The following is a 115,343-nucleotide window of genomic DNA, read 5'->3' as shown; positions in this document are numbered from 1 at the left end:
ACCAAACCGGGATTTTCCAGATCCATGGACAATCTTTCCTGATTTTGCTCTACCCACTCTGGCATCACTTCTACCCGCAACACATCATTTTCTTCATCATATTGAAAATGCCCATGCTCCAGGTCCCATTCAGAATTAAAGATTACAGTCCATGAACCCGTTTCTTTGGGAATAGTGAAGATGGAATATTTCCCAGCAGAAAGCGTCTTCCCTTCCACTGTCATATCTTCAGCTAACTCCACATAACTGGCTTCATTGGCACCGGTTCGCCAGACTACGTTGTAAGGAACAAGGTCGCCCCAGAGTGCCCGGCCCTTAACAGCTGGGGATCCATATTGAACTTTAAAAGCTTTCCCCGCTACAGTACCGTCTTTCACTTCCAATGGTGAAGGCCGCTGTTCCTCAGCTTCAGCTGATTCGTTAGAGATCGAATCATTTGCAATTTCTTCCTGATCCACGGGTTTTGGTCCACAGGACACAATAGTCATCGCAAATAGCACGGCAAATAGAAATGAGTGGTAAGTTTTCATTTGTGTATAGTTATTAATCAAAGGTAATATCCTCTACCAATCTTACCCGCACTTGGCAAGTTCGATTCGGAAAAATCCAGTTTTGTTGTCAATCAGCAAAGCATGTGTAGCGCAAACCATTCTGATCGTATGTACGAGTGATTTTGATTTGAAATAATGTAATTATTATGAAATTGGCAAAATTACTGCCAAACCTTGATTTGAATTAAGCCATAAATTCCGGGGTACTTCATCATTTATAGAAACACAGGTATACGCATTTACAAATTCTTTGGTTCAAAGATTGCTTAAATACAGCCAAAGGTACATCAATTTTTGGTCGATGAGTTTTACCTTGCTTTCTTGTAGGATCAAACACAATTCATGAGAATAATTACCTGGCTGATCTTTGCCATCTCCATCCTTTTGTTTTCCAGCGTTTACATTTCACCGGAATATTTCTCCTACGTGGGATTGCTACCTTTTTTCATTCCGGTAATACTCCTGTTGAATGTCTTTTTATTGGTAATCTTGATTTTATCCTGGAGAAAACTGGCTTTTCTTCCGGTGATCACCTTGCTGATCGGCTATAAGTTTCTGGTTATTTCTTTTCAGTTAAACCCAAAAAATGACCAGGCGAAAGGGCTTAAAATACTCACATTCAACGCCCATATGTTTCGCTACGAAAGCAGCAATACAGAATCCAATGTACTCGCTTGGCTACAAGAGAATACCGCAGATGTCAAGGCTATTCAGGAATTTTACCAAGACAACACCACAGCTTCCAAAGACGCTGTCAAGATCCTAGGACAAGATTCAGATTACAAGGTATCTTACCATGTAAATGAGGGTAATCCGGAAAAACGATCAAATGGACTGGCCATTTTCTCTAAATATCCAATAATCAACGATGGAAAAATCTTTGATGCACAGGGTACCAACGGGGCGATTTTTGCCGATCTCAATGTAAATGGAGACACCATTCGTATTTACAATGCGCACTTGGAATCCATGCGAATCGACTCAGATGGCCTGGAAAATTTAGATGGGGTAAAACAAAATTACCGCCAGACTCTGGGAAAGCTACACCGCGGATCCCTTGCCAGAAGTAAGCAGCTCAAACTGCTTTTGGAACATATGAATAACAGCCCTCACCCCCTGATATTAATGGGTGATCTGAATGAGATCCCCTACTCATACACATATTTCAAACTGAACGAAAATTATGTCAATGCCTTTGAAATGGCAGGTCGGGGATTTGGTTTCACCTATAATCGAATATTATTCTTCCTAAGAATTGACCATATTTTCTCCAGTGAAAACCTACAAGCTATTCAATACAAAACCCACAGAGAGGTAGATTACTCGGATCACTATCCCATCACGGCTACCTTTACCTGGGAGGGCTTGGAAGAATAGAAAGGCATATTCCCTTTGAGGGGTTTGCCAAAAAAAAGAAATGAATTCAATTAATTTGCCTTTCTCCTTAACTTGCAACACCTAATACCGAACTAAAAATCCATGAAGCAATACCACGATTTGATGCAGAAAATCCTCGATGAAGGGGTAAAAAAGGAAGATAGAACCGGCACGGGCACCTTAAGCATTTTTGGACATCAAATGCGGTTTGATCTGTCTGAGGGTTTCCCGGTAGTGACTACTAAAAAGCTGCATTTAAGATCCATCATCATAGAGTTACTTTGGTTTCTCAAAGGGGACTCAAACATTGGATACCTGAAAGAAAACAAAGTTTCGATATGGGACGAATGGGCAGATGAGAACGGTGACTTAGGCCCCGTCTATGGGTATCAATGGCGGCATTGGCCTGATGGAAAAGGTGGAGAAATCGACCAAATTAAAAACCTCATTCATCAGCTCAAAACCAAGCCGGACAGTCGTAGGCACATCGTTTCTGCCTGGAATGTAGCGGACGTGGACAACATGGCACTACCGCCCTGCCATACGATTTTTCAATTCTACGTAGCAGAAGGAAAGTTAAGCTGCCAGCTGTATCAGCGAAGTGCTGATGTGTTCTTAGGAGTTCCTTTCAATATTGCCTCCTATGCCCTATTTACTATGATGATAGCGCAGGTTTGCGGATTAAAGCCAGGTGAGTTTGTGCACACTTTTGGAGATGCCCACCTTTATTCCAACCACCTGGATCAGGCGAGATTGCAGTTGAGCAGAGATATACGTCCTTTGCCCACCATGAAAATCAACCCAGATGTAAAAGATATTTTTGAATTCAAATACGAGGATTTCGAATTGGTAAATTATGATCCTCACCCGCACATTAAGGCAGCTGTAGCTGTTTGATAAATTCAATCTTACTAAAAAAGGCTCAGAGGTTAAATTCTGAGCCTTTTTTAGTTAGATCGAGATTATACTAATCTTCCAATTCGTATTTTAGTGTTTTCCCTTTTTGGATAGCCGGCAGACCTTCGCTCATCCAAAGCGGCGCTGGAGCTCCTTTCAAATAATGATCGAAAAACTGGCTCAATCTTACCGATAAGTCTTTGCGGTTTTTTCTTTGTCTTAAATTATGATCTTCACCATTGTATTGCAGTAACCACGCTGGTTTTTGCAGGCGCTTCAATGCCATAAACATCTCAATCCCCTGATACCAAGGCACTGCTCCGTCCTCATCGTTATGCATGATCAAAACGGGAGTTTCCACTCGATCCATGAAAAACAGAGGGGAGTTTTCAAGGTAATACAAAGGCTTGTCCCATAAAGTACCACCTATTCTAGATTGGGTTTGTTCGTATTGGAACATACGGCTCATCCCGGTGCCCCAGCGTATACCTCCATAGGCAGAAGTCATATTCACCACAGGCGCTCCAGCTCCGGCAGCCTTAAACATGTTCGTCTGGGTAATTAAGTATGCCACTTGATACCCTCCCCAACTTTGACCTTGAATCGCCATGTTAGCCTCATCTACTATGCCTTTGGCCACTACAGCTTGTACGCCTGGGACGATACAGTTCAGTGCACTTGGACCTGGTAAACCTAATTCGTACTTAATATCTGGTACAAACACCAAATATTCATTACTCACAAAATACGGAATATTGATCGTGGAAGCACTCGGTGCCGGAGACCTGTAATTGTGCATGCCATCACTGCTCCGCTCGTAGAAATACACCATCATGGGGTACTTTTTAGTAGCGTCATAATTTTCCGGCTTGAAGAGCAACCCTTGCAATGAATCTCCATTCAGTGATAGGTAATCCACCAGTTCTACAGTTCCCCAGTTCACGTCTGCTTGCTGAGGATTCAGGTCAGATACTTTTGTGATCTTTTTGAAACTAAGGTCACTCAGATACAAATCTGGATTTTCTATATAAGTGGATTTATTGAAGAAAATTTCATCACTTTCTTCTGCTTTGGTCAAGCCATAATATCGATTTGCTGTCATCAGGATGCTTTTCGGTGCAAATCCCCCATCTATGGAAGCTTCAGCAAAACCTGAATCTTTGGTCTTTTCATTGAATGCTGTTACCAGTAATTTCCCCTCAGGATCTATTCCCTCCTCATCTCTATCTAAAACCTGGCGTCTATAGACCGTATTACTTTCCCTTCCTTTTCCCTGAGTAAGGTTAATTGCCTGGGAAGGGTTTTGAGGATCAATTTTCCAAATATCAAATCTATCATAAACCAAAAAAGCCTCGTCTTCTTCTATCCACCCGGCATTACCGTAGCTTCCAGGCATGGACGGGGAATCATGAAGTTCATCATAAAACTCAACTGGGAGCGCCTTTGTCAAATTGATTTTGGCTTTGGAGGCTACTTCAAAGGCCACCCAGCTGCTATCCCGGCTATCATACCAATATACATATTTCCCCTCCGGAGAAACCGAAGGATAACCAGTGGCATCCTTTTCGATCAAAGTCCTTTCGCCTGTAGCAAAGTCAATCAAATAAAGATCTCTGCCTATCTGAATATTCCAACTGTAATTGATTCTATAAGGATCATCTGTCCATGCCAAAGCGAAATCACGATCAACTTCCGACTCCAAAATTACATTTTTCACTTCAAGATCAGCCAATTGGGTGATTTGATCAGATGCTAAATCCAAAGCGGCTAGATAAGTAAACTTCTCATCTCTAGACTTGCCTTTCAGCTGCATAGGCTGGATTTCATCATCCTGCCAGCCCCAGATATCCAAACTTACCCGATCTTCATCCAAAATCGTAGTGTCACTTTCATAAGCATAATCCACATAATCCGGAGCCACTCCGAAAAACAGTCGCTGACCATCTTCAGAAAACTTCAAGTTACCATCCGCACTCACACGTCCATTTTTCAAGATCCCGGATGAATTTTTGTCTGCCACTATTGCTGCACTTGCAGTTTCAGTCTCTACCAGAAACAATTCATGATAAGGCTTCTTTGACTTGGTGGAGTCATCTGTGGTCAAATATGCCAGGTATTCTCCTGCTGGGGAAAAAGTCATCCCCTCATAACTGGTCATTCCCTCAGAGATCAGCTTACTTTCTCCATTTGAAAGACTAAGCAAATAAATGGCTGCATTGTCCAACGTATCTTCCTCCGCCAGCACATAATACAAATGACTTCCAGATGGTGAAAAACCATAAGTTTTCACTCTTTCGAATTCATGGGAAATTGCCCCATCAAGACTTCTTACCAATAGCTTCGTCCCGTCGGTTTTTTTGGGCTTTTCGGTTTTTTGCTCTGTAGCCGTACTGTCTGCTTCTGATTTGTCTTTTTTCTTCTCTTTTTCTTTTTCAAATAAGACCGCAATCCAACTTCCTTCCTCCTCAGGTGTGGCAAAGGACTTCACCCTAGCTAGCTTTTCGATTTCATCAGTTGCCAGTTCATAAATAAAAAGGCTATCCAAAGGCATCTCATCTTTTTTTGCCTTTTTCAATTTCAGGACATAAACCGAATCTTTCTGAGGTACAATTCGGCCTACGGCAAAAGCATCGTCAGCAGTGAAAGAAAAGCTTTCACCTCTTTGAATCACCCTTCTTTTGTCCGGACTTTTAGTAGGAAACAGCTCCAATCTGCCATCCCCGTCCTGAGGGCTTACTTGAAATCCTATCCATTGACCATTTTTGGTGATTTTCTCCGAACCCAATCTTTCCCATCCATCGTAGTCATCATGGGTCAAGGCTCTTTTCTGCTGCGCAAAAGCAGTGGAAGTAGCTAGCAGGATGACCAATAGCGACATTCCTAAAGAATTCTTTTTCATTTCATTTTTGTTTAATGTAAACTCAATCTCCTAGCCACCCATTTGTACCTTTGAATTAAATGGGCAATCAAATCATTGGGGTGAAAAATGCCTTGATCTACAAAAGCGTGGCGTGATTTATTAATATTTAGGTTATATAATAGTGCATAAAAATAAAAAGCACCCAGGGATACGCCCCCACCGCTTAAAAAAAAACCGGATAAATCCGGTCGCTTATTTTTTGATGATTAATTCGAAAGTTTCCCCTCTGTACGTTTGGTACCCAGGCACAGGTTTGCAATCCGGAAGTTTGCGCAGCATATGATCGAGTCTCTCCTTGAGGCCTTTGTCTACCTTGCCCAGTATCTCGAACCCGCTGATTCTACCCACTTCGTTGACATTCAATAGTAGCTTAACCTCATCTAATGCGGCTGACTTTTTAGTTCGGAATAAAAAAGGTGAATAACTGTCGATTATTTCCAGGGTGTTTTCTGGCCAGGCCCAATGAGATTTCAACTGTACTGCAAGTTCCTCCTCTACTTCGGTGAGTGGTAGTACAGTCAGTTCATTGACATCCGAAGTCTTCAGGCTTTGGGTAGACTCCCCTACGTTTCTCAGGGTCAACCTATTGTACACCACATAGTCTTTTAACGAGAGCTCCGTGTTTCCATTCACCTGCGCATTGACAGGAATGTTTTCCAAGGGGAAAACCATGAAAAATGCCAGAATTAGAAGAATAGAGGGTGATTTTAAAAATAATCTATGAGACATGCCTGTAGGGTTTACAAGCAAAAATACACTAATTATATTTTCAAATACAATTTTTTGCGTTTTAAAATACAGGGCAAAAACAAAAAAGTCTCGCCAGTAGCAAGACCCTTTTCAGAATATAAACCCAAATATAACTTTAGAGATTAAAAGTTTCAGTAGAAATTAAACTAAAATTCGGAATTACACAAGAACCCGATTTTTAATTTGATCATTAGCGCTCAAAACAAAATATTCGTTCGAGCTTCTAAATCGTGTCCAAAGTAAATGAATATTAGATTTAATTACAAATTGAAAAAAAAATTTTGCAATATTTTGAACAATCTCTAATTTACAGGCAGATTCATTAACAATCATCTAAATCCTAGTATCAAAAATGGATAAAATTTTAGATATCGATAACATAGACCTGAAAATCATCTCGCTTTTAAACGAGGATGCGAAAACTCCATATACTGAAATTGCCAAAAAAGTGTTCGTTTCCTCAGGAACAGTCCATGTTCGGATGAAAAAGCTAGAGGACATGGGCATAGTCAAAAGCGCCACACTTAATATTGATTTCTCCAAGTTAGGTTATGACATCTCCGCTTTCTTGGGTATTTATCTGGAGAAGAGCTCCCTTTATGATACGGTGATCGAAAAACTCAAAACCATCTCCGAGGTGGTCTCTGCCTATTATACCACTGGGAATTATTCGATTTTCGCCAAAATCATCTGTCGGGATACCAATCATCTCCGAATCGTGCTGGATAATATCCAGAAGGTAGAGGGCATTGACCGGACCGAAACCCTGATCGTTTTGGAGGAATCAATCAATCGACCTATACAGTTTTTTGACAAGGAAAATTAAGAAACACACCCCATAGCCTACTCATTAATTTGATTAAAGGCAATAAATCAAAAGTATTGAACCATCAATACTTTTTTTTTGTAATCACGGTAAAGAATAAGGTGATAAAGCATATTTCCATCGAATTTTTAAATTTTCGATAGAATTATCCAATGGGTAGAAACATAATATTTTCATTATAAGTTGTACCTTCGCCGTTAAAATGTAATTAGTCTAAATAACTCAGCACAAATGAGCAAAGACAATCAGATTTTAGAAGAACTAACATCAAAGGAATACGAACACGGATGGTCAGTAAATTACGAAGCCGATGAGGCTCCCGTAGGATTAACTGAAGACACTATCCGATGGATATCTGCCAAAAAAGAAGAGCCAGCCTGGCTACTGGAGTGGAGATTGAAGGCTTTCAAGACCTGGGAAAAAATGAGCGAGCCAAATTGGGCCAATGTGCATTACCCTAAAATTGACCTTCAGGCACTCAAGTATTACTCTGCACCCAAGCAGTCAAAGAAGCCTAAGAGTCTGGACGAGGTAGACCCTGAATTGCTGGATATTTACAAGCGTTTAGGCATAGATCTCAATGAGCAAAAGAGACTCCAGGGCATCGCCGTAGATGCAGTATTGGACTCCGTCTCTGTAGCTACCACCTTTAAAGACACGCTTTCCAAACTAGGGATCGTTTTCTGTTCTTTCAGCGAAGCTGTAAAAGATCACCCCGAATTGGTGAAGAAGTACCTAGGCTCTGTGGTTCCCATGACAGATAATTATTATGCCGCGTTGAATTCCGCTGTATTTTCTGACGGCTCCTTCTGTTTTATTCCTAAGGGCGTACGCTGCCCGATGGAGCTTTCTACTTACTTCAGGATCAATGCTGCAAATACAGGTCAATTCGAAAGAACTCTGATCGTAGCTGAAGATGAATCATACGTTTCCTACCTAGAAGGATGTACCGCTCCGCAAAGAGATGAAAATCAGCTTCATGCAGCTGTGGTAGAAATCTATGCAGGTGCGCATGCTGAAGTGAAATATTCTACCGTTCAAAACTGGTTCCCAGGTGACAAGGATGGCAAAGGAGGAATTTACAATTTCGTAACCAAGCGTGGAATCTGCGCTGGAGACCATTCCAAAATATCTTGGACTCAAGTAGAGACCGGATCTGCGGTGACCTGGAAGTATCCTTCCTGTATTCTGAAAGGCGACCACTCTATAGGCGAATTCTATTCCGTAGCGGTCACCAATAACTATCAGCAGGCAGATACCGGGACCAAGATGATCCATATCGGTAAAAACACCAAGTCAAGAATTGTATCTAAAGGTATTTCTGCAGGCAAATCCCAAAACTCTTACAGAGGTCAGGTACAGGTAATGAAGCGTGCGGCCAATGCCCGAAACTTCTCTCAATGTGACTCTCTATTGATGGGCGATCGATGTGGAGCCCACACCTTCCCTTACATTGATATCAATAATCCTTCTGCCAAAGTAGAACATGAAGCTACTACTTCGAAAATCGGAGAAGATCAGCTTTTCTACTGTAACCAAAGAGGAATTGCTACCGAGGATGCTGTAGCCCTTATCGTAAATGGCTATGCCAAGGAAGTATTGAACCAATTGCCAATGGAATTCGCTGTAGAAGCACAGAAACTATTGGCTCTAACACTGGAGGGTTCAGTTGGCTAAAGCCAATTGGAAAATTGAATAATTAGAAATTTGAAAGATTAACACGAATATGCTTACTATTAAGAATTTGCACGCTTCTATTGAAGGAACCCCCATCCTTAGAGGTATCAATTTGGAAGTAAAGGCCGGTGAGGTTCATGCGATCATGGGACCAAACGGATCAGGTAAATCTACCCTGGCCTCCGTACTGGCAGGAAGGGAAGAATATGAAGTAACGGAAGGTGAAGTATCTTTCCAAAGCAAGGATTTACTGGATCTCTCTCCAGAAGATCGTGCCAGAGAAGGTGTTTTCTTAGCATTCCAATACCCTGTGGAAATTCCGGGCGTGAGCTCTACAAACTTCCTAAGAACAGCTGTGAATCAAGTCAGAGAGTACCGTGGACAGGATCCCTTGGATGCAGTGAAGTTTTTGACTTTGATGAAAGAAAAAATGAAGCTGGTAGAAATGGACCAGAAGCTTCTCAGCAGAGCCTTGAATGAAGGATTTTCCGGAGGAGAAAAGAAAAGAAATGAGATCTTCCAAATGGCCATGCTTGAGCCTACTTTGTCTATTCTGGATGAGACTGACTCAGGTTTGGATATAGATGCGCTTCGAATTGTATCGAATGGTGTCAATCAGCTAAAGTCGAAAGACAATGCTACCATCGTGGTGACTCACTATCAGCGATTATTGGATTACATCGTTCCTGATTATGTACACGTGCTTTACAACGGTAGAATCGTAAAATCAGGCACCAAAGAACTAGCCCTGGAGCTAGAAGAAAAAGGCTACGACTGGATCAAAGAAGAAGTCGATTCCAAAGCTACAGTCTGATTTTAATCCTAAAAAATTACTCATGAGTACGCTTATTAAGCAAGAAATTCTTGGGGAACTGTTGAATGCTACTGGCAAGGGCTTTGAAAAAAACCGGGCTGAAGGAAAAATTGCATTTGAATCCCAAGGCTTTCCTACCAATAAATCAGAAGAATACAAGTTCACCGCCATGACCAAAAAACTGGAACAAAGCATCCAGAATTTTGGGACAGCAGCACCTTTTGAAGTGACTGCTGAGGAGGTAAAAAAACACCTATTTGCTGGTTTCACTGGAGATGTTTTGGTATTTACCAATGGCCATTTCCAGCCTTCAGTTTCTTCTGAAATCTCCGGAATTGAGGTATCAGAACTTTCCCGCAAACCAGATACGGCACTAGGAAGTATTGCTAAACCTGAGAAAGATCCTTTCTGTGCAGTAAACCAAGCAGCATTCTCAGATGGGATTTTCATTTCTGTCCCTAAAAAAGCGGTAGTAGAAAAGCCGATTTTACTGTTGAACCTAAACAAGGCCAATGAGGGACAGGTCATACAACCTAGAACCTGGATTGAAGCTGGAGATTTTGCCGAAGTAACTTTTATCCAGCATACCGTTAACCTCAGTGATGAAACCTACTTCAGTAACAGAGTGACTGAGGTGAAAGGTGGTCTTAATTCTCAAATCCGTTTTTACAAACTTCAAAATGAGGGTAAAAACACGCTGGAGGTAAGCAATACCGAAACAGCTATTCAGCAAGACGCAAGATTCACCTCTGTAACTGTATCGCTATCTGGAGAAATGGTAAGAAACAACTTGAGCCTGAATATCCTAGGTAGCAATTCAGAAGGAAATATGTACGGAATATACCTGCTCAATGGAAGTAGCCACGTGGATAATCATACCAATGTGGATCATACTATTCCCCACGCAGAGTCCAATGAACTATATAAAGGTATACTAGCTGATCAGTCTCGCGGTGTTTTCAATGGTAAAATATTCGTAAGACAGGACGCCCAGAAAACCAATGCCTTCCAGCAGAACAACAACATACTGCTCTCTGAAGATGCGGTAGTGAACACCAAACCCCAACTTGAAATCTGGGCAGATGATGTAAAGTGTTCGCATGGCTGTACCACCGGCCAGCTGGATGAGGAGGCTTTATTTTACTTGCAGGCAAGAGGTATCGCAAAAGACCAAGCCAAGGGTCTGTTACTTTATGCTTTTGCAGGTGAGGTACTGGACTACATCACTGACGAAAGCTTCCGTGAATACTGCATTTCCCTAGTGCAGGAGCGCTTGGGAAGTAAATTTTAATCCACAACATGGCAATAGATATCGAAAAAATCAGAGGCTTGTTTCCGGTACTCCATCAGGAAGTGCATGGCAAGCCTTTGGTTTATTTTGACAATGCAGCTACCACACAGAAGCCAAAAGCTGTATTGGATGCATTGAATAATTATTACCAAACGGACAATTCAAACATCCATCGCGGGGCACATACACTGGCAGATCGAGCTACTAGATATTATGAGGAGACCCGTGAGGCGCTTCGACAGTTTATCAATGCCAGTGAATCTGCAGAAATACTTTTCACCAAAGGAACCACCGAAGGAATCAATCTGGTGGCTTCTACATTTGGTAGAAAGTTTATCGCAAAAGGAGATGAAATCATCATTTCTACACTGGAGCACCATTCCAATATAGTTCCTTGGCAGATGCTATGTGAGGAAAAGGGAGCGATTCTCAAGGTAATTCCTATCAATGATGCTGGAGAAATTCTCTATGAAGAATTTGAGAAACTGCTTTCTCCAAAAACTAAATTAGTGAGCATAGTACATGCTTCTAATGCACTTGGAACTATCAATCCTGTAAAAAAAATAATCGCAGCGGCTCATGCTGTAGGTGCGAAAGTGCTTTTGGATGGAGCCCAAAGTTCAAGCCATTTGCAAGTGGATGTGCAGGACCTGGACTGTGATTTCTTTTCGTTTTCGGCACATAAGCTTTATGGTCCCACTGGACTAGGAGTGCTATACGGCAAAAGAGCAATATTGGAATCCATGCCTCCTTACCAAGGTGGAGGCGAAATGATCAAAGAAGTGACTTTTGAAAAGACCACTTATAACGAGATTCCTTTCAAATTCGAAGCAGGGACACCGAATATCGGAGATGTAATCGCCTTCAAAGCAGCGCTTGATTTTGTAAACAACCTCGGAAAAGACCAAATCAGACAACATGAGGATGAACTACTGCGCTATGCCAATGAGCTTTTGGCAGAGGTAAAAGGCTTTATTCCCGTGGGCACCGCTGCAGAGAAAGTGAGTGTATTGTCCTTCAATATCAACGCCATGCATCCTTATGATGTGGGCATGATGCTGGATGCCAATGGCATTGCAGTCCGTACAGGTCATCACTGTACCCAGCCTTTGATGAAAAGATTGGGGATTGAAGGAACTGTAAGAGCATCTTTTTCAGTTTACAATTCGAAATCAGAAATAGAAAAACTGGCAGAAAGCGTAAGCAGAATCGCCCGAATCAAAAATAAATGAGCAGTATCCAAGAAGTCCAAGACGAAATAGTTTCAGAATTTGAAATTCTCGGAGACGACAAGGAATCGACCATATATTACATCATGGAAATAGGCGGGAGCCTGGAGGAATTTCCTGAGAACGAAAGAATAGAAGAGAATACCATCAAAGGCTGCCAGTCCAAAGTCTGGCTGATCGCCAATGAGGAAAGCGGCAAAATTCACTTCCAAGCAGATTCCAACACAGATATCACCAAGGGGTTAATCTCATTGTTATTGAGAGTATTGAACTATAGGAGCCCCGAGGAGATTATCAAAGCAGATCTTAATTTCGTAGAACGTATCGGAATGGGGTCTATCATCGGTAGCCAGAGAAGCAATGGTTTTGCCTCGATGATCAAGCAAATCAAACTTTACGCTTTGGCAATCCAAAGCAAGCAAAATGCCTGATACCATGTCAACAGAAAGTAATACAGAAACAAACGCAGGACAGATCACAGACCTCAAAGAAAAGGTAGTACAAGCTATCAAATTGGTATATGACCCAGAGATCCCTGTGGATGTGTACGAGCTAGGATTGATCTATGAGATCACGGTATATCCGGTGAACAATGTCTACGTGCTCATGACTCTTACTTCACCGAATTGCCCTTCTGCAGAATATATCCCTACCGAGGTGAAGGATAAAATTCAGCAAATCCAGGACATTAACAATGTAGAAGTAGAACTAACATTTGATCCCCCATACTCCCAAGATATGATGTCCGAAGCGGCAAAACTTGAATTGGGATTTCTATAATAAATTAAAAACAACACAGATATGTATCCAGAAGAATTGATCGCTCCCATGCGAGCGGAACTTTCGAATGTAGGATTTGAAGAATTTAAAACAGCTGAGCAAGTGGAAGAGCACTTGGGACCAGATCATAAAGGCACCACTTTCATCGTGGTAAATTCCGTTTGCGGCTGCGCAGCTGGTGCTGCCCGCCCGGGTGTTACGTATGCATTGGAAAATGCAAGTGCAAAGCCAACCACTCTAGCTACCGTATTTGCCGGTAACGATAGAGAAGCTGTGGACAAGTTCAGAGAGATCACCCTGCCTTATCCTCCCTCCTCCCCGGCAATGGCACTCTTCAAAGACGGTGAGCTAGTTCACTTCATCGAGCGTCATCATATCGAAGGTAGAAACGCCAAGATGATCGGCGATCACCTAGTAGAGGTTTTCGAGCATTTTTGCGCATAAATTCCAGGCCCCAATGGGGCCTTTTTTATTCCAAAAAATCAAAATCCAAGTAGCTACTATGACATTTGTCCAGTTAAAAGGGGGATTCATAATATAATGGTCAGATTACCTCATGAATTTTAGCAAATTCGTGTCATTATTATTCCGTCCAGCCCATTTTAAGGTCAAATAACTACCTGATTTTATTATCTTACAGGCCTAATTCAAGGTTTTTTAACATAAGCAATCCAAATAATAATTATATGTCTGAATCAGCTAAGCTTTCTTTCCAAGGCAAAGACTATGAATTCCCGGTAATCACCGGCACTGAAAATGAATCAGCGATTGACATCGCAAAACTAAGAGCATCCTCGGGACTGATCACCCTTGACCCGGGCTACAAAAACACCGGTGCTACCAAAAGCGCCATCACTTTTTTGGATGGTGAAGAAGGAATTCTTCGCTACAGAGGATACAGAATTGAAGATCTGGCTGAAAAGTCAAACTTCTTGGAAGTTTCTTATCTTCTGATCTATGGTGAATTGCCGACCCAAGAGCAGTACGAAAACTTCTCCAAGGAAATCACTCATCACACCTTAGTACACGAAGACATCAAGAAGATCCTGGAAGGCTTTCCTTCCAATGCCCACCCGATGGGAGTACTTTCTTCTTTGATTTGTGCTTTGACCGCTTTCTATCCGGATTCTTTGAACCCAAACAGAAATAAAGAAGAAGTCAACCTAAGCATAGTCCGCTTAATCGCTAAGATGCCAACTTTCGCAGCTTGGGCTTACAAGAATGAAATGGGGCACCCGGTAAACTACCCGGACAACTCATTGGACTATTGCTCAAACTTCCTGAAAATGATGTTTGCCCTTCCAGCAGAAAAGTATGATGTGGATCCTGTGGTAGCTTCTGCTTTGGACAAACTACTCATCCTTCACGCAGATCATGAGCAAAACTGCTCTACATCTACTGTAAGAATCGTAGGTTCTTCTCAGGCCAGTATCTATGCTTCCATTTCTGCAGGTATCAATGCACTATGGGGACCACTTCATGGTGGGGCGAATCAATCTGTAATCGAGATGCTAGAGGCCATTAAAGCTGATGGTGGAGATGCCAAGAAGTACTTGGACAAAGCTAAGGACAAAAATGACCCATTCAGACTGATGGGCTTTGGTCACAGAGTTTATAAGAACTTTGATCCGCGTGCGAAAATCATCAAAAAAGCCGCAGACGACGTGCTTGGTAAACTAGGTGTCAATGATCCAGTATTGGAAATCGCTAAAGAACTGGAGCACGCTGCTCTTAATGACCAATACTTCATCGACCGTCAACTGTATCCAAATGTAGATTTCTACTCTGGAATCATCTACAGAGCGTTGGGAATCCCTACAGATATGTTTACAGTAATGTTTGCACTTGGTCGTCTACCGGGCTGGATTGCTCAGTGGAAAGAAATGAGAGAAAATGGAGAACCAATCGGTCGTCCAAGACAGGTATACACCGGCGCTAATGAGCGCGACTATGTGTCCATGAATAAAAGATAACTGAGGAAAAAACACCCCAGTTTGAAAATAAAATAACCAGCTACAGTCGGCTGGTTATTTTTATTTGTACCTATAGCAATCCTTTCCTAACTGGTATTAAATTTGAACTTTCACCCTAATATAACTTGACCCAAAATGGAAACGATGAATCTAGAAAGCGCCGCAGCCTTGACCAAAAAATTCACCCAGAAGCCTAGCAATGAAGAATTGCTGAAATTATACGGGCTTTATAAGCAAGCTACCCTAGGTGATAATGATACAGAAAGACCTGGCGGGTTTGATTTTAAAGCTGCTGCCAAGTATAACGCCTGGGAAAACCAAAAGGGGAAATCCAAAAAAGAGGCTGAGGAAGAATACATTGAATTGGTAAAAAACCTTTCAGAAAAGTACATCTAAGCACAACTCGATGGCTAAAAACCCGGATATTAAACTACTGTTTATGTTTGATTTTGTAATCGTCCAAATTTAGAAGCGATCATACTGCCAATAATCAGCTGCTGAATATGGTAAAGCATTACTGGCAATAAGACTAGTCCCAAGACGGCTGGATCAGGAAAAATAACCTTTCCGATGACCACCCCCTGTACCAAAGATTTTTTTGACCCACAAAAAAGAGCCGTGATTCTATCATCTCTCCTAAAACCCAGCATTCTGCAAACACCCGCTATAATAATCCAAATCAAGAAAAACAAGCTAAGCATGGTCAATGCAACTTCAACCAATACGGTATATGAATAAGGTAAAAAAACCTGCTGCGCAAATGATTGTGCAAAGGAAGTAAACACAATGATCATTATGACAGTTTGATCTAGGTATTTGATCATCGCGATATGCTTGGCAATCCTGGGGAAAAGCCAGCGATGAGCCATCACGCCAAGTGCTACAGGCAGCAAAACTTTGACTGAAAGTTCGCCTAACGTTGGTAAAAACTCCATTTGTATAGCTGCTGAATCCACTAATAACCCCATCCAAAGCGGAGTCACCACCACCCCTAATAGACTGGAGATACTGGCATTGAATATAGCTCCTGGAATATTGCCTTCGGCTATAGAAACCATTACTACCGAAGCACTTACGGTAGAGGGAAGTACGGAGAGATAACTGATCCCCAACTGAAAATCTTTATCGATCCAAGGAAGAAAAGGAAGGATCAAGAATACCAGAACAGGGAAAATCACAAAAGTAGAAAGCTGGATCAACATATGCAGCCTCCAGTTTTTTAAACCAGCTTTAAGCTGAACTGGATTGAGCTTGACCCCATAGAAGAAAAACACCAAGGCTATTCCCACATTAATGATGGGCTTCCAGGGAATAGATGATGTACGGGATCCAAACTGGGGGAAAAGCCAGGCAAAAAGGATAGCTGCAAATAAGCCCAGCAAAAACCCATTGATCCCAACCTTATTGAGTGTACGGGCAAGTTTTGTAATCATTTGCCCAAAAGTCTTTTAAAATTATCCGAAATGATAGCAGTAGCGATGGCCACATTGAGAGATTCTGTCTCACCAAATGCAGGAATGGTTACCTTGCTGCTGACAAATGGCTCCAATTGATCCGAGATTCCCTTGGACTCATTGCCCATCAAAATTACCCCGGGTTCTATTTTTTCCAGCTGATGAATATTCTTTCCATTCAGAAATGCTCCATACACGGGGACCTTCCATTTTTGAAATGCGATCGATAAATCATGATAATAAAACTTTACTCTGGTGAAAGATCCCATACTGGCTTGAATCACCTTGGGATTGTAAAAATCTGCCGTTTGCATAGAAAAAAGTAAATGCTTGATACCATACCAATCCGCAATTCTGATGATGGTTCCGAGATTTCCCGGGTCCCTCACCTCATCCAGTGCAATCACAAAATTCCCATCCGGAAATTCAAAAGGGTTGTTTTGTTTCATGTGGACCACGGCAAGTGCACTGTCATTGGACTGGTATTGGCCCAGGTTTTCCAGCTGCTTTTGGGTGGCTATAATCAAGTTAATGCCAGGTTGAGAGCGGCAGGATTCATTTCTATCAAGGAACTCCTGCGTACAAATAAGCGTATCTACTTTGAAGTCCGAATGGAGTACCTCAAGTACGCTCTTTTCCCCTTCCACAAAGAACTTCTTCTCCTGAGTTCTGTATTTCTTCTGATGTAAGGATTTTATAAACTTAACTGTATTTTTGCTAAGCATTAGGATAGTCTCTGCCATTTTGAAATTCACCAAATATATACTTTTTCTCGCTGTCCTCTGGGCTTTGCATGCTTGCTCTTTGAGCAAAAACCTTTCTGAAGGGGAGTATGTATTAAACAAAAATGAGTTGGAGGGGGTAGAACTTGCCAATGAAGAAGAATTGGAAAACCTACTTTTACAAGAACCCAACACCAAAATCCCACTGACCAATTCCTCCCTCGGAGTCACCATCTATAGATTTGGACGGCTTTTCTATGATAGTGCGAATGTTAATAGAAAACTAAAAACCACACGTACTGAGCTTGATTCAATCAAATTCTTGCTTGAGGACAACGCAGACAACCGAAAACTCCAGAAAAAACGAGGAAAGCTGGAATCCAAGGTGGAAAGCTTAGAAGAAATGGCAGAATATGGCAATCTGGTCATGCGCACTGGAAATCCTGTGACCATTCTAGATAGCACCAAAGTAGAGCGCTCAGCTACTGAACTGGATAACTACCTCTATAATAAAGGATTCTTGGATGCAGAAGTAGACTATGAGGTGCAGGTCAAAAAGCAAAAGGCGAATGTAAGCTATAAAATCACAGAAAGAGCTCCTTACCTACTCGATTCGATCTACACGAAATCTGACAATGAAAACATCCTACAGCTTTTAGAAAAGCACCAGGAAGATACTTACCTGCATCGAGGGGATCTATATGAGCAAAACAATTTCATCCAAGAAAGGAACCGCTTGGAAGAAATGCTCAAAAACAACGGCTACTTCATGTTCACCAAGTCATTTATAGATTACAATCTATTCTATGACACTACCACCAAAAAAATCAATGTAGAACAACGTATTTTAAAACCCTCATTTTCGGAGAAGCATCAAATCTACACCATAGACTCCATACGATTCAAGGTAAGTCCCCCCAGTGATGACTTTATCGATGAAAAAGTGGAGCGTGAATATAGAGCTATTGACTTCTCCTTTTATAGAGACCGCTTTTCTGCCAAATTGCTGAGCTCTAGAATCTTCTTTGACGAAGGGGGAACTTACCATCGAGATGATATCATCGAGACCCAAAAGCAGCTGAGCAATTTAGATTTATTCAGATACATCAATATCTCTTTTGACACCCTAGGCACAAGCCTACGCGCGAATATCACCACCCAGCCCAACCAAAAATATCAGCTTACAAACCAACTAGGTCTGAGTATTACGGAGCAGTTACCTGGGCCTTTTTTCAGTACAGTTTTAAGAAACAGAAACTTCTTCAGAGGTGGGGAAATACTGGAATTCAGCTTCCGGGCTGGTTATGAGGGGGTAGCCTCGGCTACAGATCAGGGAGTGTACCAAAGCAAAGAATTTGGCACCTCTGCGTCAGTGATATTTCCTAGGTTTCTGATCCCTTTTTACGACCGGAGCCTGCAAAAATTCGGAAGATACAATCCTAACACGCGTACACAGTTTGGTTTTAACTACACCAATAGGCCAGAATACACACGTACCGGAATCAATGCACTCCTAGCCTATAACTGGGCTACTCGAAATAATAGGCAGCAGTTTACCGTAAACCTGGCCGACATCAATTACGTGCGTACCCCGAAATTGACGGAAGACTTTTTACAAGTGCTCAGTGACCTCCAGGATCAGGGAAACAATCTACTCTGGTCATTTTTACCTTCATTGGTCTCTTCGGTGTCTGCCCAAAGTATCATCAACTTTAATAAATACGGAGATTTTAATTCGAATAAGTCCGCTTTATTAAGGCTTTTTGTAGAAAGCGGCGGTACTACTTTGAATTTCTTCGGTGTACCGGACAATAGCGAGGTCACGGACTATGCCAATTTCCAGTGGCTCAAGTTACAAGCGGATTTTAGAAGGTACCTGCCAATCAGCAGCAAACAGACCTTTGCCTATAGATTCAATTTTGGGATAGCCCAGCCCTATGGAATCAGTACCGGGATCCTTCCTTATGAGAAATACTTCTTTGCTGGCGGGGGTACTAGCATTCGTGCCTGGCAGGCCAGAAGATTAGGCCCAGGCAGTTATTTACCGGAAATAGGCGACCGGGGTAGGTATGATTATGGATTTGAACAGCCTGCGGAAATGATCATAGAAACCATGCTCGAATACCGTAGAAAGTTGTACGGCTACTTCGACATGGCTGTATTTGTGGATGCAGGTAACTCCTGGATGATAGGCGTGGACACTTCCAGGCCTGGTTCAGATTTTAGGTTTGACCGATTTTATAAGGAGATAGCCATAGGAACTGGCTTAGGGTTGCGTATGGATTTTAACTTTTTGGTGATCCGATTAGACTTAGCTACCAAAGCAGTGGATCCATCCATGCCTGAGGGAGAAAGATGGGTACTCGACAATATTTCATTTAATCAATTATTTGGCTTAAAAGGACAATCGGTATTAAATTTCGGCATTGGTTATCCTTTTTAAATTAATGCACACTTTTACTATGGCTAGAAAGAGCAAAGAAGAAATCGCAGAATTATTCAAAAACCTTCAGGATCATATCTGCTCAGAATTAGAGCGACATGACGGGGAAGGTAGCTTTAAAGAGGATATCTGGGAAAGACCTGCCGGAGGTGGGGGTAGAACACGAACTATGGGAAGTGGTAAGATTCTCGATAAGGGAGGAGTGGCATTTTCTGCCGTACATGGACCTACACCGGAGAAAATCCTTAAGAAACTAAACCTGGATCAAGCTGACTTCTTTGCTACCGGTGTTTCCATAGTCATTCATCCTATCAATCCCATGGTGCCTATCATTCATATGAATGTGCGGTACTTTGAAATGAGTACTGGAGAGCATTGGTTTGGTGGTGGAATCGATCTGACTCCACATTACATAGATGTAGAAGATGCAAGGTACTTCCATCAGGAAGTGAAGAAAACCTGTGATCAATTTGACGAATCATTTTACCCTAAGTTCAAGCCATGGGCAGACGATTACTTTTACCTGAAGCATAGAGACGAGACCCGGGGCATAGGCGGGGTTTTCTACGATAGATTACAGGCCAGTTCTGATGAAGAGTTTGAGAAACTCATCCAGTTCAGTTTAGCTATTGGAAAGCTTTTTCCGGATGTCTATGGGTACTTTATGAAGAAAAATGATGCCTTACCTTATAACTATATAGATGAATCTTGGCAAAATCTCCGAAGAGGTAGATATGTGGAATTCAATCTGGTCTGGGATGCAGGAACCAAATTTGGTCTGGACACCAATGGTCGTACCGAAAGCATACTCATGAGCATGCCTCCTATGGCGGAATGGGAATATATGTATGAGGTCAAACCAGGGTCAAAAGAAGAATTCACCCAAAAACATCTCAAAAAGGGCATTGACTGGCTAAGTTACCAACCATGATAGATCAACTCATAGCTTGGGACGAGGAGCTTTTCCTTTGGTTGAACTCCTTTCACAATTCCTGGATGGACCAGGCTATGTTCCTGATTACAGGTACAACGATCTGGTTTCCATTCTATGCCATTCTGATTTATTTCATCTACAAGGAAAACCCGCAAAATAGCTGGTGGGTATTTGGGGGTATAGCATTAGCTATTCTGATTGCAGATCAGGTGACTTCAGGTATCATGAAGCCTTATTTTGAACGCCTGCGTCCCTGCCACGACGAGCGATGGACCGAACAGATACATAATTACAAACGATGCGGTGGTTTGTTTGGATTTGCCTCTTCGCATGCGGCTAATACTTTTGCGCTTGCTGTATTTCTCAACCTGAAAATGCACGGCAAATTGAGGTTTTTGCCTTGGCTCTTCTTATGGGCAGCAGTGGTATCCTATTCCAGAATTTATCTAGGCGTTCATTATCCGCTGGATGTATTGGTAGGAGCACTCGTAGGTGCATTGGCAGGCCTCACCTCCTGGCTTTTGGTAGTTTTTTTAAAAAGAGAAATTCTCAAAAAACTATTGAAGTAAAACACCAAATTTTACTTCAACTCAAATTGAATCATTCTTTCAGTTTTCACGGCTGAATAAAAGTGAAATGGATGCGCATTATTTTTTCAGTTAAAAGCCCTCAACTATAAAAAACACCTTTAACCAGATCAAAAATCGGTATTGAACAGCAGCATCAGCTGACTTTTTTGAGCAAACCGAGCACATCTCAATCCAGCAGAAAACTGAAACAGGTCCTTACCTGAAATAATATTTTGTGAAAGAGGCAAAAAAAGAAGTAAAAACCTGTATCAACTAGGCAATAAGATGTTACTTTAGCAAGAGCTTTAGGTATAAAGTATTATGATTACTATTTTTAGTATGCGGTTTTTAAGATTTGTAAGCGGAATTATAGGTAATAATATGGCTTCGCACCTACCTCTTGGGGTGTTTTTACTTCTGCTTTTTTGCGCTCATGCGGTGCAAAGCCAAGATACGCATCACTGGGGAAACCAATTTGGAACAAAGGCCGCTTTGCTAGGTGGAGCGGTGCTAACCGACACTACGGACAATGCAGGCGTTTACTATAACCCCGGAAACCTTGCCTATTTGGACACCAGCTCCTTGACCATCAATGCCAATACCTATGGAATCGAGAATGTGAAAATAGTAAATGCGCTAGGGCAGCGAGCAGACTTTAAAGGCTTGCAATTCAACACTATTCCGCTTTTGGTCAGTGGATCCATACAGACAAATTCTAAATGGAACATAAGCTACGGCTTAATGACTCCTGTGAGTTTTAGTTTCAATGGAGTAGCCCGGTTAAATGGATTTTTTGACCTGGCAACTGGGGAAATCAGTCCCGGCGAGGAAGAACTGGTGGCGGAATCCGGAATCAACACCAAAGTCCAAGAAACCATGGTGGCAATAGGTGCAGGAAGAAAAATAGGTGAAAATCTGGGTTTTGGCATCAGCCTGTTAAACACACTGAGAACTGTAAATTATTCATTCAGATTTTCTGCCAAAGCACTCACCAATACCGAAGATTACCTGATGATAGCCAGGATTCAAAATGAGTTTATAGACTATTTTGCCGTGCGCACCGCACTGAAAGCTGGTCTGAACTATCAAAAAGCAGGCTATGGTCTGGGGCTTACCGTCACCAGTCCAGGTTTGGATTGGTTGGGTAGCGGTACTGTAGCAGAGGACCTCACCCTATCCAACATCGCCGTACCTAATTCTGAAGATAGATTTACGGCATACGCATCAGATAGGCAAGAAAAGCTAAAAACCACATACAAGTCACCATTGGAACTAGCACTGGGCGGGCACAAAAACTTCAATAGGTCCACCCTCAGCCTCAATGTAACCTTCTTTTCAGGCGTAGACCAATACGCCATCATTCAGCCCGAATCAGTCGCATTAGTGAGACCAAACGACATAGGGCCTCTGATTGACAGTGAGGATTTTCTTAAAGTAGAGTCTTCCATGAAACCCGTAACCAACTTTGCCTTAGGCTATTCCAAGGAGCTCAGGGAAAACCTAAGCATCATGGGTAGTTTCAGAACGGATTTTTCGTATTTTGATAAGGAATCATTAGAAAACACGGGGCTACAAACTGAACTTACCCAATGGGATATTTACCATTTTACAATCGGGACCGAGATCAAAAAATCAAGAAGTAGTTTAAGTCTTGGCTTAGTTTACAGCTTTGGTAGCACTAGTGAATATTTACAAAGAGGGAGTTTCTACAACATAGACTCCGATCAACTTTTAGAAGGAGCCTTGGTTGTCACAGAGGCAGGTTATTCCAATTTTGGAATATTGATTGGTTACGCTTTTAATTTCAAAAAATTCAACTGATAATATATGAGACCATTTTTACTAGTTATCATCTTAGTAGGAATAGGAATAAGTGGCCTAAAGGCCCAGACCACTACTATCAACTTAGATTTAATCACCGGAAAGCTGAATGGTGGCTTGCCATTACCTGCTGAAGAGGAGTTTTATATTCGAGGGCCAATTCCTGAAAATATAGAAATCGTCAAGCTCAAGATTAATCAGTCCAAAAAAGCTGAAAAGACCGCCATGACCTATTTCTGGACTGCTCCTTTTGGCTATAATGATCTTTCCTATCAGGTATTAGTAGCAGACCCTCTCCGATCTAATGAAGATTATCATCTGGAAATAGGCTACTATCAAAAAGCCGGTGCAGATCAAATACAGGAAGTACGGGACTTGATCCATCAAAATATCGAGGCTTACCTCAGTACAGTCACCAAGATCAAAAGAGGCGGGGTGAAATTCACCGAATCTGACGAAGTGTTGCTAAATAACCTCAGCCAAATCGTCACTAGGGGAGCTTATTACTTTGAAATGCCTAACGGAGAGCAATTCCCCGGCTTTAGCGATATTACCCGAAGTAAGCTGGAGCAACGATCGAAATTGAAAATGGGCAAAGCAAAATTTAATGTGACCGGGCTTTCCGAAAACGACAATGCCCGGGCAGCCTATGCGGAAAAATATATCTCAGAACTGGAAAACATACTTTTCGCTGAAGTAGACCAATACCTGAGCCCCAATATGCTGGTTAGGGTGAATGAAACTGTATTTGAAAATTACCCTACCGAAAAAACAGCCAATTCCCTCCCGATCAACGTAGGGTACGGGGCTATTTCTGTAAGCAAAGGCTTGCCTGAACAGGAGTTTGTAGCCAGTCCTTATGCGGGCGTTTCCTTTCCCTTAGGAAATAGAACCTTCGCCAGATTTATGAACAATATGTCAATCTCTACAGGATTTTTCCTTTCAGGAGATATGAAAAATCAACTGGATGAGAAGATTTCCGGTCCTGTGCTGGACAGACCTATCTATGTGGGTTTAGGATATAATTTCTTCCGGTTTATCCGACTAAATGCAGGTGGTACCTTTATTACCACCGAAAAACTTGACGGAAGCAATCAGAAAGGCTTTCAGCCATTTGTGGGTGTAAGCGCAGAGTTCAATTTATGGTTGGGCATAGGAAACAAAAAGAAATAAGGTCATGAAGAAGCTAAGTCTATTAATTATCGCTTTGGCCTTTGCTTATACCGCTGAGGCTCAGCTGCACGGATACAAATGGAGGTTTGGACTAAGTGCAGGCACTACCAATTACCTAGGAGACATAAGACCTATCAAGGCAGATAACTTCGAAAATTTCCTAAAGTATTATAAACGATATGAAAACTACTCCGAGCAGCTTTCCTATCAGCTTTCTATAGAGTATGCCCTCGGCAACTCAGTAGGCTTGATGCTGTCGGCTGGAAGCTATCAGTTTGGTTCTGGAGACCGTTTTGTGAGAAATGACGGAACCCTCTTTATCGAAAGCCCGGACTTTGACCGGGCATTGAATTTCCAAACAGACCTATATGATGCAGGACTATCCTTTGTCATAAAACCCGATAACAACTGGCTTCTTTCGGGAAAATCATTTTTCGCCCCATACATCACTTTGGGAGCAGGAGTCCAGACTTTCAAAGTAATGGGGGACTTATTGGACGCCAATGGCAACCAGTATGATTACACAAATACCTCGGTGATTCCTGATGGTAGTTTTGAAACCAACCTAACCGAACTGAACACTGAGCTATCAGGTGGATACAAAACCACTACGCTCTATGCCAATCTGGGATTAGGTTTCCGCTTTAGAATTACCAAAAGCATAGAATTATTCGCACAATCTGACTTCAAAAGAGCAGCCACAGATTACCTGGATGATGTCTCCGGAGTTTACCGGACGAGCTATGATAATTCTTTTCAGGAATATGCCGCGAAACCCGGAACCAATGTGGTGACCGCTGAAAATCCATACAGAGGGATGGAAAATGGTAGAAATGACTGGTACATCTATCATGGAATCGGGGTAAAATTCAGCTTAGGAGCCAACAAGGAAAGCTTCAAGCCGCCGGTGATCACCCAACGCTACACTTATGTACCTACAGAACTTTCAAATGCTCAACTCGCCAGGGAAGATTCATTGGAAAGGATGACACAAGCCAAAGTCCCAGTTACCAACAATTACTTTACTGTGATTCAGTTACCAGCAAATGGAGCAGTAAATTCAGGCCGTACGGAATTAGATTCTGCTACCATGGAAGCTATCCAGGCTCAGCTGGATTCCCTACAAGGAGCTGGGGCTAATTTAGATTCAGCCGTAAGGGTGATTGAGTTACAAACTAGCCAAATAGATGAAACTCTTGCTTTAGCACAGAGAGACTCTACTGTCTCTGAGGAGGTAAGAAATGCCAGAATCAGTAATCTGGAAAACGAAAAAAACATGGTATCTGCACAAATGGATTCCCTGAATGAGCAAAATTTCGAAACCCAGTATCAGTTGGATTCTTTGAATGCCCTGATGAATAATTCGGAAACGTCTCTATCTAAAATAGACTCTGCTTCCCTGATGAATGAGCTGATCATCTATCCGGGTCAGGTCAGTAGAATCATCTATTCTGCCAATGGTAATTCCCAATTGACTCTGGACTCTGCATCTCAGGCTGGGGCGGCAACCTATGCCTCTAGAAATGCTTCAGATTCCTCGGCTACTTTCACGCGGGAGCAATTCGATGAAGAATTAAGCAAGTTCCGTAATGAAATGCTTCAAGCTCAAGCTACACGAGATTCAGCCATGATGATGGCCTTTGCGACTAAAACACAATACCAGTCTGAAGAACCAAGTTCCAGAGAGACTGAACCCCAAGAGTTTGTACTTAATGCAGAAGATCTCGACAATGTGGATGATAAAACCGCAAAAAAAATAGAGAAAAACAGGAAAAAGCAGGAAAAGCTCGATGAGAAAAACAATGAACTCCTGAGGGATGCCTTACTCGTGGGTGGCACTGCAGCCACCACTGCCGCCATCAGTAACAGCGGTGAGAAAAAAGAAGCCGCGCAGCAGGCTGCCTATGATTCTGCCTTGCTGGCGAGGATAGAGCGAGATTCCATTTTGATAGACAGCCTCCAAAGAATACCGGTACAAGTAGACACAGTCATTCAGGAGAAGCAGGTGCAGGCATTGCTACACCAAAGTAAAATTGATATATACTTTGGCATCAATGAGGCTACCATAGGCGAAACTGAAAAAGCCAAACTGGAGCGGATTTCAGAAATTATGGCGGAAAACCCAGAGTATCAAATCGAACTCATCGGTTTTGCGGACAATACAGGTTCCGTCGCCTACAACCTCAACTTGGTAGAAAAACGGGTAGACGCCGTGTACACTATGCTCACCGAAGAGTACCAACTCAGCCCAGACCGGATCGGGCGATCTTCCGGAGGTTTGATTATGCGGGGCAAAACCGGAGGATCTGTAGATTCGGACAGAAAAGTAGAAATCCAGATAAAAAATCAATAAAACCTATATTTAACGCTAGTTTCAGATGAAAATCAGCATCAAATTCCATCTTTTAAACAACCTACTATTATGAAAAAACTCATGATTACTTTAGGCCTTATTTGCGGATTAGGTTCTGCTGGCCTCGCGCAAGAACTAAGAATCAACACCTATGCAGGATATATTTTTAAGGATCAGGTAGATTCTTACTACTCCTCTTCCTCCTATTTTGACGGTCAGATCCAGGATGGCTTTAGATGGGGAGGGGGCATTGAGTATCATATTCCGAATAAGGGCGCCATAGAAATCCAGTACCTGAGACAAGACACCAATGCTCCTACTATTTATCAGGATGGAGGGATATTTGGTGGTCAACTTCAAAACACCAACTTCGATCTGGCCATCAACTGGGTGATGCTCAATGGAACCCGATATTTCCCTGTCAATGAAATAGTAGAGCCATTTGCAGGAGCTGGATTTGGCATGGGTATTTTCAATGTGAATAATCCTGACAATGGCAATGAAAACTCTGCAACTAAATTTGCATGGAATATCCGAGGTGGCTCTAATTTCTGGTTAGCCGAAAACATTGCATTTCGTGTGCAGGCTTCATTGTACTCGGCCACTCAGGCCATAGGCGGAGGATTGTACTTCGGTACCGGAGGTGTTGGCGGTGGATTATCTAGCTATTCTACCCTGTACCAATTTGGTTTTGAGGGAGGTCTGGTATTCAGGCTTCCGCAAGCTGCCAGATAATCGCAGCGAGGTACCCAAAGAAAAAGCACCGGGAATATTAAAGATTTCTCGGTGCTTTTTGCGTTCTTTGCGGTTTGGAAAAAATTGAAGCTGTCAAAATAAAATACTCCTGGTGAAAAACCGAGTCTATAGTCAACCTCTTGCCCTGCTCATTCTGCTCCTAATAGGCTTACAGGCGTCCATCGCCCAAGAACTTGATACTGCCAAAGCAGAGAAAAAAGAAACCTTTTTGAATCACACCGGAAAAGGTTTTGTATTAAAATCTGAAGACGGAAATTATGAAATGCAAATAGCGGCTAGGCTACAGCTCCGCTTTGCAGTGCCTGACGATCAGGATCCGGTGACTTTTGCAGATTTTAGAAACCAAGACCAACGCGTTTTTAAAATCAACAGAGCCAGGTTAAAAGTAGGTGGACATGCCCACAAGCCCTGGGTTAAATATTACTTTGAATATGAACTCAGCCGAAGCCTACTCCTGGACTACAGGGTGATGATCGAAAAATGGCCTTGGCTGAATTTCAAAGCAGGACAGTGGAAAGTAGAGTTTACCCGTGAGCGATTTATCAGTAGTGGTAACCAGCAGCTGGTAGACAGGTCACTTTTGAACCGAAAATTCACTGTGGACAGACAGCAAGGTGTGGAAGTTTACGGTAACCTTGATGGTGGTGGAGTAGCTAATTTCAATTACTGGGCGGCAGTGCTTACCGGAATGGGACGAGGAGCCACCCAAAATGACGACAGCAACATGATGTACTTTGGGAGGTTCCAGTGGAATTTCCTAGGGAGAGAGGTCCCATTCTCAGGTGGAGACCTCAATATTTCTCCAAAACCTGCTGCGATAATAGCCATAGCAGGTGTGACCAACACCAGCCCTTACACCAGGTTTTCCACTTCGGGTGGCGGAAACCTTTCTGGTTTTGAAGGCACAAACGATGGACAATACACCGTAAAGCAGTATCAAATCGAAACCGCATTTATGTATAAGGGTTTTTCCTGGTCCAGTGAATTCCATAGAAAAAACATCTATGACAACTTTGACGAAATAGAAACAGACCTGGGCGGGTTTTACGCTACTGCTGGCTATCTTGCTCATCAATCTTTTGAATTCTGGCCCGAACCACTTGAAATCGCCATGCGCTATGCGGTAGTGAGCCCAGATCTTGACATTGACAGCAATAAGCAAAGAGAACTGGCTCTGGCATTTAACTGGTTTTTTGCAGGACATAAAAACAAGCTGACCACAGAATTGACCCGTTTTACCTTTGAAGACAAGGAACTTCCGCAGGACAATGAACTGAGGTTTAGGCTCCAACTTGACATTTCATTCTAATGAAAAGAATCTGCATCATTTTCTTATGGATCTCGACCAGCTTTCAGGCTTTGGCGCAGGATGCAGATACGGTAGAGTACCTACCCAATAGAATCAACAACTTTAGTATTCTCCCACTACCCGCAATAGCTTACAATCCGGCCAACGGCTGGATGTTTGGAGTGGCAGCGGCGAGTTCCTGGTATATGGGGGCACCATCGACCACCCATCAGTCAAATTTGGTGTTCAACTTCCTCTACACCACCAAAAAGCAGTGGATCATCAGCTCGAAAAGCAATGTATTCCTAGCCGATGATCAGTGGAACCTGATCGGAGATTGGCGTTATTTCATCACATCCCAGCCTACATTTGGTCTGGGCAGCAGCAGCCCGAATGAGCTGAGTATGGGATTGATTGGTTCAGACCCTGTTTTGGAGGGGGAGCAGCAGATGGACTTTAGCTTAATCAAATTCTATGAAACCATCCTCAGAAGGGTTGGCACTAGTAAGTTTTATATAGGTCTAGGATACCACTTGGATATTCACCAGAAAATCGAATCCTATACCGGTGAAACACTAGATTTTGAAGCCGATTTTAGTCACGATTTCTACAATGAGCAGTTTGGTTTCCCTACAGACAAATACACGCTTTCCGGAGTTTCGTTAAATGGGATCATGGAAAACCGGGATATCGCAGTCTCACCATACGAGCGGAATTACGCGATGATTTCCTATAAAATCAATCCAGAGTTTTTGGGATCAAATCAATCCTCTTCTACCCTACTTTTGGATTACAGACATTATTTCACCCTCAACCCAAGGAGAAAACGACACGTCCTCGCAGCTTGGGTCTACGGGAATTTCCTGATTTCCGGTGATCTCCCGTACATGAACTTGCCTGCATTGGGCTGGGATATGTTTGGTAGAACTGGCAGAGGATACGCGCAAGGACGTTTTCGTGGGGAACAGATGGCTTATACGGAATTAGAGTACAGATTCCCACTTCAGAAAAACAAGGATCTTTTCGGCGGAACGGTATTTGTCAATGCTGCTTCCTTTAGCAGCAAGCTGGATGGCGAAAAGCTAATGAATACCATCAACCCAGGCTACGGTCTGGGCTTACGGGTGATGATCAACAAGGAAAAGCGGACTACCATTACTGCAGATTATGGGTTCGGTCAGCAAGGTAATTCAGGTTTTTACCTGAATATTAATGAATCATTCTAACCCTTAGCTTCAGTAAAAACCGCAATACCAGTTATTATTTGGATTATCCTTACATTTTTTATGCTTAAATGACTTCTAACTACTAACTTTGGACAAATCAATCGATAGAACTTAAACTTTAATTTTTCATGAAAAAGCTATTCATTGCATTCGCCTCCCTATTTATTTTGACTGCTTCGGCCACATTTGCGCAAGAAACTGTAGATGATGAAATCACCTTGATCCAATCTGCCTTTGGCATGGACAAAAAGATGATAGTCGAAGGGTATATGGACCTTTCGGAAAGCTTAGCACCGGGATTTTGGACAATCTACCAAGCTTACGAGGAAGAACGCCAAATGATCTCCAGAGAGCGCATCAAAATCATCAATGATTTCTTAGAAGGTTACGATAACCTAGGTGAGGAAGCTGCCGATGAAATCGCTAAGCGTACCCTGGCCAATGACCTTGCTCTCGCAAAACTGCATAAGAGCTATTATAAAAAATTCAAAAAGGCTACTTCTGCTTATGATGCGGCGAAGTTTATGCAGATTGACACCTACATACACAATACTATCCGCAATGCCATGCAGCAGGAGATGCCATTCATCGGAGAAAACAACTAAACCAAACTTATATGTTTAAAAAGTTCCAGCAGGTGGCCCTAGGAATCTTGGGCTCCCTTGTACTAATTTCATGTGCGCCAGATGGTGCCGAATATGTAGACGAGCTTGACATCGTCTATACCAACTACGCTGTGGAGTACGATTTTGCAGGTAAAAGCACTTTCGCAGTTCCAGATCAAATAGTCCTCTTAAAGAATGAATTTGTAGATGGCGGAGATGATTTCGAACCGGATTTTGTGTCCCCAGCTTACACAGCTTCCATTTTGTCGAGTATCCGCGAAAACATGAGAAATGCAGGATATACGGAAGTCAATAAAGACTCTAATCCTGACCTGATTATTTTACCAACCGTAATTCAAACCAATCAGGTGTATTTCTATTATGACTGGTGGTACTGGAATTGGTTTTATCCGGGATGGGGCCCAGGATGGGGCTGGTATTATCCTGGATATTATCCTCCACAGGTCAGCAACGTACGTACCGGCACCCTTTTGATGCAAATGACTGACCCAAGTACTGTGGCGGAAACCAGCCAAATCCCTGTGGTTTGGACAGGAGTAGTTAACGGACTTTTGGAAGGCGACATCAATTCTATCAGCAATAGAATCGGCGAGACCATAGATCAAGCATTTTCTCAATCACCTTATATTTCCCGCTAATCATGAAAAAGTCAATCGTTTTAATTGCACTTCTAGCTATGATTTGTGCTGGAACTGCTCAAGCCCAGAATTCATTATTCTCAATTAACTATGCCGTAAGTATTCCTACCGGCAATACTTCAGATTATATAGACCAAGCATCCGGAAGAGGTATTAAACTCGAATACCAACGGTTCCTCAACAGGAATTTTGCAATCGGCGGGGAGCTTGGACACTATACGCTTTACAAAAAGGAAACCGGTAAGGTCTATACTGAAGGATCAGCTTCCCTTTCTGGTAATCAATACCGCTATCAGTATAGCTACCCTATCTTGGTCTCAGGTGCGTATTTCCCTACTACAGAAGGAGTACTGAAACCTTACGCAGGACTAGGAATTGGTACTATTGCGCATGACCGTAGAATCGACATGGGTATTTTCTCCTCTGAGGAAACACACTGGCAGTTTGCGCTGCGACCAGAATTGGGTCTATTGGTAAGACCGGCCCAATACATTGGATTCAAAGTAGGAGCAAAATATTACCAATCCTTTAGTGGAGATGGCCTCGATGGGCAGTCCAATGTAGGCATTGACTTTGGGATTGTTTTCATCAGATAATTTCTATCTTAAAGTCCTTAGACATCCGACAAGCAAACCACCTGCTTGTCGGATTTTTCATTTTCAGGCGTTAAAAAGTTTAAAAAATGTAATTTCATCCCCTACATTAAACTTTAGAAGTACAATAGCTCGTATACTTTATTAAATTTGGTTTTCATCACGAAATACTAATTATGAAAAAATTTAATTTCATTGCTCTGATTTTATTGACTGCCTGGATGAGCTCCTGTGTATCTTCAAATGTAACAGTGGAAGAGGGAGCAAATGGTGAATTTGATCTCCAAAATTACAGCTCGTATGAGTTTCTGGATGTAGAAGTAGAAAACTCACACAATGAAGACTTTAAGCTAGCTGTGGATTTTCTCAAAGATGAGATCAATAAGCAGCTGTCAGCCCAGGGCCTAGCTTACAAAGACGATGGTGCTGAGCTTCAGATCAACCTGGGTATAGTCGTAGAAGAAAAAGAGCAAACCCGTACTACCAACCTGGCTACTGACCCATTCATGTACACGGGGCAGCGCAGATACACCTGGCAAAGTGAAGAAATAGTGGTCAATAAGTACAAGGAAGGAAGTTTAACCATGCACTTGGTTGATTCTGAGTCCAATCAGGCCGTCTGGGTGGGCATGGTTTCCAAAATCATCCCTTCCAAAACAGAAAAAAAACAACAAGCCATTGCTGATGCAGTGAATGATATTTTTCAAGAAATCAACAAAACAAACAATTAAAATCAACAACAATGAAAAGACTTAGTTTCCTTGGGGCACTTGTTATACTCGCCCTTGTTTCTGCTTGCTCGCCAAGTACAAAAATCACCGGCTCATGGAAAGCCCCAGCAGCCAAAGAAGGTGGCTATAGCAACCTATTTGTGACTGCACTTACAGATAAATTAGTAGCCAGACAAACTATTGAAAACGATATAGATACGATCTTGGAAGAGGATGGAATCACCGCTAACAGCAGTTTTGAAATCATTCCTCCAGGCTTCAAAGCTACTCCTGAAAATAAGGAAGAGGTGATCAACCAAATTAAGGCGGCCGGACATGATGCCATTTTGACCATCGCACTACTTGATCAGACATCAGAAACCAGATATGTACCAGGTTCTACCATGTATTCTCCTATGATGTACGGAGGCTACTACGGCAGCTTCTATGGCTACTATTCTTACTACAATCCTGTCATGTACGATCCAGGGTATTATACTACGGACAAGAACTATTACATAGAAATGAACCTATACGATGCCCAGACAGAACAGTTGGTATGGTCTGCCCAGTCAGAAACCACCAACCCTTCTTCCCTGGAATCATTCTCTAAAACATTTGCGCAGTCTGTAGAATACCAGATGGTAAAAGACGGTTTGATTTCCAGCAAATAAATAATGTCAAATCAGATTTTTCTGCACTTCTAACTAGACTTTAGCTGAAAGGTAGATACCAGAAACTAATAAAGCCCGGCTGATTCATATCAGCCGGGCTTTTTCACTTCAAATCCGGAAGGCTTATGCGGCGTTTCTCGCTGCGTTGATTATCCCGAACATACTTCTCAGGATCAGCTTTTGAAGGATCTCATTGCTCTTTCCTGATTCTAAGCCTTGCTGTATCGCATACTGCTGTATGGTGATCAAAGGAAGAACAATACGCTCACGGATCTCGATTGATTTTTTAATCATAGGATTATCTCCCATCAGCTCATCCATTGAAGAAACTGCTTTGAGCTTATCGATAGACCTGAGGTACTCTTCGTACATGATTTCCCAGAACCCACCATAATTCTTATCCTCTTTCAAATAGGCAGTGGCCGGATAAAAACACTTCGTCAAGGACTGCATGGAATTACCCAGCAAAGCCCTGAAAAACAAGCTATTCTCATATAGTTTTTTCAATTCATCCAGCTTACCTCTCTTTTCTAAGGTCTCTACTGCCGCACCTACTCCATAGAAACCCGGGATGTTTTGCTTCATCTGCGCCCAAGAACCTACAAAAGGAATGGCCCGAAGATCTTCAAACTTCAATCCTCCCCCCTTACCTCTCTTCAGCGGTCTGGATCCTATATTAGTTTTACCAAAATATTTCAAGGGAGTCACATGCTCCAGGTAAGGAACAAACTTAGGATGACTTTTGAATTGCTTATAAACCTCATAGGCTTCTCCAGCTAGCTCTTCGATGAGTGCACGTTGGCTTTCATCCAGATTTTTGTCTGCATCTCCATACAAGTGATTTTCCAATCCTGCACTGAGCAATTGCTCCATGTTATAGGTACAAGAGGCCTGCTTGCCATAATTTGCCGAGATTGTCTGTCCTTGGATGGTAACCTGGATTTCGGAATTCTCCACTTTCTCACCTAAGGAAGCATAGAAATTATGCATATTTCCCCCACCTCTAGCAGGAGGTCCCCCTCTACCATCAAAGAAGACCACTTCTATGTCATTTTCTCTGGACACTCTGGTCAGTTCCTCTTTAGCTCTCAGGATAGACCAGTTAGCCTGCAAGTACCCTCCATCTTTAGTTCCGTCAGAGAAGCCTAGCATAATAGTCTGCTTATTGCCTCTGAAGGCCAGGTGCTTCTTATATTCTGGCAAATTGTAAAGGCTGGTCATAATCTCCGGAGCTTCTGCCAGATCATCTATGGTCTCAAACAAAGGCACTATGTCTAGCGGAAGATTTTCTTTCCCTTCGCCCAATGTAAGCTTTGCAAGCTGATAAACTTCCAGCAGATGCTTTCTGGATTGGCAGTTAGAAATGATGTAGCGGCTCAAAACTTCCTCACCACTCTCCTGCTGTATGGTATCTATGACGCCAAAAGACTCTAGAATTTCTTTATTGAAATCATCTTTAAAGTAGGATAGATCAGGAAGGCTTTCGATCGAAAGGATTTGCTTCAGTTGCTCATCTTCAGTATCTGGCTGCTCCAGCCCTTTGATCTGGAAGATTTCGTCCCAAAGCGCATCATGTTTACGGCTGTCCTGGCGCATGTCCATGCAGGCAAAGTGGAACCCGAATATTTTCACCTTTAAAATAAACTGATCCAATAGCTCTAGGAACAAGCCTTCATGATGGGTGATCAAAGCTTCTCTAGCTTCTAGTAGGTCGCCTAGTAGTTGATCTTTTGAGGTGTACACATTCTTGTTTTCAAAAAGTGTGGCGTAGATCCCTCTTTCCACTTTCAGCATGATTTCTTCCACATGCTTGAAGGTCAGTCGTTTTCTCAGACTTCTAATATCCCGATTGTAGCATCTCAACACCCATTTTTTCAAGCGTTCAGCTACTTGCTTGGTGATCTGATGAGTCACAAATGGATTTCCATCCCGATCACCTCCCGGCCAAAAGCCCACTTTCAGCAAGCCCGGGTTTTCCCAGTCGTGCAAAGGTATTTCCAAAGCTCCGAGTAGCCGGATCATTATGTCAGAAATGCTATGGTAGAATATATTTTCCAAATACCATATCAGGCTGATTGCCTCATCATATGGACTAGGTTTTTCTCTTTTAGTAAAGCCGGTCTTGCCCAGCTGCTGAAGGAGCAAGTTGATCTCTCCTAAATCATCTTTTCGGATAGCCCGTTCTAGGTCAGTGATTATTCCCAGTACATTGCCAGGATAAAACTGTGTAGGGTGAGCAGTGAGCGTAAGCCTCACGGAGAAGGTTTTTAATTTTTCAATCAAAGCCTCCCGCTTATTGTCATTATCCACTCTATTGATCAAGGCTTTCACCGAGCCTTTACCGTCCAGATCGTGTACCTTTTCGTACGCGGCATCTTCTACCGAGTCAAACAATACGACCTGCCTTTCTACATATTGAATCATTTGAAAAAGCAGATCGGATTTTTGCTTTTCGGTGGAAGCAGGCATCATTTCATCAAAAAACCCAGCTATAATTTCCTTAGGCGTCAGCCCTTTTTCAAATCCACGCTGGCAGGCCGAACTTAAAATAGGAAGTAAGGTACCAGTTCTGTAAATGTCATTGAAAGGGAGATCTAAAAATAAGCTGTTGTAAATAGTGAAGCGCTTGGCTACTTGGGTGTCATAGGTTGTGTACATTATTCATGTTCCTTTTTAATGGTTTAGCAAATTAGTAAAAATTCGAAAAAATTAAACGATTATTACCTTTTCTGTAAGAATCAATCTCATTTTCTTCCTTTTTTACAATTAAATATCTTTTTCTTCAATAAAACGATAAATATAGATTCTCATACATTTCTCTATCTTTCCTTTTTGAAACTTAAATATGAAACTCAGCATAAGCCTCAAAACGGTGTAAATCGACCAGTCCATGTCGATAATCTGGTTTCTCCTTTAAAATACAAGTTTTTGAGTCCACCTTACCCGAAATACCCATGAAAAAACTGTTTTCCTTTTTTTTATTTGCCTCCCTAATCTGGGGATGTTCTCCCAATAAACCTACTGAAGTGAAAGAACCTACCAAAACGTATTCATTCCTTGTTGGAACCTACACAGATGATCCCAACCAAGGGATCAATCAGCTTGACTTCACTCCTGTAACTAACAGCCTGGAAGTTCGGGTAATTTATCCCGGCATTCAAAATCCTTCTTATGTTTTAGCCAATGCAAGTGGAGATAAAGTTTTTGCTGTGGAAGAAATCCACTCGGAAACCGGCGGAAACATCTTAAGCCTCCAGCGCAGCAATCCTTCCGAAGCGCTAAAACAAATAACAACAATGCCAACTTTTGGCGATCACCCTTGCTACCTGGCTCTTTCTCCTGATGAGCGATTTATCACCGTTGCCAACTACTCAGGCGGAAGTGTAAGTGTCTATAAAATTGAGGAAAATGCGAAGCTCAGGCATCTCCAAACCGAACAGCACAGCGGAAAAAGCATAAACGAAGCCAGGCAGGAAGCCGCACATGTGCACAGTACAGTTTTCAGCTCAGATGGAAAATTCCTTTTGACGGCAGATTTGGGTTCAGATGAAATCACCATATATGATTTTGACCCGAATTCCCCTGAGCCCCTCACTATAAATAATACCTTTAAAACTCAGCCTGGTGACGGGCCGAGACACATGATTTTTACACCCGATGGTTCAGAGCTTTTGGTGGTCCAGGAATTAACAGCTGCATTAGAGATATTTGATTTTCAGTCTGGAAAACTGACCTCAAAGCAGCGTGTAGCCTTAATGGCGGACACCTATAAAGGAGAAGTAGGCGCAGCAGAAGTCAGAATATCGCCGGATGGTAACCATGTATATGCATCCAACCGTGGTGAAGCCAACAGTCTGACAGTCTATGAAAAAAGAGATGATGGTAAATACTGGGGTATTCAACTGGTCAGCTCTGGAGGAAGCATGCCCAGAAACTTTAACCTGACAGCTGACGGTAAATATCTACTTTCCGCCAATCAGGCAAGCAACGAGGTGGTGGTCTTTGAGCGTGATCCCGCCACTGGCAAACTTTCCGAAACAGACTTAAAGGTAGAAATTCATAAACCAGTTTACCTACACAGATTGGCGAGTTAAGCCGGATCCTCCCAATTTTGGGACAAATCATACCTCAAGTGTCCTTCAGTAATGGTCAGAGGAGATGCCAAATTATTATGATAAAGCTGCCCGGTCCCCAATCCCTGAGGAATAGCGGTATGATGGTTTGATGCCAACTGGGCTATGGCATTCAGTCCAATATTGCTTTCCAAGGCAGAAGTCATCCACCAGTCAATATTGCGGGATTCAGCCTCAGCGATCCATTGCTTGGTCTCGGCTATTCCCCCTAGCAAAGTCGGTTTGAGTATAATATACGGTGGCTGGATTTTGTCCAGCAAAGTAGCTTTATCTTGCACGCCTATCAGCTCTTCATCCAAGGCTATAGGGAGTGGGGATTCTTGACAAAGCTTTCTCATCAACTCTACTTGCCCGGCCCTAATGGGCTGCTCTATGCTATGAATCCCGAATTGCGCCAGTTGCTGAAGCTTGAAAAGTGCATTAGCTGGCAAAAAAGCACCATTTGCATCTACCCGAAGAATAATATCATCCTCAGAAAAGCGCGCTCTGATATAGCCAAGCAAGTCCAGTTCCTGCTGAAAATCAATAGCACCTATTTTCATTTTGATGCAGGAAAACCCTTGTGCCAATTTGGATTCAATTTGGGAAAGCATAAAACCCTTGTCTCCCATCCAGATCAAGCCATTGATAGCAATAGGAGTATTCTTTTGATAAAACTCATTTCCAAGTATGCATTTCTTTCCCCCATTCAATAAATCTAAAACTGCTGTTTCCACACCAAAACGTATGCTTGGTAGCTTAAAAGAAATACGCTCTCCTACCTGTTTGAGCAATTCCCCCTCTTCCATGTCCCATAACTCCCCGCTCATTTGCTCCAAAGTACTTTTCAAAACTGCTTCAAAATCAGGACGGTCATCCGGACTCAGCTTAACCAAAGGAGCCGCTTCTCCCCAACCTGAAACTTCAGGTTTGCCCGGGAAAAATGCTTTGATCCAAAAGACCTCTTTTTCCCTCAAAACCCCTCTTGAGGTACCTGCATCAAATTTAAACTTTAGGTTTCTCTTGATGTATTGGAAGTGGATCCTACTGTAGTCAGACATGTATAAATGAAGGATTTGATTCAGAAATGAAATGAGTTGGGCTATATTTGCAGGCTGAATCACATTAGATTATGCGCATCCCAGCTATAGATTTAAAGGCTTACGAATATACATTACCCGATGAGAAAATCGCCAAATTCCCACTTGAAAAGCGAGACTCATCTAAGCTTTTACATTATAAAGATGGCTTGATTTCGCATTTAAATTTTTCGGATATACCCGAGCTCTTGCCGGCGGAGAGTTTGCTGGTCTATAATGATACCAAGGTGATTCCTGCCCGTTTGATTTTTCAGCGGGAAACTGGCGCCAGGATAGAAGTTTTCCTCTTACAGCCCATTTCTCCCACTACGGTGATTCCAGAAATCATGCTTTCCAAAGAACCCGTAACCTGGGAAACCATGATAGGAAATGCAAAAAAATGGAAAGATGGTGAAGTTCTCAAAGGAGAAATTCCCTACCTAGGCGGAAAAATAGTCTTAAAGGCTACGCTGCTTGATCGGGAGAAAAAACAAGTTCAATTCTCCTGGGACCATTCCGAGGTCACTTTTGTGGATGTGGTGGAAGCCAGTGGTGAGGTGCCATTGCCTCCCTACCTGAACAGAAAGCCAGATCAAGAGGACAAAGACCGCTACCAGACCGTTTATTCTAAAAATGAAGGTGCTGTAGCCGCCCCTACTGCTGGCCTGCATTTCACCCAAGAAATCCTGGACCGACTTTCCCATAAAGGAGTTCAAAAAACCCAGGTCACACTACACGTGAGCGCAGGGACATTCCAACCCATTAAAGCGGGTTCGGTAACAGAACACCCCATGCATTCCGAGCAGGTGGTTTTGCACCTAAAAACTCTGGAGCAAATACTTCCAAAAATCGGAAATATAATTGCCGTGGGCACGACGTCAGTCCGGACATTAGAAAGTATTTACTGGTACGGCGTCAAGCTTCTAGAGGGTAAGGGAGAGGAAATGTCTATAGAAAAACTATTCCCATATGAAGAAAGGCAGTCCTTACCCACTGCAAAAGAATCATATGAAGCGGTGCTCCAACATATGAAGTCAAGCGGCAAAGAAACCTTGATCGGAGCTACGGAAATATTCATTTTCCCAGGGTATACTTTTAAAATAGTAGATGGCTTGATCACCAATTTTCATCAGCCAGGCTCCACCTTGATTCTGTTGATTGCATCGATTTTAGACGATGACTGGAAAAAAGTCTATACCGAAGCACTAGAAAACGAATACAGATTCCTAAGTTATGGAGATAGCAGTTTGCTTTGGATACCAAAAGATCAGGATTAATTAAGCCTTATTGGTATCTTTCAACACCAACATCAGTTATGAAGCACAGCCGGACTCTATATCTACATTTACTATGCTTCGCTATCTTATTTTCCTGTGCCGAAAAGGAACAACCCTCCGGGGAGCTTGGCAAGGTGAGCATCACCGCTTTGACGCTCGCAGCTGCTCCACCTATGACAAATGCCAAAATAAATACCGACTATACTTGGGAGCATGAACTAGAAGAAAGCCTCTCCCTTCAATTCACCCACTCTATCACTTCGGAAAGCTATTTTTTGCAAATCAATCCCAATGATTTCGGCAGCCCTTACGAGATCTCTCTCCCTTATGGGAGCTATCAGATTTCTGGCGAAACCCCAGTTTCATCACCTAGCCCTACTCTTCCTCTAAAAATAGACAGTCAGGTCCAAGTGAATTCCAGGTCTACCCCACTAGTTTTAGAAGGAGAAACTGATTTTGGGCTCGCTACATTTTCAGGTTCAAGGATTCAAGACATTGAGGTACTGGTAGAATCGGAAAGGACTGAAGTGCCCGAAAAAGATGGAATCTTTTACAGCTATTTGCAGCAAGGAGAGCTCGCGAAAATTGAAATAAAGCTAGTAAACGGTAAAATTTTCCATCAATTAGTCAATCCAGAGGCGTTTACACAGTATCACTATGATATTATTTCCTCTGAGGAATCTAGTACTGCGGTTATTTCAGAATCTTTTGAACTAAAGAACTACACCTACCCACTTTCAGCTACAGGCTTGCCCAGTTTTCTGGCACCGGCCAAGCGCTTTGCCTTGCCGGAATCCAGCACTGAATCTTCTGGGCTAGCATTCATACAGGGAAGGTTATTTACTATCAATGACAGCGGGAACAGTAATGAAATCCTGGAAATCAATCCCGACAACGGAGAACTGATCAGAAAAGTAAAAGTACAAAATGTAGAAAATGTTGACTGGGAAGACTTGGCACAAAGCCCTACCCATCTTTTCATAGGAGATTTCGGGAACAATTCGGGCAACCGCAAAGACTTAGCAGTACACAAGATCGCCATTTCAGATTTACTGAATGCTGAGACAGTGCTAGCCGAAACCATACCTTTCAACTTTTCTGATCAGACTGACTTCACTTCGGCACCCAATCAAACTGCCTTTGACTGTGAGTCTATGGTGTATAGGGAAAACAAGCTGTACTTATTCACCAAAAACTGGCTTACTGGCGGCAGCAGCATTTATATGCTCAAAGATCAGCCAGAAGTACAGGAAGCAGCTTTGCTAGGTACCCTTGAGGTTCAAGGTTTGCTCACGGGTGCAGACGTAGACGCAATGGGCAATTTGGTTTTGCTGGGATATGAGCAATCAGGATTGCAGTCCAGTTCATTGCTTTGGATCATTGCGAAAGCTGATCTTGCAAATCTAACTTTGTCCGGAGGCAAAAAGTTACTTTTAGGAAGTCCTGCTATACTCTCGCAGACGGAGGGAGTAGTTTTTGTGAGTGAAAAAGAATTATATATTTCGGGAGAAAAAATCTCAATTGGTCCAGCTACTGTCCCTGGGCTAGTACATATCCTTGACCTGAGGGGGTATATAGGTGAGTGAGTTTCAAAGCAAAGGCTTCATTAGGCCAAAGCCATGCTAAACTCTGAAAATTCAGAATAATCAATTTCTTTGACCATTAAAATCAAGGCATTAGCAAATTCCTGCTTGCAGGACTTGGCCAGATAGGGAAAATGGGTATTTCCTGTTTCTTTGATTTCCCCAGACCCGAAGAAGCGATAGAGTTCCACCTGAGAGGTACAGCGAATATTGATGCAGCCATCAGTGGAGTCACTTCCTTCTATCATGAAACTTGCAGTAGATGTTCGTATTACCATTTGATCCTTTCGTTTAAATATTTGATAAAAATAAGGAAGGCATTTTTGAAATCTATACCCTGTACAGGGTATTTTTTGCTGATACTGGCAGAAATTGACAAATTATTTGAATTGATTGTCAGTAAATTAGCAAAATTCTAAAATTGATCAGGATCCTATGCGTTCAGGATTTGTTTAAATCTGATCAATTCGCTTATATTTGCATCGCTTTAAGGGATGAGGAAAAAACATTTCTGTACCTTTAAAAAAACAGCTAAGCAGCATCTAGAGAGTTGGGTGAGTGGCTTAAACCAGCAGTTTGCTAAACTGTCGTACGTGTCAAAGCGTACCGGGGGTTCGAATCCCCCACTCTCTACCAGTAAGCCACTGAAAAAGAGCGAGTTACGATCCTAAAAATTGTAAACTCGCTTTTTTTATTCCCTCGTTAATCTACAACTAATTAACAATCAGATGGTTATATGATTTTCAGCAGGAACTACGCTACTGATAGGACCAATCGGAAAAACTGCCTTAGCTGCATTTAATCGCGGTCATACCCCTATAATTTTCACAATTGCCTGTAATTCCAGTGCGTCATTCGTGGCGTTCGTCTAGTCGAAAAAAAAGACGCACTGAAATCTTTATAGATTACTGATTTACAACATGTTCAATATCTGAGCATCTTGTGATTTAGAACTTGTATTCCGAGTTTTGTTCAACCTAACTAATCAAATCATGTTAGAAAAAAGCTTCGGATTGCTCTTCTTCTTGAAACAATCGAAAAAAAACAACACTAGAGACAAGTATGTGTACTTCAGTTGGGGAATGGCAGTTTTCGGTTGTTTGGTGTTGGGAAGTTGATTGAGATCTCTCAGTCGCATAATCAAACTTAGCTTCCCTAAGCGATTCCGGAGCTCCTTCGAGATGACCGCTTCAGCGAGATCGCGGTAGGGCCATTACGACGAGAAAACGGGGGTATTATACTGATCGAAAATGCTGATGCGAGGAGAAATCTCTGTTGAAGTTTGAAAGCTCAAAGCTCAAAGCTGAAAGTAGATCCATACACTGGATATTGAGACCCTGAAGGGGTCAAATCATTAATAGCCCCGCCACGGCGGGCAGGCCAGGGTAAGGAGGCACGACGCAACCCTGGGTGAAAAATCGCAATTTATCGCCAGCGCTGGCCCGGGATCGCATGTCAGAGACGAATAGGTTTTGCCAGCAAGATTAACTAACACCAATATTGGACAGCTATTTTTATTCAATCGACAACTCCACTATTTACCATAATGGCTTGTGCGAAAGGTGCTTTCTCTTGATACTTTTGAGACCAAAAGTATCCAAAAGTCTTTGCCAGAGGCTATGCTTCAAATCGGTCAATAATTATGAAAAAAACAAAGATTGTTCACCGATTTGATTTTTGGTACTTGTCCAAGCCTAAAAATTGGCGGATCTCCCTCGCCCACTCGGGAGCTAGCCAATTTTCTTTACGGCTCAGACTGCATCCCAAAAACCGCATATACTCCATGGCACCCCAGTCCTAGTAACGACTTCATTTTAATAACTTCGTGGGAAGCGATATCGGCACCTAACCCAGGACAGGAAACATGACGTACACCTGTGACCACGAAGTGGTCCAACCTTTCAATAGCCCCGCCACGGCGGGCAGGCCAGGGTAAGGAGGTAACGACGCAACCCTAGGTTCAATGTAGAACGATTACACCAGCGCTGGCCCGGGATATTCATTTGGAAACGCGAAAGTTTTGCCAGCAAGATGGAAACGAAAACCGGATTGGAAATCATTGCTAGTGGTCTATGGTGACACAGACCACGGGGCGGAAACTATCGAACGCAAAGTCCCGTAGGGACGAAATGTGGGTAGCGGCGGGTTTCAACCCGGCGCAAAACGGGCATTTAAATCTTCACCAGCGCTGGCCCGGAATCCTGATTCGGAGACGGAGGCGATTTGCCAGCAAGATTATCGAGAAAGAAAATAAAAAACCTTCGGGGAGGTTCCGCTCTTGCCTGCGACAGATCGGTACCACACCCCAAAGGTTAATGAAGGTTCAATTGATTACTTCACCGATGCCATCAGCTTCTCTTCCAAGCCCTCATCCACGGTGAGCTGGGAGATGCTGACCAGCACTGTGCCGGCAGTAATCGCATAGCCTGCATATTCCAGCAGGAGTTCAGGCACCATTCCCGGTGCTGTAAGCACGGCCGTTCCTACGGCAGCTATAAGCAAACCTGCCTTTTTAAGCATTTGGAAAAAAGGAGGTGTGGGCGCAGAGGCCCTTTGTTTTATTTCTGATAGTATATTCATTGTTGAAATGTTAAGTGTTACATGTTAAGTGTTCTGGAAACCTATACTTCGACTTCGCTCAGTACAAGTGTCGGGGTCGACGGTCCACGGTTGACAGATCACTGATTCTAAACCGGCGGGCTACGGGTGCGCTGTAGCATAGTCTTCATCAGCGTCTGTTCGGCTTCCAGTCGAATAAAGAGTTCCTTCAATTTGGAAAGTTCTTTGTTCAACTGTCTGAAATCCTGAATAAGGAGGTTCAGGAAGTAGGCGATGACAGTAAGGAGGAGTGCGATGACTCCCCCTACTGCCTGAAACATCAGTCCATCCATTCGATCTGATGGAAGGTAAGGTTTAGGGCATTTTCTGGATAGCTCCTTATCTCCAGTGTAGCCTTTTCACCTTGTTGAAGTGCCTGACCTACCAGGTCGAGGAGGTTTTGCCAAGCTTTTGGGCTAGGCGTTCCCCTCCCTTCTCCTGTAATTTCAGACACCGGGACTATGTTCCGCTCCATTGTTATGGTACTTATTTCTACTTCTATGGGTATTCCTGACCTGATTCCGTTTGGGCACCTGAACAATCTGATCCTCTGCGTTTGATTGTCCGGGATGAGTTCGAGTTCGTAGATACCTTCAGCAATACAGGAGATCAAGGGTTTGAAGTAGGCTGCAGGAGGTTCTATGCATTTGCATAGCATACTGGCATCCTGTAGCAAAACACCATTTGTACCTCCGGGGTAGTATTCCCGGTTCAATACCAGATCCATGATTTAGCTAATCGCAAGAATAACAGCAGGATTCTGGGACACGTCATTCAGGTCATACCTGGTATCATTGACATCCAAGAAGAACTCCAATGCCAGCGCGAAGAAATAATTCTCTCCTTCTATTCCCGGTTTGGGCAGGGTCAATGTGACTGCTGGAGTGGGAACGTTCACTATAGGCAATGGCTCTATGGTTGCGATCTCGGAACTGTAGGTCTGCTGTGTAAAATCCACGGTTGCCCTGATCAGTGAAAAGCGGTAGAACTTTGACCCTGAAGAATAAACCATGTATTTTGTAGGTACAGTTTCAGGAATGGTTACCGAGAATGATGCTGCGTCCTCAGCAGTCTCAGGAAGCACCTTCAGCACATTTGCCAAGGTAGCTTTATCGGAAAACTCGAAACCTCTCATGATAGACATGTCACCCAATTCGAATTTCCGCTCTCCCCGAGCTGAAACCGGGTCAGACTTAACCACTTTCATGGCTGCTGAGTAGAGCCTGTTGTGCAGTCTGCCCCCATTTGATTTAAGTTCTATCTCACGGAAGGCATTTTTCAGGAATTTGGCAGAGGAAGCAGCCACTGCAAATTCCCGTAAGTTCTCCCGGGTTCTTTGGAACCTTGGATCAGTGTTGATCCTTTTTTTGCTGACGCCTCCTTTGCGCCTGGCGATGAATTTTCCATCGCGGTTTTTGTAAAAGGTAAGGTCACCCATGGTGCCTTCCAGTTTGATATATCCAGCTTGTTTTGCCATGTTTTCTATTGTTTTAACTGTGAAACATGGAGGAAATCTGGAGTTATCTAGCTGGATATCAAAACGAAAGTGGAATATGTGGAAACAAAGAAAAAAATGAGCACTCTAGGGAAAATATAGACAAAACCCAAGGTATAGGTGACGTATGTATTACGGAACTATAACGGAACCAAAAAGGAGACCTAAGAGAATTATAGATGAGTTAAGTTTAAAAGCTTGGAGTTAAAGGATTTGGGAGTTGGGAATTAAAAATGGAAAATTCATCTCCAGGGCCGCAACAGGACATTTCTTAGTCCAAGTGAGGATTTCGTTGCTGGCAAGATGTTCTATTGGCGCCAGGTATTGCCATTAGTGGGACAGGAACGGCGGCGGAAAACCCAAGGTATAGGTAAGGTATATATATCGGAACCCCAACGGAACCAAAAAGGAGACCTAAGAGAATTATAGATGAGTTAAGTTTAAAAGCTGGGAGTTAAAGGATTTGGGAATTGGGAATTGAAAATGGAAAATTCATCGCCAGGGCCGCAACAGTCCATTTCTCAGTCCAGGTAAGGATTTCGTTGCCTGCAAGATGTTCTAATGGCGCCAGGTATTGCCATTCGTGGGACAGGAACGACGACGGAAAAACCCTTTGGTGAGATAATGCTTCCGCGCGCAAGATCCCGCTATTTTAAGAGCCACACGCATTAGGAGTGGTAATTTCGATTTACTGAATTCCAGAGCTAGGCAATTTTATTCGTCCGGTGATACTGTAGTTAGTCCTTATATTTTGGTTGACTGTCCAAAAAATTTGATAAAACAAAAAGTTTGGAATAGGATAGCCGAAAAAATGCATTTTCTATACCGGGCTCCCCTACTTCAATTTGACATTGGTAATTCGCAAGAAATCGTTCAACATTGGAAGGACATATTGCAATGCATAGAACTATCCAGTAGAGATTTATACCAATCTATTTGTCAAAAAAGTCCTGAAGCGCTTACATCTAAGGAGTGGAGATCTGTTTACAGATATTTACTTAGGGGTAAATATAGAGCCACTCCTTTTGGCAAATGGGCAGGAGTCGGAATTGCCCATTGGGGCAAAGAAGATTACTCCAAGCGTCAGTTTCTCAGCTATAGGTCGATTGACACTCCGGCGATCTCACAAGAAAAGATTTGCCATTATTGGACCAATCCTAGCCTGGAACGTTGGGGTGGAGGGTGGAAATTCTGGAATTTTGACCAATTGTCCGGAAAATGGAGGTTTTCCAAAGTTGAAGACAGTCCGTTTCTTCAAAGAATCCGTGAAATATCACTTGACCATAGGCCTATAGAACGCAGCGCGTTTTTCAATACATTCCCTGATTTGCAACTCCAAGAAAGAATGGAGGTCTGGAATTATTTGACAGAATCGCAATTGCTTTTACCAGAAAGGCTGCTGTGCAATTGGACTGCCCCTCAAAAAAAGGAGGACGTTTATATCTCTACAAGTTTATCTGTAGCGGAGATTCACCGGCAGCGGTTAGATACATTCTTGGATGAAATCAAACAAACTGCGATGGGTCAAAAAAGACCATATCAAGTAAGGCTGGCCAGAAAGTTCATTGAATTTTTTGATGACCGTTTTGTGCCTTTAAGTTTGCTTTGGAAGCTTGTCCCTTATTTAAATGATGCTGGAGCCCCCTCTCCTATTGGTGCAGTTGATTATTCAGAATACCCATTAATAATGCATACAAAAGATGAGTCCATAGATCTTAAAACATTCCCTTCCCGTTCAGGAGAGACTAAAAAGCCATTACATGGGCAAGTCCTTTTCCGGATATTGGAATCCGGAAAATTATTGATTGACAATTTATCCTTTAACAGGCCCTTTGTATATGGAGGAAGGTTCACATTCGAACCGCAAATCTTCGAATACTTTCGGCAACAAGTACGAAAAACAGATTCAAGCATCCAGGCAGATGTACTATTGCAAGAAGGAAGGAAAACCCGGGCCATCAGTGCCCATCACAATTTGTTTGACCATGTAATTAATTGCTTCTCTGGAAGTACCTCACCCAATGAATTTGACTGTGAACAGATATACATAGGTATGAATGAGCAGAGATTTGAACTGGTCATTCCTCATTTGGGCAAAAAGCTCCAGCCTATTTTCCAACATCCTTTAAATCCTGAGTATATTACCCATCCACTTTGCCGGATTTTGTGGGAAGTAGCCCATCAGGATATCCTACGACCCATACACTATGCCCATCCCGGTTTCCATAATGCTTCTTATCTTCCTCAGTTAACCTGGGGGGATATTATCCTTCAACCTAGAAAATGGAAGATTGGTTATGACTGGAAAGGAAAGACTGAAGAGGATTTGAGTACGTATCTCAGGTCAAAAAACATTCCCCAGCGCATATTAGTGGGCAGACAGGATCAGGAGCTTATCTTGAATCTTTCACAATCCAGGGATAGGCAAGTTTTGCTTCAGGAAATATCCAATAAGAAGACCGTGAATGTTTTTGAGTGCTTATGGGCGGGAAATGAAAACTGCTCTACCATACCCAGTATCTACCCCCAGTTTCTTTGGGGGAAATCCTGGCAAACTGTAAATCATGAAAACACCCCCATCTATATTAATCTGGTCAATGGGCAGGAAAACAAAAACTGGGTTTCAGTTCGGATCGTTCTGAGACCAGATTACCAGCAGCATTTAGTAGCTGACCGCCTTTTTGGGCTGGTTTCAGAGCTTGAGGCCCAGGACATACTTCCCTTTTATTTTCTTTATTATCCTATTTCAAATCCTGAAATCCGATTCAGGGTAAAAGTGAAGGATAATTCAGCATACGAATATGTCTCGGCTAAGCTATACACCTTTTTCCAGAATTTCGCAGAGTTTGAGTTTGTCCGTCCCCATGCCTATTACCCGGAAACCGGCAAGTATAGTCTGGAAGGAATGGGAATTTCCGAGGAAATGTTTTACCAAGAATCCAAATTGATCCTGGAGTCTTCACCTACTAGTGAATTTGAAAAGGTATCACTTGCAGTAGGATTGGGAAACTTGCTCGTTGGGGCATCCAGGTTCCCGGAGTATTGGTTAGAATTTTTCGGCCAGCTTTGTAAGGGCAAATCCTATCATTCAAAACCCGACAGTTTTCTTGAAGAATTTAACAAGATGTCCCATAAAAGGTGGCAGAAACACTATACCAATCAAATAAAGCTGCATCCTTGGATAAACTCAGAGAAGAATCAGGGAGTACTCCTTGGCAACCATATACATATGGCTATTAACAGAATATTCTGGGAAAATGCAGCGGATAAGGAACAAGAGGTACATGCCATCCTATTGAGCATATTGAGAAGACAAAAATTTGGTAAAGAGAAAAAGGACAAATTCAATCTATGAATAAACTCTTCAGTTTTATAAGGAGATTTTCTTAAAGATAGCCGTGAAATCATTGCTATATGCCCTACCAATAGGAAGTTCATCACCAGAAAACAACTTTAAGTGATCTGATTTCACGAAATCAATTTGTTGGATATTGACCAGATAGGATCTGTGAATTTGATGAAACTGGTTGGAGGGGAGCTTTTCTTTTAAACCAGTAAGTGATCCCAGTGTCAGGTACTTTTTCCTTAAAGTGGTAATTTCAGAGTAATTTTTATCTTGCTTTACATATAGTATATCGGCAAAAGCTATCATGACCCAGGCAGTATTCTTATGTTCAAAAAGCGCCAACATCCCGTCTAAAACAGGCTCCTGAACTGCATTTTTAGAAATACTCTTTAATTCAACCTTGTCCATACCTTTAATGAAATCAGGATATGTAGCAGGTTTTTTAATAAAATGAACAGCGTTTACCTGATATCCCTCGTATCCATACTGATCATGTGCCGAGCATAAAATGACCGGTATATTCAATTTTCCAACTAATCCGGCTAGGTGGATTCCATCCATCTGATCCATGACTATATCTGTAATCAAAATGTCCGCTTCGCCATTTGCAAGTCTTTTCCAACCTTCCACTGGGTCGGTGGTCATAAAAGCCAATTCATACCATTCTGACCGTTCCACATGCTCTTTTAGTGTAATTAGACCATTTTGTTCATCGTCAATCAGTGCTATTCTCAATTTTTCCATAAGTTATTATCATTAAAGTAGAAAATTCATCCATAGATTTATGCCATTCAAAAAACACTTTTGTGCCGTAATGGTGCTTAAGAATATTTACTATCGTTGGTAGTCCATGACCGGTAGATAATGTGCTTTTTACTGGATTGATCAGATTGAAAGTGCTACAAATCAGGAATACATTATTTGATGGGCCGGTTTTGAGCGAAATCCTGATTTCAGATGGGCTGTTTATGTCGGTGTACAGCCCATATTTTAGCATGTTTTCCAGTAGGGTGGCCAATACAAGGTGTGGGATGGTAAAGTATTCCATGGGCTGGCTGTAATTTACTTGCAGCTGTAGAAAGAACTTTGATTTATGGGAACGGACACAATTCAGGAGATGATTAAGAATAGCCACTTCATCATAAATGGATCTGGGTATTTTAGGGTCTTTATAAGACTCTTTTAACAAAGCAGAAAATGCTGTCACCTCCCTGAAAAGCTCATTGGAATAGACAGCAGACTTTCCTGCAATATTATTCAGGGTATTTAAGATCAGGTGGGGACTGAGCGTCAGATGGTCATGAGAGATCTGTACCTGTGCCAGCTCACCTTTTATATGTCTAATTCTTTTTAGTCGTTGGATGTATTCGGAGATTATCCAGATAAGAAAGGCAAACCCTGCGAATCTCATCAGGCGGTAATATACAGACATCATTTGGCGAGAGTCGCTCAAAACAGGATCCAATCCCCAGATTACATGTAAATAGTGGGTACAAAATAGGATGGCTGAGACTATTCCCAACAGCTGTAGAAGCGTGACCCATAAATTTCCGTCCCCCCTAAATGCCGGAAAAAACCGAAAGAATAAAAACAAAATAAATGGAGTACCTAATATAAAATGTGCCCATGCCAAGCGTATGTTTAGGCTATCTCCTTCGGAAATGTTGCTGGTCACATAGTCATAGATGAAATTCATTATCCAAAGCAACAAAACAATGTAGAGGTATTTTTTTCTGGTCAAACCCAAATACATGTTTGTCCATAAAATTGGGGCGTTGATCCATTTTATTTGACGGATTCTAGCAAGTGCCATAGTTTAAGGATAAATATTAATCAATTCGGAATCGAGTATATAAGAGAACTACCACTGGGTAATTACCTATGCATACAAGATTCCATATACCAATCAAAAACACATGAAAAGAACAAGGTTACATCTCCCTGAGATTGAGCACTTCTCAACGAAATCGACTCAATTGACAGAACAGAAACAAGGAAAATCGCTAGGTAGCTTTTTCCGAGAGTGCTTACCCTTCTTTGCAGGAGCCAGGTAAGCAAATTCAGCAGGAAGGTAGCCCTTCCAAGGTAGCAGGCATTTTTAGGAGCCTGTTTAAATATGAATAGAATAAAAAAACAAATACCGGATCGTAATTCCGGTGGGCAAGGTCCCATATCCGAGCGGGTTCATTATACTAAATGGACCCGCTTTAGATTTTAGACCCCTAAGACAGATGTATGAACATCTGACACCGCAATACCATGGAATTCTGCATACTCTTCAAAAGTGACCAGATGGTGTTTTTCCTTCCCCAGGCCTTTTTTGACTTTATTCAGGCTTTTGTAAGCGTAAGACTTGCTTCTCCCTGTCAAAACCATGATATCCTTGGCATAGATGATCCTTCTTTCCAGGAGAATCATTGTGTACAGCGTGGACAAATTAGCAATAAAACGAGGTAATCCTAACAGAAACTAAGATCACCTATGGTATTAAATTAGAAAAAATATGTTAGGATCCAACTATTCTATTCTAAAACAAAGTTTTTTATAGTTAAACCCCATTTTGAAGGGGATGAAAACAGTAGAGTAATCAGGAATCCGATCTGTCCACTAATATATATCTAAGGTTAGTGGACATAAAGATATTGTCAATTTACCATGTCCCTAGGACTGGTGGAAAATTTGGTATCAATAGATCCGTCGTTAGTCCTTAAAGTTTGTTTATTAGTCCATTTGTTTTGGAATAGAAATAAATCTATTTGAGGTTAGTGTAGTGTGAAAGAGATACCTGGTAATACTGTGGGGCAGGCTCTTTTCCATACAGAGGTTGGGGAGAGACGGTGTGGATACGTTTTCTACCTCACCCCAGCTCCTGATATCGCACACTCATCGGGACAGGCTCTCTTCCCGGTATCGCGATGCTCATCGGGACAGGCACTGAAGGAGAGGGAGCCGTAACGTCTCCGATATTAAGTTCTTTCTATGAATATGGACAAAATAGCTTCAACGGTTCTTATCCTCCTCTGGACATACACAGGATTTGACAAGCTGCTGCGGTTTGGCGCAAGCAGGAAGGCTTTTCATAACCAGACCTTCCAGCAGAACTTGCGGAAATACTTGCCTATGCAGTTCCTATAGTAGAGTTGCTGATTGCCCTGCTCCTGCTCTTTTCTATTACCCGGTGGTGGGGGTACTTAGGCAGCATTTTGCTACTGACGGTATTTACTACATATGTGGGACTGATCTGGGTGGGAGCATTTCCGAGAGTTCCTTGCAACTGCGCGGGGATCTTGGAGAGTCTGGGATGGTTGGAGCATTTTGTATTGAACATGATTTGTATTGGGATAGCTGTATGGGGAATAAGACTGAAGACGGGAGATGGGAGAAAAGTCCGGTGATTGAGCCTCGGTTGTCTGTTGTCGGTTGTCGGTTGCCTGCCCTGAGCTTGTCGAAGGGTCGGTTGTCGGTTAGCGGGTAGTGGTGGAGAAATGAAAGGCTGAAAGAAAAATCGAGTGATAAAGTTTGAGTCAGGTAGTAAGTATCAAAGCAAAGTCCCATAGGGAAAAAATCTGGGTAGCGGCGGGTTTCAATCCGGCGCAAAACGAGAATTACAGTCTTCCCCAGCGCTGGCCCGGGATTTTCATTCGGAGCCGGAGGCGTGGCGCCAGCAAGATGGAAGAGTTGAGAGTTTAAAATGATAAGTTTAAAGTTGTCGTTTTCGGTACTTTGACATTCGGAATTCAATATGTCGGAGATTGGGTGTCGGGAGACCGGTGTTGGGTGATGGATGTTGGGAAGTTGATTGAGATCTCTCAGTCGCATAATCAGACTTAGTTTCCCTAACCAATTCCGGAGCTCCTTCGAGATGACCGCTGCAGCGAGATCGCGTTAAAGCGTCATTTCGACGAGCAAACGCGGGTATCATACTTATCGAAAATGCTGATGCGAGGAGAAATCTCTGTTGAAACAATAGTGGTTTCGGGATAACAAATCACGATCAGCGAAAGCAATAGTGGTCTGTGAGACACAGACCACGGTGCGGGGGATCCAAGATTTTGCGTGTTGATAAGTTCGAATGATGAATACCAAATATTGAATGATGAAGTTGGGAGAAGTCAGGTCTGTGAGGCACAGACCACGGTGCGAAAGCAGATAAAAAAGGGCGGCTGCTGTAAAACCGCCCATACAGCCTGATGGTGGAAAAGCGTAGGCTGCAAAAAATAATAATAGATAGGTAAACCCTAGCTTCTGCAATCAATGGAATGAAAACAACTATTTCCTTATCACAATCTAACTAATAAATAGATTACATACAAGCAACTGACACACAATAGCTTCAGAATTTAGTAAACCCCAAAGGTTAGTAAGTTAGAGGTAAAAAACCTTCGAGGTCTTGAAGACCTCAAAGGTTAAAAAACGGGGCTGCTGCTGAGGACCGCCCCACAGTCCAAGATTCGCAATAGGACTGCAAAAAATACTTAGATATACTTCGACAAGCTCAGTAACCATACTTCGACTGGTTCATTAACAGATGCTAAGTAAGGTGATCAGTCAATCAGAACATTGAATAGGAATAAACCTTCGAGGAGATCCCTCTCTCGGCTATTGAGTTTCGGGGTGACACCTCAGAGAAGCAAAAACGAGATCGCCGCGCTTGGCTAAAGCCCGCTCGCGATGACGGAAAAAAGGAGACTCATTTCTCTTGATAGCCTGGGGTAAGAGACTGGCTAGTACCCAATGAGCCTCCCATAGGGAGATGCCAAAAACCCTTTATCAGAGTAGGCATACAACCAAAACGGTTTGTCTCTTTTTGATCGGTTAAAAAAGAGTCCATAACGATGAATACTTTAATTAAAAGATTACCGCTGTTTGCATTTGTGCTTGCAGCGTTCGCAGCCTTTGCATTCTCCAGTCCCCAGGTGGAGGAATGGGGTCAAATCGATGAAGAAAATTTCATCAATGTGACCGGACTGACACCTGGCCCTACTACCTATGAATGCGATAACGAACCTGACGTTTGTACCCGCACAGCACCAAACGATTCGGCTCCGGTAACCAAAACCGGACTTTTTGTAAACCATATGTAATAGAATCCATTTGGTAATAATCCATGAATTTTAAAAAGGAGGAGGGCAATGCACTCCTCTTTTTTGTTTTCTAACTATTAATCAATCTAAATTTGGGTTTAATGTATATTCATTGGGAGGAATAGAAACAGTATACCCATCCCCTTCAGGAAGCAGTACAGCTTCACTCCCATTATAGCTTCTGTCCAAAGTCACCGCGTAGGCAGGATCTTGGTTCAGGCGCCTCAGATCCAACCATCTAATACCCCTGAAAAGAAGTTCTTTTCTTCGCTCTTCCAGAATCCTTCGCATCAGGGGTTCACCGCTTAAATTCAACTCGGTAAATTCACCAGAAACATATCGGTGTCTCAACAACTCATTAAGGTCCTCCAAAGCTTCCTTTTCATTGCCTATTCTCAAAGAAGCTTCTGCATGGTCCAGCAGAACCTCGTCCACGGCAAGTCCTCCGAAATCAAAGTAATCCCCGGTATACCTGCTGACCAGATTCACATATCCTTCTGTTCTGGCAGAATCGAACAGCACCGTTTTTCGCAGATCCAAAGAATCGTATAGGGCATACAAATCCGGATGGACAAACTGTTCGGCGTTAAATGTCATCCTATTGTTCAACAATCTAGCATGATGTATTACTTCTGGATTGAAGCGAGGAAATGTGTATGTGCCCCCTACAGGCAAAGTATTGAAGTCCATTAGTTCATTCCCAATGGATAGGGCAATGCCCGCATGTTTCACCACTTTTTCATACTCCTGCATAGTCATAAACACCCTGCTAAGCAGTGCCTCGGCAGACCATTTTGAAGCACGGGTGACCATTTCTGCTTTATCCTGCATATGGGTTCTGGCAAACTCCAGGTCCTCCAAAATCAGCGCGTAGACTTCCGCAGTTGAGGATAGAGAGGTCTGAAGGTTAATATCGGCAGTGGTCCTAAGCGGAATCCCCGGTAAGGAAGTCTGCTCAGGATCGTAAGGAGCTGCAAATACCTGCATCAGGGAAAAATGGCCCAAAGCCCTGCTGAACATTGCAGCTCCTTTTAGTTCATTGGCGCGGAGGCGCTCTACCTCGTCCCTGGGTTCAAAGTCCTCCACTCCGTCAATGACCAGATTAGCATAATAGATCATGCTGTAAATTGTCCTCCATTCGTTAACCATATCACTCTGGGTATAGATTTCTTTCTCCCAGAAATACATGGCCTTTTCTTCTGGATTGATCCTGGTCAATACATTGGGACCCAAAACCATCTCATCCGATCCTAACAGTGCCAGGTTGCCCACCATATTCATATACCGGGGTTCAGCATCCAATAATGCCTGAAAATCGTTTAGGGTATTGGGTATCACCAAACTCTGTTGCGGCTTGGCGTCCAAAAATTCATCGCATCCTGTAAGTGACCATATACTCAGTAATGCTCCTGCTATAAGTTGATTTTTCATTGTTTTATTAGTTTTTTGATAATGATAAGGTTGACCCTGAGCCTCATTTACTCCTTAATTCCTCTGCACTTCATCCTAATATAGATCCCAACCTAGCTCAGAGCAGATCCCCCTTTTGATTGAATTGAACCAAGGGGGGCAGTTCAGTTCTCACCACAGACCTGAAGCTGCCGGGAAAAGTGAAGTTGTCCTAATTAACCTTTATGAAGAAAATTTAACATCTGCTTTTCCTGTTCCCCTGTGATCCAAAGCTTAGAAATCGACCGTAAGGCCAAATGAATAGGTTCTGGGCATTTGCGTGTTTCTGTAATCAGGGTCCCTGACATCCTTTGCTGATTTCCAGAGTATTCCCAGATTGTTGGAATAGCTGTAAATCTGGATTCTTTGAATCCCTGCCAATCGATCCAAAGTGTAGCTCAAACGGATATCCTGAAGCCTTATATGGTCTCCTTTCCTAATATGCCCACTGTGGTTCTGTTCAAATGTGTTCCGGTTGTTATTGGCCACCAGAGGGTCTGAACCGATAAAGGTGATCGTTTCATCTCCGGGCTGTTGCCAGCGTATAGAATAATCAGCATGCTGGAATCCTCCCCGGTTCAGACTGGCATAATCAATGGTTTCCCGCTTGAAGTAATACCCCATTCTATAGGAGACGTTGACCGAAAAGTCCCAACCCTTCCAGCTCAGGTTATTTCTGAATGCTCCAAAATGGGTAGGGATAGCAGACCCATGATATTCCAGATCTTCCAATGCGGTCTGACTGAGAATGGCTGAATAATCTGTGGAAGGTTCTCCGTCCAGAATCCCCATTGGCTCTCCGGTTTGTGGATCCAGTCCTGCAAAGGGATAGGTGAAATTGTACTGTAGGGGCTTGCCTACTACCGGCTGTGGAATGGCAAATGAGCCGCCACCACCATAGCTGGCTACATTCCGGACCAAAGGTTCCTGTTCATAGCGGGTGACCTTCTCCTTCATGTAAGAATAGAATGCAGAAACAGTCCAGTTGAATTCTCCAGAAATGAGCCTGGATGAGAGCTCTATATCAGTTCCATAGGTTCTGGTATTGGCATAGTTTCGGGTAACTACAGCATTCCCGCTGGAAGGATAAAAAGGCTGCTCGCCAAATAGGTCTAAGCCCTCTTTCCTATACCCTTCGACAGAACCGCGCAGCTTACTGTCGAACAGTTCAAATTCCAACCCGGTATTGACAATCTTGATCTTCTCCCATCTGGCCTGGGGATTGGGCGGACTGAGCACGCTCAGCCAGGGCTGGTTTACCCAGGGGTTACTGGATGCCGGAAAAAGCATGGCCGTAGTATAAGCCGTGGCTGCAGGATTGGTATTACCATTAAAGCCATAGCTGGCTTTCAGTTTCAAGTAATCCAGCCAAGAAGCAGTCATCCATTTCTCTTCGGAGGCTATCCAGCCCAGGCCTGCAGACCAGAGTGGAACCCGCTTTAGGTTGGCTTCCACCCCATACAGATTAGAGGCATCTGAACGGATAGAGGCATTCAAAAGGTATTTCTGCCGGAAGGTATATCCTGCATTGGCGAAATAGGAAACAAAACGATTGATCCTTCCATCAAAGGAATCGCCATAGGGAATGTAAGCACTGTACCCGGTATTCAACTGCGGATAGAGCACCTGGTAATTTACCGCAGTAGGTATCCCGGTCGCTGCATCGTAACCGTAAACCCTGTTGTTTTTGAGGGTAGACTGAAAGTCCTTTACCTCAAATCCGGCCAAGGCAGTCAGCTCATGGGTGTCTTCCCAGTTCTGCTGAAAATTCAACTGCCCTCTGAGATTATGGGATTCACTGAGCATGCTACCATAGTCATAGATACTTCCCTCAGGTATATTTCGGATCAGCTCCCTATCGGCTGGAAACTCAGTAAACAGATTGATTTGGTTTCTACTGAAGTAGGAATCTACTGTATTGAGTTTTTCATTGTCTTGATTGCTGTTCCAGTATTGGTAATTCAGCTGGGCGGTCAGTCCTTTCCAAATTTTGTAATCCAATCCCAGGTTAATTCGGATTTCATTTTGATCCGTTATACCAGGGCTCATTCCTATTTCATTTAAAGGTATATAGTTCCAATCCAGAGCACCTTGCTGCATGGCCTGCTCCTTAAAGCGCACATTGTAGTTCTGAAAGACCGGAAGTCCCTTGCCGTTTGCATCCACCAGCCTATCGTATGGATACAGGTTTGTAATATTTGGAAAGCCGTCCTCTGCCCTGTTACGGATCAGGTAGGTTCCCAAACTTAACCCCAGTTTATCGCCCCAAAACTTCCAGTTTTGCTGTGCGTTCAGGGTAATTCTGGATCTGGACCTCTCCACTTGAGTGGCCTCATTATGATCATAGCCCAGCGAAAACAGGTAGGAATAAGCTGAGGATCCTCCATTGATATCCAGTGCATATTGCTGGCTCAGTGATGGCCTATAGAAATATTTCTGCAGGTCCTCTCGTACGTCCTGTCCCTGGTAGTAGGCTTTCCGCTGCATAAGTCCCTCTTCGGTCAATTCCCCATTGGTCAAAGCAAACTGGTCTTCTACCCAAGGTGACAAAGCCTGCTTGTCATAGGAATTGTACCTGCTGGAGTAAAAGCCGGAATTATACAGGCGCTGCTCCACTTCTATAAAGTCAGAAATGTCCATCTTGGGGGTATAGAAAGCATCCCAGGCCTCCCCTATGGTCACATTGGAGTTCAGCCCCACCCGCATGGGAGAATCAAAACTGCCCCGCTTGGTCTTGATCACGATGACTCCATTTCCGGCCCTTGCTCCCCAGATGGATGCTGCCGTGGCATCCCTAAGTACCGTAATGCTTTCCACATCATTGGGGTTGATGTTTTCAATAGGGCCGTCATAGGCCAGATTGTCCACTACCACCAAAGGCTGATTGTCATAGAGGAAGGTGCTCTTTCCGCGTATGCTGATATTCTCTCCCGGTTCCCGGTCTATGCCGTCCCGGTTGAATACTAGTCCCGGTGTCACATCCTCCAATCTATCAAGGATATTGGTACTGATGCGACGGTTGACCAGGGTATTGTCCACCTGTACAAAGGAACCCGCCGAACGCTCTGAGGAGAGCTCTTGCAAACCCGTGGAAACCACTTCCACCGAGGCCAGGGCTATTTCATCTTCTTCCAGAAATACCTCCAAGGGTTCATCCTGAGGTACAGTCAGATTCACTTCTTTAGAAGTATAACCTATGTAGCTAAATACCAAAGTATAATTCCCACTCTGCATCATCAGGACAAAAGAGCCGTCGGTTTCGGTCACCACTCCTTGTGCTGTCCCTTTGACCAGTACACTTACTCCGGGAAGTGCCAGTCCCTGGCTCAGGCTACTCACTTTTCCCTCCACCTGAACAGGTGAATTTTGCCTGGCAAATACTTCACCTGTAATCAGGCCAATCAAATAAATAATCAGTAGTAATCTCTTCATGATATATGGGTTTATGGTGTATAATTTTCATTGGTTTTCTCCAGTACCTGTAAAAAGCGATTCCGATAATCTGTATAATCATTTCCCTGAAGGTTATAGGAAAGCAGCTTACCCTCAGAGTCGATCAGCATCACTCTGGGATAGGCATCGATATGGTATCGCTCCAGCCATTCCTTATTTGAGGCCAGGGGAAGGTTGAGATTGAGCAGCTCTGGACTGGAATAGGTGGGGATATTGGCCCTCCACAGGGAAGGGTCATCATCCACCGATACTGCCACCAGCCTATAGCCCTGCTGATCAGCTGTTTCTTGATACAATGGCCAGAGGTAGTTTTTAAAGTACTTTTCACTGTTGGAGCAGGTGGAGAAATAGAAATAAAACAGAGTGGGAGTTCCTTCAAAGTCTTGCAGGCTCCACTCCTTTCCGTCCTGACCGTAAAAAACCACTTCCTTGACGGGCTGACCGGTACGGTATTCGTACAATGCATCTCCAGCCAGCTTTTTCCATTTAGGATTATTGATATAGTCTGAGTAGCTCTCCCAGTAATCCATTTTCTCAGGAGTAAAGCGTACTCTGTACATCAGGTTAGATGCCAGTAGCCTATCCAGTACCTCTCCCTTAAAATGGCATTGGGCAATGGTCTCGAAGGAGTCTCCGGAGTTCATCAGTTCCAGTTTCACCCATAGGGAGATCAGCACATTATAGCCCAGAGAGAAAGTACTGGGAGCCAATCCAACTATATCACCTTTCAGTTTTGCCGACAGCTTGGGGAGCATGAGGTCCATGCGGTCAAGTATGTCCTGCTGTCCTTTCATCTTGGGCACGCCATACTGGTACTGGAGAAAGCTGCGAAGCTCCTCACCGAAGTAATTGCCGACCAGGTCTGCTTCCAGCAGATCATACTGATCCTCTGTCAGGTCAGCTTTGTGGCGCTGCAACTCCTTCCAGCCAGGAATAGATTCATAATCAGCATTCATCATCTTAGCGTAAGACTGGTCTGCCCCATCTCTGCCCAGCTCCACTATATTCAGGCTTGGGCCAAATTCCTGCTGGTACCTGTGCCATTCGTCACGGTTGTGGTCCCGGTTCAGAAATCCTTCCTTATCCTGCTCCATCAAGCGACGGGAATAGAAGGTATTACTTGCTTCTCCCCTTTTTACCGCATACTGGGCATCCATCCATTCACTATCCGGACCGCCAAATACAATTTCCATAGCCCTCAAGTCCAGTGACATCATTACCGAATCATCCGGAAACAGCACATAATCCTCCAGCAAGACCCTATTGTCCAAAAGTAAGGAGGCATATACGGCACCTTTATGAGGCAGTCTGAGCCGGAACTTCTTTCTGGTACCGCTCAAGACCCCATCCAAGAATTTCCCTGGGTGCAGCTCAATCAAAATCTCCGACTCCCCTGTTGTATTTCTATAGCCCAGCTTATGCTCTGTCAGGAGCAAACGCAGCGGGCTTAGGGAATCTGGGTTGATAAGCTCTCCATAGATCAGGGCGCCGGAAGGAGCAGAAGGAATCACTTCCTCCTGCCTTGGGGGTGGTTCAGCAACTTGTGCTGTGAGTGTGCTTGTGGGAAGGCATAGCAATCCCGGTAAGCAAATGAGTATTAATTTTTTCATGCTTTGAGTGTGTTTAAGCTGGATGTCCGGAGACCGAAGACGGAAGTGGTTGATAGTCCATAGCCCATAGTCGATAGTCGATAGTCGACGGACCACAGTCCACGGCCGTGAGTGGAACAGGATTAGCAGTGGCAGTCGCAGGAGACAGTCGTCAATGTTACCCTCATTGCGATCCCGAGAATCGGGAGAAGCAATCTCACTTAAAGTCAGAAAGGTCTAAGCTGAAAGCTGAAAGGAGCTCCGCAAACGCTTGGCCCTAGCTTCTTGGCTCTTGGCTCTAACATCTTGGTTCTTGGTTCTAATCAAGACATACCTTTCCCACCTTGCTTCAACCGAGCAACCAGCAATAAATAAATACTAAGAAATGTGTCAGCTCTACCAGCTATTCTGAGCTTGCTGACCTGAGTGCGTAGTAACCGATCTGCTCAGGGATGTGCACCTCCCCTTTCACGGTCAGAACCTGAAATATGCATTAGCTAATCTACTGCGGGCTAAAGTTGCTTTATAATCAGTCGCTTCGCTGCTGTTTTCGAATTCACCATCCCGTACGTACGGGATGCCTCATTCTCCAAACAGCCTGATTCTTTTGCAACTTGACCCCTTCCCGATAAGAATCGGGACAGGCTTCTACGAAACCTAATGCAGAATCCAGGTTAAAAATCAAACCCTCAAATCGGATTCTTGGGCTTCAGGGGATACAGGCGATCTGAAGCGATAATGCCCTGTACCTCAGGAAGGATGTAATAGGTTCCGATAGCTATCGGAATAGACAGAGAACAAACTGACCCGCATACCAACTGAGCATACCCTCCCAGCCTGTGGATCCTACAGGATACTGTCTGCAACAGAAAAGGAAGAAAATCAATCATGCTCGTTTTCATTAGAAATGAAAAATGGTAAAACGAGTCTTTAAGAACCGAAGTGCTTACTTCTCCAAAAATTGGAAGGGCGAGCTAAACTCCAAATTCTAATGCCACTAGGCTCTGGTAAGCCATCTGTCAAAGACAGTCCGCGCATTTCAAAAAGGAGTGCCCGCCCTATTTCTATGCAAAATAGGAAACGGGACCACTCTTTGAACCCTCGCGCGGAAAATTTACCAGATTTAGTGGCGAGACTCACTGAGCAGTCCTTCAAAAGAAGATCTGCATATAAATTAGTAGATATTATTGTCGATTTTTAACTAATTGATATAAAGTCAAATATATAACTATATTATCATTTTGCAAATTTATAATTCTATTTTGAAAATATTTCTTCTAAAAATAAAGCTATAGCCCCAGTTTCGTTCATAATGAAGTCTAGGGAAACAAAAAATTCAATACAAGAACTCAAGCTAATCCAGGAGTTTGAAGAAATCGGTGCACTTTTCAACCAAGGTTCCATTAATAGCTTATCGCGGTTACAAGAACATAAGCCAACCAACCTATGTAAAGCCCTGCAAATGGGCTACAATACCTATACCGATAAATTGAGAAATCCAGAGCGCTTTTCTTTAGAAGACATTATCAAACTTTCTATTGTGACCGGAACTGACTATAGGAAGATTCTTGATGTCATTCAGAAAGAGATTAAGGAAAAATTCAAAGTTTAATAATTAAGTCAATCAAGATTTTCCAGCTGAATTTGGCTAAACATGAAAGTCGAAATAGCCCAGAGCAGAGTTATGTGATTACTGAGGAGGGGAAGAGGGAGGTTAAGACAGAAACTATCCCAAGATGACTTTAGTATTTTTTCCAAAATAGCAAAACTCTGCCCCAGCATTCCTTAGGTCAATCTCACCTTCATGAAAACTAATATTTCTAAGAATTAAATTTCCGTTTGAAATCTTTAGCGCAGCATATCCAGAGGCTAAAACATCCTCGGATAAAGCAATCAATACCTTACCTTCTGGTGTATTTATTTCAAATCTTTCCGCATTTCCTTTTATTTTATATCCCTTAAAATTCATATCAACAAGATGAATTTTAAATGCTGTATGTGGAATATTCTCGACTTTCAAAGCAATTGTACTATTACTATCACGGATAGTTATGGTTTTACCAACACATTCGATATCACCACTATTAGATGGACAGTACCAAACGTTATCTTCAATTTGGAATAGTAAATTATCCTTTGAATCATGAAACCTAGCATTTAAAAGATAAACGTTACGCCCATTTTGTACCTTTAGATCAAAATATAGAATTGGTGTCCCATCAATATGGATGAGATTTAGAGTATTGATAAATTTTTGCCTTCCCAATAATACTACGGGAGGATTTTCTCCAAAATCAAAGAAGTCACTTACAAACCCTCTTTTTTTTGCCATTGGGTTTCTCATCGCTTCCTCAATTAACATTAATGATAGAATCCCTCGAGTCTTCTTATCATGGCATAATCCACAGAGTAAAGTCATCTTTGAAGGATTGTGGGTATGGGCGTTTGAAAAATCTGGTGATACATGATCATATTGACAAATTGCACTTCCACAAACAACGCAGCCAAACCCTGCCTCTTTTCGAATTTTCCTCCTAATCTTTGCTGGAATATATCTACTTAATCCATGTTTATTTGATTCAGTCATTCTAGAAAAATAAATATAAGGACACCTTGAATTTTAATAATCAATTTATTTTTGAATTAAATCTTTAAACATTCCAGTATTAAACCCAATGAAAACATTTGCCATTAATCCTTGCCTTTCTCCCTGTGGAATATTTGCCCTTTCAAAGAAGAGATTTTTCATAGCCCGCTCTCCTCTTCCATTCTTATGAGAATGCCTCGCACTAATCTCTTCTCCTTTTGTAAAAATCACCAATTTACAATCTCTCTTCAATTGTTGGCCAATAAGCTCCCACCATACGCCGTCAGTTTCTCCAATTGAAGAACCAAAAACATAAATTAGGCTAGCAGATTTTATTGATTTTTCAAAATCCAACTCTCTTTTATGCTTTTGTATTTTATTGCACTCCCCTTTTATAATTGCCTCGCGAAAATCTTCAATTTCACAAAGATCTGGATTATCAATTTGAGATGAATCGTTAACACCCAAAACCATATCCTCTTCTAAATACCCATGGATGTGTGTGATTTTCTTCAAAACTATTGGAGATCCGTTTCTATGAGGATTTAAATTCACATTTATTTGATCATTCCCGATTATCCTTTCAATGACTTTTGTATAGTTGAACGTAACAATTTCAATATCCCATTACTTTCCCCTCCATTTACTCTTATGGGTATTTAATAGATCTCGATCAGCTCTCTTAAACTGTCTTTCAGGATAAATTAAATATTGAAAAAATTTATCCTTTTGGAATTCACAATTTCCAAACTGCATTTCTTTCTCCGCAAGAAAATCTGCCAGATTGTCTTTTATGTCTTCGAAAACTTCATCAAAATCATCAAGCTTTCCCCAATTTTTCGAATATTTTCCTAGAGCTAATTCCATGTCAGACCAATTCTGAAAATTCTCAGAAATCTCATTCTTGAGAGTTAGCACTTTTGGACTTGATGATTCAATAGATTTATAGTATTCATAAAAGTCAGAATACTTTGTATTCATTCCTAAATTCAAGTCAAAGCCATTTCCAATTATAAATAATACGTTCATCATAGCAAATAGATCCTAATCAACCAATTTCAACATCGCATTTGCCACACCCCTTGTAGAGTCATCATATTCCTCATGGGGATATTCGTGCTTTTCGTTCAGCAGATAAAATTGCTTATACAGTTCGAATGGATTCTGTGACCCTCCTACCCAGGCGATAATAATATCCAGTATCTCATTCATCACGGGCTGGAAGGTCATCCGCCCATCTGATCCCCGTACTCCCTTGTTGTCGCTTTTGCGCTTACCCAGATTCAGGAAGATATTCTTCTCGTCATAGATGATATCACGCATCTGCTTGTAGTCCTCACCTTTGGGTAGATGATCCATCAGCAGTTTTCGGATTCCTTTGTAATAAATGCTGTATTTCTCCTCCGGACTTTCCAGTTGCTTACTTACCAGCTGACGGAGTTCATCGATCTCTTTTAATGCCCCGGTATCGTCAGTGATCGTAAGCTGCTTGCCCTTTCTTTCGTGAGCACGCTGCAGCAGTTGAAGACGCTCAATATCGGCTTCACTTAGCTCCTGTTCCTTTTTTGATTTCTTATTATTCTCTTCCATAACATTGGGTTAGTTAATCTCAAACACTGCTTTAATCTTTTCACTTACCTCCTTGATATTATCCTCATTCCAGGACACCGGATTGAGTTTGCTGACGGCAATCTTACAATTCGGATAGAACTCCTTAAATGCGGCATAAAAATTCTTCCCATAAAGCTCCTTCTGGTACCATGCAAAAAAGGAGTAAACCAGAGATGGATGCATTTCCTGTTCCTTGGCGAATTTATCCACCACATAGGGGCTATTGATGAAGCTTTTGATATACTGAAAACTTTCTATTGGCATAAAAAAATCCCTAGCAAAACCATTTGCCTTTTCCTCGATCAGGAATAAATCCTCATCATCTGACAAATGGTAGCGATTGGAAGCCACCGTATCGTAATCAAACAGCACATGGTGCAGTTCATGCATAAGGGTAAACCAGAGAGTTGGGTATTTCTTCAAGTAATCGGTGATTACGATGCACGGCTTATTATTAATAATGAAAGTAGCCCCACGGACATGAGTGGTCTCGAGGTAATCCTGAAAAATCACGGTAACTCCAATATTATATAGTGCTTTGCAAACGGTATGAAGGCCATTGGTTACATCCTGAGAATAGGGCTTCATATTTACAATGGTATCCTTCAGGCGCTCACGGTCATAGGGATTTGGATTGTTGATCAGCTTGAACGTCTGGTAGGCCGAACGAACCCAAAAGTCTTTCATCTTATCAGAAAATTGCCTGACAGATCTGCTATACAGAGGCTCGACGAGTTGATCTTCAAATTCTTTGATGGAATTATAGCCAAAATAAGTCAAAGCCTTGACGACCATTTCATCTATATCATCGTCCCCATCAAAAAAGCCTCTTTTAGTCAATGCCTTTACATCAAAGTTCTTCATCAGGAACTTGAGCTTTCTGGCGCGGTCAATGGAAGCGATGTTTTCAGGATTCTGGTTTTTCAGAATCATTTTGACAAACTCATGAACATCAATATCCAGGAATTCGGCGACTTTAACCACATGGATAAGGTTGGGCTGCTTTGCAGTGCCCTCAAGAATCTCATCAAAAACGTCTTTATCAATATTGAGGAGCTTTAGCGCCTTGGTCTTGCTGATCCCATACTCCCCTAGCTTCTCCTCGAATCTTTCCTTAACATCGAATTCGTCACCGTCATTAAAGATTTCCTGCAGAAGCTTATCAACGTCTATATTTTTCATAAGAGAGAAATTACCCTTCAAATATAGACATTTATTTGCTAAAAAATATAAAAAGAGGGTAAATACCCTCTATAGTTCAATCAAGCGTTAAAGCTCTCTAATTATATTTCTACCTATGACAATCTGTGTCATAGGTATTGTGATTTACTAAAACAAACTCGACCTTGTTTAAAATCCATAGAAATGAAGGCAAGCGAAATCAACCTAGAGCAATTTAATTCAATAAAGGAGTTTTATGATTTTATTGACATCCATACTTTAATGCTTGAAAAGAAAAGAGACTTGGCGAATTTATGGGTCAGGTATCGAAATTTTGCCACCACAGAAGAAGAGCGAGAAAAGGCTCAATTTGAAATAGACTATCTGCTCCATTATCTCCTTGATGGCAGATTTTTTCCTCTAGTCCATGGAAAAACGGGAAAAGCTGAAAAGACATGCACCTATCCAGATTTAAGTGAAGGAGGCAAAAAAGAATTTGATCATCTCCTTTACAGAGCAAACAGCTCTAAGAACCCCTTATTAAAAGCAAAGTTCTATCACATTCTATGGCAATGCCCTTCTGGACTAAAAAACCGACAATATGCTGAATCTGCAGCTATTAACTATGTAGAGTCGATAGATCTTTTAATAAATCAACTAAGTATTAAAACTAGCGGTGATTTGCTTAGTATAATGCAACAGGATTTCGAAAACCTAACAGCTTTATGTAAGGAATTAAAGCTAACTGAAATAGATTTAAACGGGATTTTAAAAAGGCTTTTGGACGAAAATTTTCCATTTTACGTAAAAGAGCATTTAGCGTCATTGGTTTTAAAATATCCTACTCTATTTTCTAAAGAAAGTCTCACACTTTGCTATAGTGTGTATGAGGATCATTTTTGGAAAGATGAAAATAGAAATGACCCATTTTTGATAATTCACAATTATGCTCCGAACGCCATCAAATTCGCTCAAAGATTAAAAAAGGATCATAAGAAGTGGCATAGACTTATTGGAAAACTTCATCTGGATGATGTCAAAAAAGAAACAGATAGAAACAGAGACTGGCTTAGCTTGAATAAATTGCTTGATGCACAAAACAATCTCAAAAAGAGTGGAAACCAAGTCCTATTGAAAGAGGCCGAGGAGCTTTATGAAAAAATCAGACCTACAGTTAAATTAGGATCAACGTCGTTTAGCATCACCAGAGAAAGCCATCAACATCTATTTGAGTACAGAGATTCTAGAATAGACCTAGCAAAGAAACTAATCAAAGAAGTTACTTCTGATTCTATTTACGCCAGGCTGATATTAGGTATTGATTTCCCTAAAGCCGCAGCATTTAAAAATGGAGCAAACGATATTGTTCCTGACTTTTTTAGAGGAGTTCAAACTGTATTTTTTGACATTAACGGAAATGCCACTAAAGGAAGTGATGACTTAGACGACAAGGTAGTGCTTATGGATTCTTATCAGATGGAGTTAGATTTCCAGACTATTCCTTTTTTGTATGAGCTTTTCACTAAGGGAATTGAGTCTGGAAAATTGAACTCTAAAAATCTAATCGAACATCTAGCTTATAAAACATGGATAGGGAACCCATATTTCATTCAAGATCAACAAAAGCGGGATCGAATTAAAAGCTGGATATCACTTTTGGCACCTGGAATTCATGAACTGTTTTCACAGATTCGAGCCTCTCAAGCAAGCCATACTTACCAACCAAGTTTCGTGTTAGCCATAGACAGTCTGGTTCTTAAAATTGAGGGCCTACTTCGTTTCTTCTTATATCAGTCGGGGCTTAAAACTACAGTAGCAAAAAGCAAAAAGATAGAATCAATGACCTTAAATCAGCTTGTAGAATCAGATGGCTTTAAGCAATATTTTGATGAAGATGATCAGCTGTTTTTTGAATATCTATTTGGAGGTGAAAGAGGATTGGATATTCGGAACAATGTGGCTCATTGCTTCTATGATGATGAAAACTACCATATAATGACCGGAATACTAATAATCTGTTCTTTGCTAAGGATATCTAAGTATAATTTCAGATGGGAGAAAAAGAAGAACTAACACTAAGTCAAATCCTTAACATCCAACAAAATCCTGTTAAGTCTCTGGTATAAATGTTTTATATCTTCTTCATCATCCACTAAATCTTTGCTTATTTCAATCAAGTTTTTTGCTTGAGGCTCTACCAATTCCTTAATTGCAATTTTAAAATCTTTATCAAGCTCTTTGTTAAACATTGAATATTCAACTAAAATAAATAAGCTTATAAAGATTGAATTAAACGCTGCTTGAAGCACTTTAGAACCATCAAACATTGTATATGACATTTGATCTTTGGATCGATAATTTCCAGATGAAATAAAATTTATATGAACATGTTCAGAAAGATGGCGATAAAGCTTATCAAAAATAAAGGAATCTTCTTTAATACGATTTCCCAAAGCCAATTGTCGAACAGATATTCCATAATTGAATATTTCTTTTGTAACAGGGTCTAAAACTTTATCTCTTTGAGGCTTTCCCCTTCCACTTAATGGGTGTGTATAATCTCCTGAAACTAATCCCAACTTGAAATCCAAAAACTGATTTAAAGAATCTGGTACGTTTCTTACATATGCCATGTGCAAATATGCTTCATAGGCTGTTCTTAAAACTGTCTGGGAATCTTCTTGAAGAAAATTTACCACTAGGCATTCAACTGCATGGAGTGATTTGCAAGCCTTTACTAAACAAAAATGGTAAAAGTCACTTTGCTTATTTTCAAATGTTTTTCTATTGAATTTTAAAACTTTAACCTCTCCGTATTGATCACAAATATCAAGAATCAATTGATTGTTTTGCCTTAAAAGTGTTGAGAGATACTCTAATTGAAATTCTGCACTCAGAAAATGAAAGTCATGTTTAGAAGCCATGTTATTTTTACTAGTAGATTTTTTTTTAATCTACTAATTATTGTGATACCATCATTCAAGAAACTGTGTAGGATTTGTAATTCCACCCTATTATTCTTGTCAATTTGTAATTGGTTTTCTTACCTCACCCCATCCCTCTCCTGAAGAGAGAGGGCGCATGGCTCTGCTATCATTTTACTATCAGATCAGAATAAAGTGGGTTCCAGATTTAAGCCCGGATGGGTGTGTTCTACCTCATCCCTCCTTCTTCCCGATATCGCCGTACTCAACGGGACAGGCTCTCCTTAAAGAGGAGGCGCTTGGCTCTGCTATCATTTTACTATCAGATTCAGAATTAAGTGGGTTCCGGATTTAAGCCCGGATGGGTGCTAAAAGTTGGCTGTTCTACCTCACCCCTTCCTCTCCTCAAAGAGAGGGAGATCGATCCTGCTCCAGATGGAAATTAAGGATAAGAAGTAGGTTGGTCGTTTTCAAAAACTAAAGACTACCTGCAAGAAAAGGGATTTTAAATACAAAAAAAATACCCTATACTAGACTAGCCCCAGATTTTTGGACATTTTTTTCTTGTTATGTTGAATTTAGTGAATGGATTCGATAACTCACTGGACTCATTCCATTCAGGTTTAATCGGATTCTTTTGTGATTATAATAATGGATGTATTCTTTGATTTCTTTTTTCAGCTCATTGATTGAATTGTACTTTTTTAGATAGAACAATTCACATTTAAGGGTTCCAAAGAAATTTTCTATTATCGCATTGTCCAAGCAATTTCCTTTTCGGGACATACTTGGGACAATGTTCTTTTTGTGTAATGTATCCTGATACAATTTCATTTGGTAGTGCCATCCTTGGTCTGATTGCATAATTACCGGTTTTTCCTTCGCAATAGGGCGTTCCACTTGCTCTAACATATCAATTACAGGCTTTAATTTGGCATTTTCTGACATGGTATAACTGATGATCTCTCCATTGAACATATCAATGATCGGAGACAAGTAGAGTTTCTTGTCAGTGACTTTAAACTCCGTAATATCGGTAGCCCATTTTTCATTTGGCATAGAAGCTTTAAAGTTGCGTTCTAAAAGATTTGGAGCGACTTTACCCATTTCCCCCTTATAGGATTTGTATTTTTTTGTCCGAATCAAACTCTGGATTCCCAATTCCTGCATCAATCTCAAAACTGTTTTATGGTTGAGAATCATGCCTTCGTTTCTAAGTTGAAATTTGATGCGCCTGTAGCCCATTCGCCCTTTATGTTCCTTATAGATCCTGGAAATAGCCTTTTTGGCTTCCAGATATTTATCCGGCTTTCTGGATTGTTTTATGTGATAATAAAAGGTACTTCTGGCCATCCCAGCATGCACTAACAGATCTGATAATGCATGAGACTGCCTTAATTCCTGGATGACTTCCGCTTTTCTTCTTTCTCTTTGTCGGCTTGAATTAAGGCATGGAGCTTTTTTAAATATGCATTTTCAGCTCTCAGGGAAGCTAATTCCTTCAGGAGCTCTTCTTCCTTGGTTTTGGGCTTTTTGATTCTTTTGGCCATGGGAAATTTTGGTTCACTTTGTTTCCTTGCTAAACCTTCAGAGCCTTTTTCATCATAAAGAGCTATCCATTTGACCAAGGAACCAGGACTTCGAATATTAAACTGAATACAGGTCTCCAATAAAGATAACGACTTCTTTCGCATGGTCTCAATAGCCTTGACCTTGAATGCAGGAGGATATTCTCTATTTGAAATAGGCATAAGGCCCATAATTCCGTGTTTTTGATACAAGAGAACCCATTTACGAATAAGAGATTTATCAACTCCTAAATCCTGACCTACTTTAAATACTGATCGCTTATCGTGGATCACTTGATCAACTGCCTCTTTCCTAAAGAGGACAGAATACTTCTTTTTACCTTTCATAAAATTGCCTTCAAATAGTGTCTAACTTTTTGGGGCTATTTCAATACAGGGTATTTTTTGGGGAAATGGGAGGAAAAGTGAAGGAATTGTGGTGTTTTTAGGTCTGTCCGCGGAATTATCTGCAGCACTCTGTGCCAATTTACAAACGAAAACAGAACGTGAGTCACAGTATCCTGGTTCGGAGGTTCAAGGTGGGCGATAGGTTTGGCTTCCCTTTCCTATCTGGGAAGTAGTGTCATTTGTTTTATCTGGCTCAGTGATTTAGGTTTTTCAGCTAGGTAATTAATAGTTAGCTGTTATCGAAAATGTCTACTATGAAAAACAAAACGATCGATCAGAGGGGTCAATCCCGATACTCGGGACAGGTAATGCTCCGGATTATCACCGAAAATCTATCTTAGAGGAGTCAACATGTGCCAGAATGTCAGTCGAATCCAGCCTGTAAAGGCACTTTCACTACTCAATAACATTCCAGATTAGAGGGGTCAGCATGCTCCGGAATATCCAATATCCATGGAGTTTATGGAATTTGGGGCGGATGGTGGCGAATCAGTTCCATAAATATTCTCGTGCAGGAATCGATGTTTTCATTTTTCTAAACCGATCACCACATAAGTGTTTCAATAAAATTGGCGTAAGGTGGTTTGATAGCTGCTCTCCCGAAGTTTCGGGACCACCCAAGAGCGCATCTATCGATTTCTCAATAGTCCTACATCCATTTCAGAGCATTCGGCCTACTTTTAAGGTTAGTTCAAATCACACACGGTGTTAAATTAAATGAATGAATTGTAGTTTTGATCTGAATGCATGCCTTGTGTGGCTATGATTTCATACATCAACTTGTGTACCGTTATATCTTAAATAGCTTATCTGATTGTGATAACGAAAGAATCTTGTATTGGTCTATATCAATATCAGCTGGTAATTTATCTTGAAGTACAGGCAAAATGTACTGACAATTGATTCCACTTATTATTTCGGTTAACAGGCTCGTTATTTGATTATCATGAACATTTTCGATCTGATCATGCATGATAAAATGTAAGTGGTCTATTTCCATTTCCTGAGCAAAAAGAATATATGCTAAATCAAATGCTGCAATTTGTCCCTTCTTCTTACCTGTGCCAAGATTGCCACTTATTGATGATATATTAAGTTCATATCCCCTGTCATTTTTATCAGGGCTTAAAATAAACTGTTCATTATAAAGCCTAGAAGAGATTGCTGAGAAATATTTATTGAAAACAGTAATCCGTTCTTTGATTAGATCATCTTTAGAATCTATACCCTTATTAATAGAATCAAGTTCATCTGAAAGCTCTCTCTGAGTGAAAATTGTAGTGTCCCACATTCTTTTCTGTTCCTCCAGATTCCCTCTTTGTTCATAGGAGAGATTTAGTTCTTCAATTATTTTTTGAAGTTCGTCTAGGGCACCAGCTTTTTTAAGCTTAACTGTATATGATTTTTCAATTTCTCTAAATGTATATAAAAGTCGCTTTAATTCTTTAATATCTTCGTCAAGCGCTGGAAGTTCTTTAAGTATAAAATCTAGCTTTTGCTGAATCATTTGATTGTGAAAAGTAAGAGTATCCTCAAATGACTTTTGCAGATTAGGAATTAGAGCTTTAGCTTCATTGTAGAGCAATTTAATTTGATCGGTATTTACCTCAACAATTTCATTTTCTAGTTCAGACTTACTTTCCAAAATTAGCTCCCTTCGTAATTGAAGTTGACTTATGTGTGTAGAGAGTTTGTTTATTTCCCTTTTTGAAAAGTTAAGCTCATTAAGGTCATTTTCATAGTTTTCATTAAGATTGAAGCTTTTCCTCTTCTCTTCAAGTTCTGATATATTTCTATTGATAATTATTAGTGCCTGTTCAATTCGGGAATAATTACTTTCTTTTCTTAATCGTTTTTGAAGATTTTCTTCAATCTTTATCTGTGATAAGATTTTTTGCTTTCTAGCAGAATTGTCTGCAGGGATTCCCAACCAAAACAGATACAATGCTTCATATTCTTCCATTGTAGTAGTTGGATGAAGCACTTTTACTGTATTTTGTAATCTATTTTTTTCGTCTCTAATATTTTTAGATATTATTTGGCGGAAAGTTGGCTTTGAACTTGATGAGTTAAATATGAGCTCCTTTAACTTTTTGGGGAATTCATCATTATTGTACTCGTCACCATTAATCTCCTGAATCTTTTGCTTTCTTGGTAGAAAATTTCTTCTAATCGTAATCTCTTTTGACAGTGTAATTTCCAAATCCTCCTTAAGAATTAGGGTAATTATAATATTGTTGTTCTTTAGAAAACCCTCTACTATTTGATTATTAGACTTATCTTTAAATTCTGGATCCTTGTATATATTTTCCCCTTTTCCAGCCAAGCAAAAATCAATAAGTCGAAGGACAGTAGTTTTCCCGACGTTATTTCCAGACTCTTTCCTGTCCGAAGTGTTGGTTTCATCAACAATCAAATTAATCCCTGGATGAAAGGGGATTTCTCTAATTAATGAATCGCCATTTTCTATTTTAAGTGCTTTTAAAAACATCTTTTCAACTGTCCTTCGTTATTGTCAATTACACCAAGTAGATAAAGCCAATCCAATGCTAGTGAAAATAAGTTAAATGATACTTTTTCACATTTATTTAAATCACTATAGACTTCAAAAAAGTCAATGGAATCGCTATCATAGCCTTTTAACACTTGAATGATTTTGGCTCCAATATGATACACATTATTTTGAGGGCTAATATCTTTTCCAATGATCATTTTGTATCTGGTTTCTCAAGTATTTTACATCTCATAAAAGCATCAACCATTATTATAGGTACAGCGAAAGCAATATCATCTTTTTCTGAACTGCTGACATCAATATTTTCCAAAATACTATTTTCAATGTCTTCAATAATATTATCAGCATTTTTCTGAATACTCTTCAATTTATCCTCACCATCTAGAACGTATTTGCCTTTTGCTCTAATATATAGCTGTTTTATATTTCTTAGAAGTTTTTCCTTCTTGAAGGAACCTTGCTTTTCTAATTCGCTATAGAGTATATTGACTTTTGTGTAATATTTCCCATATTCCTCAATTAAAGACTTGTTCCTTTTAACGGAATTATACGAGATTTTATCAGAAATACTGTATTGCGTTAAGCTATCTAATTCCTCATCTGATTCTTGAATATCAAGCTCAGCAATGCCATTTATTGCTTGATTAATTAGTCTAGGCTTACGAATTAGAATGCTTTGCTGTGAAGTTGTTTCATGTGTCTTTTTCCATGACTGCAATAATTCAACTGGATACTTTCCTTCATTTTCAAGGTTGTCAATTATGCTGTGGCATTCATCACATAAGAGAATTAAGTTGTTAAAATGTCTTCTATCCTCATCATCCATTTTTGGATTAAACCTAGGGCCTTTTTCACTTGCTGCTTCAATATGACAGATTTTACTAACAATAGTTTCACCATCCCTAGCAATGAGCTTTCTATCACAATCTGGATCAGCACATTCGTTCCTAGATAGAGTATCTAACCGCCTTACCGTAGATGGTTTATATTGTCTTGCTTTTTCCCCCATATTTTATCCAACAAAGTTAGCTTTTCTTTTGGTTTTCCCCACTCGATGTAGTCAAATCGCTCGTGTTGACTGGGTAGAATTTGCCTGCCCTACAAGCTGGCCTTTCGCTATATTAGCCCACCGGACTAATCCTCAACGCTCAGTCCTCCTACAAGCTGGCCCAAGGCCACCCTCCCTGCATGCTGGCTTCCCGATATCGCGCTGCTCATCGGGACAGGCACTCTAGGAGAAGGCGCTTGGCTCTGCTCCAGATGGGGGACAAGAGTAAGAAGTAGGTTGGTTGTTTTCAAAAACTAAAAGGCTTATGCAAGAAAAGGAATTTTAAATGCAAAAAAAATACCCTGTACTAGACTAGCCCCAGATTTTTGGACATTTTTTTCTTGTTATGTTGAATTTAGTGAATGGATTCGATAACTCACTGGACTCATTCCATTCAGGTTTAATCGGATTCTTTTGTGATTATAATAATGGATGTATTCTTTGATTTCTTTTTTCAGCTCATTGATTGAATTGTACTTTTTTAGATAGAACAATTCACATTTAAGGGTTCCAAAGAAATTTTCTATTATCGCATTGTCCAAGCAATTTCCTTTTCGGGACATACTTGGGACAATGTTCTTTTTGTGTAATGTATCCTGATACAATTTCATTTGGTAGTGCCATCCTTGGTCTGATTGCATAATTACCGGTTTTTCCTTCGCAATAGGGCGTTCCACTTGCTCTAACATATCAATTACAGGCTTTAATTTGGCATTTTCTGACATGGTATAACTGATGATCTCTCCATTGAACATATCAATGATCGGAGACAAGTAGAGTTTCTTGTCAGTGACTTTAAACTCCGTAATATCGGTAGCCCATTTTTCATTTGGCATAGAAGCTTTAAAGTTGCGTTCTAAAAGATTTGGAGCGACTTTACCCATTTCCCCCTTATAGGATTTGTATTTTTTTGTCCGAATCAAACTCTGGATTCCCAATTCCTGCATCAATCTCAAAACTGTTTTATGGTTGAGAATCATGCCTTCGTTTCTAAGTTGAAATTTGATGCGCCTGTAGCCCATTCGCCCTTTATGTTCCTTATAGATCCTGGAAATAGCCTTTTTGGCTTCCAGATATTTATCCGGCTTTCTGGATTGTTTTATGTGATAATAAAAGGTACTTCTGGCCATCCCAGCATGCACTAACAGATCTGATAATGCATGAGACTGCCTTAATTCCTGGATGACTTCCGCTTTTCTTCTTTCTCTTTGTCGGCTTGAATTAAGGCATGGAGCTTTTTTAAATATGCATTTTCAGCTCTCAGGGAAGCTAATTCCTTCAGGAGCTCTTCTTCCTTGGTTTTGGGCTTTTTGATTCTTTTGGCCATGGGAAATTTTGGTTCACTTTGTTTCCTTGCTAAACCTTCAGAGCCTTTTTCATCATAAAGAGCTATCCATTTGACCAAGGAACCAGGACTTCGAATATTAAACTGAATACAGGTCTCCAATAAAGATAACGACTTCTTTCGCATGGTCTCAATAGCCTTGACCTTGAATGCAGGAGGATATTCTCTATTTGAAATAGGCATAAGGCCCATAATTCCGTGTTTTTGATACAAGAGAACCCATTTACGAATAAGAGATTTATCAACTCCTAAATCCTGACCTACTTTAAATACTGATCGCTTATCGTGGATCACTTGATCAACTGCCTCTTTCCTAAAGAGGACAGAATACTTCTTTTTACCTTTCATAAAATTGCCTTCAAATAGTGTCTAACTTTTTGGGGCTATTTCAGTACAGGGTATTTTTCAAGGAAATGTGAAGGAATTGCAGTGTTTTTTGGTCTGTTCACAGAACTATCTGCAGCACTCTGTGCCAATTTACAAACGAAAACAGAACGTGAGTCACAGTATCCTGGTTCGGAGGTTCAAGGTGGGCGATAGGTTTGGCTTCCCTTTCCTATCTGGGAAGTAGTGTCATTTGTTTTATCTGGCTCAGTGATTCAGTTTTTCCAGTCATAGGATTATAGCTAAAAAACCAAAACCATCGATCAGATGCGCTATTCCGATTCTCAGGAAAGGCTATGCCTCGGAAGCTGAACCGGGAACTCATCTTGTTTTGACAAATAATCCATTGTCAAATTAGTTAGCAATAATTTCATTGCCAAATCATCAACCCAGTAAAAAAAATAAAACGGGGCGCTTGACCAAGAACCCTTTAAACCCCTCATTATAAAGCTCTTAAACCTGTATGATACAAAAGAATAATAATGCCTAATTGTGTTGCTTTTCAGCCTGCACTTCGTTTATAGAGTGTTGTAGGCAATATTTCATGCGGGTCAACTGCCTCAATTTTACCGTTTCTTACCACAATCATTGGACTTTTCTTCTGCTTCTTATATTCGACAAGCTTTTTATAGGTCTCTTCAAGTCCTTTGACTATTCTGTCCCGTTCTTCTTTTAACTGCTCTTTAGTTCCCATAATATTTTTCTTTTAGTTCCTTCCACTGTTGCGTATTATTTACAGTAATTTCATCCATTGTGCCTTCTGCAATAATTTCATACGTGTCTCCGGAATTATTTACAAACAGCCAATTGTCCGCCCTTGGAAGAAATAGATTGAAGAAATTTCTAAGACCATTCTCATACCTCCTCCTAATTACATCTTCGGGAATGTTATGCCCACCTTCCTGCACCCTGGTTGCCACTCTTGAAATCGCTAATTCTACAGAATGAAGCCAGAAAAACAAGCAAGTCACCTGATAATTCTCCTCCTTTGCTTTTTCAATGAATTTGACATAACTCTTTGTAGATAGTGTTGTTTCAAATGCAAAATTTACACCGGAATCAAGCAGTGATTTAATTCTTTTCAACATCAATCTACCTGCTTCAATGCCTGCTTTTTCGGGACGGAATGGAGACAATCCCTTCGCAATCTCGTCTGCATTCACAAACTCCTTGCAATCAAGGATTTCAGGCAAAATTGTATAGGAAGCAGTAGTTTTACCCGCTCCGTTACACCCTGAAATTATGTACAACTTTTTCATTTATGCAAATATACCGGATACTTTGGTTGATACGGCCTCCAATTCAATTCGTTTTCGTTACAGTTCCCTCTGGCCGTAGTCAATACCTCGTGTTGACTGGGCGGGATTTGTAATTCCTCCCCCTAAATATCAACAATTTGTTATTGGGAGCCGGATTTAAGGCCGGATTAGTGATAAAAGTTGGTGTAGTCTACCTACCTCACCCCAGTCCTCTCCTTTAGGAGAGAGAGCATGGCTCTGCTCCAGATGGGCGTGAAGGGTAAGAAGTAGGTTGGTCGTTTTCAAAAACTAAAAGGCTGTACGCAAGAAAAGGAATAAAATGATACCATCCCAGCGCACAGCCTGGCTCCTCCGCTAAATCTCTTCACCGAAGAGATTTTTAACGCTCGCCCCTCCTATACAGGTTATGTTTCATGAAAATGGAAGGAAATATGAAGGGATTGCGGTGTTTATTTCTCGATCAGCAGAACTATATGCCCCTGCTAATGGGCAAACCTTCATAACACAAACTGGAATTGAAGTCAATAGCTCTGGTAAAAAGGAGTTTTAACACATGTAGAGAATTTCAATATTTAAAAACTCCCCAGTACTTTCATTGTTCTTGCGTTTCCAGTAAATAGAAGCTATTTTCTAACTTAAGGCATTAATACTCTGAAGCTTCATTAAGTATATCTAAGTGGAACTTGCCATAAATTTTATTAGTTCGAACTTCAGCTTCTGGAATTAAAAATTTATCTCTAGTGATATAGCTGTTAGTTAAACTAATAGATGTGGAAGATTTATCATAAAGATCTTTATTTATTTCAAGATTGTCGTATCTAGAACTATGTGTGATAAGTTTTGCAATATAAAACTTGTTCCCAGGTGCCGTATAACTGTCTACCAAGCCGAGTATAACTACATAATGATACTTAAGAAATTCATTTGTCAGAATATATAGGTCAAGTTTTGTAGTGTTTCCAGTTTCTTCAAAGGTCTCGCCACTAAACGGCCCAGCTACTTTCACAATTACATCTGGATTTCTTGTGACGTGTCTAATTTCGCCATTCTGTATTGTCGTGGGTGCCATAGTAAATTCAAGTGTTGTGATTGTGGTTTAAGGGTTGCAGCTTTTCTCTAACGTCAGTTCGTCTAAAAGCTTTCGATAAATTTCAGGATTAAAGGCTTCAATCTTTATTTTGTATTCAAGCATCTTTTGGTCTTCTAAAAGTTCCATCATAGCCAATAAATTGTTTATCTAGGATCCACTACTCTTTAGCCATTTTTAATAATATTTTGGGAAATAATCTTCATCTATTCCTTTACCTCGAAAATAATTTCTACTCTCTCGGATTTCCATAAACTGTCTTAGCCCTGGGTATAGGGACTCTCTTTCATCAGGTTTATATTCGTTTCTAATTGTTTTCCATGACATATCCATAAACGGGCCAATTTCAATTAACAAAATACCTTCTTCAATTCGGTATGTTGGAAAGAAATACAACCTAACCATATCAAATAGATAGTTTGCAGCTCTTGTCATCTCCAACGCTAAATCTTCCACAAGCAAGCAATGGTATTCGAACTTTCTTAAAAGACTATGGTATCTTTCTTCATCATATTCCCTGATTCTATAAAATTTTTCTGTCCAAATCATTTGTTCGTCCTTTTCCTCCACAGTTAATTCATCATCAGATACCGTTTGAAATTGAGCATGCTTTTCAAAAACGGTTAAAAAATCATTTGAAACATTTTTAAAGTTATGGAATGCTTTTTCTAAATCAGGATACCTTCCTGGCCAAACCCTTGATAAAGTAAATTCTATAAGCTCTCGTAGCTTTCGTATGTTACGATGATATATATGCGGTTGTCCGCCACCAAACACGAACGAGCTCCAACCCTTCCAATTATCTACCTCTGCAAGCTCTATGAATTTATCAATGTAGCCTGCGTATATTATATCTACTCGTTCCTTTGCTTTGTCAATTCTAAGGTTTTCTTTGACCCAATTCTCGTGTTCTATTTTATACTGGTGCAGGAGCTGAACCGTATATTTCCTTTCTTGATCGTCAATTAGTTTATGATGAATGCTGCACAATAGAATAAGGTTATCATACCTATCTCTTTCTTCAATCGGAAGTTCAGATTTCCCTCTGGGGCCATCATTTTTCCTACCTATGATATGAGCTTCTTCTCCAATTACCGAAGGGTCATCAGTTTCACTTTCATCCACCACCAAATCTTTCTTACATTCTGGAAAAGCACATTTGCTCCCTGACTTGGCCCACAGAATTTTATGTGTTTTTAATGATATTCCCATCTTTTATTTTAATTGTGGCTAATCGGGTCAAGTAAGGGAATCGCACCATTGCTCCTCTGGAAGATTTCTTGACATCCTGTCCTACCCCCGCTCGGTGTAGTCATATAGCTCCTCGCACTGGGTTGAATTTGTAATTCCACCCGAATATTCTTGACAATTTGCAATAGGCTTTCCTACCTCCTCCCATCCTCCCTACTTAAAAAGGAGGCGCTTGGCTCTGCTCCAGATGGAATAAAGGGTAAGAAGTGGGTTGGTTGTTCTCAATAATTAAAAGGCTGTACGCAAGAAAAGGAATAAAATGATACCAGCACATACCCTATACAGGGTATTATTTAAGATAATGGGAGGAAAAGTGAGGAAATTGCGGTGTTTTTCGGTCTATCTTCAGAATTATCTGCGTCCCACGGCATACTTTTCAGACAAAAATAGAAAGTGAGTCATATGATCCTGTTCAAGACCTGGGCAGTAGCCTAAAGTCAGATTCTGATCACTACAATTACTTTTGTCCCGCCTAAGAAGAAAAGGCTACGAATCGATGCTTTGATGTGTTTATTTTTTTTAATGGTCACATCGAATCTCGCATTTTTGCCAGTACGACCTCCGGAAGACAATTTAGGATGCTCGATTTTTTATTTCCTCAAATCCCGTCCGACTGGGTCATCCGGGCGGGCGCAACCTACAATCCTGTGAACCACCGTACGTACGGTGGTGTGAGAGGCGCACCTCGCTAGCTTAATGGTTAGCGAAGCCGTCTACTCGATTGTGCTTAGTTTTTATTTAGAATGCTTTTTCCTTATCATATTCGTCAATGTGAGTTGAGTCGAAAATCAAACTCCAATCTAAATTTTTTAAAAACGAATATTCTTCAATCAGAGGTTTAAATTTCTCAACGCCATAAACTCCAAGTGCGTTATAAAAAAGAAGAACTAGTTCATAACTTGAAAGCTGAGCTCTTAATAAACTTGAATACCTTTTTTTATTAGTTATGAAATCAGTCTCTTTTATTAATTTTAATATGTGATACATATTTCTAAAATAATGGCCTAAATCAGCCTGATTTTGATGATAAAATTCCATATAAGCATCGAGAGTGTTCTTTATTGTAAAATCATCTTTGCATTCAGATTTAATTCTGTTGTAAAATACCTCAAAGCAATCTCTACCTTGCGAAGAAATACTATAAGAATTAGTTTTTTGACTCCATCTTCTTAAATCAATAGAATCAACTATTGAGTTATGGTTATTTATTAATTGAAAAAAAGTATTTTCAAAGCGTTGCTGTCTAAGAGTTTTGTTTTGCTCAATTAATTGCTCTTTTTGCCCTTCTAGTTCAAATCGTGTCGCTTTTATCTCGGCTTGACTATATAATATTTCAATTTGTTGATTAATTAATTGCTGCTTTTGTCCTATAAAAGCAACATAAATAAAAAATAAACCAGCTAAAGACCAAGCTGAAGCAACACTTCCAGACAAATAATCTCCCAATTCATTTAGTGTTAGTTGTCCAGATATACAAGGAAATAAATAGCAAAGTATTCCAAAACCAGCAACAACAAAACCGATTATAACAAAAGCCCAAGCCCATTTTGTGAATCTGTTTATTTTATTAGATAAGTCTTCAATTTGAGGATCAAGTTCAGCTTTCTTTAAATCAATTTCATTATATATTTCTTCTATATTCATTTTATTCTTAATGTTCTATCAAATTAAGCACAACTCATTTATTTATGCACCTTTAGTATACATATCCACCCAAAAAAGGATGGACATGTATACCTTTGGTATCATTTATTTTTAAAGGTCATCAAATGGGCTTTTTCCTTTTGGAGACTTTTCTGGCTCATGTGTGTATAAATTTCAGTTCTTTTGTTATAACCCCCACCGGGAGTAGTCAATCCAAGTTAAATCAGGGTGGGATTTGTAATTCCACCCTGATATTCTTATCAATTTGCAATTGGCTTTTCTACCTCACCCCCTTCCCTCTCCTTTAGGAGAAGGCGCTTATTTTGTACTATCATCAAGATTTCAGAATCTAAAGGTGTTTGATGGTTTCCGGATTTAAGCCCGGATAGGTGTTCTACCTCACCCCCCGCCCTCTCCTAAAGAGAGAGGGTGATCGGCTCTGCTCCAGATGGGCTAAAGAGTAAGAAGTAGGTTGGTTGTTTTCAAAAACTAAAGACTACCTGCAAGAAAAGGAATAAATTGATAGGAAAACATACCATGTACAGGGTATTTTTTGGGGAAATGGGAGAAAATGTGAAGGGATTGTGGTGTTTTTTGGTCTGTTTACAAAATTACCCACCTTATAAAGCCACTTCTTAATGAGGTGATTCATTGGGTATTTTCTCTGTGTAATTAATTGCAAAAGGGGTCGCAATTCCACCCTTTTTGCAAGTCAAAACTTGATATGTTAGCAAAAGATTAAGGTTTACTTTCTCCCCCTAAAGGCATGCTTGCTGATTATTCTTAAAAAAACATGATATCTAGTGCTTTGATCACCGCCACCTTTCTTTTCACCTCCCCCATAAAATCAGTCAAAGTGGACACATACCCTTTAGGGAGCCCATCGATGTTACCTGCTATGTAATCAGTGATTTTCATGAAGTATCCAGGTTGTAAAAAGCAGTAAAATGTCCAGTTTTTTTAAAAAAAAACTGGACATTTTATTCAGAAATCAAAAATAAAAATCACATTAAAACTTTTCTTATAAGGTGCTGATCAAAGATTAACACCGATCATTTCCCAGGCTTATGCTTATGTGGCTTAAGTCAAGACAATCCTAAAATCTCAAAAAACTTATGCATACCAGAATGTCCTCTATCCGGATTCTCAGGATCAAACTCACTGAATTTTATGGAATGCCCTATAGCAGTAGGGAGCTTCTCTTTTAACTTCAGATAGATATCATCCCCCTCTCTGGTGTAATATTTCTGTGTTTTGGCATAATCTGTCAAATGTTTTACCAGACGTTTCTCCGCTCTTGCACAATCATCGAAAGGAGCCTGAGTGAATTCAAAGTGGAGCAAGAGCCAAAATTCCATGCATGGTTGATTAATAATAACAGTGACATTCGTAACTGAATCCAAAAAGCCCTTATACTTCAAAAATTCATCGAGCGGTCTAGGCTGACCTTTTTTTGCCTCTCGTGTTTCTTTCAAGATCACATCCATATCGATCATCCATACTACCGTGTCATAGTCCTTAGCCAGACTTTGTACCTTATCATATTGATCTGACAGGGACTTTATTTGAGGGATTTCAGGTTTGATCTGAAACTTGGCATTGGGCTCATTTCTATTGAGCATGGTCAGATACCAGGCTTCAGTTTCTCCATCTACCACTACAGCTACCTTAGGTTTCCCCCTGAGAGGAATATTCCTTCTATTTCTCATCAGTCAGATCGATATAGAAGTCTCCGGTATTTGGCACACCTCCCAGCTTCCCTATTTTATAGGCATTATATACACTGCTTGTATTTCTGATTACAGAAGAATCAAAATCAGCCAGGGAATAGAGCTCAGTAGCGCTACTCTCCTTTTTATCGGTAAACCAGATCGCATCATTTCTATAAATATCCCTGTTGTCCAAAATCTCCCGGTTGTGAGTAGTGGCAATCAACTGGGAGTTCTTGGTATTCATCAGGAATGAAAGGATAAAATGATTGTACAGATCAGGATGCAAGGAAGTCTCCAGCTCGTCAATCGGGAAAATAACTGAGCCCTTGATCATCAAAGCCAAGAGTCCTGCAAACCCAAAATACCGCTGAGTTCCCTGAGATTCAGACAAAAACGGTAAGGAATACTTGGAACCATCTACTGTATGTTCAAATTCTAAATTTAGAGCAGTCACCTTCCCTCTGCTTTTCAATTCATTAAAATCCACCTGTTTGTTTTTCAACTTTTCTTTCAAAATCTCCATTAATCCATCAGGAATATCCTCCTCCTTCTCATCAATAACAATATCAGAGATATTAAAGTCAGCCCTCCGCAGGATTTTTGTGATATCGCTCTTCCCGATTTCTTTATCACTGATTTTACCCATAATATAGGTATCCAACTCGGTACTAGTCAATACCAGGGGCTTGAGTTGCTTCTCAAACCAGTCAGCCACATTCCTCAATTCATTGATCTGAATATTCGTCTTTAAGTATCCTCCCAGAACTGTATTATTCCACAGGGTATTTGATTCCAGTGTCTTTTTATACACTTTATCTACCGTTATCTTACTTCCAAACTTGATTTCTGCAAACTGGTTTTCAACATCCGTAGTACGTCGGAAAATATTGGCTTTGTTCGGATTGTAGTAAGTCAGCTCTTCGGTTAAGACTGCATTTTTATTGAATTCTACTGTATAGGCATACTTGATCTCCTTTGTTATGAATTCAATGGAAAGAACTGAGGGGTTACGCGGTGTTTCCTGGTCGAATAGAAAAGGAGAAAATTTAAGTTGCGCTGTTTTCTTTTCCTCCGGTTCCAAGACCAGATCTCTTAGAAAATCAAGCGCCCGAAGGATGGTAGTCTTCCCAGAAGCATTGGCTCCATAAATAAGACCAAGCTTCAAAACCCGGATGCCGCTTTGGGTAGTAATCACATATTGATCTTCCAAATGAGAGGAGCTATCCGCTTCAAAAGTCAGGATTTGCTTTTCTTTCACCGGGCCAAAATTCTGGACACTAAAGTTGAGTATCATCTAGGTGCTTTTAAGACTAACGCTATTTATTTACTCGTAAAAGAGTATACAAAAATACAACGAAAAATACTGAATATGGTTATTTTTACTCCAAATATGTAAACCATTTACATTTTTGGAGTAAAAATATTAGATATAATCAGCCTATAGCATCTAATTACTTTCACCTAAGTCAGGCCGGATCAACCTCCTTCTAGGTCTGATCACATCGTTAGTCGGGGCTGGTTGGGATTTGCCTTCCCGCAGTCTGGCTTCTTCACTAAAACAGTCCACCGGACTGTTTCCTCACCCTCGGTCCTACTGGACTAATCCTAAACGCTCAGTCCTAGGGTATTATTCCTAAAAATAGAAGATAAGTGAGCGGGAAGAGCACTTACCTTGGAGTTTGGAGGAAAACCAGTTACCAAAGATTACTCTTTTTCAGAATTGTTTATTTCATCTACAATCAGCGTTTGCAGCTGCTCTTTTGGGAGTAACAGTTGATATGCTGCTACGCCTATGGGTTTATTGATATCCTGCAGGGCAATCTCCACATCATCTTTTACTTTGTTTACAAGTAAAAGATGATGCACCCAAGGCAAAACTGCGACAAGCTGTCGCAGTTTTGTATCTGCCTCAGTATATCGCTCATAAAAACGCTTCATGTCCCACAGGTTGCGTGGAGACAACCCCATATCAGGAAACTCGTGTTTGAGATCCACGGATAATTGTTTTACCACTCCGCTTCCATAACCTTCTTTTATTTGTCTTTCAAACAATAGTTTGCCAAGATTCCAATAAACAGAATTCGTTGAACTGTTTATTTGCTTAGCGATAACCTTCCTGGCTGTTCTGATCTCAGTAACTGCAAGCTGCAGTAAATCACTATAATCTGCTGGGATATTATTGGATTTGGGTATTCTACTCATTTTTTACCTCGTTTAAAGCTTCTAAAAGAGCTATCACAACACTTATCTTTTATACTTCTTAAAATTCTCTGCCTGCTCAAAGATCTCCTTATACACTTCGTCCCGATCAACGGGCGGATAGTCATTTTCAGCCAATAGGATTATCAAATCCACCTTCAGCTCTGCCTTGATATCATCCCGCTTGCTCCAGTCGGTGTACTTAGCTTTATCATCCACCACATCTTTGACCTGCTGGGCCAGATGAACCAGCTTATCCTCGGGATAGACAAAGTCATACTTTCTGGCCAGTTCCTTGAGAATATCATAAAATGCCTTTTCCTCAAAGTCAATACCGAGCTCTGCAAAAGAATCTTTCTCCTTCTTCATCGCATAATACAGGTCGATAATCTCATTGGTAAAGTCTTCCAATACCTCACTACGCAAGACATCATCCTCCTTCCGCTCATTGTATTTCTCCACCAGATGCTGCATCTTTTTGGAGAAATCCACGCCCTTTACCTTATTGATCCGCTTGAAATCATCGATGGCTTTGGCCAATAGCTTTTGAAGCAATTTGATTTTGGTATGGGGAAGTTTGATCTTATCGATTTTGGCCAGGTAGTCTGCCTCGAAAATATCCACTTCTTTCTGCTCGTCTTCTCCCAGCTTAAAAATTTCCTCTACTCCTTCACTTTTGATGGCTTCCTGTATCATTTCCCGCACCTTGGCATTCATCTGATCGGTATCCGGAGCTTCGCCCTTGGTGAGTTTGAAGACGATGGATCGCACTGCGATAAAGAAATGGATTTTGTCCTTTTCAGTATTGGTAAATGCCGCCGAACCAGAGCAGATATCATAAGCTGCCTTCATGCGCTTCACCAGATTCATAAAGCGCTTCTCCAGCTTTTGTGTGAGTTGAACATACTCGGCTGCTTTGTTCAGGGTATTCAGCTGCTCTAAGGGCGAACCCGTAAAGTATTGCTTGTAATCAAAGGAATGAAAGATGGCTTCCAACAAATCCACATGGTCTTTCACCACAATGATGGACTGCTCAATATCCTCAAAGTTCTGGCTGTCAATCGTGGAATACTGCTTCAGTGCCAGATTCATCTGCTTCTTGATCCCGATGTAATCCACCACCAAACCTTTTGACTTCCCTTCAAATTTCCGGTTTACCCGGGAAATCGTCTGAATCAAACTGTGTTCCTGAAGTGGTTTGTCAATGTACATGGTATCCAAAAACGGCACATCAAAACCTGTAAGCCACATATCCACCACAATGGCGATCTTGAAATTACTTTTGGCATTTTTAAACTGCCGATCCAGTTCCTTTCGGTAATCCTGGGTTCCTAAAAGATCCCTCAGATCCTTCTCATCATCTTTAGTCCGGGTCATTACCATATTCACCCGAGCCATAGGCTTGAGTTCTTTCCGGTCTTTTTCAGTTAGCTCCACTCCTTCCTCCGCGGTAAGTATTTCTGCCCAAGCAGGTCGCAATCCAATGATTTCCTGATAGAGCTGGTAAGCAATCTCCCGGGTGCTACAGACAAACATGGCTTTACCCAAAAGTGTACTTCCCTCTTCTATCCGGGTTTCGTAGTGTTTGACAAAGTCTTTTGCGATAGCTTCTATCCGCCCCGGATCACCTAGTATGGTCCGCATTTGTGCCATTTGCCGCTTGCTTTCGTCGATCTGGTATTCATTGGCACCGGATTCTGCGACCCTAGAATAATACTTCTCGATTTCCTGAAGCTTTTGGTTTTCCAATAAGACCTTCGCTGCTCTTCCTTCATAGACTATACGCACGGTGATCTCATCCATCACCGACTCAGTCATGGTATAGGAATCCACGATCTCCCCAAACACATCCATGGTCGAATCAATTGGTGTCCCGGTAAAGCCCACATAGGTGGCATTGGGAAGGGAATCATGGAGGTGCTTTGCAAAGCCAAAACTTTTCTTCACTCCTTTTTCTGTCACCCGAACTTTCTGATCCAGATTGGTCTGGCTGCGGTGTGCCTCATCGGAAATACAGATCACATTGCTTCGCTCGGTCAGCAGTTCGGTATCCTCATTAAACTTATGAATGGTAGTTAGGAAGACTCCGCCGGAGTTTCTTCCTTTCAGTTCCGCCCGCAGCTCTGCCCGACTTCCCACAGACTTGATCACATTATCCCCGATAAAACCCTTGGCATTGGTAAACTGGGTACTCAACTGATCATCCAGATCGGTGCGGTCTGTAATTAACACAATGGTCGGACTGGCAAAGTCCATACTTTTCATGAGCAAGCGGGTAAGATAGAGCATGGTAAAACTCTTCCCGCAACCCGTGGCCCCAAAGTAAGTTCCTCCCTTCCCATCTCCATGGGGAAGCTGATGCAGCTTGATATTTTCAAACAGCTTGGTCGCGGCATAGTACTGTGGATAGCGGCAAACAATCTTCTCATCCTTTTTGGAGCTATCTGGCAGGTAAATAAAATTATGGATAATGTCACAGAGTCTATGCTTGTCCAGCATTCCCTGGATCAGCGTGTAAATGGAGTCTATGCCATGCACCTTGGTGGAGAGGCCAGTCTTGGGATCGATCTCCTGATCCAAACCCGCGATCTTCCGCCAGGCATAGAAAAACTCATAAGGAGCAAAGAAGCTTCCTGCCTTGGTATTCACCCCATCCCCGATGACACAAAAGGCATTGTACTTAAATAAATCCGGGATATCCCGCTTATATCGAGTAGTCAACTGCACATAGGCAGAATGCAAACTCACTTCCTCCCGTATGGAGGACTTGAACTCAAAAACCACCAGTGGCAAACCATTTACATAGAGAATGCCATCTGGGATACGCTTTTCGAATCCCTGAATCTCCAGCTGATTTACGATCTTGAAGCTATTATTCTCAGGATGCTCGTAGTCGATCAGGGAGATAAATATGTCCTTAAGCTTGTGGTTGTCCCGCTTCAGTAGAAAGCCATCCCGCACCCAGTTCATAATGGTCTTATTCGACTCATAGAGATCCGAAGCAGGCAACTTCTCCAATTCCCGGATTATTCCAAAGATCTCCACTGGAGTAATCTTCTGATCTGCATACTTCTTCTGAAGAAACCCCTGCAAATCTTTGGTGATCAACACCTCTTCCTTCCCTCTTAGAATATCCTCTCCCTTCACATGGGGATAACCCTGCGCTTCCAAAAGCGAGATAAAGGCCTGTTCAAGTTGGGATTCAGTGAATTTCATTTTTTAAGGGTTAATGCTTAATGGTTAAGGGTTAAGGGTTAAGGGTTAATGGCTGCACCTCATTAATAATTAACCATTTACAATTATTTAAGGGTTAATTGGCTTTTGCAGATTTTAGTATGGCTGTGATTATTTTGATGATTTCGACTGCATCTGCGTTCATACTTTCAAATTGGTCTGAGGTCAAATAATCTGTTTTATGCAATAGTTCAAGCCAGTAAATGCTTTCGTTTATTTCCTTTTGGGCGATGCCCATTTTATGTTTGAAATCGTTCTTTGTTTCAGCATGTTCGGCTTCCCGAACCATTGCTCCAACTGAAGTTCCACTTCTCAGCAGTTGTTTTGAAAGCACATACTCCTTTTTCTGCTCACACAAAAACTGATAAAGCTTAACCACTCTAACCGCAAACCCAAAACTTTTATCCTTTACTACATTCTCTCGCATCTCATTAACCATTAATAATTAACCATTTACCATTAATTCTGCTTCCTACTTCGCTTAATTTGCCAACTTCCCTCTTTTTTTCCGCCCACTCTTTCAATCATTCCTTCTGATTTTAATTTTTGGAAATAGTTTTCCACTGATCTATCTGATACATCTAGCATCTTACCTATTTGCACTGCAGTCACTTCAGGGTAAAGGGCAATAATAAATAAGGTATAAGAAATATTTGGCAATTTGCCCGTTGAGCTTATCCCGAAGCTTTTCCGAAGCTTTTCCGAACTTATTCCGAAGTTTTCCTCAAGGTAATCGGTGAAATATTTAAAATGTCCTTGGAAAAAGTCCTTATTTACTAAAGAATCATTTTCCATTCGATGGGTAATTGAACCGAATTCTTTCCGGATTCTTTCCGAAATCATTCCGAAATCATTCCGAATCTCTCCCGAAGTAATTTCATCTTTCCGCATGTAAAGTGTGAAAGCCATACCTCCATTGGTTTCTTTAATGTCTGGTTCTGGAAGACCTGCTTTTTTGCAAGCATCTAGAATTTTCAAGGTGCCCCGGCCCCAAGTGTCGATATAGCCAGCCATAAAACATACCTTGGCAATTTTTGGATTACGGGGGCGAGATTGATGTTCTATTTTTAAGTCATCTAAGCTTAGGCCTTGGGGAAGAGTACCTTCGTTCCATATGGTAAGCCTATCATCATAGACCCTAAGTTGCACATGTGCCCCCATATAGGTTCTATGAACTAACGCATTGAGAAGCATTTCCCGGATTGCTGCTTTTGGGTAGCTGTCTTTTTCAATTCGATACATTCCTTCAAATGTAATAGGACGAACCAAAAATTTGTTATTTAGTTGAATTGGGACTTGATCAAGGATCTTAACCAAGTTCCCCTCTACCACTTCCTGAAAGCGCAGGTCAGCGGCATCGACTCCAAAACGTCCAATTCTAACTTCGAGGTTAGGATAGAATCTTGAAGGATCCTTTCCAAAAAGCACGAAGGCGGCCCGTTTTAATTTATTGCTTTCGACAAGTTGGAGTTTTTCCAGAATTTGAAAGGTGCCCAATCTCTCAGTATCCGGCAATCGTCCCATTACTTGACTATCCAAAACAAATTTCTCAATACTTTGTGCATCAATGTCATCGATTGAGCCTCCCTCTTCAATCACATCATCCCAAGTCTTACCTGCTTTTTTCAGCAAAAACTCATTGAGTTCTACTCCGGTCAGCTCCATCTTCGTGCTGCCTGAACGATAGTAGTATCTACCGCGAAGTGACACCGGTACAGAATAGGGATTGACTTTGATTTCTATGTATTTCAGGGAATTCTCTTCCAATAGGTTGATGTCACAGATGATCCCCATGGAGTTACGGATCTTATTGGGGATATCTTCTAGGAGCTTCTGATAACCTGAAAGCCCAACTACATGACCATCATCATCCATCCCAATATAAATGACACCACCGATGGCATTGGCAAAACCGCATACCCATTTTAGGTAATCGTCATGCCAGCTTTGTTTCCATTCTATGTTTTGGCGTTCGGTCATTGGGATAAGTTGGATTCAGGGATTTTCAATTATGCCTCAATAAGTTTATCAAATCCTTCTTTAATCTTATCTGGAATTCTCCCAGAACTTGTAATACAAGTCATTAGAAAATCTGCTGATTCTTTTCCTTTTGAAGGAATCCTTACCAATTCGTCAATATCCTTTCCTGCTTCTCTCCACTTATTAACTATAAGTGAATCTAATTTTTTATAAAACTTCCGATTGGAAGCAATTCGTTGATTATTTGGAATTTCAGCTTTTAGGTCTTCTATTTCTTGCTCTATGAACTCAAGCTCATCTCGGTATTTATCATTCAAAACCTCAGCCCAAAATGAGGACTCAAGGGAATCTTCAATATCCTGGGAACCAACAAAAAACATGTTTTCTGTTATCACTGATTCCCCAATCTCAAATTTCATATCATTATCAAAAAGAAAAATGATTTGATCTTCCGACTTTTTAAATCCTCTCATAATCCCATCTAAAATTGCTTTGTTTTGGGTCCATTTGTCTTTCCCTTGAATATTGATCAATTGAATATTTCTATCCAAAAAGGTTTCTCCTGTATACAACTCAAACATTTGAGGTATTAAATGCTGTTCGGTATCTCCTTCTACAATTAAGAATTTATCAAAAAATAAGAAATCACTGTTTTTTACTCCAAGGCTTGAATAAACTGAATCAACGTCATCGCACTTACTTATTTCAGAGTATCCAACCTCTTTTTGGGTTACACTTTGAATGGAATCCATTTTTGATTTATCAATAAAAACTGTGGAATGTGTGCAAATCAGGGTTTGCACATTACCCTTCGAAATTTTACCTAAAATATCAAAAAACTCACGTTGGGCAGATGGATAGAGATGAGTTTCGGGTTCATCAAAGGCCCAAATAAACTTGTTAATTCCCTCCTCAGGGGTAATTTCAGCTTTTGATTTAATTAAAGAAAACCAAATTTGCCTTTTTAGCCCTTCTCCTTGATTCTCTAAATGGATGGGACCATCACTGCTCGATTTCTGAACCATAATGTCAGAAATCTTTTCTTTGACATCAAAATGAACTTTTGAATTTATATTCTGCACTCCTTTAGCAACAGATCGAATCGTGTCACTTAATTCTCCAAATTTTTTATTGATTTCAGCCTCTGCCAATTCGGCAGCAGCTCTTGCTTTTTCTTTAAGAGGAGTTAGATGAACCTCTATGTGTTCCTTCATAATGGAATCAGCAAGTGAGTTTATATCCTCAAATGAACAGTTCCAGTCAAAATATTTAAACTCTGGGAGAATATCCTTATCATCTTTTCCAAGTTTATGCTCAGTCCACGTTAATTCGGTACCAAGTTTAGAATATACTGCCCTTAGCTTTTCGAAATTTGAATACCGACCTTTCCCATTTTCATTTTTAATATCTTCTGCCGAAACTTTAAGAGAAGTAATTATCTTATTTAGATCGGCTTGATTTTTCAACCATAATTGACTTCCAGTTTTATCTTCCTTCGTTAACAGGAATAGCTTAGATTGACTTCCTGTGAAAGATTTAAAAAGATAAATGACTTTTTCAGAATTTTCGAGACACCATTGTAACCCTGGGGTTAGATTGGCAGACTGAAAATTTTCTTCTTCCTTTTCTGTAAATGAAAGTTTCCCAATGATGTAGGTGGTATCAGGAACAAATGGAGGAATTGGAATGCCAAATGCCTTAAATATATTTTCGAATGATCCTTCACTTACTTGAGTGTTCGATAAATCATTTCGATTTTGACCCTCTGCAATGGCATTGTATTTGGGTTTTTCTCCTAATAATAATTCTAACGCTTTCAAAATTGTGGATTTCCCACAATCATTTATTCCTATAAATACATTTGGAACAGCGGAATCAAAATCTATCACAAGGTCTTGACAGCTTCGGTAGTTGATTATTCCTAATTTTTCAATGTGCATTTGATAAAAAGTTTATGTTAAAAATTGATCCTATTTAAATTTTGTAGTACTCAAGATTTTAAAATCAACCCCTCCGGCACCCTCACCCTCCCACTAATCAACTCCGGCAATAACCTATCTCGAAGTTTTGTAAGGGTTTCGATTTCATTTTGAGTTGCAAGTATTCTTTCATTTAGTTTGGAAACGGAAATTTTGAATTCATCTAATACTTTTTTCTTTGGAACAAGAAAAGGCATTTGTTTGATGAGTTTTGAATTAACCGCTGTAGCAATCGAAGAGGTGCTCCCAAGTCCATCGTAATCAAAAATCTTCAAATACTGGTAAATATATCCTGAAAAGAGAGAGACTTTGAGCTTTGAAAAATGAGCAATTGCTTCATTGGTACATATTTCTTTGGTGGTGATTGCAACCCTTCCGACAGTCATTTTGAAGCTAAGAATCACTGTATCGGCTGGGACTTTATTTACATTAAATTTTTCAACTGACTCTGCTGTTAAATACTCATCACTATCTGAAATATACATTCCTGAATTCCCCATATTTTTAATGGAGACCCAAATGAAATTGGAATCAGTTTTAATTTCTTCAAACCAATGTTGCTCTTTTCTAGGCGGTGTTTTTCCAATTGTAATTTTAGAAATATCTTCCGCTCTTTTCACCTCCCACCCTTCAGGAATCCATTTCCCCAGTGTCTCATTATAGACAAAAGAAGAAGGGAATTGGGCAGCGAGTTCGGGGTTGGTGTCCAGGAGCTGATGAGATTGCTTCACCCCTCCTTCGTCGGAGTTCGCAATGACGTTACCTTTTGCAATGACGGAACGACGCTTCTCAGCCATAGCCTGCAATTCATCGGGGATTTCGTTTCCTGCTGCCAGTGCGTTATCCATCACGGGATCGAAGTCCACAAACCAGCTTTTAAACAAGGCTTGCGCCATGGCTTCCAGCGTTTGGTTTATCTGACGGTTTAGCTCGATCTTATCATCCAAAGTCCCTAAAATATGGGCTATAGCTTTTTGTTCTGGGAGAGGGGGAAGATTGATTTTTAAAGATTCAATTTGTTTCCCACTTATATTTACCTGATTCGCACTTCCTGTAGCAATTGAAACCAATTCCCATTGGCGTTCTCTAGGACTTAAATAATGAAAAAGAAAATGCTTATCTAATCGATCTTTATCCTTAATAAGGAATCGACCAACCCTCTGATTAATTAAAAATGCATTATCTAAACCTATATGTCTTGCTACTCTTCCTACGATAGAATTTGGAGCATTCATTCCTGATCCCGTCATAGAAATTAAGACGTCACCATTTTTGACAAAATAATCTGAATTAGTGTTTGCTAAATTTTCATCTACAAAACCACAATCAGTTAAATCAATGTCCCTTTCTTTGACATTCTTGATTTTAGCTACAGGAATTCCTTTTTCGGTAAAATCTTTACTTTTAAAAGCAAATCCACCTTGTACTTTACAGTATTTACCTAAGCTTATTTCTTCCCACTCACTCATATCCCAGCACCTTTAAATTCTCCAAAATAGCCTGATCCAGGGCTTTGGCTTTTTCCAGTTGTCCTTTCAGCGTGGCAGTGAGTTCAGTCATCTTATCCTCGAAGTGTATTCCGTCGTCTTCTTCATCGGCTACGCCTACATAGCGACCGGGGGTCAGGACGTAGTCGTTGGCGGCGATTTCGGCAAGGGTGGCGGATTTGCAGTAGCCGGGGATGTCTTGGTAGCCTTCGACTCCGCTCAGGCTGACATCCTGAGATTGCTTCTCCCGACTCGTCGGGATCGCAATGACGTCTCGGGTTAGAGATTGCTTCGCTCCTTCGTCACTCGCAATGACGGGTTCCGGGGAGTTGCGCCAAGTGTGATAGGTATTTGCGATGTAGGCAATGTCTTCTTTGGTGAGTTCTTTTTGGGTGCGGTCGATCATGCTGCCGAGTTGGCGGGCATCGATAAAGAGGGTTTCTCCCCTTCTATCCCGGAATTCCTTTTCCGGATCTTCTGGATGGGGTCTTCTATTCTTGTTCTTAGTTACAAACCAGAGACAAACCGGAATCTGTGTGGTATAGAATAACTGTCCAGGCAAGGCAATCATACAGTCCACAATATCCTTTTCGATCAACTCCCGACGGATATCTCCCTCTCCGGAGGTATTGGTACTCATGGAGCCATTGGCAAGTACAAAGCCAGCCGTTCCGTTTTCGGAAAGCTTGCTTAGCATATGCAGAATCCAGGCATAGTTGGCATTCCCTGCCGGTGGCGTGGTGAATCCCGCCCAGCGAGAATCATCTTCCAGTTCGCTTTTCTCCCGCCACTGACTTTGGTTGAAGGGGGGATTGGCCATGATATAATCGGCCTTAAGATCAGGATGCTGGTCTTTGAAAAAAGTATTGGCAGGCACATCGCCCAGATTGGCAGAGATGCCACGGATGGCCAGGTTCATCTTGGCCAGTTTGTAAGTTACTGCGGTATATTCCTGTCCGTAGATGGAGATATCCTTGGTATTGCCCTGATGGCTTTTGACGAATTGCACCGACTGCACAAACATCCCACCCGAACCGCAAGCGGGATCGTAGATCTTTCCCTTGTAAGGTTCCAGCATTTCGGCGATCAGATTTACGATACACTTGGGCGTATAGAATTCTCCCCCGCCTTTTCCTTCTGCTGCCGCAAAGCGACCGAGGAAATACTCGTAAATCCTTCCCACCACATCCTCTTCTTCGTCTCCTACGGTGTCGATGTTGTTGATGGTATCCAGTAGCGCAGCAAGTTTGCTGGGATCCAGATTCAGTCGGGAAAAGTAATTATCCGGTAAAGCGCCTTTCAGCGAGGGGTTGTTTTTCTCTATGGTGTGCAGGGCAGTATCCACGATCAGCGCGATATCATCCTGCTTGGAATTGGCTATGACATGGTTCCAGCGACTTTCAGGAGCCAGAAAGAAGACGTTCTTCATATTGTAGAATTCCTTCATCTCCAGGTATTTCTCCTTGCCCTCGGCGATCAGTTCGGCCTTTCGTTCTTCAAACTTATCGGAAGCGAACTTCAGAAATATCAGGCCCAGTACTACGTGTTTGTATTCGGAACTCTCTACCGTTCCTCTTAATTTATTGGCTGAATCCCAGAGGGTTTCCTCCATGGATTTTTGATTCTTTTGGGCTGCTTTTTTAGCCATTGGGTAAATGGGAATTTTTAAGATTACTGAATTTGGATCGGAATTTCCGGCAAGCCAAAAAACTGAGCTCACTTTAAATTGAAAAAATTCCGAAAATCATTTAAGTATTAAAGATATAAAAGTTCAGCCCTAAGAAAAGGCATTTTGTCACTTTTTAAGAGGAATAGCATATTTCTAGGAGTTCTATTTAAGAAATACGCCAGAACAGGTGATATGGACTTCCAATTGTGCACACGCTGTGTGCACAATGCTATGGGTTGGGGAATGTGGACGGTAACATTAGGCTCCAGAGAAGTTCTGGTACTTGGTATTGAGCTTTTTTCTAACTGACTCGTCAATGAGGTGAATCATTCAATAGGGTGATTTTCTAATTGGATCGTTTTTGACGAACTAATTTCGCCCACGGCCGCACCAGTATTGTAGAAAAGTCCCCGTCTGAGTATAGTCACATCGTTAGTCGGAACTGGGTGAAGTTTGCCGACCCTACAATCTGGCCCAAGACTAAAAGGATTTATGAATCATTTCTTAACGCCATGTACTACCCTACTATTCTTATCAATTTTTAATTGCCTTCCTTGCCTCACCTCTCTCCCCAATCACTTAGCTCTCGGGAGCGATCGGCTCTGCTATCATTTTACTATCAGATTCAGAATAAAGTGGTTTCCGGATTTAAGGCCGGATGGGTGTTCTACCTCACTCCCGCTCCCGATTCGCTTCGCTATACGGGACAGTCAGTGCAACAGCGGTTTCATCGTTCGTGCTACGCACGTGACGGAAACCTAGTTGTTGGCAATAGTATTTTATTCAGAGCAGTTTCCATTCAAAATATCCTCGACTGTTGGGTTATAATCATTTTGTCTTGCTCCAAATAATTCAGGGTCTGGATTTTGTTCTAAAAAATCACTTAAAACACAATAATCTTTTAATAAGTCGTTTGAGTCAAATTGAAGTCGATTAGTGGAAACAATATTTTCAAGTCCAGTCAAGTCTATCAAGCTGATATTATTTAAAACTAAAAACCTTGAGACATTCTGTAAACTTTCTATACCATTGAAATTTTCTAATCTGTCATTATGTGAAATAAAAAAATCGCCACCTACTTCTGTTAGTTGATCAAGGCCGTTTAAATTTTTTAAATCTGCATTTTGCTCGATGATAATGCTTGATGTTATTTTTGTTAAATTATCAAGACCTTTTAATGAATTAAGGTTTAAATTATATGAAAGAGTGAAAAACTCAATTTCAGATAGGTCTTCAAGACCTTCAAGTGATTTTAACTCATCGTTGTATCTTATGAGAATACCATTGACTTTTTTTAATGCTTCTAAGCCTTTCAGGTCTTCTATATCTTCGGTGTAGTTAATAACTAGGTTGCCATTAATTTCTGTATATCCTGATTCCGAGAAAGATATCAAATCGGCTTCTGAACGGATTTCATAATTGCCTTCATAAATAGTAGAAGGCTCGATATTGGTAGCATCGTCACTGCAAGATAGTGTAATTAAAGTCAATAGAATTAAGGTGAATTTTTTCATTTTTTGATAATAATTTGATTGAGATTTTCTATTTTTATATTCTACCTAACGAACCATATAACCATTAAAAATCTGCGGTTTTAAGGCCCAGGTCGTCTTTTGTGAGACCGAATTTATCGATTTGCTTCTTTATCCTTTTAACTAATCCCAACTTTCTTTTCTGATCTAAAAAGAGATAGCCTTCTGGATTGATGTAGGGTACTCCCTTGACCACCATATCCCAGATAATAACTGCCAACTTTCTAGCTGTTGCACTGATGGCTGAAACTCTTCCTTTGCGGAAGTTAATACGGTGGAAAAAGTCTTGCAAGGGAGTGGAATCTTTCAGATTCCCGATGGCATTTGCTGCATTACGGAGGGCAATTTTGAGACGGTTGCTTCTTTTTGGGACTTTACTTGAGAGAACTTTGCCTCCGCTGACTTTATTGTTGGGAGCCAGACGCAGCCAACTGGCAAAATGCTTAGCGGTTTTGAATTTTCTGATCCCTTCCAACCCAACTTCACTCATCAGAGCCAATACTGTCGAATAACTCATACCCTCAACTGCCAACAGATCTGTCCCTTCAAACATCTGATAGGATCTCAGATTCAGATCGATGTCTTTGAGCGTATTTTTATTCACTCTTTTGTGTGGCTTTGGCTCAAGGTAATGCTGCCTCTTATTATCATCCGAATTGATGATCTGTTCCAGCATCTTAGCAATTTCCATGTCACACTGTTTAATTTTGTTTTGCAGATGATCATAAGTTTCCAACTCCTGCTGCAGGGCAAAAAGGTAATCCTTACGGCCATTGCCCTGTAAAGCTCTGGCTATCTCTTCTTCACTTTTCCTACAATGGTACCCACTGTTTTTTTTTAAAGTTCAGTTAATTCGTTCCCATTACTAATAGCCACAAACAAATTCCAATTTCTCCAAGAGGTGCAGGATATCCTACAATATCGGATATCATTGTTTCATTAAAATCTGAATACAGGAAGCCACCAAAAAATGTTATCAAATATCCAAAACATCCAGCCATTAAAAGTATTCCTAGAAGTTTGGGTAGAAAACCTGATATATAAACCAAATAGCCAAAAGGAAATAGCCAAAGTCCCCTGGGTGGAATTTGTAATTCCACCCTAATATTCTTGTCAATTTGTAATTGGCTTCCTTGCCTGACCCCCTCCTTCTTCCCGATACGCTGCGCTATACGGGACAGGCTCTTCGCTAAAACAGTCCGCCGCGGCGGACTGTTTCTTAACGCTCGGTCCTCACCTGCAGAATACTTTTTAAGAAAATGAAAGGAATTTGGAGGAACTGCGGTGCTTTTAAGGCTATTGACAAAATAATCCGTACTCCGCTGTGGCCATTTTGAGATAACAACAGAAAGTGGGTTTCATTATTCTATTCGGGATCAGTTTCAAAGGAGGTTATTGCTTTGGCTCCTTTTCCCTACTCTTTGGCCGGGATGCAAATGTGAATTGAATGGTCTCTTTTTCAGAAGTGGGTAAGACAGCCCGATATAGAGCTAGAGTATGGGTATCTTCCTTATTTACATGTACAATGACATCTTTAAAATCATAGGAAAGCCAGTCGTCCACGGCAAACTGAACTAATTTACTATCAATTTCTAAACCTCTATATTCCTCCAGAACTGCCAAATCCTTAAGGTAAGCATAAGGCTTATCCACCAGATATTGGTTAATAATGAAAACGGTAAGTCCCCCAATTATTTTGCCTTTAGCTTTCGCAACTATAAAATAGAAATTATCATCCTTTAAAAAATGATTTATATGACGGTAATCCATTTTACTCTTATCTGATCCCAAAACTTGTTGAAAAACTGAAATAAGTTCTAAATACTCATTTTCACTGTAGGCAATCTGGATTTCAATTTCATCTTTCATTTCTCAATTTCATTTAAATTTAAGGCTACCAAATAGTAATATCGAAAGTATAAGTGTCTTTTTCAAATTCTTAATGTTGCCAAACGGTTTTAATAAACGCAGGGCGGCTTCGTCCTTGGTGTTGTAAAGAACCGGAATGCTTCTCTGTCAACCGTGAAGCCCCTACCGGAGCGGGATTAAAGCCGACTTGCGTTTAGTTGTTGGGGGCAGTTTTTATGACGTTGGCATTTTTGACATATCCATATAGAACATTTCCCAAGTGTGTCCGTCTAAATCTTCGATTGTTCGTTGTTGCATAAAACCATAATCCCTTAATTCGTTTGGTTCATTTCCGCCTGCCGATAGTCCGTTTTCCAAGATTTCGTTCATTTCATCCACACTATCGGCAGATAAAGAATAAAGCCCTGCAATATTTGCTTTTGTGTCTGCAATAGGCTTGGTGGTAAAGGTTGAAAACTTTTCGTGTGCCATTAGCATTACGAAAATGGTATCGCTCCAAACCATACATTTTGTGGTGTCGTCTGAAAATTGGGGATTGTTTGTAAATCCCAATGCTGTATAAAAGTCCATTGATTTGTTGACGTCTTTTACAGCTAAATTGATAAAGATTTGTTTTGCCATTTTATCTCAATTTTTAGTTTACTGTTTGAATTTTGTCTTTGTAAAAGTAGGATATCGCAAGTATGCCCAAGAAAGCCAAAGGCATAATCATATAAGCGATGTTTTTATCTACACAAGCGCGGCTTATGAACGCAAAAATAAGTGTGAATGCAAGCCCTGAATATGCCCATTCTTTAAGATTTTCAGGTGTTTTTGGGGACGCTATCGCAATAACTCCTAGGACTTTTGCTATCGCTAAAGCGTATGCAAAATAATCGGGATAGCCCAAAGCCTTTGTTCCGGTTGTCATATACTCTGGTGCAAAAATCCAAGTACTCATTGGCATAACGGCTTCCCAAAGTGCTATAATAATTGTAGCAATCCAAAAAATGATTTTATCTTTTTTCATTGTCTTTATGATTTTAAAAGTTCCGCTAAATGGTTTAATGTCGCTGTAAACCCTTCTTTGAAGCCCATCTGTATGTGCATTTCAAGGTCTTCAAGTTTTGCGTGTTTAATAGAAATCTTTACCGTTGTAATACCATCAGTTTCACTAAAGTCCAAGTTCCAATTGGCAGAAGGCATTTGTTCTTTAATGGTTTCATCCGTGTCTGCAAAAGCGTCCTTGAATTGGAAATTTTCCTTGGGTGAAATTGAAGTAAAGTCTTGAATGGACCAATGTTCTTCGCCTTCAGGACCGACCATTGCGTAAAATCTTCGTCCACCTTCTTCAAAGTTCATATACTTTGTTCTTGATTTCCAAGGTTGTGGTGCCCACCATTGGTCAAGGATTTCCTGTTTTGTAAAAGCATCCCAAACCATTGATTGGTCTGCATCAAATTCTCGGTTTACAAAAACGGTACTCGTTTTTTTGTCGACAGTAAAGTCAAATAACAGATTAATTTTCATTTTTCTTGTTTTTAAGTGTTGATAATAAATTGTCAAGTTGGTCAAAACGGTTTTCCCAAATTTTTCTGAACTGTTCTAACCATTTATCGATTTCCTTCATCTTTTCAATTTCAAGTTCGTAGTATATTTCACGTCCCTTTTGCTCCTGCTTGACTAATTCACACTCGGTTAAAATGCGTAAGTGTTTTGAGACCGCTTGACGTGTTGTGTCAAAATGTTCGGCAATGGCATTAGGTGTCATTGCTTGTAATGCAATCAGCGTAATAATTGCCCTTCTTGTCGGGTCAGCAATGGCTTGAAAAATGTCTCTACGCATAATTAAATGGGTTTATAAACCAATGTAACAATACCACATTCAAAATTTCGAACATCTATCACCCTGAATTTCTGCATTTCAGTCAGTTCTTTAAAAATGGGCATTCCCTTTCCAATTGCGGCAGGATTTACAAACAAGTGCAACTCGTCAATGAGTTTATTTTTGATGAGCGCAGAAACGAAAGCACCACCACCATAAGGAATAATGTCTTTGCCTGATTTACTCTTTAAACTATTGATTTCTTCAACCAAGTCACCTTTTGCAATTCCGGTATTTTCCCAAATAGATTCGCCGAGTGTTTTTGTAAAGACAATTTTTTGAGTTGAAGCGTATTTAACACCTCCTTCATATTCTGGATTGCTGGGGTCTTTGGCAACATTTGCCCAATGCGGAATGAAACCTTCCGCCAATTTTCTACCCAAAACAATGGTGTCCACAGGTTCAGTAATCTCTCGTACATAGCTTAAAATGTCTTCTGTCCAAGGAAACTTCATCCAATCCATTTCTCCGTTTGGTCCCGAAATAAACCCGTCTATGGTTATTTGGACTTGTAATTTCAATTTTCTCATTTCTCGTAATATGTTATTGGGAAACCAATCGGTTGCAAATATATACGCAACTAATCGGTTTCTCAAATTATTTCTTTGATTTTTTTCTATTGATGCTGTTAATGAAGAAAGGAATGGTCTATATGCAGGGTGTTCTTCACAATGACCACCAGCGTAAAGAGTTTTAAACGCATAGCTCCTAGTTAGTTAGAAAGTATTTAAAAAATTTAAAAGAAGAGCCCTAAAGCTCCCCTTCATCTGCAAAGGAATAATATCCCTCAGCGGTCATTATCAAATGATCCAGTACCGGGATATCCAAGATTTCACCTGCATTTTTGATTCGCTGAGTCAATCTTTTGTCCTGTTCTGATGGCAGCAGATTCCCACTCGGATGGCAAAGCGCTAAAATTACCAAATTTGAATTAGCTTTAATCGCAGCTGCATAGACCAGTTTTACATCCACTACAGTGCCTGCGGTTCCTCCTGAGCTGATGTTCACAATGCCCAGCACCCGCTTTGCTCTAGACAGGAGCATAACTTTAAAGTCTTCAACAAACTCAATCCTGTCCTGATCCCAGGCTTGGGCAAACACCTCATATACTTGTCTGGAACTACTCACCTTAGGACGAAGTGAGTTTTTTACATTTGCACTGTAGCTTAGCTTAATTTCAGCTAATTCAAACAAATCAATTTTTCTTTCTGTAGTCTCCATAATCTTTTTCGTTTTTGTGGAACAATGAATTATGAAGCACACCCAGTCACGGCGCGAGTAAAACCAGAAGGAAAAGGAATAAAAAGCACAGCGCAGCAAGCGGCTTTATGCCGGAAGCTTCTGGTTGCCCGAAGCACCGGAGACTAACTTGGCGAGGAATTCAGAGCATAAGGATATCACTTTAGCTTTCAATAGTTAAGAATATGACAATCAGCTATTTCAAAATTCAAATGCTGATTACCATTAGTAAATGCGGCAACTTCCATCCCTGCATTTTTCGCCGCCATCATGCCTGAATAAGAATCTTCAATGACCAAACAGTCCTTTGGCGATACGTTGAGTTTGCGTGCTGTTGAAAGGTACACTGCCGGGTGGGGTTTACCCTTTTCTTCCATTTCAGCCGAAGAAACAACATCAAATAAATGGGTGATTTCCAGCCTTCTCAAAACAGTGGGAATGATTTCTTGAGGTGAGTTAGTGGCCAATCCAATTTTGTAGTTTTGACTTCTTAAACCTTCAAGGAAACGCTTAACCCCATCTATCAGGCATTCCTCAGTTTCTATCAGCGCAGATACCCGTTGGATTACCAGTTGCTCAGCTTCTTGTAAGCTTTTTCCTTTCCAGGGGAATTGGGCAAACCAATGGTGAGCTACCTCAGGGGTAGTCATAGCTTCGGTGACCTTGGAATTTTCATTGGTCACCTTCACACCTAAAGCAGAAAACACTTCCTTTTCTGCCTTCTTCCAGATCTTTTCCGTGTCAATGATAACACCATCCATATCAAATATGACAGCTTTTTTACCTCTAAGTCTCGCTTCTAGGCTCATTAGAAATGGGTAGTTTATTTTTTATTGTTTCAGAATACTCAGATAATCGAACCAGGGGCCAACTTCTTTTGAATATTGCTTGGCCATAACCCTGGATATCTGTGCTATGTGGCCTAAATCGTGCACAGCCCAGGTAGCAATAAGTTGCTGAAGGGTAACTTCCCCAAATGCAGGATGAATACCTTTACGACTTAAATGATGCTGCTGAATTTCTAAGGAAATCAGATCTTCAAGATTCTCCTTTCTCAACTCCTTGAATTCCTGGACCATCAGCCCTATCGGTCTATTCTGATCTTCCTGCAGCTGGGCAAACCTATCAAAAGGTTCAAATGCCTTTCTCTCAGAGTCAACCATGATGGTTTTGATCCGAAGCATCCAGTCCTTTTTCTCTCCATAGACCAAATGTCCAAGAATTACATAGGGACTCCAAGTGCCTTCGCCTTCATCATTTTTTATCCAATCATTTGATAGCGCAGATAAATATGATTCTATGACATAAGGAGTTCTTTCTAATATTTCAATTGATTGGCTGAGCTTAAAATCCATTTTTAATTCTGTTTAGCCTAAAATTAATACCTTATTGACTTTAGGCTTTCCTTTTCTATCATTTCTTCTAGGAGCATACTAATTTCAGACATAAATCAAGTTCATGCAAAGAATGATTTATTCCACAGAAATCACCTCATAATTACCTGTCGGAGCAACCAAAGTGATTTTCCCCTCTATTTCCTTTTCATCCCCGGTTCTGTTGTTAGTCAGGACAAGCACATAGCTCAATATTCTGCGTCGCATCTCGTATTCACTCCTGAATTCTGAATAACCCGCAGGTGCGGTAATCGTCTCCTTCAGGTTTGTGAATTCGGATAGCTCAGATTGCAAGTATTCGGTGTAAATCCCCATATCCTCAGCATAATAGATTTGACCATCCTGAAAATGGGCAGGCAGTTTTACTTCTACACTATCTGATTTTAGCCATACAAATGCATCTAGTGACTTACTGGTAAAAATGTAACTACTGGTAGGGTCAATTCCCCCGATTGGTGTAAATTCAATTTCCTGGCTGTTGGGTACCGTGAGTTTTAAGGTAGTCCCTCTTTTCCAATAAAGGGAATCACCATCCCCATCACCTACAAAGTAGGTGATTTCCTTAAATTTATATCCCTGAGATGCTTTTTGCGATACGGTGATGGTACTTTCCCCACTTTCTGAACTTAGAATAACTCTGAATCCAAATTCCTCTCCGCTGCTGTTTTCCAGCAAGTTAATTTCCAACATATCCTGCCCAGATCGGACTATTGAAAAACCCTTATTCGGCCAGATCGCATCCAACTTACCTTCCCTTTCCAGCTCCAATAAAACATTCTCACTTACCCGCACATTTTCCGGTGAATAAATATCCCCGAAGATCCTTGAATCACTTTTTACATTTTCAATTCTTTCAATTTTCCATTCAGCTGAAGAAAAATCAATCTGCTGAATGCCTCCTTCTGCTTCCATTTCAATCTGGTCTACTGAGGGAGAAATAGCAGGACCTTCCGGGTTATCTATACAGGAAAATAGAATGAGGCTGCACACTATGCTATATGAAAAGGGACTTTTAAACATGGTAATTGAATTAATTCAAGTATGGAATGAGGTATGTTTTTAGGAAAAGCAGTCTCGGATTCGGCTATCTCTGATCAATAAGTTGGGTTGCATCCTTGATACCAAATGTACCACAGGAGATTAACTGAACTAATTGCTACGGGTGACCTATGCTGAGGTTAGGCAATTAGCTGAGAATTTGGACATAACCTACAGGCGCGGTAAATAAGCAGGATAAGTAACCAAACTCTGGGTTCACCAAACTTTCAGATAGCATAATTTATAAACCAAAATAACCCCATCACCTGAATTTCTAAGTTTCTGCCCAGCATCATTTCGTAGTAAATCAAACAACCAGGTTTCAATTCCCAAGACAGAGAGCGATTTTTAACCAATTCACAATAATTAAGGTAAAAACGAATATCATATTAACAATCCTTTAGTTAAAAATAACTAATCCCTATTTCCCCACTTGGATTACATTGGTAGGTTTGAGTGTTTTAACTTCTACAACTCTTATTATGAAAGCATTTCTATTCTCACTATCCCTGCTTTTCTTAAGTACCTTCCCGCTAATAAGCCAAGGACAAGAAAAACCAAAAAAAACCTACACTCTTGGAGTAGGTAGCTCTATAGATGGAATGAACCATTTATATGGTATCAATGTCTCCAATGAATTTAGCTGGAGGCTAGGAAAAAGGATGTCATTCAATGCTGGCCTATCCTATTACCAATCACTTGGAAGTTATAAGGAATCTAGGCTCGAATTAGGGCAAAAAAACCAAGAGCAATCTTCTGGACTTTTTATAACTCCTTCGTTGAAATATGATCTGATTCAAAAACCATCTGGCTTTAATCTATCCATTGCGGCCGGTCCATCCTTACAGCTTGGAGGCGAAACTTTTCTCTATAATCCCAACTTCGACGGAACCTTACCGGATTACCCTACTTATGTCACCAATAAATTCCAACGGGTCGGATTGCACTTTGAATTGGAAGCAGCATGGAATTCTAAAAACCCAAACAGGAAAAATGCTGTCAGCCTTTCAGCTTTCGGCGCCAACAATGCAATGCCGTGGTATCTCCATGCAACCTATAAAATCAGATTAAAACTAGGAAATTAGCCAATCAATTAAATGAGTTCCGGAATTCCAAGGGTGACATCTTGGTTTTCTTTTTGAATAGTGTACTAAAAGACTGGGAATGCTCGAAACCTAATGCATAAGCAATTTCACTAATTGACAAATTGGATGTGGAAAGTTGTTCCTTCGCTCGTTCAATTAATTTTTCATGAATGTGTTGCTGGGTGTTTTGACCGGTATGCACACGCAGCAGGTCACTCAGATAATTCGGTGACAGATTCATTTGCTTTGCTATATAGTGAACGGTCAACAAGCCTGTTTGCTCCCTTTCAAAGTACTTGTTAACTACCTGTTCAAAGTTGATTAGCAACTGATGATTGCCTATTTGCCGGGTGATGAACTGCCGCTCGTAAAATCGTTTTGAATAATTCAAAAGCAATTCAATCTGGGAAAGAATAATTTCCTGCGTATGCCTATCGATAGTTGCGCACTCCTTATCTATTTTCTTGAGAATCGAAATAAGGCCCTCTTCTTCCTCTGCCGACAAATGAAGCGCTTCGTTGGTTGCATAAGAGAAAAATCCATACCTGCTCATGTTCTGGGCAAGCGGATGCTTCATCAAAAAATCCGGGTGGAAAATCAATAGATATCCTGAGCCGCACTCCATGGTCTGAAGGTCTAATTGTTGAACCTGATTGGGCGATGTGAAACTCAAGACTCCTTTGTCGTAATCGTAATGTTGCTGTCCATATTTTATTTTGCCTTTTGCTTCCCTTTTTAATGCAACGCAGTAAAATCTGTTCACAAATCCTTTCCACACCTCGTCTTCTAAAAAGATACTATCTGCTAAATTAATCATGCTCACCATGGGATGCTTGGGCTCCGGCAAGGACAGCAAGCGGTGAAATTCTGATATTGATTTTATGGTATTCATAGTCTAGATTATACTGTTAAAGCAATATCCGAAGAAAACGACTGCAGGATGAAATGCAGCCGCCATCACAAGTTAATCAATTAGTCCCATGCTAAACTCATCATAGGGCAAGCCTGTGTCAGTACCCAGCGGGACTATGCTTTCCAACTGGGTAAGCTCAGTCTGACTCAGTTTGACATCTACCGAAGCTATATTCTGCTCCAGGTATTTTCTACGCTTAGTTCCAGGAATTGGTAAAATATCTTTGCTCATGATCCATGCTAACGCCAGCTGTGAGGAGGTAATTCCTTTTTCTTCCGCCATGGTCTCTATTAATTTGACCAATTCAATATTCTTGTGAAAATGCGCTTCCTGAAAGCGTGGGATTGCCCTTCGGAAATCATCTACAGGCAAATCAGATATGCTGCGAATATTCCCTGACAAAAAGCCTCTGCCTAAAGGCGAGTAGGCAACAAAACCTATCCCCAGGTCCATCAAGGTTTGTAGCACCCCTCGCTCCTCCACTGTACGCTCAAACAAAGAATATTCGCTCTGTACAGCGGTGATGGGATGAACTGCATGAGCTCTTCTGACTGTATCGGATGATACCTCAGAGAGACCCAAATAGCCCACCTTTCCTTCTTTCACCAGCAAGCCCATAGCCTCGATGGTCTCCTCAATGGGGGTATTTTTATCCAGTCGGTGCAGGTAGTACAAGTCAATGTAATCGGTACCCAGGTTGCTCAGGGAGCGCTCCACCGCCTTTTTCACATATTCCTTGGTACCGTTGATCGCCCAGGTCACTTTGTTTGTATCGTCTATCTCCCAGCCAAATTTGGTAGCCAAGACGTATCTATCCCTGTTTCCCTTGATCGCTTTAGCTATTAGCTGCTCATTTTTGAGCGGTCCATAGAGATCTGCAGTATCCAGGAAATTGCCTCCTAGTTCAAAAGATCTGTGAATGGTAGCTATCGCTTCTTTCTCATCTGCTTTGCCATACATATTGCCTTCTTCGAAACCCGTCATTCCCATACAACCCAGTCCGATTTTCGGAACACGAAGTCCCTGACTTCCCAATGCTATTTTCTTGATATCCATAAATCTTTGTTTTAATGTTAGGACAAAGTTCAGCGAAAGAACCCTCAATCCTGTTTGCAAAACCACAAATGATGTATGCAAATCAAGGATGGGATACGCAATGGGTACGATTTATACATCAAGCAAAGAAAACTTATCGGAAAACTAGGCTATAATAGAAGGAAATTGGGTTTTCACCTTAGCAAACAATGAGGTCTGAATCCTCATTTAGTACAATTCATCCATATAAATACAGAATGATTTATATCTAGTTGAGCCCAAGCCATTTCGAGCACCTTCATTAAACTCGTGGTAGTAGTAGATTTATAAAGCACAAAATTCAGCTCATCTTTACTCTCCAATATGCTCATTTGTGTTTCTTAGCTTTCAATTACTCACTTTTCAGGTTCTTCACCGGGTTGCTCAGAGCGGCTTTTATACCGTGAATTCCTGAGGTGAGGAGACCTATGGCTAAAGTTATCACAGCGGCTACAGCCACAGCCCACCAGGGTGTACTGATATGAAAGACAAAATCATTAAGCCATAGCCCCATAGCCCAGTAGGCAATCGGAGAGGCAATCAGGATTGACAGCAAAACCAACCGCACGAAATTTCCTGAAAGAATATTCAAAATCTGGAAGGTGGAAGCCCCTAACACTTTGCGGATACTCACCTCCTTCAAGCGCTGCTGGATCAAATAAGAAGATAATCCAAATAAGCCCAAACAGGCCAGAATGATCGCAATGGTGGAAAAAAGATTCATAATCTTCCCCAGCTGCATTTCCGACTGATACATTCTGGTATAATCCTCATCCAGGAATTTGTAGGAATAAGGCATTTCTGGCAATACTTTGTCCCAGGTTTTCTCTATAAAATCCAGGGTCTCCGGAATATTCTCCCCGTTGATTTTCACCAACAATCTTCCACCCCAGGAAGCGGTAAACAGAACCAAAGGCTGGATGTCATTTCGTAGGGACTGAAAATGGAAATCTTTAATCACCCCCACCACAGGACCCTGGTCATTAAGGATCATTTCCTTTCCCACGGCTTCTTCTGGGCTCCAGCCGAATTTAGCAGCAGCACTTTCTGTGATGATGTAGTGAAACGCTAGTTCATCATTACCTTCTGAATCAGTCTGCATTACCTGTTGCTCAGTAAAATTAGACCCCGCCAAAAGTTCCAATCCTGTGACCTGAATAAAGTTTTCATCTACTGGATTACCATTCACAGCGATGACCTCATTTTCCGGTCTAGTAGGCAAATTCATACTGTAACCACTGGAAATGCTCACCGGACTGGATCCAGTTCTGGAAACCTCCAGTATCTGAGAATTGGACTTCAGCTCCTTCTTGAGTGTATTGACCTTCTGAAATCCGGTACCCCAGCCTACTGGGAGAGAAAGGATGTGTGACCTATCGTATCCCAAATCCCTGCTATGGATAAAATTGAGCTGCCCTTGCACAATCAATGTGGCTATGATGAGAAACACAGAGATCCCAAATTGAAAGACAGTCAATGATTGCTGCAGCCATTTTGCTGAATCGGTGTTTTTAAAAACTCCCTTCAGCACCTTCATTGGTTGAAATTTGGACAGAATCAGGGCTGGATAAGCCCCTGCGGTTAAACTAATCACCAGGACAAGGCTTAGTGCAAAGCCTATAAATACAGGGGTTAGCAAATCTTCCAAATGCAATTGACGGTTGATCAAATTATTAAAACCGGGAAGAAATAGGTAAACCAATATTATGCTGACCAGTACTGACAATCCGGAAAGCAAGCAGGATTCCCCAATAAACTGCCAAAAAAGCTGGGAAGGCTGTGCTCCGGAAACTTTTCGAATCCCTACTTCCTTGGCACGCTCCACAGATTTGGCAGTACTCAGGTTGATATACGTAAAACAAACAATGACCAATATTAAAAATGCCACTCCTGCTAACATATACAGGTATTCTATGCTTGTGTTGGGCACAAAATCTGAATATGGGGAATGTAAATGCACCCGATCAAAAGGCTCTAAGGTAAAATTGATATTTGCTCCCACATCCGCTGATTCCTTTTCCATAAAAGGGGGGATTTTTTCCGCCAGACTCCCAAAAGAGCTTTGATCTTGAAGAAGCAAGTAGGTGGTGTAATTGGCATTCCAATAGGTGTTATTTTGATTCTGTCCCAAAGAAGAAAATGAAGCCAAAAAATCAAATCGAAACTGGGAGTTATAGGGGTAATCTTCCATTACTCCGGTTACTTCAAACATGGTTTTACTTTCACCGATCTCAAGCCCTTGTCCCACAGGGTTGGAATCCCCAAAATATTTTTTGGCCATGCTTTCTGTCAAAACTACCTTATCGGGACCATTCAGGGCTGTTTTGGGATTTCCTTGTAGCATAGTGAAAGCAAAGGCATCAAAGAAGGTGGAGTCAGCATACATAAAATCCGGTTCTGTAACGGGGCTTCCCTGAAGTTGCAAAATCGCAGCCGATTTACTCATCCGGATTCCTTTCTCAACTTCTGGAAAGGTGCTGGAAAAAACCTGGGCTACCTTCGTACTGGTGAACGTACCCTTTTCACTTTCATCTGAGCCCAAAAAGGAATATTCCATCACTACCCTACCTATTCTTTTTGCATTGGGCTGAAAGGAATCATAGCTCATTTCATGATTGATAAACATGGCAATCAATAAGCAAGAGGTAATCCCGATGGATAAGCCAAGCATGTTGATGAGGGTAGATGTCTTGTTTTTCCAAAGTGTCCTTCTGGCGATTTTAAAATTATTGAGAAACATATCGATGTGATTAGTTTTATATTCGCTGTTTTTGATTCCTATAATTCCCGGCCTGAATAAGAGCAGGACATCCCATATAAACTTGCTATCAGCTTTAAATCTCCCCTCCTTTTCCAAACGATCATGATATAGCTCCAGCAAATCACCCTCTATAGAATCGAGTAATTCTTTAGTGCAAAACCAGCGGAAAAATCGAAGAAACAACCGGGGTGGCTTGATTTCCTTTTGCATCGTATATCTTAGGTAAGCTTGAGTTTCCAGGCTACCTCCGGAATAGAATTCCAAAGCTCTTCCCTAGTTTGTCTGGTATAGTGCATTGCTTCCTTGCCAAGGGCTGTAATACGAAAGTATTTTTTAGGACGACCTGCTCGTTCTTTGGTACTTTCTCCCTCCCTTGATTTCAGGTATCCTTTCTCATCCAGTCTTTTCAGTGCGGTCTGCAAGGCTCCTACACTCACACTGCGATTCAATCTGCTTTCTATTTCATTTTTGATGGAAACCCCATAGGCCTCATCAAATAGGACCCCAACGGTAAGCATGACCACTTCCTCAAATTCTCCTAATTGGTACTTCTTCATTTCAATAGAATTTATTCCTATTTGTAGTATTAAAATAATGCCAAACCAAAAACGCCTTCTAACGTTTGTTTTGACGCCTGTTTGGAATACTTTTCAAGTAAAAGTGGACGATTTCGTTCGGTTTTGGGACAAGAAGATTAAACCCGCATTATGCATTAGCAATTGCAATTACTTCAAAATTAGGCACTACGTTGCTGCTTTCGACTTCAGCATAGCAGCGCTATGCCTCAATCTCCAAACAACCTGATTTTATTGCAATACTGCCCTCATCACGAAAACTAATGCAAAATCCGGGTTAAAGAGAGGAGGGCACTCATGGTTACCAAAAATACAGGAGCCCCTAAATCACTGCTTCATCCCCAGCAGTCACAAACTTGCCGGCAGACTGAATTAAAGTTGCGCTCATTTTTCCGTATACGCTCTTGTTTTTTGATCTCAATAACTAAAAAAACTCCGATTGATCTCTTTGGTGTAAATTTGGGCAGATAGGGAGCAAGACGCTGGAGGGCAAAAAAAATTACTCCAAAAATGCTAATCTAGAAGTTTAACCCCTATGCTTTCTTATTTAATTGATCTTTAAGATGCAAGTAGCCCCGCAAGGCTACCTGCTGTATATCTTCTTAAGAAGCAACTGGATTTTCTATCATTTGTCGTATTTCTCTTGCTGCACTTACCATTTCAATCAAGGCTTTTTTGGTTTCTTCCCAATGGCGGGTTTTCAGTCCGCAATCAGGGTTGACCCAAAGTTGATGGGCAGGAATTACAGCTTGTGCTTTTTCCAAAAGATTGAGCATTTCATCTTTAGACGGCACCCGTGGGGAATGAATATCGTAAACCCCTGGGCCGATTTCGTTCGGATAATTGAAATCAGCAAAGGCGTCTAACAATTCCATTTGCGAACGTGAACACTCAATAGTAATAACATCTGCATCCATGTCTGCAATGTTTTGAATGATGTCATTAAACTCTGAATAACACATGTGTGTATGGATTTGTGTTGCATCATTCACAGCACTTGCAGCTATTCTGAAGGCACGTACCGCCCATTGCAAATAGGCTTGCCAGTCGGCTTTGCGCAAAGGCAATCCTTCACGAATAGCAGGTTCATCGATTTGAATTACTTTGATGTTTGCTTTTTCGAGGTCGCATACTTCATCGCGTATAGCCAATGCTATCTGTGTGCAGGTTTGAGAACGTGGTTGGTCATTTCTAACAAACGACCACTGAAGAATGGTCACGGGACCTGTCAACATACCCTTCACTAATTTTTGGGTTAGTGTTTGTGCATATGACGACCATTTCACTGTCATAGGTGCTGGACGGGAAACGTCTCCAAAAATAATCGGTGGTTTTACACATCTGCTCCCGTAGCTTTGTACCCATCCGTATTTCGTAAATGCAAATCCTTCGAGTTGCTCGCCAAAATATTCCACCATGTCGTTGCGTTCAAACTCTCCATGTACCAAAACATCAATACCTATTTGTTCCTGAAAACGAATAGTCTCTTCTGTTTCCCTGGCAATTAGCTCATCGTATTGTTGTTGGCTTAACTTTCCTTTTTTAAATTTTGCTCTCCAACTGCGTACTTCTGCCGTTTGGGGAAATGAACCGATTGTGGTGGTCGGAAACAAAGGCAAATTCAACGCTTGGTGTTGTATTTTCTTTCGGATGGCAAATTCACTTTCCCGTTGTGCGTGTTTGTCTGTGATAGCAAGCACACGTTCTTTTACCTTGTTGTTGTGCACCAAATCAGAGGTACTGCGCCTGGTGTTAGCCAATCTGTTTTCTTCTAATTTCTCTGCTGCGTTTTGGTCTCCCACTGCTAATTGTTTCAGCGTTACAATTTCATCCAGTTTTTGTTTGGCAAAGGCAAGCCACTGTTTTATTTCGGGATTTAGCGCTGTTTCAAAATCCAGGTCGCAGGGTGAATGAAGCAGTGAACAAGACGGTGCTATCAAAATTCTGTCTTGGCCAATTTTGCGAATGGCCTTATGGATCAGCGCCAGTGAATTTTCAAAATCGTTTTTCCATACGTTTCTACCGTCCACAAGGCCAAGCGATAATTGAGTTTTTGGAGACAGTTTGTCGCTTTCCAAAATATCGTCTAACTGTTTGGGGCAACGCACCAAGTCTAAATGCAAAACGTTTACAGGAAGCGAAAGCGCCAGATCCAAGTTGTCAGCAAAGCAATCAAAATAATTGGCAATGGTGATGTTGATAAATGGAAATGCTTTTCTGATTTCGGCATAAACAAATCGGAACGCTTCTTTTGCTTTGTCGCTTAAATCCAATGCCAAAAATGGCTCGTCAAACTGCACCCATTCTACGCCAGAATCATTTAATCTGTCGAGAACATCCAGGTAAACCGGCAGCAAATTTTTAATTAAGTCCAATCGGTCAAAACCGGCTTCCTTTTCCTTGCCTAAAAGCAAATAGGAAACCGCTCCAATAATCACTGGTTTGGTCACAAAACCTGAATATTTTGCTTCATTAAATTCATCTACAACTTTGGTAGAAAACAGCTTGAACTTTTGGTTTTTATGGAATTCGGGAACAATGTAATGGTAGTTGGTATCAAACCATTTTGTCATTTCCATTGCGGTAATATCCAATCCTTCTTTCTGATAACCTCTGGCCATGGCGAAATACAGGTCAAGTTCGGTTTTCTTGTTGTTCAGAATTACTTCATGGTAACGTTCGGGAATTGCCCCGACCGTTAGGGACATATCCAACACTTGATCGTAAAAGGAAAAGTCATTGGAGGGAATTAGGTCAATCCCTGCATTTTTTTGGATTTGCCAATTTTGCTGACGGATACTGTGTCCTGCGTTTATCAGTTCTTTAACCGATGTTTTGCCTGACCAATACTGTTCACAGGCTTTTTTCAATTCTCTGTTGCCACCAATTCGCGGGTAGCCTAGATTGCTTGTTAGCATTTTGTTGGTTTTTAAATGATGAATAAATCAGTTAAAAGCCCTTTTGCTGAACTTCACAATGCTTGGTAGGAAATGAATAGTAAGAAAGGGAATACATCCAAAACGAAAAAAGACACAATACTCCCCTAGTATTATGCTGGATGTATCAGACCTGACTAGATGCTTCAAATCGCGAAAGCATTGTCAATTCGGAACAGGCAGGTCTCCTGACTTGTAACAGTTTTACCTTCCTTCCCATCCTATTAGTAGAACAGTGGATTTATATTGGCAAAACCTTTTGGTGTTACTTACAGTTGCGCGACAGTTCGTGATTTTCACACGATTCCCTATTAATACACAGTTAAGTATAACCTTTTCCGGTTGATGAAGAAATAAAGTAAAGAACTTATAGGGGGCGAATATACGATAAATTTAGAAACCCAAATTTTTAATTGTGAGGGGCAGGTTCTCCGGTTCGCATTTTTGTTCTGGGGTCAGCTTTAGCTCCCTAGCAGATGGAGCGAGTAAAATTTATTAATGCCTGTGTTTTTTAAACGTGAAAAAATTCGTGCTGCTCATGTGAATTTGTCAAGTTATCCTACCCTACTTCCGGCAATGGTAGAGAGATGCCTGGAGTCAAAAGCTATAAAAATACCCAACCTTTGCCCATAGACGAGTTCGGAAACCTTCCTGAATAAATTTGTCGGTACGGTAATCTAAACTCCACTCTAGTTTTTGACTGGAAGCAATCAGTTTACCGAGGGATAATACCAAGCGATTTTCGATTTCGAACTCCCCGCCCTGAAGACTAAAAATAGGTTCATTAGATAAAAGCAAATAATGCTCTCCAGGATCTAAGGTACTCCCTGAAAGCGGAATTTCTGTTGCTAGTCGGTACCGAAGTCTGATTTCTAAGGGATCACCTTTGGTGAAGGTTTGATCTGTACGAAAACGATGTGCCAGTTTCAATCCTCTCAGGCGGTTTACTGCGGCAAATTGCTGAATAATCCTATTGGCATTTGCCCCCTTTTGAATTCTGTGAAATACCCCAAATGCGATACTTTTTGAAGGGTTCAATTTGAAATCATAAAAACCCATCAAGTCCGTCCTGTAGTGGGTGAATTGCAATTCATCTTTTTGATCGCCGGAATTGTTATAGAAAATATCCTGATGCTCAATTTTAAAAATTATCTTTTGATCATTCTTCAACTTCTTAGTTAGTGCTGCTTCGGGAAAGAATCCAGTAAAAAACTGAGGGTCCTGAGCAAAAGAAGTCTCCAAACTTAGAAGTAACAGTAAACTAGTCAAGTAAAACTTTCTCATCTTAATACAAGAGGTTTTCACTAGGTACCAAGGCTATTTTGCGTTTAAAGATGAGAGTGCCCTTTTCAGAAAACAAGCCCTCAAATAGCTGCGAGGCTCCAGTCTCATCAGGACCTACAAATTCTATTTCGAAGCGGGTCAGGATTCCTTCTAGACTATTCTCATCAAAAAAATCTTCCAGGTCGTCTGCTTTGCCAGAATATTGGATTTGAATCCGTTTTATATCTGAACTTTTATACTCATCAAGAAGATAATCCTCCAAGCCAGCTTGAACTTCCTTTGGTAGCTCTTTAAAATCTACCTCAATTTCTACGTCTTGAATCAAACCCAAAGAGTCAAATTCTACGCTATAAAACTTACCTATTAACTTGAATTTGGCTTCATAGGAATACCCTGATTCGAAGATTTCCTGATACCATTTTGGTCTTTTTGTAGTTTCGAAAGCATCATAGAGCCAATCTCTGGCCTCTTTAGGAACTTCTTTTTCCTCCACACGAAGCTCTCTCTCGATTTTGTCCTGAGCAAAAAGAGCCCCGGAGATCATCCAACAGAAGATCAGAATTGGAGTAGGTTTGAGAATAAGTTTTAGCATGGATT

General features: G+C 41.1%; 100 protein-coding genes, 1 tRNA gene, 1 pseudogene and 1 riboswitch (1 of these 103 cut by a window edge). Of the genes and pseudogenes, 36 read left to right on the top strand and 66 right to left on the bottom strand.

Annotated features, from left to right (window positions below):
• Positions 1-530 carry the 5' portion of a DUF2911 domain-containing protein gene (locus tag PBT90_RS06410; RefSeq protein WP_270132205.1) on the bottom strand. It extends 43 nt beyond the left edge of the window, so the window shows 530 of its 573 coding nt (coding positions 1-530); the start codon lies at positions 528-530; the stop codon falls past the left edge of the window.
• Between the two features lie 363 nt (positions 531-893).
• Between PBT90_RS06410 and PBT90_RS06405 the strand changes: the two genes are divergently transcribed.
• Positions 894-1,928: an endonuclease/exonuclease/phosphatase family protein gene (locus PBT90_RS06405; protein WP_270132203.1), complete on the top strand. Its 1,035-nt coding sequence runs from the start codon at positions 894-896 to the stop codon at positions 1,926-1,928.
• Positions 1,929-2,030: 102 nt separating this feature from the next.
• Positions 2,031-2,825: a thymidylate synthase gene (locus PBT90_RS06400; protein ID WP_264809548.1), complete on the top strand. Its 795-nt coding sequence runs from the start codon at positions 2,031-2,033 to the stop codon at positions 2,823-2,825.
• A gap of 70 nt (positions 2,826-2,895) precedes the next feature.
• Here the strand turns inward: PBT90_RS06400 and PBT90_RS06395 are convergent, their stop codons facing one another.
• Positions 2,896-5,724 carry a S9 family peptidase gene (locus PBT90_RS06395; protein WP_270132201.1) on the bottom strand — a complete coding sequence of 943 codons (2,829 nt, stop codon included), beginning with the start codon at positions 5,722-5,724 and terminating at the stop codon, positions 2,896-2,898.
• Positions 5,725-5,937: 213 nt separating this feature from the next.
• On the bottom strand, positions 5,938-6,474 hold the full coding sequence (locus tag PBT90_RS06390; RefSeq protein ID WP_264809546.1) for a hypothetical protein: 537 nt from the start codon (positions 6,472-6,474) through the stop codon (positions 5,938-5,940).
• A 373-nt stretch (positions 6,475-6,847) separates the two neighbouring features.
• Between PBT90_RS06390 and PBT90_RS06385 the strand changes: the two genes are divergently transcribed.
• The 10 genes from PBT90_RS06385 to PBT90_RS06340 all read left to right on the top strand — a co-directional run bounded on the left by PBT90_RS06385 (position 6,848) and on the right by PBT90_RS06340 (position 15,481).
• Positions 6,848-7,321, top strand: coding sequence for an Lrp/AsnC ligand binding domain-containing protein (locus PBT90_RS06385; RefSeq protein WP_264809545.1), 474 nt, complete (start codon positions 6,848-6,850; stop codon positions 7,319-7,321).
• A gap of 231 nt (positions 7,322-7,552) precedes the next feature.
• Positions 7,553-8,998, top strand: coding sequence for a Fe-S cluster assembly protein SufB (gene sufB, locus PBT90_RS06380; RefSeq protein ID WP_264809543.1), 1,446 nt, complete (start codon positions 7,553-7,555; stop codon positions 8,996-8,998).
• A gap of 49 nt (positions 8,999-9,047) precedes the next feature.
• On the top strand, positions 9,048-9,812 hold the full coding sequence (sufC, locus tag PBT90_RS06375) for a Fe-S cluster assembly ATPase SufC (protein WP_264809542.1): 765 nt from the start codon (positions 9,048-9,050) through the stop codon (positions 9,810-9,812).
• Between the two features lie 22 nt (positions 9,813-9,834).
• The gene (gene sufD / locus PBT90_RS06370; RefSeq protein ID WP_270132195.1) at positions 9,835-11,103 is read left to right on the top strand and encodes a Fe-S cluster assembly protein SufD; all 1,269 of its coding nucleotides are present in this window, start codon (positions 9,835-9,837) and stop codon (positions 11,101-11,103) included.
• Positions 11,104-11,111: 8 nt separating this feature from the next.
• Entirely contained in the window at positions 11,112-12,335 is a 1,224-nt protein-coding gene (locus PBT90_RS06365; RefSeq protein ID WP_270132187.1) for a cysteine desulfurase, read from the top strand.
• A complete protein-coding gene (locus PBT90_RS06360; protein WP_264809540.1) occupies positions 12,332-12,763 on the top strand; it encodes a SufE family protein in 432 nt (143 codons plus the stop codon). The genes PBT90_RS06365 and PBT90_RS06360 overlap by 4 nt, the downstream gene beginning before the upstream one ends.
• Positions 12,764-12,767: 4 nt before the next feature.
• Positions 12,768-13,112 (top strand): iron-sulfur cluster assembly protein, encoded by a 345-nt coding sequence (locus PBT90_RS06355; protein WP_264809539.1) that lies wholly within the window; start codon positions 12,768-12,770, stop codon positions 13,110-13,112.
• 21 nt (positions 13,113-13,133) lie between these two features.
• Positions 13,134-13,556 carry a BrxA/BrxB family bacilliredoxin gene (locus PBT90_RS06350; RefSeq protein WP_264809538.1) on the top strand — a complete coding sequence of 141 codons (423 nt, stop codon included), beginning with the start codon at positions 13,134-13,136 and terminating at the stop codon, positions 13,554-13,556.
• Positions 13,557-13,798: 242 nt separating this feature from the next.
• On the top strand, positions 13,799-15,085 hold the full coding sequence (locus PBT90_RS06345) for a citrate synthase (RefSeq protein WP_264809537.1): 1,287 nt from the start codon (positions 13,799-13,801) through the stop codon (positions 15,083-15,085).
• A gap of 135 nt (positions 15,086-15,220) precedes the next feature.
• Positions 15,221-15,481 (top strand): acyl-CoA-binding protein, encoded by a 261-nt coding sequence (locus tag PBT90_RS06340; protein ID WP_264809536.1) that lies wholly within the window; start codon positions 15,221-15,223, stop codon positions 15,479-15,481.
• Positions 15,482-15,522: 41 nt separating this feature from the next.
• On the opposite strand, the gene PBT90_RS06335 is transcribed toward PBT90_RS06340, so the two are convergent.
• Together PBT90_RS06335 and PBT90_RS06330 are read right to left on the bottom strand one after the other, a co-directional pair.
• A complete protein-coding gene (locus PBT90_RS06335; RefSeq protein WP_270132181.1) occupies positions 15,523-16,518 on the bottom strand; it encodes a bile acid:sodium symporter family protein in 996 nt (331 codons plus the stop codon).
• On the bottom strand, positions 16,515-17,264 hold the full coding sequence (locus PBT90_RS06330; RefSeq protein WP_270133139.1) for a TrmH family RNA methyltransferase: 750 nt from the start codon (positions 17,262-17,264) through the stop codon (positions 16,515-16,517). The genes PBT90_RS06335 and PBT90_RS06330 overlap by 4 nt, the downstream gene beginning before the upstream one ends.
• A 19-nt stretch (positions 17,265-17,283) precedes the next feature.
• Between PBT90_RS06330 and tamL the strand changes: the two genes are divergently transcribed.
• The 14 genes from tamL to PBT90_RS06260 all read left to right on the top strand — a co-directional run bounded on the left by tamL (position 17,284) and on the right by PBT90_RS06260 (position 33,065).
• A complete protein-coding gene (gene tamL / locus PBT90_RS06325) occupies positions 17,284-19,704 on the top strand; it encodes a translocation and assembly module lipoprotein TamL (protein WP_270132179.1) in 2,421 nt (806 codons plus the stop codon).
• A gap of 4 nt (positions 19,705-19,708) precedes the next feature.
• The gene (gene hemF / locus PBT90_RS06320) at positions 19,709-20,635 is read left to right on the top strand and encodes an oxygen-dependent coproporphyrinogen oxidase (RefSeq protein ID WP_270132175.1); all 927 of its coding nucleotides are present in this window, start codon (positions 19,709-19,711) and stop codon (positions 20,633-20,635) included.
• Positions 20,632-21,207 carry a phosphatase PAP2 family protein gene (locus PBT90_RS06315; protein WP_270132172.1) on the top strand — a complete coding sequence of 192 codons (576 nt, stop codon included), beginning with the start codon at positions 20,632-20,634 and terminating at the stop codon, positions 21,205-21,207. The genes hemF and PBT90_RS06315 overlap by 4 nt, the downstream gene beginning before the upstream one ends.
• A gap of 339 nt (positions 21,208-21,546) precedes the next feature.
• The gene (locus PBT90_RS06310) at positions 21,547-23,028 is read left to right on the top strand and encodes a hypothetical protein (RefSeq protein WP_270132169.1); all 1,482 of its coding nucleotides are present in this window, start codon (positions 21,547-21,549) and stop codon (positions 23,026-23,028) included.
• Between the two features lie 6 nt (positions 23,029-23,034).
• A complete protein-coding gene (locus tag PBT90_RS06305; protein ID WP_270132167.1) occupies positions 23,035-24,201 on the top strand; it encodes a hypothetical protein in 1,167 nt (388 codons plus the stop codon).
• 4 nt (positions 24,202-24,205) lie between these two features.
• Positions 24,206-26,554: an OmpA family protein gene (locus PBT90_RS06300; protein WP_270132164.1), complete on the top strand. Its 2,349-nt coding sequence runs from the start codon at positions 24,206-24,208 to the stop codon at positions 26,552-26,554.
• A gap of 69 nt (positions 26,555-26,623) precedes the next feature.
• The gene (locus PBT90_RS06295; protein ID WP_264809527.1) at positions 26,624-27,289 is read left to right on the top strand and encodes a porin family protein; all 666 of its coding nucleotides are present in this window, start codon (positions 26,624-26,626) and stop codon (positions 27,287-27,289) included.
• A gap of 112 nt (positions 27,290-27,401) precedes the next feature.
• Positions 27,402-28,619: a porin gene (locus PBT90_RS06290; protein ID WP_270132161.1), complete on the top strand. Its 1,218-nt coding sequence runs from the start codon at positions 27,402-27,404 to the stop codon at positions 28,617-28,619.
• Positions 28,619-29,824, top strand: coding sequence for a BamA/TamA family outer membrane protein (locus PBT90_RS06285; protein WP_270132159.1), 1,206 nt, complete (start codon positions 28,619-28,621; stop codon positions 29,822-29,824). The genes PBT90_RS06290 and PBT90_RS06285 overlap by 1 nt, the downstream gene beginning before the upstream one ends.
• 128 nt (positions 29,825-29,952) lie before the next feature.
• Positions 29,953-30,429 (top strand): hypothetical protein, encoded by a 477-nt coding sequence (locus tag PBT90_RS06280; protein WP_270132157.1) that lies wholly within the window; start codon positions 29,953-29,955, stop codon positions 30,427-30,429.
• A gap of 11 nt (positions 30,430-30,440) precedes the next feature.
• Entirely contained in the window at positions 30,441-31,088 is a 648-nt protein-coding gene (locus PBT90_RS06275; RefSeq protein WP_270132155.1) for a DUF4136 domain-containing protein, read from the top strand.
• A gap of 2 nt (positions 31,089-31,090) precedes the next feature.
• Complete coding sequence (locus PBT90_RS06270; RefSeq protein WP_270132152.1) at positions 31,091-31,684, top strand: porin family protein; 594 nt, start codon at positions 31,091-31,093, stop codon at positions 31,682-31,684.
• Between the two features lie 173 nt (positions 31,685-31,857).
• Positions 31,858-32,412: a DUF4136 domain-containing protein gene (locus PBT90_RS06265; protein WP_270132150.1), complete on the top strand. Its 555-nt coding sequence runs from the start codon at positions 31,858-31,860 to the stop codon at positions 32,410-32,412.
• A gap of 11 nt (positions 32,413-32,423) precedes the next feature.
• Positions 32,424-33,065: a hypothetical protein gene (locus PBT90_RS06260; protein WP_264809520.1), complete on the top strand. Its 642-nt coding sequence runs from the start codon at positions 32,424-32,426 to the stop codon at positions 33,063-33,065.
• A gap of 123 nt (positions 33,066-33,188) precedes the next feature.
• Here PBT90_RS06260 and PBT90_RS06255 read toward each other — a convergent pair whose 3' ends face one another.
• Positions 33,189-35,723, bottom strand: a complete 2,535-nt coding sequence (locus tag PBT90_RS06255; protein WP_270132146.1) for a phosphoenolpyruvate carboxylase — start codon at positions 35,721-35,723, stop codon at positions 33,189-33,191.
• A 296-nt stretch (positions 35,724-36,019) separates the two neighbouring features.
• Between PBT90_RS06255 and PBT90_RS06250 the strand changes: the two genes are divergently transcribed.
• The gene (locus PBT90_RS06250; RefSeq protein WP_270132143.1) at positions 36,020-37,159 is read left to right on the top strand and encodes a lactonase family protein; all 1,140 of its coding nucleotides are present in this window, start codon (positions 36,020-36,022) and stop codon (positions 37,157-37,159) included.
• On the opposite strand, the gene PBT90_RS06245 is transcribed toward PBT90_RS06250, so the two are convergent.
• On the bottom strand, positions 37,156-38,238 hold the full coding sequence (locus PBT90_RS06245) for an o-succinylbenzoate synthase (protein ID WP_270132141.1): 1,083 nt from the start codon (positions 38,236-38,238) through the stop codon (positions 37,156-37,158). The two genes, PBT90_RS06250 and PBT90_RS06245, sit on opposite strands and share 4 nt — an antisense overlap.
• A gap of 71 nt (positions 38,239-38,309) precedes the next feature.
• Between PBT90_RS06245 and PBT90_RS06240 the strand changes: the two genes are divergently transcribed.
• Entirely contained in the window at positions 38,310-39,533 is a 1,224-nt protein-coding gene (locus PBT90_RS06240) for an S-adenosylmethionine:tRNA ribosyltransferase-isomerase (protein WP_270132139.1), read from the top strand.
• Positions 39,534-39,571: 38 nt separating this feature from the next.
• Complete coding sequence (locus PBT90_RS06235; RefSeq protein ID WP_270132136.1) at positions 39,572-41,119, top strand: hypothetical protein; 1,548 nt, start codon at positions 39,572-39,574, stop codon at positions 41,117-41,119.
• Positions 41,120-41,139: 20 nt separating this feature from the next.
• Here PBT90_RS06235 and PBT90_RS06230 read toward each other — a convergent pair whose 3' ends face one another.
• On the bottom strand, positions 41,140-41,394 hold the full coding sequence (locus PBT90_RS06230; protein ID WP_270132134.1) for a hypothetical protein: 255 nt from the start codon (positions 41,392-41,394) through the stop codon (positions 41,140-41,142).
• 266 nt (positions 41,395-41,660) lie between these two features.
• Here PBT90_RS06230 and PBT90_RS06225 point away from each other — a divergent pair.
• Positions 41,661-41,752, top strand: a tRNA-Ser gene (locus PBT90_RS06225).
• A gap of 1,695 nt (positions 41,753-43,447) precedes the next feature.
• Here the strand turns inward: PBT90_RS06225 and PBT90_RS06220 are convergent.
• The 4 genes from PBT90_RS06220 to PBT90_RS06205 all read right to left on the bottom strand — a co-directional run bounded on the left by PBT90_RS06220 (position 43,448) and on the right by PBT90_RS06205 (position 45,191).
• A complete protein-coding gene (locus PBT90_RS06220; protein ID WP_264808772.1) occupies positions 43,448-43,696 on the bottom strand; it encodes a hypothetical protein in 249 nt (82 codons plus the stop codon).
• Between the two features lie 107 nt (positions 43,697-43,803).
• Positions 43,804-44,007, bottom strand: a complete 204-nt coding sequence (locus tag PBT90_RS06215) for a hypothetical protein (RefSeq protein WP_264808288.1) — start codon at positions 44,005-44,007, stop codon at positions 43,804-43,806.
• On the bottom strand, positions 43,995-44,441 hold the full coding sequence (locus PBT90_RS06210) for a DUF5675 family protein (RefSeq protein ID WP_270132131.1): 447 nt from the start codon (positions 44,439-44,441) through the stop codon (positions 43,995-43,997). The genes PBT90_RS06215 and PBT90_RS06210 overlap by 13 nt, the downstream gene beginning before the upstream one ends.
• A 3-nt stretch (positions 44,442-44,444) precedes the next feature.
• Positions 44,445-45,191, bottom strand: a complete 747-nt coding sequence (locus PBT90_RS06205; protein WP_270132129.1) for a hypothetical protein — start codon at positions 45,189-45,191, stop codon at positions 44,445-44,447.
• 829 nt (positions 45,192-46,020) lie between these two features.
• On the opposite strand from PBT90_RS06205, the gene PBT90_RS06200 reads away from it, so the two are divergent.
• A complete protein-coding gene (locus tag PBT90_RS06200) occupies positions 46,021-48,564 on the top strand; it encodes a thiopeptide-type bacteriocin biosynthesis protein (protein ID WP_270132126.1) in 2,544 nt (847 codons plus the stop codon).
• Positions 48,565-48,579: 15 nt separating this feature from the next.
• Here the strand turns inward: PBT90_RS06200 and PBT90_RS06195 are convergent, their stop codons facing one another.
• The 3 genes from PBT90_RS06195 to PBT90_RS06185 form a co-directional block, all read right to left on the bottom strand.
• On the bottom strand, positions 48,580-49,299 hold the full coding sequence (locus PBT90_RS06195; protein WP_270132124.1) for a LytR/AlgR family response regulator transcription factor: 720 nt from the start codon (positions 49,297-49,299) through the stop codon (positions 48,580-48,582).
• Positions 49,271-50,368: a LytS family sensor histidine kinase gene (locus PBT90_RS06190; protein ID WP_270132122.1), complete on the bottom strand. Its 1,098-nt coding sequence runs from the start codon at positions 50,366-50,368 to the stop codon at positions 49,271-49,273. Before PBT90_RS06190 ends, PBT90_RS06195 begins: the two co-directional genes overlap by 29 nt.
• Before the next feature lie 401 nt (positions 50,369-50,769).
• Entirely contained in the window at positions 50,770-50,973 is a 204-nt protein-coding gene (locus tag PBT90_RS06185; protein WP_270132119.1) for a hypothetical protein, read from the bottom strand.
• Positions 50,974-51,695: 722 nt separating this feature from the next.
• Between PBT90_RS06185 and PBT90_RS20435 the strand changes: the two genes are divergently transcribed.
• On the top strand, positions 51,696-51,950 hold the full coding sequence (locus PBT90_RS20435) for a MauE/DoxX family redox-associated membrane protein (RefSeq protein ID WP_396127661.1): 255 nt from the start codon (positions 51,696-51,698) through the stop codon (positions 51,948-51,950).
• Between the two features lie 1,440 nt (positions 51,951-53,390).
• Complete coding sequence (locus PBT90_RS06175; protein WP_264809505.1) at positions 53,391-53,639, top strand: DUF6520 family protein; 249 nt, start codon at positions 53,391-53,393, stop codon at positions 53,637-53,639.
• Positions 53,640-53,720: 81 nt separating this feature from the next.
• Here PBT90_RS06175 and PBT90_RS06170 read toward each other — a convergent pair whose 3' ends face one another.
• The 4 genes from PBT90_RS06170 to PBT90_RS06155 form a co-directional block, all read right to left on the bottom strand.
• Positions 53,721-55,070, bottom strand: a complete 1,350-nt coding sequence (locus tag PBT90_RS06170; RefSeq protein ID WP_270132112.1) for a RagB/SusD family nutrient uptake outer membrane protein — start codon at positions 55,068-55,070, stop codon at positions 53,721-53,723.
• A gap of 252 nt (positions 55,071-55,322) precedes the next feature.
• Positions 55,323-58,520, bottom strand: coding sequence for a SusC/RagA family TonB-linked outer membrane protein (locus tag PBT90_RS06165; protein WP_270132110.1), 3,198 nt, complete (start codon positions 58,518-58,520; stop codon positions 55,323-55,325).
• 11 nt (positions 58,521-58,531) lie between these two features.
• Positions 58,532-60,151, bottom strand: coding sequence for a TlpA family protein disulfide reductase (locus tag PBT90_RS06160; RefSeq protein WP_270132108.1), 1,620 nt, complete (start codon positions 60,149-60,151; stop codon positions 58,532-58,534).
• A 668-nt stretch (positions 60,152-60,819) separates the two neighbouring features.
• Positions 60,820-61,032 carry a hypothetical protein gene (locus tag PBT90_RS06155; RefSeq protein ID WP_270132106.1) on the bottom strand — a complete coding sequence of 71 codons (213 nt, stop codon included), beginning with the start codon at positions 61,030-61,032 and terminating at the stop codon, positions 60,820-60,822.
• 410 nt (positions 61,033-61,442) lie between these two features.
• Between PBT90_RS06155 and PBT90_RS06150 the strand changes: the two genes are divergently transcribed.
• The gene (locus PBT90_RS06150) at positions 61,443-61,742 is read left to right on the top strand and encodes a hypothetical protein (protein ID WP_270132104.1); all 300 of its coding nucleotides are present in this window, start codon (positions 61,443-61,445) and stop codon (positions 61,740-61,742) included.
• Positions 61,743-61,856: 114 nt separating this feature from the next.
• Here the strand turns inward: PBT90_RS06150 and PBT90_RS06145 are convergent, their stop codons facing one another.
• The 4 genes and pseudogenes from PBT90_RS06145 to PBT90_RS06130 form a co-directional block, all read right to left on the bottom strand.
• Positions 61,857-62,717 carry an HNH endonuclease gene (locus PBT90_RS06145; protein ID WP_270132102.1) on the bottom strand — a complete coding sequence of 287 codons (861 nt, stop codon included), beginning with the start codon at positions 62,715-62,717 and terminating at the stop codon, positions 61,857-61,859.
• A 45-nt stretch (positions 62,718-62,762) separates the two neighbouring features.
• Positions 62,763-63,746: pseudogene (locus tag PBT90_RS06140) on the bottom strand (bacteriophage abortive infection AbiH family protein).
• A gap of 15 nt (positions 63,747-63,761) precedes the next feature.
• Complete coding sequence (locus tag PBT90_RS06135) at positions 63,762-64,307, bottom strand: hypothetical protein (RefSeq protein WP_270132099.1); 546 nt, start codon at positions 64,305-64,307, stop codon at positions 63,762-63,764.
• Positions 64,308-64,316: 9 nt separating this feature from the next.
• On the bottom strand, positions 64,317-65,510 hold the full coding sequence (locus PBT90_RS06130) for an ImmA/IrrE family metallo-endopeptidase (protein WP_270132096.1): 1,194 nt from the start codon (positions 65,508-65,510) through the stop codon (positions 64,317-64,319).
• Between the two features lie 183 nt (positions 65,511-65,693).
• Here PBT90_RS06130 and PBT90_RS06125 point away from each other — a divergent pair, with 183 nt between their 5' ends.
• A complete protein-coding gene (locus PBT90_RS06125; protein WP_270132093.1) occupies positions 65,694-67,562 on the top strand; it encodes a DUF4209 domain-containing protein in 1,869 nt (622 codons plus the stop codon).
• A gap of 2 nt (positions 67,563-67,564) precedes the next feature.
• Here the strand turns inward: PBT90_RS06125 and PBT90_RS06120 are convergent, their stop codons facing one another.
• The 36 genes from PBT90_RS06120 to PBT90_RS05945 form a co-directional block, all read right to left on the bottom strand.
• Positions 67,565-68,413, bottom strand: a complete 849-nt coding sequence (locus tag PBT90_RS06120; RefSeq protein ID WP_270132091.1) for a DUF5677 domain-containing protein — start codon at positions 68,411-68,413, stop codon at positions 67,565-67,567.
• A 567-nt stretch (positions 68,414-68,980) separates the two neighbouring features.
• On the bottom strand, positions 68,981-69,883 hold the full coding sequence (locus tag PBT90_RS06115; protein ID WP_264811456.1) for an IS3 family transposase: 903 nt from the start codon (positions 69,881-69,883) through the stop codon (positions 68,981-68,983).
• Positions 69,808-70,329, bottom strand: coding sequence for a transposase (locus PBT90_RS06110; RefSeq protein WP_264807667.1), 522 nt, complete (start codon positions 70,327-70,329; stop codon positions 69,808-69,810). Before PBT90_RS06110 ends, PBT90_RS06115 begins: the two co-directional genes overlap by 76 nt.
• A gap of 850 nt (positions 70,330-71,179) precedes the next feature.
• Positions 71,180-72,880, bottom strand: a complete 1,701-nt coding sequence (locus tag PBT90_RS06105) for a DUF2326 domain-containing protein (RefSeq protein ID WP_270132089.1) — start codon at positions 72,878-72,880, stop codon at positions 71,180-71,182.
• Positions 72,871-73,101 carry an ABC-three component system middle component 6 gene (locus PBT90_RS06100; protein WP_270132087.1) on the bottom strand — a complete coding sequence of 77 codons (231 nt, stop codon included), beginning with the start codon at positions 73,099-73,101 and terminating at the stop codon, positions 72,871-72,873. The genes PBT90_RS06105 and PBT90_RS06100 overlap by 10 nt, the downstream gene beginning before the upstream one ends.
• A complete protein-coding gene (locus PBT90_RS06095; protein ID WP_270132085.1) occupies positions 73,098-73,913 on the bottom strand; it encodes an ABC-three component system protein in 816 nt (271 codons plus the stop codon). The genes PBT90_RS06100 and PBT90_RS06095 overlap by 4 nt, the downstream gene beginning before the upstream one ends.
• A 383-nt stretch (positions 73,914-74,296) precedes the next feature.
• Entirely contained in the window at positions 74,297-75,199 is a 903-nt protein-coding gene (locus PBT90_RS06090; protein ID WP_264811456.1) for an IS3 family transposase, read from the bottom strand.
• Complete coding sequence (locus PBT90_RS06085) at positions 75,124-75,645, bottom strand: transposase (RefSeq protein WP_264807667.1); 522 nt, start codon at positions 75,643-75,645, stop codon at positions 75,124-75,126. The genes PBT90_RS06090 and PBT90_RS06085 overlap by 76 nt, the downstream gene beginning before the upstream one ends.
• A gap of 538 nt (positions 75,646-76,183) precedes the next feature.
• A complete protein-coding gene (locus PBT90_RS06080; RefSeq protein WP_264809492.1) occupies positions 76,184-76,375 on the bottom strand; it encodes a hypothetical protein in 192 nt (63 codons plus the stop codon).
• Positions 76,365-76,940: a zeta toxin family protein gene (locus PBT90_RS06075; protein ID WP_270132082.1), complete on the bottom strand. Its 576-nt coding sequence runs from the start codon at positions 76,938-76,940 to the stop codon at positions 76,365-76,367. Before PBT90_RS06075 ends, PBT90_RS06080 begins: the two co-directional genes overlap by 11 nt.
• 643 nt (positions 76,941-77,583) lie before the next feature.
• Positions 77,584-78,009 carry a hypothetical protein gene (locus PBT90_RS06070; RefSeq protein ID WP_270132079.1) on the bottom strand — a complete coding sequence of 142 codons (426 nt, stop codon included), beginning with the start codon at positions 78,007-78,009 and terminating at the stop codon, positions 77,584-77,586.
• Positions 78,010-78,204: 195 nt separating this feature from the next.
• Positions 78,205-79,239: an HNH endonuclease signature motif containing protein gene (locus PBT90_RS06065; RefSeq protein WP_270132076.1), complete on the bottom strand. Its 1,035-nt coding sequence runs from the start codon at positions 79,237-79,239 to the stop codon at positions 78,205-78,207.
• A 777-nt stretch (positions 79,240-80,016) separates the two neighbouring features.
• On the bottom strand, positions 80,017-80,922 hold the full coding sequence (locus tag PBT90_RS06060; protein WP_270132074.1) for a putative phage abortive infection protein: 906 nt from the start codon (positions 80,920-80,922) through the stop codon (positions 80,017-80,019).
• 783 nt (positions 80,923-81,705) lie between these two features.
• Positions 81,706-81,840, bottom strand: a complete 135-nt coding sequence (locus PBT90_RS06055) for a hypothetical protein (RefSeq protein WP_270132072.1) — start codon at positions 81,838-81,840, stop codon at positions 81,706-81,708.
• A gap of 167 nt (positions 81,841-82,007) precedes the next feature.
• Positions 82,008-82,631 carry an RloB family protein gene (locus PBT90_RS06050; protein ID WP_270132069.1) on the bottom strand — a complete coding sequence of 208 codons (624 nt, stop codon included), beginning with the start codon at positions 82,629-82,631 and terminating at the stop codon, positions 82,008-82,010.
• Positions 82,621-83,928 (bottom strand): AAA family ATPase, encoded by a 1,308-nt coding sequence (locus PBT90_RS06045; RefSeq protein WP_270132067.1) that lies wholly within the window; start codon positions 83,926-83,928, stop codon positions 82,621-82,623. The genes PBT90_RS06050 and PBT90_RS06045 overlap by 11 nt, the downstream gene beginning before the upstream one ends.
• Before the next feature lie 410 nt (positions 83,929-84,338).
• On the bottom strand, positions 84,339-84,836 hold the full coding sequence (locus PBT90_RS06040) for a DUF1016 N-terminal domain-containing protein (RefSeq protein WP_270132065.1): 498 nt from the start codon (positions 84,834-84,836) through the stop codon (positions 84,339-84,341).
• A gap of 42 nt (positions 84,837-84,878) precedes the next feature.
• Complete coding sequence (locus PBT90_RS06035) at positions 84,879-88,049, bottom strand: type I restriction endonuclease subunit R (protein ID WP_270132063.1); 3,171 nt, start codon at positions 88,047-88,049, stop codon at positions 84,879-84,881.
• A 94-nt stretch (positions 88,050-88,143) separates the two neighbouring features.
• Positions 88,144-88,494: a four helix bundle protein gene (locus tag PBT90_RS06030; protein ID WP_270132059.1), complete on the bottom strand. Its 351-nt coding sequence runs from the start codon at positions 88,492-88,494 to the stop codon at positions 88,144-88,146.
• Positions 88,495-88,526: 32 nt separating this feature from the next.
• Complete coding sequence (locus PBT90_RS06025) at positions 88,527-90,047, bottom strand: ATP-binding protein (protein WP_270132057.1); 1,521 nt, start codon at positions 90,045-90,047, stop codon at positions 88,527-88,529.
• Positions 90,048-90,076: 29 nt separating this feature from the next.
• Positions 90,077-91,987: an ATP-dependent nuclease gene (locus PBT90_RS06020; RefSeq protein WP_270132055.1), complete on the bottom strand. Its 1,911-nt coding sequence runs from the start codon at positions 91,985-91,987 to the stop codon at positions 90,077-90,079.
• A 50-nt stretch (positions 91,988-92,037) separates the two neighbouring features.
• Positions 92,038-93,495 (bottom strand): restriction endonuclease subunit S, encoded by a 1,458-nt coding sequence (locus PBT90_RS06015; protein ID WP_270132053.1) that lies wholly within the window; start codon positions 93,493-93,495, stop codon positions 92,038-92,040.
• Entirely contained in the window at positions 93,488-95,161 is a 1,674-nt protein-coding gene (locus PBT90_RS06010) for a type I restriction-modification system subunit M (RefSeq protein ID WP_270132051.1), read from the bottom strand. The genes PBT90_RS06015 and PBT90_RS06010 overlap by 8 nt, the downstream gene beginning before the upstream one ends.
• 800 nt (positions 95,162-95,961) lie before the next feature.
• Positions 95,962-96,696 carry an epidermal growth-factor receptor (egfr) l domain protein gene (locus tag PBT90_RS06005; RefSeq protein WP_270132048.1) on the bottom strand — a complete coding sequence of 245 codons (735 nt, stop codon included), beginning with the start codon at positions 96,694-96,696 and terminating at the stop codon, positions 95,962-95,964.
• Positions 96,697-96,760: 64 nt separating this feature from the next.
• Positions 96,761-97,405 (bottom strand): transposase, encoded by a 645-nt coding sequence (locus PBT90_RS06000; RefSeq protein WP_270132045.1) that lies wholly within the window; start codon positions 97,403-97,405, stop codon positions 96,761-96,763.
• Positions 97,406-97,562: 157 nt separating this feature from the next.
• Complete coding sequence (locus tag PBT90_RS05995) at positions 97,563-97,814, bottom strand: DUF4386 domain-containing protein (protein ID WP_270132042.1); 252 nt, start codon at positions 97,812-97,814, stop codon at positions 97,563-97,565.
• 292 nt (positions 97,815-98,106) lie between these two features.
• Complete coding sequence (locus PBT90_RS05990; protein ID WP_270132040.1) at positions 98,107-98,583, bottom strand: GNAT family N-acetyltransferase; 477 nt, start codon at positions 98,581-98,583, stop codon at positions 98,107-98,109.
• A gap of 213 nt (positions 98,584-98,796) precedes the next feature.
• Complete coding sequence (locus PBT90_RS05985; RefSeq protein WP_270132038.1) at positions 98,797-99,204, bottom strand: VOC family protein; 408 nt, start codon at positions 99,202-99,204, stop codon at positions 98,797-98,799.
• 13 nt (positions 99,205-99,217) lie between these two features.
• Positions 99,218-99,592: a DoxX family protein gene (locus PBT90_RS05980; RefSeq protein WP_270132035.1), complete on the bottom strand. Its 375-nt coding sequence runs from the start codon at positions 99,590-99,592 to the stop codon at positions 99,218-99,220.
• A 5-nt stretch (positions 99,593-99,597) separates the two neighbouring features.
• The gene (locus PBT90_RS05975) at positions 99,598-100,092 is read right to left on the bottom strand and encodes an SRPBCC family protein (protein ID WP_270132032.1); all 495 of its coding nucleotides are present in this window, start codon (positions 100,090-100,092) and stop codon (positions 99,598-99,600) included.
• Positions 100,082-100,408: an ArsR/SmtB family transcription factor gene (locus PBT90_RS05970; protein ID WP_270132029.1), complete on the bottom strand. Its 327-nt coding sequence runs from the start codon at positions 100,406-100,408 to the stop codon at positions 100,082-100,084. The genes PBT90_RS05975 and PBT90_RS05970 overlap by 11 nt, the downstream gene beginning before the upstream one ends.
• A gap of 2 nt (positions 100,409-100,410) precedes the next feature.
• On the bottom strand, positions 100,411-100,977 hold the full coding sequence (locus tag PBT90_RS05965; protein WP_270132027.1) for a dihydrofolate reductase family protein: 567 nt from the start codon (positions 100,975-100,977) through the stop codon (positions 100,411-100,413).
• Between the two features lie 220 nt (positions 100,978-101,197).
• Positions 101,198-101,668 carry a JAB domain-containing protein gene (locus tag PBT90_RS05960; RefSeq protein WP_270132025.1) on the bottom strand — a complete coding sequence of 157 codons (471 nt, stop codon included), beginning with the start codon at positions 101,666-101,668 and terminating at the stop codon, positions 101,198-101,200.
• A 188-nt stretch (positions 101,669-101,856) separates the two neighbouring features.
• Positions 101,857-102,495: a hexitol phosphatase HxpB gene (gene hxpB, locus PBT90_RS05955; RefSeq protein ID WP_270132022.1), complete on the bottom strand. Its 639-nt coding sequence runs from the start codon at positions 102,493-102,495 to the stop codon at positions 101,857-101,859.
• A 21-nt stretch (positions 102,496-102,516) separates the two neighbouring features.
• The gene (locus PBT90_RS05950; RefSeq protein WP_270132020.1) at positions 102,517-103,041 is read right to left on the bottom strand and encodes a DinB family protein; all 525 of its coding nucleotides are present in this window, start codon (positions 103,039-103,041) and stop codon (positions 102,517-102,519) included.
• A 117-nt stretch (positions 103,042-103,158) separates the two neighbouring features.
• On the bottom strand, positions 103,159-104,100 hold the full coding sequence (locus PBT90_RS05945; protein ID WP_270132017.1) for a hypothetical protein: 942 nt from the start codon (positions 104,098-104,100) through the stop codon (positions 103,159-103,161).
• A 500-nt stretch (positions 104,101-104,600) separates the two neighbouring features.
• Here PBT90_RS05945 and PBT90_RS05940 point away from each other — a divergent pair, with 500 nt between their 5' ends.
• Positions 104,601-105,203, top strand: coding sequence for a porin family protein (locus PBT90_RS05940; protein ID WP_270132014.1), 603 nt, complete (start codon positions 104,601-104,603; stop codon positions 105,201-105,203).
• Positions 105,204-105,207: 4 nt separating this feature from the next.
• Here the strand turns inward: PBT90_RS05940 and PBT90_RS05935 are convergent, their stop codons facing one another.
• The 7 genes from PBT90_RS05935 to PBT90_RS05905 form a co-directional block, all read right to left on the bottom strand.
• Positions 105,208-106,095: a helix-turn-helix domain-containing protein gene (locus PBT90_RS05935; protein WP_270132012.1), complete on the bottom strand. Its 888-nt coding sequence runs from the start codon at positions 106,093-106,095 to the stop codon at positions 105,208-105,210.
• A 72-nt stretch (positions 106,096-106,167) separates the two neighbouring features.
• The gene (locus PBT90_RS05930) at positions 106,168-107,172 is read right to left on the bottom strand and encodes an aldo/keto reductase (protein WP_270132010.1); all 1,005 of its coding nucleotides are present in this window, start codon (positions 107,170-107,172) and stop codon (positions 106,168-106,170) included.
• 370 nt (positions 107,173-107,542) lie between these two features.
• Positions 107,543-110,215 carry an ABC transporter permease gene (locus PBT90_RS05925; protein WP_270132008.1) on the bottom strand — a complete coding sequence of 891 codons (2,673 nt, stop codon included), beginning with the start codon at positions 110,213-110,215 and terminating at the stop codon, positions 107,543-107,545.
• A complete protein-coding gene (locus PBT90_RS05920; protein WP_270132006.1) occupies positions 110,170-110,508 on the bottom strand; it encodes a PadR family transcriptional regulator in 339 nt (112 codons plus the stop codon). Before PBT90_RS05920 ends, PBT90_RS05925 begins: the two co-directional genes overlap by 46 nt.
• Before the next feature lie 620 nt (positions 110,509-111,128).
• Positions 111,129-113,444 carry a 5-methyltetrahydropteroyltriglutamate--homocysteine S-methyltransferase gene (gene metE / locus PBT90_RS05915; RefSeq protein WP_264809478.1) on the bottom strand — a complete coding sequence of 772 codons (2,316 nt, stop codon included), beginning with the start codon at positions 113,442-113,444 and terminating at the stop codon, positions 111,129-111,131.
• Between the two features lie 179 nt (positions 113,445-113,623).
• Positions 113,624-113,814: riboswitch (cobalamin riboswitch) on the bottom strand.
• Between the two features lie 245 nt (positions 113,815-114,059).
• Positions 114,060-114,746, bottom strand: a complete 687-nt coding sequence (locus PBT90_RS05910) for a DUF2490 domain-containing protein (protein WP_264809477.1) — start codon at positions 114,744-114,746, stop codon at positions 114,060-114,062.
• A 1-nt stretch (position 114,747) separates the two neighbouring features.
• On the bottom strand, positions 114,748-115,338 hold the full coding sequence (locus PBT90_RS05905; RefSeq protein ID WP_264809476.1) for a hypothetical protein: 591 nt from the start codon (positions 115,336-115,338) through the stop codon (positions 114,748-114,750).
• Between the last annotated feature and the right edge of the window lie 5 nt (positions 115,339-115,343).

It is taken from the genome of Algoriphagus sp. TR-M9, from assembly GCF_027594545.1.
GTDB classification, from domain to species: domain Bacteria; phylum Bacteroidota; class Bacteroidia; order Cytophagales; family Cyclobacteriaceae; genus Algoriphagus; species Algoriphagus halophytocola.
This window is presented reverse-complemented; position numbering and strand designations above follow the sequence as displayed.

Bases quoted from the DNA above. Each gene is read 5' to 3' on its own strand.
- PBT90_RS06000 (WP_270132045.1), bottom strand. From the start codon at position 97,405: ATGGAAATTGCTAAGATGCTGGAACAGATCATCAATTCGGATGATAAT.
- PBT90_RS06310 (WP_270132169.1), top strand. From the start codon at position 21,547: ATGCGGTTTTTAAGATTTGTAAGCGGAATTATAGGTAATAATATGGCT.
- PBT90_RS06005 (WP_270132048.1), bottom strand. From the start codon at position 96,696: ATGAAAAAATTCACCTTAATTCTATTGACTTTAATTACACTATCTTGC.
- PBT90_RS06055 (WP_270132072.1), bottom strand. From the start codon at position 81,840: ATGAAAATCACTGATTACATAGCAGGTAACATCGATGGGCTCCCTAAA.
- PBT90_RS06330 (WP_270133139.1), bottom strand. From the start codon at position 17,264: ATGCTTAGCAAAAATACAGTTAAGTTTATAAAATCCTTACATCAGAAG.
- PBT90_RS06345 (WP_264809537.1), top strand. From the start codon at position 13,799: ATGTCTGAATCAGCTAAGCTTTCTTTCCAAGGCAAAGACTATGAATTC.
- PBT90_RS06185 (WP_270132119.1), bottom strand. From the start codon at position 50,973: ATGATTCTCCTGGAAAGAAGGATCATCTATGCCAAGGATATCATGGTT.
- PBT90_RS06360 (WP_264809540.1), top strand. From the start codon at position 12,332: ATGAGCAGTATCCAAGAAGTCCAAGACGAAATAGTTTCAGAATTTGAA.
- PBT90_RS06105 (WP_270132089.1), bottom strand. From the start codon at position 72,880: ATGTTTTTAAAAGCACTTAAAATAGAAAATGGCGATTCATTAATTAGA.
- PBT90_RS06020 (WP_270132055.1), bottom strand. From the start codon at position 91,987: ATGCACATTGAAAAATTAGGAATAATCAACTACCGAAGCTGTCAAGAC.
- PBT90_RS06385 (WP_264809545.1), top strand. From the start codon at position 6,848: ATGGATAAAATTTTAGATATCGATAACATAGACCTGAAAATCATCTCG.
- PBT90_RS06280 (WP_270132157.1), top strand. From the start codon at position 29,953: ATGAAAAAGCTATTCATTGCATTCGCCTCCCTATTTATTTTGACTGCT.
- PBT90_RS06245 (WP_270132141.1), bottom strand. From the start codon at position 38,238: ATGTCTGACTACAGTAGGATCCACTTCCAATACATCAAGAGAAACCTA.
- PBT90_RS06040 (WP_270132065.1), bottom strand. From the start codon at position 84,836: ATGAGTAGAATACCCAAATCCAATAATATCCCAGCAGATTATAGTGAT.
- PBT90_RS06145 (WP_270132102.1), bottom strand. From the start codon at position 62,717: ATGACTGAATCAAATAAACATGGATTAAGTAGATATATTCCAGCAAAG.
- PBT90_RS06085 (WP_264807667.1), bottom strand. From the start codon at position 75,645: ATGAAAGGTAAAAAGAAGTATTCTGTCCTCTTTAGGAAAGAGGCAGTT.
- PBT90_RS06165 (WP_270132110.1), bottom strand. From the start codon at position 58,520: ATGAAGAGATTACTACTGATTATTTATTTGATTGGCCTGATTACAGGT.
- PBT90_RS06015 (WP_270132053.1), bottom strand. From the start codon at position 93,495: ATGAGTGAGTGGGAAGAAATAAGCTTAGGTAAATACTGTAAAGTACAA.
- PBT90_RS06195 (WP_270132124.1), bottom strand. From the start codon at position 49,299: ATGGAAAAATTGAGAATAGCACTGATTGACGATGAACAAAATGGTCTA.
- PBT90_RS06315 (WP_270132172.1), top strand. From the start codon at position 20,632: ATGATAGATCAACTCATAGCTTGGGACGAGGAGCTTTTCCTTTGGTTG.
- PBT90_RS06130 (WP_270132096.1), bottom strand. From the start codon at position 65,510: ATGAAAAATATAGACGTTGATAAGCTTCTGCAGGAAATCTTTAATGAC.
- PBT90_RS06095 (WP_270132085.1), bottom strand. From the start codon at position 73,913: ATGGGGGAAAAAGCAAGACAATATAAACCATCTACGGTAAGGCGGTTA.
- PBT90_RS06150 (WP_270132104.1), top strand. From the start codon at position 61,443: ATGAAGTCTAGGGAAACAAAAAATTCAATACAAGAACTCAAGCTAATC.
- PBT90_RS05975 (WP_270132032.1), bottom strand. From the start codon at position 100,092: ATGAAAATTAATCTGTTATTTGACTTTACTGTCGACAAAAAAACGAGT.
- PBT90_RS06270 (WP_270132152.1), top strand. From the start codon at position 31,091: ATGAAAAAGTCAATCGTTTTAATTGCACTTCTAGCTATGATTTGTGCT.
- PBT90_RS06010 (WP_270132051.1), bottom strand. From the start codon at position 95,161: ATGGCTAAAAAAGCAGCCCAAAAGAATCAAAAATCCATGGAGGAAACC.
- sufD (WP_270132195.1), top strand. From the start codon at position 9,835: ATGAGTACGCTTATTAAGCAAGAAATTCTTGGGGAACTGTTGAATGCT.
- PBT90_RS06275 (WP_270132155.1), top strand. From the start codon at position 30,441: ATGTTTAAAAAGTTCCAGCAGGTGGCCCTAGGAATCTTGGGCTCCCTT.
- PBT90_RS05990 (WP_270132040.1), bottom strand. From the start codon at position 98,583: ATGAAAGATGAAATTGAAATCCAGATTGCCTACAGTGAAAATGAGTAT.
- PBT90_RS06030 (WP_270132059.1), bottom strand. From the start codon at position 88,494: ATGCGAGAGAATGTAGTAAAGGATAAAAGTTTTGGGTTTGCGGTTAGA.
- PBT90_RS05980 (WP_270132035.1), bottom strand. From the start codon at position 99,592: ATGAAAAAAGATAAAATCATTTTTTGGATTGCTACAATTATTATAGCA.
- PBT90_RS06295 (WP_264809527.1), top strand. From the start codon at position 26,624: ATGAAAAAACTCATGATTACTTTAGGCCTTATTTGCGGATTAGGTTCT.
- PBT90_RS05905 (WP_264809476.1), bottom strand. From the start codon at position 115,338: ATGCTAAAACTTATTCTCAAACCTACTCCAATTCTGATCTTCTGTTGG.
- PBT90_RS06110 (WP_264807667.1), bottom strand. From the start codon at position 70,329: ATGAAAGGTAAAAAGAAGTATTCTGTCCTCTTTAGGAAAGAGGCAGTT.
- PBT90_RS06390 (WP_264809546.1), bottom strand. From the start codon at position 6,474: ATGTCTCATAGATTATTTTTAAAATCACCCTCTATTCTTCTAATTCTG.
- sufB (WP_264809543.1), top strand. From the start codon at position 7,553: ATGAGCAAAGACAATCAGATTTTAGAAGAACTAACATCAAAGGAATAC.
- PBT90_RS06340 (WP_264809536.1), top strand. From the start codon at position 15,221: ATGGAAACGATGAATCTAGAAAGCGCCGCAGCCTTGACCAAAAAATTC.
- metE (WP_264809478.1), bottom strand. From the start codon at position 113,444: ATGCTAACAAGCAATCTAGGCTACCCGCGAATTGGTGGCAACAGAGAA.
- PBT90_RS06230 (WP_270132134.1), bottom strand. From the start codon at position 41,394: ATGGTAATACGAACATCTACTGCAAGTTTCATGATAGAAGGAAGTGAC.
- sufC (WP_264809542.1), top strand. From the start codon at position 9,048: ATGCTTACTATTAAGAATTTGCACGCTTCTATTGAAGGAACCCCCATC.
- PBT90_RS06205 (WP_270132129.1), bottom strand. From the start codon at position 45,191: ATGGCAAAACAAGCTGGATATATCAAACTGGAAGGCACCATGGGTGAC.
- PBT90_RS05910 (WP_264809477.1), bottom strand. From the start codon at position 114,746: ATGAGAAAGTTTTACTTGACTAGTTTACTGTTACTTCTAAGTTTGGAG.
- PBT90_RS06120 (WP_270132091.1), bottom strand. From the start codon at position 68,413: ATGGCTTCTAAACATGACTTTCATTTTCTGAGTGCAGAATTTCAATTA.
- PBT90_RS06235 (WP_270132136.1), top strand. From the start codon at position 39,572: ATGAAGCACAGCCGGACTCTATATCTACATTTACTATGCTTCGCTATC.
- PBT90_RS06255 (WP_270132146.1), bottom strand. From the start codon at position 35,723: ATGTACACAACCTATGACACCCAAGTAGCCAAGCGCTTCACTATTTAC.
- PBT90_RS05950 (WP_270132020.1), bottom strand. From the start codon at position 103,041: ATGGATTTTAAGCTCAGCCAATCAATTGAAATATTAGAAAGAACTCCT.
- PBT90_RS06365 (WP_270132187.1), top strand. From the start codon at position 11,112: ATGGCAATAGATATCGAAAAAATCAGAGGCTTGTTTCCGGTACTCCAT.
- PBT90_RS06170 (WP_270132112.1), bottom strand. From the start codon at position 55,070: ATGAAAAATCAACTTATAGCAGGAGCATTACTGAGTATATGGTCACTT.
- PBT90_RS05945 (WP_270132017.1), bottom strand. From the start codon at position 104,100: ATGTTTAAAAGTCCCTTTTCATATAGCATAGTGTGCAGCCTCATTCTA.
- PBT90_RS06060 (WP_270132074.1), bottom strand. From the start codon at position 80,922: ATGAATATAGAAGAAATATATAATGAAATTGATTTAAAGAAAGCTGAA.
- PBT90_RS06035 (WP_270132063.1), bottom strand. From the start codon at position 88,049: ATGAAATTCACTGAATCCCAACTTGAACAGGCCTTTATCTCGCTTTTG.
- PBT90_RS06075 (WP_270132082.1), bottom strand. From the start codon at position 76,940: ATGAAAAAGTTGTACATAATTTCAGGGTGTAACGGAGCGGGTAAAACT.
- PBT90_RS05970 (WP_270132029.1), bottom strand. From the start codon at position 100,408: ATGCGTAGAGACATTTTTCAAGCCATTGCTGACCCGACAAGAAGGGCA.
- PBT90_RS06065 (WP_270132076.1), bottom strand. From the start codon at position 79,239: ATGGGAATATCATTAAAAACACATAAAATTCTGTGGGCCAAGTCAGGG.
- PBT90_RS06190 (WP_270132122.1), bottom strand. From the start codon at position 50,368: ATGGCACTTGCTAGAATCCGTCAAATAAAATGGATCAACGCCCCAATT.
- hxpB (WP_270132022.1), bottom strand. From the start codon at position 102,495: ATGAGCCTAGAAGCGAGACTTAGAGGTAAAAAAGCTGTCATATTTGAT.
- PBT90_RS05930 (WP_270132010.1), bottom strand. From the start codon at position 107,172: ATGGATATCAAGAAAATAGCATTGGGAAGTCAGGGACTTCGTGTTCCG.
- PBT90_RS05935 (WP_270132012.1), bottom strand. From the start codon at position 106,095: ATGAATACCATAAAATCAATATCAGAATTTCACCGCTTGCTGTCCTTG.
- PBT90_RS06240 (WP_270132139.1), top strand. From the start codon at position 38,310: ATGCGCATCCCAGCTATAGATTTAAAGGCTTACGAATATACATTACCC.
- PBT90_RS06070 (WP_270132079.1), bottom strand. From the start codon at position 78,009: ATGGCACCCACGACAATACAGAATGGCGAAATTAGACACGTCACAAGA.
- PBT90_RS06175 (WP_264809505.1), top strand. From the start codon at position 53,391: ATGAATACTTTAATTAAAAGATTACCGCTGTTTGCATTTGTGCTTGCA.
- PBT90_RS06220 (WP_264808772.1), bottom strand. From the start codon at position 43,696: ATGAATATACTATCAGAAATAAAACAAAGGGCCTCTGCGCCCACACCT.
- PBT90_RS05960 (WP_270132025.1), bottom strand. From the start codon at position 101,668: ATGGAGACTACAGAAAGAAAAATTGATTTGTTTGAATTAGCTGAAATT.
- PBT90_RS06285 (WP_270132159.1), top strand. From the start codon at position 28,619: ATGAAAAGAATCTGCATCATTTTCTTATGGATCTCGACCAGCTTTCAG.
- PBT90_RS06155 (WP_270132106.1), bottom strand. From the start codon at position 61,032: ATGAAAACGAGCATGATTGATTTTCTTCCTTTTCTGTTGCAGACAGTA.
- PBT90_RS06045 (WP_270132067.1), bottom strand. From the start codon at position 83,928: ATGATACTCAACTTTAGTGTCCAGAATTTTGGCCCGGTGAAAGAAAAG.
- PBT90_RS06350 (WP_264809538.1), top strand. From the start codon at position 13,134: ATGTATCCAGAAGAATTGATCGCTCCCATGCGAGCGGAACTTTCGAAT.
- PBT90_RS06160 (WP_270132108.1), bottom strand. From the start codon at position 60,151: ATGAAAAAATTAATACTCATTTGCTTACCGGGATTGCTATGCCTTCCC.
- PBT90_RS06125 (WP_270132093.1), top strand. From the start codon at position 65,694: ATGAAGGCAAGCGAAATCAACCTAGAGCAATTTAATTCAATAAAGGAG.
- PBT90_RS05985 (WP_270132038.1), bottom strand. From the start codon at position 99,204: ATGGCAAAACAAATCTTTATCAATTTAGCTGTAAAAGACGTCAACAAA.
- PBT90_RS06200 (WP_270132126.1), top strand. From the start codon at position 46,021: ATGCATTTTCTATACCGGGCTCCCCTACTTCAATTTGACATTGGTAAT.
- PBT90_RS06355 (WP_264809539.1), top strand. From the start codon at position 12,768: ATGTCAACAGAAAGTAATACAGAAACAAACGCAGGACAGATCACAGAC.
- PBT90_RS06305 (WP_270132167.1), top strand. From the start codon at position 23,035: ATGAGACCATTTTTACTAGTTATCATCTTAGTAGGAATAGGAATAAGT.
- PBT90_RS06215 (WP_264808288.1), bottom strand. From the start codon at position 44,007: ATGGATGGACTGATGTTTCAGGCAGTAGGGGGAGTCATCGCACTCCTC.
- PBT90_RS06080 (WP_264809492.1), bottom strand. From the start codon at position 76,375: ATGGGAACTAAAGAGCAGTTAAAAGAAGAACGGGACAGAATAGTCAAA.
- hemF (WP_270132175.1), top strand. From the start codon at position 19,709: ATGCACACTTTTACTATGGCTAGAAAGAGCAAAGAAGAAATCGCAGAA.
- PBT90_RS05965 (WP_270132027.1), bottom strand. From the start codon at position 100,977: ATGAGAAAATTGAAATTACAAGTCCAAATAACCATAGACGGGTTTATT.
- PBT90_RS06400 (WP_264809548.1), top strand. From the start codon at position 2,031: ATGAAGCAATACCACGATTTGATGCAGAAAATCCTCGATGAAGGGGTA.
- PBT90_RS06025 (WP_270132057.1), bottom strand. From the start codon at position 90,047: ATGACCGAACGCCAAAACATAGAATGGAAACAAAGCTGGCATGACGAT.
- PBT90_RS05940 (WP_270132014.1), top strand. From the start codon at position 104,601: ATGAAAGCATTTCTATTCTCACTATCCCTGCTTTTCTTAAGTACCTTC.
- PBT90_RS06135 (WP_270132099.1), bottom strand. From the start codon at position 64,307: ATGGAAGAGAATAATAAGAAATCAAAAAAGGAACAGGAGCTAAGTGAA.
- PBT90_RS06210 (WP_270132131.1), bottom strand. From the start codon at position 44,441: ATGGATCTGGTATTGAACCGGGAATACTACCCCGGAGGTACAAATGGT.
- PBT90_RS06300 (WP_270132164.1), top strand. From the start codon at position 24,206: ATGAAGAAGCTAAGTCTATTAATTATCGCTTTGGCCTTTGCTTATACC.
- PBT90_RS06395 (WP_270132201.1), bottom strand. From the start codon at position 5,724: ATGAAAAAGAATTCTTTAGGAATGTCGCTATTGGTCATCCTGCTAGCT.
- PBT90_RS06100 (WP_270132087.1), bottom strand. From the start codon at position 73,101: ATGATCATTGGAAAAGATATTAGCCCTCAAAATAATGTGTATCATATT.
- PBT90_RS06260 (WP_264809520.1), top strand. From the start codon at position 32,424: ATGAAAAGACTTAGTTTCCTTGGGGCACTTGTTATACTCGCCCTTGTT.
- PBT90_RS06265 (WP_270132150.1), top strand. From the start codon at position 31,858: ATGAAAAAATTTAATTTCATTGCTCTGATTTTATTGACTGCCTGGATG.
- PBT90_RS06050 (WP_270132069.1), bottom strand. From the start codon at position 82,631: ATGAGAAATAGAAGGAATATTCCTCTCAGGGGGAAACCTAAGGTAGCT.
- PBT90_RS06405 (WP_270132203.1), top strand. From the start codon at position 894: ATGAGAATAATTACCTGGCTGATCTTTGCCATCTCCATCCTTTTGTTT.
- PBT90_RS06250 (WP_270132143.1), top strand. From the start codon at position 36,020: ATGAAAAAACTGTTTTCCTTTTTTTTATTTGCCTCCCTAATCTGGGGA.
- PBT90_RS05920 (WP_270132006.1), bottom strand. From the start codon at position 110,508: ATGAAGAAGTACCAATTAGGAGAATTTGAGGAAGTGGTCATGCTTACC.
- PBT90_RS06335 (WP_270132181.1), bottom strand. From the start codon at position 16,518: ATGATTACAAAACTTGCCCGTACACTCAATAAGGTTGGGATCAATGGG.